General features: G+C 34.8%; 118 protein-coding genes and 3 pseudogenes (2 of these 121 only partly in view). 32 read left to right on the top strand and 89 right to left on the bottom strand.

The window, feature by feature from the left end:
* Window positions 1-976, top strand: partial view of a MocR-like pyridoxine biosynthesis transcription factor PdxR gene (gene pdxR / locus VF726_RS04735; RefSeq protein WP_440166259.1) — the 3' portion only. Its footprint begins 425 nt before the window's first position; only the last 976 of its 1,401 coding nucleotides appear in the window; the start codon falls outside the window, past its left edge; its stop codon occupies window positions 974-976.
* 46 nt (window positions 977-1,022) lie between these two features.
* Here the strand turns inward: pdxR and VF726_RS04730 are convergent, their stop codons facing one another.
* Complete coding sequence (locus VF726_RS04730) at window positions 1,023-1,868, bottom strand: YitT family protein (protein ID WP_440166257.1); 846 nt, start codon at window positions 1,866-1,868, stop codon at window positions 1,023-1,025.
* 215 nt (window positions 1,869-2,083) lie between these two features.
* Here VF726_RS04730 and VF726_RS04725 point away from each other — a divergent pair, with 215 nt between their 5' ends.
* From VF726_RS04725 to VF726_RS04705, 5 genes and pseudogenes are all read left to right on the top strand, one after another.
* Window positions 2,084-2,962, top strand: coding sequence for a phosphotransferase (locus tag VF726_RS04725; RefSeq protein ID WP_440166255.1), 879 nt, complete (start codon window positions 2,084-2,086; stop codon window positions 2,960-2,962).
* A gap of 23 nt (window positions 2,963-2,985) precedes the next feature.
* A complete protein-coding gene (locus VF726_RS04720) occupies window positions 2,986-3,873 on the top strand; it encodes a GNAT family N-acetyltransferase (protein WP_440166253.1) in 888 nt (295 codons plus the stop codon).
* A gap of 216 nt (window positions 3,874-4,089) precedes the next feature.
* A complete protein-coding gene (locus VF726_RS04715; protein ID WP_440024604.1) occupies window positions 4,090-4,239 on the top strand; it encodes a hypothetical protein in 150 nt (49 codons plus the stop codon).
* Complete coding sequence (locus VF726_RS04710; protein WP_440166251.1) at window positions 4,232-5,587, top strand: RNA-guided endonuclease TnpB family protein; 1,356 nt, start codon at window positions 4,232-4,234, stop codon at window positions 5,585-5,587. Before VF726_RS04715 ends, VF726_RS04710 begins: the two co-directional genes overlap by 8 nt.
* A 308-nt stretch (window positions 5,588-5,895) precedes the next feature.
* Window positions 5,896-6,111: pseudogene (locus tag VF726_RS04705) on the top strand (class I SAM-dependent methyltransferase); the annotation flags it as partial.
* A gap of 21 nt (window positions 6,112-6,132) precedes the next feature.
* Here VF726_RS04705 and alr read toward each other — a convergent pair.
* Window positions 6,133-7,308 (bottom strand): alanine racemase, encoded by a 1,176-nt coding sequence (gene alr, locus VF726_RS04700; RefSeq protein WP_440166249.1) that lies wholly within the window; start codon window positions 7,306-7,308, stop codon window positions 6,133-6,135.
* A 171-nt stretch (window positions 7,309-7,479) separates the two neighbouring features.
* Here alr and VF726_RS04695 point away from each other — a divergent pair, with 171 nt between their 5' ends.
* Window positions 7,480-7,941: a DinB family protein gene (locus tag VF726_RS04695; protein ID WP_440166247.1), complete on the top strand. Its 462-nt coding sequence runs from the start codon at window positions 7,480-7,482 to the stop codon at window positions 7,939-7,941.
* A gap of 8 nt (window positions 7,942-7,949) precedes the next feature.
* On the opposite strand, the gene VF726_RS04690 is transcribed toward VF726_RS04695, so the two are convergent.
* The 6 genes from VF726_RS04690 to VF726_RS04665 all read right to left on the bottom strand — a co-directional run bounded on the left by VF726_RS04690 (window position 7,950) and on the right by VF726_RS04665 (window position 12,916).
* Window positions 7,950-9,149: an MFS transporter gene (locus VF726_RS04690; protein ID WP_440166710.1), complete on the bottom strand. Its 1,200-nt coding sequence runs from the start codon at window positions 9,147-9,149 to the stop codon at window positions 7,950-7,952.
* A gap of 196 nt (window positions 9,150-9,345) precedes the next feature.
* The gene (locus VF726_RS04685) at window positions 9,346-9,891 is read right to left on the bottom strand and encodes a MarR family winged helix-turn-helix transcriptional regulator (RefSeq protein WP_440166245.1); all 546 of its coding nucleotides are present in this window, start codon (window positions 9,889-9,891) and stop codon (window positions 9,346-9,348) included.
* A gap of 144 nt (window positions 9,892-10,035) precedes the next feature.
* A complete protein-coding gene (locus tag VF726_RS04680) occupies window positions 10,036-10,812 on the bottom strand; it encodes a Cof-type HAD-IIB family hydrolase (protein WP_440166243.1) in 777 nt (258 codons plus the stop codon).
* 6 nt (window positions 10,813-10,818) lie between these two features.
* A complete protein-coding gene (locus VF726_RS04675) occupies window positions 10,819-11,409 on the bottom strand; it encodes a histidine phosphatase family protein (RefSeq protein WP_440166241.1) in 591 nt (196 codons plus the stop codon).
* 104 nt (window positions 11,410-11,513) lie between these two features.
* A complete protein-coding gene (locus tag VF726_RS04670; protein WP_440166239.1) occupies window positions 11,514-12,485 on the bottom strand; it encodes an SPFH domain-containing protein in 972 nt (323 codons plus the stop codon).
* Window positions 12,486-12,487: 2 nt separating this feature from the next.
* The gene (locus VF726_RS04665; RefSeq protein ID WP_440166237.1) at window positions 12,488-12,916 is read right to left on the bottom strand and encodes an NfeD family protein; all 429 of its coding nucleotides are present in this window, start codon (window positions 12,914-12,916) and stop codon (window positions 12,488-12,490) included.
* A gap of 268 nt (window positions 12,917-13,184) precedes the next feature.
* On the opposite strand from VF726_RS04665, the gene VF726_RS04660 reads away from it, so the two are divergent.
* Window positions 13,185-14,411, top strand: a complete 1,227-nt coding sequence (locus VF726_RS04660) for an MFS transporter (RefSeq protein WP_440166235.1) — start codon at window positions 13,185-13,187, stop codon at window positions 14,409-14,411.
* Window positions 14,412-14,457: 46 nt separating this feature from the next.
* On the opposite strand, the gene VF726_RS04655 is transcribed toward VF726_RS04660, so the two are convergent.
* From VF726_RS04655 to spoIIP, 5 genes are all read right to left on the bottom strand, one after another.
* The gene (locus tag VF726_RS04655) at window positions 14,458-15,933 is read right to left on the bottom strand and encodes an amidase family protein (RefSeq protein ID WP_440166233.1); all 1,476 of its coding nucleotides are present in this window, start codon (window positions 15,931-15,933) and stop codon (window positions 14,458-14,460) included.
* A 187-nt stretch (window positions 15,934-16,120) separates the two neighbouring features.
* Entirely contained in the window at window positions 16,121-16,567 is a 447-nt protein-coding gene (locus VF726_RS04650) for an NUDIX hydrolase (RefSeq protein WP_440166231.1), read from the bottom strand.
* Window positions 16,568-16,590: 23 nt separating this feature from the next.
* Window positions 16,591-17,331, bottom strand: a complete 741-nt coding sequence (locus VF726_RS04645) for a M15 family metallopeptidase (RefSeq protein WP_440166229.1) — start codon at window positions 17,329-17,331, stop codon at window positions 16,591-16,593.
* Between the two features lie 11 nt (window positions 17,332-17,342).
* Window positions 17,343-17,840 (bottom strand): N-acetyltransferase family protein, encoded by a 498-nt coding sequence (locus VF726_RS04640; RefSeq protein WP_440166227.1) that lies wholly within the window; start codon window positions 17,838-17,840, stop codon window positions 17,343-17,345.
* Between the two features lie 223 nt (window positions 17,841-18,063).
* Window positions 18,064-19,218 (bottom strand): stage II sporulation protein SpoIIP, encoded by a 1,155-nt coding sequence (spoIIP, locus tag VF726_RS04635; protein ID WP_440166225.1) that lies wholly within the window; start codon window positions 19,216-19,218, stop codon window positions 18,064-18,066.
* Between the two features lie 89 nt (window positions 19,219-19,307).
* Between spoIIP and VF726_RS04630 the strand changes: the two genes are divergently transcribed.
* Window positions 19,308-19,604 (top strand): hypothetical protein, encoded by a 297-nt coding sequence (locus VF726_RS04630; protein WP_440166223.1) that lies wholly within the window; start codon window positions 19,308-19,310, stop codon window positions 19,602-19,604.
* A 4-nt stretch (window positions 19,605-19,608) separates the two neighbouring features.
* A complete protein-coding gene (locus VF726_RS04625) occupies window positions 19,609-19,914 on the top strand; it encodes a permease (RefSeq protein ID WP_440166221.1) in 306 nt (101 codons plus the stop codon).
* On the opposite strand, the gene VF726_RS04620 is transcribed toward VF726_RS04625, so the two are convergent.
* The 4 genes from VF726_RS04620 to cbpA all read right to left on the bottom strand — a co-directional run bounded on the left by VF726_RS04620 (window position 19,887) and on the right by cbpA (window position 23,250).
* The gene (locus VF726_RS04620) at window positions 19,887-20,414 is read right to left on the bottom strand and encodes a DUF1572 domain-containing protein (RefSeq protein WP_440166219.1); all 528 of its coding nucleotides are present in this window, start codon (window positions 20,412-20,414) and stop codon (window positions 19,887-19,889) included. The two genes, VF726_RS04625 and VF726_RS04620, sit on opposite strands and share 28 nt — an antisense overlap.
* A gap of 18 nt (window positions 20,415-20,432) precedes the next feature.
* A complete protein-coding gene (gene csaA / locus VF726_RS04615) occupies window positions 20,433-20,762 on the bottom strand; it encodes a chaperone CsaA (RefSeq protein WP_001263041.1) in 330 nt (109 codons plus the stop codon).
* A gap of 67 nt (window positions 20,763-20,829) precedes the next feature.
* Window positions 20,830-22,167, bottom strand: coding sequence for a branched-chain amino acid transport system II carrier protein BrnQ4 (brnQ4, locus tag VF726_RS04610; protein ID WP_440166708.1), 1,338 nt, complete (start codon window positions 22,165-22,167; stop codon window positions 20,830-20,832).
* Window positions 22,168-22,602: 435 nt separating this feature from the next.
* Window positions 22,603-23,250 (bottom strand): cyclic di-AMP binding protein CbpA, encoded by a 648-nt coding sequence (gene cbpA / locus VF726_RS04605; RefSeq protein WP_440166217.1) that lies wholly within the window; start codon window positions 23,248-23,250, stop codon window positions 22,603-22,605.
* 244 nt (window positions 23,251-23,494) lie between these two features.
* On the opposite strand from cbpA, the gene VF726_RS04600 reads away from it, so the two are divergent.
* The 3 genes from VF726_RS04600 to VF726_RS04590 all read left to right on the top strand — a co-directional run bounded on the left by VF726_RS04600 (window position 23,495) and on the right by VF726_RS04590 (window position 26,364).
* Entirely contained in the window at window positions 23,495-24,364 is an 870-nt protein-coding gene (locus tag VF726_RS04600) for a hypothetical protein (protein WP_440166215.1), read from the top strand.
* Window positions 24,365-24,572: 208 nt separating this feature from the next.
* Window positions 24,573-25,880: a hemolysin family protein gene (locus VF726_RS04595; RefSeq protein ID WP_440166213.1), complete on the top strand. Its 1,308-nt coding sequence runs from the start codon at window positions 24,573-24,575 to the stop codon at window positions 25,878-25,880.
* Window position 25,881: 1 nt separating this feature from the next.
* Complete coding sequence (locus VF726_RS04590; RefSeq protein WP_429601581.1) at window positions 25,882-26,364, top strand: DUF456 domain-containing protein; 483 nt, start codon at window positions 25,882-25,884, stop codon at window positions 26,362-26,364.
* Between the two features lie 24 nt (window positions 26,365-26,388).
* Here the strand turns inward: VF726_RS04590 and VF726_RS04585 are convergent, their stop codons facing one another.
* From VF726_RS04585 to cls, 4 genes are all read right to left on the bottom strand, one after another.
* A complete protein-coding gene (locus tag VF726_RS04585) occupies window positions 26,389-27,009 on the bottom strand; it encodes an NAD(P)-dependent oxidoreductase (RefSeq protein ID WP_440166210.1) in 621 nt (206 codons plus the stop codon).
* Between the two features lie 246 nt (window positions 27,010-27,255).
* A complete protein-coding gene (locus VF726_RS04580; protein ID WP_151628057.1) occupies window positions 27,256-27,435 on the bottom strand; it encodes a hypothetical protein in 180 nt (59 codons plus the stop codon).
* A 186-nt stretch (window positions 27,436-27,621) separates the two neighbouring features.
* Entirely contained in the window at window positions 27,622-28,074 is a 453-nt protein-coding gene (locus tag VF726_RS04575) for a spore coat protein (protein ID WP_440166208.1), read from the bottom strand.
* Window positions 28,075-28,105: 31 nt separating this feature from the next.
* Complete coding sequence (gene cls, locus VF726_RS04570) at window positions 28,106-29,290, bottom strand: cardiolipin synthase (protein ID WP_440166204.1); 1,185 nt, start codon at window positions 29,288-29,290, stop codon at window positions 28,106-28,108.
* Between the two features lie 160 nt (window positions 29,291-29,450).
* Here cls and VF726_RS04565 point away from each other — a divergent pair, with 160 nt between their 5' ends.
* Window positions 29,451-29,537 carry a YjcZ family sporulation protein gene (locus tag VF726_RS04565; RefSeq protein WP_000505094.1) on the top strand — a complete coding sequence of 29 codons (87 nt, stop codon included), beginning with the start codon at window positions 29,451-29,453 and terminating at the stop codon, window positions 29,535-29,537.
* A gap of 126 nt (window positions 29,538-29,663) precedes the next feature.
* Here the strand turns inward: VF726_RS04565 and VF726_RS04560 are convergent, their stop codons facing one another.
* The 8 genes from VF726_RS04560 to cotH all read right to left on the bottom strand — a co-directional run bounded on the left by VF726_RS04560 (window position 29,664) and on the right by cotH (window position 37,443).
* Window positions 29,664-30,170 carry an acyl-CoA thioesterase gene (locus VF726_RS04560; RefSeq protein WP_000141167.1) on the bottom strand — a complete coding sequence of 169 codons (507 nt, stop codon included), beginning with the start codon at window positions 30,168-30,170 and terminating at the stop codon, window positions 29,664-29,666.
* Window positions 30,171-30,365: 195 nt separating this feature from the next.
* Window positions 30,366-31,235, bottom strand: a complete 870-nt coding sequence (locus tag VF726_RS04555; RefSeq protein WP_440166202.1) for a TIGR03943 family putative permease subunit — start codon at window positions 31,233-31,235, stop codon at window positions 30,366-30,368.
* A gap of 3 nt (window positions 31,236-31,238) precedes the next feature.
* Window positions 31,239-32,135 carry a permease gene (locus VF726_RS04550; RefSeq protein ID WP_000418724.1) on the bottom strand — a complete coding sequence of 299 codons (897 nt, stop codon included), beginning with the start codon at window positions 32,133-32,135 and terminating at the stop codon, window positions 31,239-31,241.
* A 198-nt stretch (window positions 32,136-32,333) separates the two neighbouring features.
* A complete protein-coding gene (locus tag VF726_RS04545; protein WP_000932392.1) occupies window positions 32,334-33,275 on the bottom strand; it encodes a magnesium transporter CorA family protein in 942 nt (313 codons plus the stop codon).
* A 184-nt stretch (window positions 33,276-33,459) separates the two neighbouring features.
* Window positions 33,460-34,839: a putative polysaccharide biosynthesis protein gene (locus VF726_RS04540; RefSeq protein ID WP_440166198.1), complete on the bottom strand. Its 1,380-nt coding sequence runs from the start codon at window positions 34,837-34,839 to the stop codon at window positions 33,460-33,462.
* Between the two features lie 97 nt (window positions 34,840-34,936).
* On the bottom strand, window positions 34,937-35,539 hold the full coding sequence (locus VF726_RS04535; RefSeq protein WP_440166196.1) for a DedA family protein: 603 nt from the start codon (window positions 35,537-35,539) through the stop codon (window positions 34,937-34,939).
* Window positions 35,540-35,643: 104 nt separating this feature from the next.
* On the bottom strand, window positions 35,644-36,261 hold the full coding sequence (locus VF726_RS04530; protein ID WP_440166194.1) for an NUDIX hydrolase N-terminal domain-containing protein: 618 nt from the start codon (window positions 36,259-36,261) through the stop codon (window positions 35,644-35,646).
* Between the two features lie 105 nt (window positions 36,262-36,366).
* Window positions 36,367-37,443, bottom strand: a complete 1,077-nt coding sequence (cotH, locus tag VF726_RS04525; protein ID WP_440166192.1) for a spore coat protein CotH — start codon at window positions 37,441-37,443, stop codon at window positions 36,367-36,369.
* Between the two features lie 181 nt (window positions 37,444-37,624).
* On the opposite strand from cotH, the gene exsB reads away from it, so the two are divergent.
* Entirely contained in the window at window positions 37,625-38,185 is a 561-nt protein-coding gene (exsB, locus tag VF726_RS04520; RefSeq protein ID WP_076537042.1) for an exosporium protein ExsB, read from the top strand.
* A gap of 45 nt (window positions 38,186-38,230) precedes the next feature.
* Here exsB and VF726_RS04515 read toward each other — a convergent pair whose 3' ends face one another.
* The 6 genes from VF726_RS04515 to VF726_RS04490 all read right to left on the bottom strand — a co-directional run bounded on the left by VF726_RS04515 (window position 38,231) and on the right by VF726_RS04490 (window position 43,103).
* A complete protein-coding gene (locus VF726_RS04515) occupies window positions 38,231-38,842 on the bottom strand; it encodes a phosphoserine phosphatase 1 (protein WP_440166190.1) in 612 nt (203 codons plus the stop codon).
* A 13-nt stretch (window positions 38,843-38,855) separates the two neighbouring features.
* Window positions 38,856-39,401: a short-chain dehydrogenase gene (locus VF726_RS04510; protein ID WP_440166188.1), complete on the bottom strand. Its 546-nt coding sequence runs from the start codon at window positions 39,399-39,401 to the stop codon at window positions 38,856-38,858.
* A 13-nt stretch (window positions 39,402-39,414) separates the two neighbouring features.
* Window positions 39,415-39,831 carry a FosBx1 family fosfomycin resistance bacillithiol transferase gene (gene fosB, locus VF726_RS04505; protein WP_440166186.1) on the bottom strand — a complete coding sequence of 139 codons (417 nt, stop codon included), beginning with the start codon at window positions 39,829-39,831 and terminating at the stop codon, window positions 39,415-39,417.
* 60 nt (window positions 39,832-39,891) lie between these two features.
* A complete protein-coding gene (locus VF726_RS04500; RefSeq protein WP_440166184.1) occupies window positions 39,892-41,553 on the bottom strand; it encodes an ABC transporter substrate-binding protein in 1,662 nt (553 codons plus the stop codon).
* Window positions 41,554-41,629: 76 nt separating this feature from the next.
* A complete protein-coding gene (locus tag VF726_RS04495) occupies window positions 41,630-42,625 on the bottom strand; it encodes a DUF2628 domain-containing protein (RefSeq protein WP_440166179.1) in 996 nt (331 codons plus the stop codon).
* A gap of 25 nt (window positions 42,626-42,650) precedes the next feature.
* The gene (locus VF726_RS04490; protein ID WP_440166178.1) at window positions 42,651-43,103 is read right to left on the bottom strand and encodes a methylated-DNA--[protein]-cysteine S-methyltransferase; all 453 of its coding nucleotides are present in this window, start codon (window positions 43,101-43,103) and stop codon (window positions 42,651-42,653) included.
* Between the two features lie 133 nt (window positions 43,104-43,236).
* Between VF726_RS04490 and namA the strand changes: the two genes are divergently transcribed.
* On the top strand, window positions 43,237-44,274 hold the full coding sequence (namA, locus tag VF726_RS04485; RefSeq protein WP_440166176.1) for an NADPH dehydrogenase NamA: 1,038 nt from the start codon (window positions 43,237-43,239) through the stop codon (window positions 44,272-44,274).
* A 387-nt stretch (window positions 44,275-44,661) separates the two neighbouring features.
* Here the strand turns inward: namA and VF726_RS04480 are convergent, their stop codons facing one another.
* The 3 genes from VF726_RS04480 to VF726_RS04470 form a co-directional block, all read right to left on the bottom strand.
* Window positions 44,662-45,153 (bottom strand): DinB family protein, encoded by a 492-nt coding sequence (locus VF726_RS04480; RefSeq protein ID WP_073518600.1) that lies wholly within the window; start codon window positions 45,151-45,153, stop codon window positions 44,662-44,664.
* A 65-nt stretch (window positions 45,154-45,218) separates the two neighbouring features.
* Complete coding sequence (locus tag VF726_RS04475; protein ID WP_440166173.1) at window positions 45,219-45,878, bottom strand: oxidoreductase; 660 nt, start codon at window positions 45,876-45,878, stop codon at window positions 45,219-45,221.
* Window positions 45,879-45,993: 115 nt separating this feature from the next.
* Window positions 45,994-46,143 (bottom strand): hypothetical protein, encoded by a 150-nt coding sequence (locus VF726_RS04470; protein ID WP_000540925.1) that lies wholly within the window; start codon window positions 46,141-46,143, stop codon window positions 45,994-45,996.
* A 266-nt stretch (window positions 46,144-46,409) separates the two neighbouring features.
* On the opposite strand from VF726_RS04470, the gene VF726_RS04465 reads away from it, so the two are divergent.
* Together VF726_RS04465 and VF726_RS04460 are read left to right on the top strand one after the other, a co-directional pair.
* Window positions 46,410-47,360: a metal ABC transporter substrate-binding protein gene (locus VF726_RS04465; RefSeq protein ID WP_440166171.1), complete on the top strand. Its 951-nt coding sequence runs from the start codon at window positions 46,410-46,412 to the stop codon at window positions 47,358-47,360.
* A 133-nt stretch (window positions 47,361-47,493) separates the two neighbouring features.
* The gene (locus VF726_RS04460; protein ID WP_440166169.1) at window positions 47,494-47,964 is read left to right on the top strand and encodes a GNAT family N-acetyltransferase; all 471 of its coding nucleotides are present in this window, start codon (window positions 47,494-47,496) and stop codon (window positions 47,962-47,964) included.
* Window positions 47,965-48,061: 97 nt separating this feature from the next.
* Here VF726_RS04460 and VF726_RS04455 read toward each other — a convergent pair whose 3' ends face one another.
* Entirely contained in the window at window positions 48,062-49,012 is a 951-nt protein-coding gene (locus tag VF726_RS04455; protein WP_440166167.1) for a CobW family GTP-binding protein, read from the bottom strand.
* 165 nt (window positions 49,013-49,177) lie between these two features.
* Between VF726_RS04455 and VF726_RS04450 the strand changes: the two genes are divergently transcribed.
* Window positions 49,178-50,080 (top strand): aldo/keto reductase, encoded by a 903-nt coding sequence (locus VF726_RS04450; RefSeq protein ID WP_440166165.1) that lies wholly within the window; start codon window positions 49,178-49,180, stop codon window positions 50,078-50,080.
* Window positions 50,081-50,104: 24 nt separating this feature from the next.
* On the opposite strand, the gene VF726_RS04445 is transcribed toward VF726_RS04450, so the two are convergent.
* On the bottom strand, window positions 50,105-50,689 hold the full coding sequence (locus tag VF726_RS04445; protein WP_440166163.1) for a GNAT family N-acetyltransferase: 585 nt from the start codon (window positions 50,687-50,689) through the stop codon (window positions 50,105-50,107).
* Between the two features lie 75 nt (window positions 50,690-50,764).
* Window positions 50,765-52,237: a flavin monoamine oxidase family protein gene (locus tag VF726_RS04440; RefSeq protein WP_440166160.1), complete on the bottom strand. Its 1,473-nt coding sequence runs from the start codon at window positions 52,235-52,237 to the stop codon at window positions 50,765-50,767.
* A gap of 240 nt (window positions 52,238-52,477) precedes the next feature.
* Here VF726_RS04440 and VF726_RS04435 point away from each other — a divergent pair, with 240 nt between their 5' ends.
* Both VF726_RS04435 and VF726_RS04430 read left to right on the top strand, forming a co-directional pair.
* Window positions 52,478-52,669: a DUF3896 family protein gene (locus VF726_RS04435; RefSeq protein WP_440166158.1), complete on the top strand. Its 192-nt coding sequence runs from the start codon at window positions 52,478-52,480 to the stop codon at window positions 52,667-52,669.
* A gap of 105 nt (window positions 52,670-52,774) precedes the next feature.
* Complete coding sequence (locus VF726_RS04430; RefSeq protein WP_440166156.1) at window positions 52,775-53,776, top strand: LLM class flavin-dependent oxidoreductase; 1,002 nt, start codon at window positions 52,775-52,777, stop codon at window positions 53,774-53,776.
* Window positions 53,777-53,821: 45 nt separating this feature from the next.
* Here VF726_RS04430 and VF726_RS04425 read toward each other — a convergent pair whose 3' ends face one another.
* The 3 genes from VF726_RS04425 to VF726_RS04415 all read right to left on the bottom strand — a co-directional run bounded on the left by VF726_RS04425 (window position 53,822) and on the right by VF726_RS04415 (window position 55,980).
* Window positions 53,822-54,766, bottom strand: a complete 945-nt coding sequence (locus tag VF726_RS04425) for an alpha/beta hydrolase (protein ID WP_440166153.1) — start codon at window positions 54,764-54,766, stop codon at window positions 53,822-53,824.
* A 207-nt stretch (window positions 54,767-54,973) separates the two neighbouring features.
* Window positions 54,974-55,429: a DUF3939 domain-containing protein gene (locus VF726_RS04420; RefSeq protein ID WP_098102941.1), complete on the bottom strand. Its 456-nt coding sequence runs from the start codon at window positions 55,427-55,429 to the stop codon at window positions 54,974-54,976.
* 107 nt (window positions 55,430-55,536) lie between these two features.
* The gene (locus VF726_RS04415; RefSeq protein ID WP_000105195.1) at window positions 55,537-55,980 is read right to left on the bottom strand and encodes a Dps family protein; all 444 of its coding nucleotides are present in this window, start codon (window positions 55,978-55,980) and stop codon (window positions 55,537-55,539) included.
* Window positions 55,981-56,221: 241 nt separating this feature from the next.
* Between VF726_RS04415 and VF726_RS04410 the strand changes: the two genes are divergently transcribed.
* Window positions 56,222-57,262 (top strand): YkvI family membrane protein, encoded by a 1,041-nt coding sequence (locus tag VF726_RS04410; protein WP_000370194.1) that lies wholly within the window; start codon window positions 56,222-56,224, stop codon window positions 57,260-57,262.
* Between the two features lie 36 nt (window positions 57,263-57,298).
* Here the strand turns inward: VF726_RS04410 and VF726_RS04405 are convergent, their stop codons facing one another.
* The 5 genes from VF726_RS04405 to VF726_RS04385 all read right to left on the bottom strand — a co-directional run bounded on the left by VF726_RS04405 (window position 57,299) and on the right by VF726_RS04385 (window position 62,376).
* Entirely contained in the window at window positions 57,299-57,667 is a 369-nt protein-coding gene (locus VF726_RS04405) for a DUF3979 family protein (RefSeq protein WP_440166150.1), read from the bottom strand.
* Between the two features lie 296 nt (window positions 57,668-57,963).
* Window positions 57,964-58,269: a hypothetical protein gene (locus VF726_RS04400; RefSeq protein ID WP_151630723.1), complete on the bottom strand. Its 306-nt coding sequence runs from the start codon at window positions 58,267-58,269 to the stop codon at window positions 57,964-57,966.
* 160 nt (window positions 58,270-58,429) lie between these two features.
* On the bottom strand, window positions 58,430-60,412 hold the full coding sequence (locus tag VF726_RS04395; protein WP_440166148.1) for a HAMP domain-containing methyl-accepting chemotaxis protein: 1,983 nt from the start codon (window positions 60,410-60,412) through the stop codon (window positions 58,430-58,432).
* A gap of 204 nt (window positions 60,413-60,616) precedes the next feature.
* The gene (gene rsgA, locus VF726_RS04390) at window positions 60,617-61,666 is read right to left on the bottom strand and encodes a ribosome small subunit-dependent GTPase A (RefSeq protein ID WP_440166146.1); all 1,050 of its coding nucleotides are present in this window, start codon (window positions 61,664-61,666) and stop codon (window positions 60,617-60,619) included.
* 182 nt (window positions 61,667-61,848) lie between these two features.
* Window positions 61,849-62,376, bottom strand: a complete 528-nt coding sequence (locus VF726_RS04385) for a DinB family protein (protein ID WP_440166144.1) — start codon at window positions 62,374-62,376, stop codon at window positions 61,849-61,851.
* A gap of 196 nt (window positions 62,377-62,572) precedes the next feature.
* On the opposite strand from VF726_RS04385, the gene VF726_RS04380 reads away from it, so the two are divergent.
* On the top strand, window positions 62,573-62,920 hold the full coding sequence (locus tag VF726_RS04380) for a DUF4257 domain-containing protein (RefSeq protein ID WP_000426320.1): 348 nt from the start codon (window positions 62,573-62,575) through the stop codon (window positions 62,918-62,920).
* Window positions 62,921-63,004: 84 nt separating this feature from the next.
* Window positions 63,005-63,229: a hypothetical protein gene (locus VF726_RS04375; protein WP_000162604.1), complete on the top strand. Its 225-nt coding sequence runs from the start codon at window positions 63,005-63,007 to the stop codon at window positions 63,227-63,229.
* 46 nt (window positions 63,230-63,275) lie between these two features.
* On the opposite strand, the pseudogene VF726_RS04370 reads toward VF726_RS04375, so the two are convergent.
* The 3 genes and pseudogenes from VF726_RS04370 to VF726_RS04360 all read right to left on the bottom strand — a co-directional run bounded on the left by VF726_RS04370 (window position 63,276) and on the right by VF726_RS04360 (window position 65,778).
* A pseudogene (locus VF726_RS04370) lies at window positions 63,276-63,475 on the bottom strand (hypothetical protein).
* Window positions 63,476-63,617: 142 nt separating this feature from the next.
* Entirely contained in the window at window positions 63,618-64,793 is a 1,176-nt protein-coding gene (locus tag VF726_RS04365; protein ID WP_440166141.1) for an MFS transporter, read from the bottom strand.
* Window positions 64,794-64,842: 49 nt separating this feature from the next.
* A complete protein-coding gene (locus VF726_RS04360) occupies window positions 64,843-65,778 on the bottom strand; it encodes an aldo/keto reductase (RefSeq protein ID WP_440166139.1) in 936 nt (311 codons plus the stop codon).
* Window positions 65,779-65,886: 108 nt separating this feature from the next.
* On the opposite strand from VF726_RS04360, the gene VF726_RS04355 reads away from it, so the two are divergent.
* Window positions 65,887-66,195: an ArsR/SmtB family transcription factor gene (locus tag VF726_RS04355; RefSeq protein WP_098760569.1), complete on the top strand. Its 309-nt coding sequence runs from the start codon at window positions 65,887-65,889 to the stop codon at window positions 66,193-66,195.
* Window positions 66,196-66,313: 118 nt separating this feature from the next.
* Here the strand turns inward: VF726_RS04355 and VF726_RS04350 are convergent, their stop codons facing one another.
* The 13 genes from VF726_RS04350 to VF726_RS04290 form a co-directional block, all read right to left on the bottom strand.
* Window positions 66,314-66,436, bottom strand: coding sequence for a hypothetical protein (locus VF726_RS04350; RefSeq protein ID WP_440166137.1), 123 nt, complete (start codon window positions 66,434-66,436; stop codon window positions 66,314-66,316).
* Between the two features lie 64 nt (window positions 66,437-66,500).
* Window positions 66,501-67,991, bottom strand: a complete 1,491-nt coding sequence (gene galT / locus VF726_RS04345; protein ID WP_440166703.1) for a UDP-glucose--hexose-1-phosphate uridylyltransferase — start codon at window positions 67,989-67,991, stop codon at window positions 66,501-66,503.
* Between the two features lie 402 nt (window positions 67,992-68,393).
* Window positions 68,394-72,770, bottom strand: a complete 4,377-nt coding sequence (locus VF726_RS04340) for an endo-alpha-N-acetylgalactosaminidase family protein (protein WP_440166135.1) — start codon at window positions 72,768-72,770, stop codon at window positions 68,394-68,396.
* 426 nt (window positions 72,771-73,196) lie between these two features.
* Window positions 73,197-74,204 carry a tagatose-bisphosphate aldolase gene (lacD, locus tag VF726_RS04335; RefSeq protein ID WP_440166133.1) on the bottom strand — a complete coding sequence of 336 codons (1,008 nt, stop codon included), beginning with the start codon at window positions 74,202-74,204 and terminating at the stop codon, window positions 73,197-73,199.
* 15 nt (window positions 74,205-74,219) lie between these two features.
* Window positions 74,220-75,155, bottom strand: coding sequence for a tagatose-6-phosphate kinase (gene lacC / locus VF726_RS04330; RefSeq protein WP_440166131.1), 936 nt, complete (start codon window positions 75,153-75,155; stop codon window positions 74,220-74,222).
* Window positions 75,156-75,181: 26 nt separating this feature from the next.
* Window positions 75,182-76,330, bottom strand: a complete 1,149-nt coding sequence (gene nagA, locus VF726_RS04325; RefSeq protein WP_440166129.1) for an N-acetylglucosamine-6-phosphate deacetylase — start codon at window positions 76,328-76,330, stop codon at window positions 75,182-75,184.
* A 20-nt stretch (window positions 76,331-76,350) separates the two neighbouring features.
* A complete protein-coding gene (locus tag VF726_RS04320; protein WP_440166127.1) occupies window positions 76,351-77,517 on the bottom strand; it encodes an SIS domain-containing protein in 1,167 nt (388 codons plus the stop codon).
* A 61-nt stretch (window positions 77,518-77,578) separates the two neighbouring features.
* Window positions 77,579-78,478 (bottom strand): ROK family protein, encoded by a 900-nt coding sequence (locus VF726_RS04315; protein ID WP_440166125.1) that lies wholly within the window; start codon window positions 78,476-78,478, stop codon window positions 77,579-77,581.
* A 108-nt stretch (window positions 78,479-78,586) separates the two neighbouring features.
* The gene (locus tag VF726_RS04310; protein WP_440166123.1) at window positions 78,587-78,754 is read right to left on the bottom strand and encodes a DUF6903 family protein; all 168 of its coding nucleotides are present in this window, start codon (window positions 78,752-78,754) and stop codon (window positions 78,587-78,589) included.
* The gene (gnpA, locus tag VF726_RS04305; RefSeq protein WP_440166121.1) at window positions 78,744-80,915 is read right to left on the bottom strand and encodes a 1,3-beta-galactosyl-N-acetylhexosamine phosphorylase; all 2,172 of its coding nucleotides are present in this window, start codon (window positions 80,913-80,915) and stop codon (window positions 78,744-78,746) included. Before gnpA ends, VF726_RS04310 begins: the two co-directional genes overlap by 11 nt.
* 12 nt (window positions 80,916-80,927) lie before the next feature.
* Window positions 80,928-81,917, bottom strand: coding sequence for a carbohydrate ABC transporter permease (locus tag VF726_RS04300; RefSeq protein ID WP_440166119.1), 990 nt, complete (start codon window positions 81,915-81,917; stop codon window positions 80,928-80,930).
* A gap of 14 nt (window positions 81,918-81,931) precedes the next feature.
* A complete protein-coding gene (locus VF726_RS04295; protein ID WP_440166117.1) occupies window positions 81,932-82,822 on the bottom strand; it encodes a carbohydrate ABC transporter permease in 891 nt (296 codons plus the stop codon).
* Between the two features lie 70 nt (window positions 82,823-82,892).
* On the bottom strand, window positions 82,893-84,236 hold the full coding sequence (locus tag VF726_RS04290; protein WP_440166115.1) for a carbohydrate ABC transporter substrate-binding protein: 1,344 nt from the start codon (window positions 84,234-84,236) through the stop codon (window positions 82,893-82,895).
* Between the two features lie 169 nt (window positions 84,237-84,405).
* Here VF726_RS04290 and VF726_RS04285 point away from each other — a divergent pair, with 169 nt between their 5' ends.
* From VF726_RS04285 to VF726_RS04275, 3 genes are all read left to right on the top strand, one after another.
* Window positions 84,406-85,266 carry an AraC family transcriptional regulator gene (locus tag VF726_RS04285; protein WP_440166113.1) on the top strand — a complete coding sequence of 287 codons (861 nt, stop codon included), beginning with the start codon at window positions 84,406-84,408 and terminating at the stop codon, window positions 85,264-85,266.
* A gap of 69 nt (window positions 85,267-85,335) precedes the next feature.
* Window positions 85,336-86,199, top strand: a complete 864-nt coding sequence (locus VF726_RS04280; protein WP_440166111.1) for a PucR family transcriptional regulator — start codon at window positions 85,336-85,338, stop codon at window positions 86,197-86,199.
* Between the two features lie 183 nt (window positions 86,200-86,382).
* Window positions 86,383-87,486: an ABC transporter ATP-binding protein gene (locus VF726_RS04275; protein WP_440166109.1), complete on the top strand. Its 1,104-nt coding sequence runs from the start codon at window positions 86,383-86,385 to the stop codon at window positions 87,484-87,486.
* Between the two features lie 209 nt (window positions 87,487-87,695).
* Here VF726_RS04275 and VF726_RS04270 read toward each other — a convergent pair whose 3' ends face one another.
* The 3 genes from VF726_RS04270 to VF726_RS04260 form a co-directional block, all read right to left on the bottom strand.
* Window positions 87,696-88,646: a serine protease gene (locus VF726_RS04270; protein WP_440166107.1), complete on the bottom strand. Its 951-nt coding sequence runs from the start codon at window positions 88,644-88,646 to the stop codon at window positions 87,696-87,698.
* Between the two features lie 308 nt (window positions 88,647-88,954).
* Window positions 88,955-89,242, bottom strand: a complete 288-nt coding sequence (locus VF726_RS04265) for an AbrB/MazE/SpoVT family DNA-binding domain-containing protein (protein WP_000648329.1) — start codon at window positions 89,240-89,242, stop codon at window positions 88,955-88,957.
* Between the two features lie 115 nt (window positions 89,243-89,357).
* Window positions 89,358-91,238 (bottom strand): ABC transporter permease, encoded by a 1,881-nt coding sequence (locus VF726_RS04260; RefSeq protein WP_440166105.1) that lies wholly within the window; start codon window positions 91,236-91,238, stop codon window positions 89,358-89,360.
* A 270-nt stretch (window positions 91,239-91,508) separates the two neighbouring features.
* Between VF726_RS04260 and nadE the strand changes: the two genes are divergently transcribed.
* The gene (nadE, locus tag VF726_RS04255; protein ID WP_098346449.1) at window positions 91,509-92,327 is read left to right on the top strand and encodes an ammonia-dependent NAD(+) synthetase; all 819 of its coding nucleotides are present in this window, start codon (window positions 91,509-91,511) and stop codon (window positions 92,325-92,327) included.
* Window positions 92,328-92,520: 193 nt separating this feature from the next.
* Here nadE and VF726_RS04250 read toward each other — a convergent pair whose 3' ends face one another.
* The 4 genes from VF726_RS04250 to VF726_RS04235 all read right to left on the bottom strand — a co-directional run bounded on the left by VF726_RS04250 (window position 92,521) and on the right by VF726_RS04235 (window position 95,371).
* Window positions 92,521-92,982 (bottom strand): NUDIX hydrolase, encoded by a 462-nt coding sequence (locus VF726_RS04250; protein WP_087959559.1) that lies wholly within the window; start codon window positions 92,980-92,982, stop codon window positions 92,521-92,523.
* Window positions 92,983-93,012: 30 nt separating this feature from the next.
* Window positions 93,013-93,210: a DUF4083 domain-containing protein gene (locus VF726_RS04245; protein ID WP_440166102.1), complete on the bottom strand. Its 198-nt coding sequence runs from the start codon at window positions 93,208-93,210 to the stop codon at window positions 93,013-93,015.
* 101 nt (window positions 93,211-93,311) lie between these two features.
* Window positions 93,312-94,472, bottom strand: coding sequence for a transglutaminase domain-containing protein (locus tag VF726_RS04240; protein ID WP_440166100.1), 1,161 nt, complete (start codon window positions 94,470-94,472; stop codon window positions 93,312-93,314).
* A 146-nt stretch (window positions 94,473-94,618) separates the two neighbouring features.
* Entirely contained in the window at window positions 94,619-95,371 is a 753-nt protein-coding gene (locus VF726_RS04235) for a YwqG family protein (RefSeq protein WP_440166098.1), read from the bottom strand.
* Window positions 95,372-95,595: 224 nt separating this feature from the next.
* Here VF726_RS04235 and VF726_RS04230 point away from each other — a divergent pair, with 224 nt between their 5' ends.
* The gene (locus VF726_RS04230) at window positions 95,596-95,739 is read left to right on the top strand and encodes a YjcZ family sporulation protein (protein ID WP_000540420.1); all 144 of its coding nucleotides are present in this window, start codon (window positions 95,596-95,598) and stop codon (window positions 95,737-95,739) included.
* A gap of 86 nt (window positions 95,740-95,825) precedes the next feature.
* A complete protein-coding gene (locus VF726_RS04225) occupies window positions 95,826-96,791 on the top strand; it encodes a patatin-like phospholipase family protein (protein WP_440166095.1) in 966 nt (321 codons plus the stop codon).
* Window positions 96,792-97,045: 254 nt separating this feature from the next.
* On the opposite strand, the gene VF726_RS04220 is transcribed toward VF726_RS04225, so the two are convergent.
* Both VF726_RS04220 and VF726_RS04215 read right to left on the bottom strand, forming a co-directional pair.
* Window positions 97,046-97,213: a DUF3933 family protein gene (locus VF726_RS04220; protein ID WP_087959554.1), complete on the bottom strand. Its 168-nt coding sequence runs from the start codon at window positions 97,211-97,213 to the stop codon at window positions 97,046-97,048.
* 12 nt (window positions 97,214-97,225) lie between these two features.
* The gene (locus tag VF726_RS04215; RefSeq protein ID WP_440166093.1) at window positions 97,226-98,668 is read right to left on the bottom strand and encodes a PLP-dependent aminotransferase family protein; all 1,443 of its coding nucleotides are present in this window, start codon (window positions 98,666-98,668) and stop codon (window positions 97,226-97,228) included.
* 119 nt (window positions 98,669-98,787) lie between these two features.
* Here VF726_RS04215 and VF726_RS04210 point away from each other — a divergent pair, with 119 nt between their 5' ends.
* Entirely contained in the window at window positions 98,788-99,402 is a 615-nt protein-coding gene (locus VF726_RS04210; RefSeq protein ID WP_440166091.1) for a LysE/ArgO family amino acid transporter, read from the top strand.
* A 53-nt stretch (window positions 99,403-99,455) separates the two neighbouring features.
* Here the strand turns inward: VF726_RS04210 and VF726_RS04205 are convergent, their stop codons facing one another.
* The 15 genes and pseudogenes from VF726_RS04205 to VF726_RS04135 form a co-directional block, all read right to left on the bottom strand.
* Window positions 99,456-100,685 carry an MFS transporter gene (locus tag VF726_RS04205; RefSeq protein WP_440166089.1) on the bottom strand — a complete coding sequence of 410 codons (1,230 nt, stop codon included), beginning with the start codon at window positions 100,683-100,685 and terminating at the stop codon, window positions 99,456-99,458.
* 237 nt (window positions 100,686-100,922) lie between these two features.
* A complete protein-coding gene (locus VF726_RS04200) occupies window positions 100,923-101,129 on the bottom strand; it encodes an alpha/beta-type small acid-soluble spore protein (RefSeq protein ID WP_000113545.1) in 207 nt (68 codons plus the stop codon).
* 126 nt (window positions 101,130-101,255) lie between these two features.
* Window positions 101,256-102,098 carry a sugar phosphate isomerase/epimerase family protein gene (locus tag VF726_RS04195; protein WP_440166086.1) on the bottom strand — a complete coding sequence of 281 codons (843 nt, stop codon included), beginning with the start codon at window positions 102,096-102,098 and terminating at the stop codon, window positions 101,256-101,258.
* A gap of 25 nt (window positions 102,099-102,123) precedes the next feature.
* Window positions 102,124-103,119, bottom strand: a complete 996-nt coding sequence (gene asbE / locus VF726_RS04190; protein ID WP_440166084.1) for a petrobactin biosynthesis protein AsbE — start codon at window positions 103,117-103,119, stop codon at window positions 102,124-102,126.
* A 23-nt stretch (window positions 103,120-103,142) separates the two neighbouring features.
* Window positions 103,143-103,418 (bottom strand): petrobactin biosynthesis protein AsbD, encoded by a 276-nt coding sequence (gene asbD, locus VF726_RS04185; RefSeq protein WP_270705290.1) that lies wholly within the window; start codon window positions 103,416-103,418, stop codon window positions 103,143-103,145.
* Entirely contained in the window at window positions 103,415-104,653 is a 1,239-nt protein-coding gene (gene asbC / locus VF726_RS04180; RefSeq protein ID WP_440166081.1) for a 3,4-dihydroxybenzoic acid-AMP ligase AsbC, read from the bottom strand. Before asbC ends, asbD begins: the two co-directional genes overlap by 4 nt.
* Entirely contained in the window at window positions 104,640-106,478 is a 1,839-nt protein-coding gene (locus VF726_RS04175; protein ID WP_440166078.1) for an IucA/IucC family protein, read from the bottom strand. Before VF726_RS04175 ends, asbC begins: the two co-directional genes overlap by 14 nt.
* Before the next feature lie 58 nt (window positions 106,479-106,536).
* Window positions 106,537-108,345: an IucA/IucC family protein gene (locus VF726_RS04170; protein ID WP_440166076.1), complete on the bottom strand. Its 1,809-nt coding sequence runs from the start codon at window positions 108,343-108,345 to the stop codon at window positions 106,537-106,539.
* Between the two features lie 298 nt (window positions 108,346-108,643).
* A complete protein-coding gene (locus VF726_RS04165; protein ID WP_440166074.1) occupies window positions 108,644-109,165 on the bottom strand; it encodes an N-acetyltransferase family protein in 522 nt (173 codons plus the stop codon).
* Between the two features lie 96 nt (window positions 109,166-109,261).
* Window positions 109,262-109,942 (bottom strand): MgtC/SapB family protein, encoded by a 681-nt coding sequence (locus VF726_RS04160; protein ID WP_000119508.1) that lies wholly within the window; start codon window positions 109,940-109,942, stop codon window positions 109,262-109,264.
* 159 nt (window positions 109,943-110,101) lie between these two features.
* Window positions 110,102-110,758 carry a YkyA family protein gene (locus VF726_RS04155; RefSeq protein WP_440166072.1) on the bottom strand — a complete coding sequence of 219 codons (657 nt, stop codon included), beginning with the start codon at window positions 110,756-110,758 and terminating at the stop codon, window positions 110,102-110,104.
* A 14-nt stretch (window positions 110,759-110,772) separates the two neighbouring features.
* Window positions 110,773-111,594: a peptidoglycan-N-acetylglucosamine deacetylase gene (locus VF726_RS04150; protein ID WP_440166070.1), complete on the bottom strand. Its 822-nt coding sequence runs from the start codon at window positions 111,592-111,594 to the stop codon at window positions 110,773-110,775.
* A gap of 112 nt (window positions 111,595-111,706) precedes the next feature.
* A pseudogene (locus tag VF726_RS04145) lies at window positions 111,707-112,107 on the bottom strand (ATP-binding protein); the annotation flags it as partial.
* Window positions 112,108-112,198: 91 nt separating this feature from the next.
* The gene (locus VF726_RS04140) at window positions 112,199-113,200 is read right to left on the bottom strand and encodes an LCP family protein (RefSeq protein WP_440166068.1); all 1,002 of its coding nucleotides are present in this window, start codon (window positions 113,198-113,200) and stop codon (window positions 112,199-112,201) included.
* 284 nt (window positions 113,201-113,484) lie between these two features.
* On the bottom strand, window positions 113,485-115,343 hold the 3' portion of the coding sequence (locus VF726_RS04135; protein WP_440166066.1) for a glycoside hydrolase. The gene runs 445 nt beyond the window's last position; only the last 1,859 of its 2,304 coding nucleotides appear in the window; its start codon lies off the right edge, out of view; it ends in the stop codon at window positions 113,485-113,487.

Here is a 115,343-nt window from a genome sequence, read left to right as displayed (position 1 = left end):
AGAAGATCCACAAGGCGAGCTCGTTCTACGGGAGCATATTTCAAAGTATTTATATCATGCTCGCGGGGTACATTCTTCACCTGATCAAATTATTATTGGAGCAGGTACGCAGCCTCTTCTTTGGCTACTACTTCAACTACTTGGTTCAAAAAAAGAATACGGAATCGAAAACCCTGGATTTCACCGTATACCTGCTATGATTCAAAGTTCTGGCTTTTCTGTTCACCCGATTCCTTTAGATGATAAAGGGATTCATATTTCTGCTTTACGTGAATCAGGTTCCAATGTGGCATATGTCACTCCATCTCACCAATTTCCACTCGGAATCATTATGCCGTTATCTAGAAGACTCGAGTTATTAAAATGGGCGAATGATTGTAATGGTTATATTATTGAAGATGATTACGATGGGGAATTCCGCTATATAGGAAAACCTATTCCTTCTTTACAGGGGCTAGATTCAAATGAACGTGTTATTTATATGGGAACTTTCTCGAAATCTTTTTTACCTTCTTTACGAATGGGATATATCGTTTTACCACCGCATCTTTTAAGAACTTACCAAGAACTTGGTGGTATGTTTAAACAAACAGTTTCTACGCTGCAACAACTTACCTTTGCCACCTTTATTCAAAATGGGGATTGGGAACGTCATATTAACCGAAGTCGTACGTTATATAAAAGAAAACATATTTCTTTAATTAAATGTATGACAAACGAGATGGGAAATAATGTTCATATACTCGGTGAACAATCCGGACTCCATATTGTACTTCACGTTCATAACGGGATGAACGAACAAGAACTTATTCATGCAGCTGCAAAACAACGTATTAAGTTATACCCTCTCTCCACATACGATTCTGTTCAGAATGTAAGGAAAGAGTCATATGTATTGCTCGGTTTTGGCAGTATTCCAGAGGATTGTATCGAAACCGTTGTCCAATTACTGAAAAAGGCCTGGTTCCCTAAATAAGAATAGCTCCACGCAAGTTATACTTACGTGGAGCTATTTTCATTCACTATTTTTCTGATCTTGCAGTCCTTCCCGGACGTTTAACACCAGTTGTTTCTGTTGAATAGGAAGCTTCAATGATCGCAGTTGGATCTACAGAGAGAACGAGATCTTTCATTTTCGGATAAATGAAACGGTTTGTAATACAATAAATGATTCTCTTTTCTTCTCCTAAAAAACCACCTTCTCCATGTAGATACGTAACAGATAATTGCAATTCTTTCATAAGTAGATCGCCTATTTCTTTATTTTTACCAGAAATAATCATAACGCTCTTTCCTTGATTAATACCATCTAATATGAAATCAATCATCTTCGTAACAATATAGAAAATTGCTAATGAGAACATCGCCTGTTCGATTGAAAATAAAATTGCTACAAATATGAAAATAACTGCATTTACAGCAAGTAAAAATGTACTAATCGGTACTTTAAAATGTTTGTTCATCCAAACTGCTAACATTTCTGATCCATCTATTGCTCCGCCCATTTTCACTACAATCCCCACACCAACACCAAATAGGACTCCTCCATAAAGAACAATTAACAATTCAGAAGTTGTAATTGCTGGAAATGGTTTTAAATAGATTAACCCGAGTGTTGTAACAACGTTTGCATAGGATGTACGGATAAAGAACTTCTTCCCCATTACTTTTGCAGTAAATAATAAAATCGGGATATTAATTCCTAAGAACACCCCGTAAAGCGGTAATCCAGCAACTTTATTCGCCATAATAGCAATGGCCGTTACCCCGCCATCTACTAATCCGTTAGGCGCTAAAATAAGCTCTAATGAACCTGCTACAATAATTGAGCCAATTGTTAATAATACGTATTCAAATACTTTCTTCATTCATTACCCCCAAAACTTATATATTTTCTTAGTATTATTTTAACGTAATTTCTATACTAATTCAAAGATATCAGTTTATATACACAAAAGTTTCAACTTTACGACTATTTTCCATAAATGTATTTAAGTTCTATGTTGTCCCTATCATTATCCACTTCATACACATTCTGTTATATAATGAATTTATCGAATTTACAGAAAAGAGGAGCATCTTCATGCTACAACAATTATTTACTTCACCTATTTTATCTGTTCAAACTTTACACCCAGGTTATGAAGATCATGCAAGCGATGTATTTCTTGTCCAAACAGAAGATGAAGAAGTCATCGTTCGTTCTTCTAAAATGACTGAAGAACCAAACAATGATTTTTGGTGGGGATGTAAAAACCTATTTGGAATTGATCCGAGGAACGTACATCATTTAGAACATATACACGAATTATTGAAAAACCATACTAACTTGCCCATCCCGACTATTTTGCAAAAACATGTTTTAAATGGCCGAAAGTATGTTAGTGTCGAAAAACTAACAGGAAGTACGCTGCAATCCTTTGTCGGACAATCTAATTCAATTTTATTCGATCTTGGAAAAGGACTAGCAGAAATTCATTCGTTTCAAGCAGAGTTTATAGGAAACCCATCAGGTACTTTCCAAGTTCCACTAGTAGAATGTAAGTCTCACATATTAAAAGTCAGTAAAGAACTTGTAAGTAGGTTTTATTCCGATAATACGAGCATCCGTAACGCATTTCCTACTTTTGAATTACAGCTTTCTTCCTTGCCAACTCCAAGGGAATCTACGCTCGTTTTAATTGATATGGATCCTACTCAGTTTTTATCAGATGGTACAACTATTACTGGTTTAATAGATACAGAAGCTTACGCAGTTGCTCCACGAGAGTTTGATTTTATTGGCTTAGAATATGTATTTACAGAAAAGGAAGCTCATGCTTTTAAACAAGGTTACGAAACCATTATGTCTATTCCTAATCTTGTAGAATGTAGACGTCCCTATCGATATTTGTACCGGTTATTATCTGTTCAGGGCAGTGTGGAGTTAGAAAAGTGGCTAAGTCATCCATCCTATTTTTAAATACGAATGTGAGGGATTGTGAAATGAATTTTGAACGAAAGAAATCTTTAACAGTAAACGAAATTCAGCAAATAAAAGATTTAGCTCATATTTGCGGGCAACACGATCAAATTGATTACTCGTCAGATTTACATGTAAACCTTTTAACTGCTCGTAATAAAGAAGAGATAAATGATTTTTTACTCTATGACGATATTCAATTAGTCGGTGCATTAAGTATGTATGACTTTGAAAGACCTACCAAACTGGAGCTAATAGGCTTTGTTCATCCGAACTATAGGAAACAACATATAGGCACCACTCTTTTACAAACCGCAATGAAAGAAATACGAAGAAGAGAGGCAGACGAAGCTCTTCTTATTATGAATGGGGAGTCCACTTCTGGGCACGAATTTGCAATACATATGAAGCTGCCTTATTTATATAGTGAGTATAATATGGAGTTCAAAGCAAATGAAGTGCAAAAAACAACGGAGAATGCTATACAACTTACTCTTGCATCTTCAAAATCACTCCTTGATCTTATTGAAATTTCTAGTAAAGCGTTTAGAGATTCAGTAGAAAACACCGCTACATGGTTACAAAAGATGATGAATTCATCTTCCCATCAAGTTTACAGTGCTCTTATCAATGAAAAAGTGATAGGAACAATTACAGTTTCTAAACAAGAGCAATCTACTACACTATCAGGATTCGCCGTTCATCCTTCCTATCAAGGTAAAGGATACGGAAAAGATATTCTTATGTCCATGGTACATATCCTTATTACAAAAGGAGCTTCAACAATTGAATTAGACGTCGAAACGAAAAATAACCATGCTTTAAAACTATATACACAATGTGGTTTTGAAATTAAAACGAAGCGTGACTATTATAATATAATGAATTTTGAGGAGAATACATATGTCTAAAAAACTAATTTATCCTTTCCGGCAAGAAGACTCCATCTGATTTGTGTTACAGGTGAAACCCAACAATTCAGGTGGTGATGAATTGCTGTCAGCAGGTAGGCTGCACTCTTTTGTTTCGCTCTTAATAATCTTCCCAGGGCGAATGTTTGTTTCTTTTTGTCTTACGATATAATGTAGATAAGGAGGGAATAGACTGTAAGACAACGAAATAGGATAATGATTATCATTCAGCTACTTGAGCCAAAAAGAAATCACGATGAAGAGCATGTTCACATTTTGTTTCGTTTTGTTCCAAATAGTGATTTGCCAAAAGTAATGAATACGTTTAATGAACTTTCTAAGAAAGGTGGTGAAAACAATGGCTAGAAAGAAGGCAGTGAAAGTATTACGGAAACAAAAGAAAAGAGAAACTATGCAACGACTCACGCAGAAACAGCATATCGGACGAGCTTGCCTCACAGCTAAAGAATTTCGTTTACTGCAGCGCATATCGCATAGTTCAAAAGCACTGCGAAATGTTGGGTTGTACACGATAAAACAAAGTTACTTGAACAATAACAGGATGGCTACTGTAAAAGAAGTGGACAATGCTATGCAAGCCGATATGAACTACTGGGGCGTTCAATCAAACTCTGTTCAAGCGATTCGTAGGGCCTTATTTACAGAAGTAAAGAGCTTTTTTAAAGCGTTGGAACAGTGGAAGAAACATCCTGAGAAGTTCACAGGTCGTCCGAAGTTTCCGAATTATTCTCGTTCCACTGACAAACGAATTATTGAAATCTATCAAGTCCCAAAAGTAGATGATAACGGGTATTGGATGATTCCGATGAATGTGGCATTCAGAAAAAAATTTGGTTCTATTAAAATACGTATGCCAAAAAACTTAAGAAATAAAAAAATCTCCTACATTGAGATTGTACCGAAGCAAAAAGGTCGGTTCTTTGAGGTGCATTATACATATGAGATGCACGTTTCTCAAATGAAGCAACAATCCACGACTACGAGTAACGCTTTGAGTTGCGATTTAGGTGTAGATAGATTAGTAAGTTGTGTAACAAATACAGGTGATACCTTCTTAATTGATGGAAAAAGATTGAAATCCATAAACCAATATTTCAACAAAATGATATGTAATCTCCAGCAGAAAAATATGGGAAACGGAATTTCAAAACGAGTTGTAACGAATAGAATGGCCGCACTTTGGCATAAACGAGAAAGACAAATAAATGGTTACATTTCACAAACTGTAGGCTTGTTGTTCAAAAAAGTGAAAGCATTTGGCATAGATACGATTGTCGTAGGGTATAACGTTGGTTGGAAACAAAAATCTGATATGGGGAAAAAGAATAATCAAAAGTTTGTTCAAATCCCATTTCATAAACTGGTTGTAGCGATTGAGAATAAATGTATAAAAGAAGGTATACGATTTTTCAAACAAGAAGAAAGCTATACTTCAAAAGCTAGTTTTCTAGACAAAGATCCGGTTCCAGTTTGGTCTAAAGATGAGAGGACACGTTATCGTTTTAGTGGCAAACGAATGACTCGTGGTCTGTACCAAAGTAAAGCAGGAACATGTATCCATGCAGATATTAATGGTGCATTGAATACATTGCAAAAATCAAAAGTTGTACAATTGGATGGCAATCTCAAAGTGAAAACACCGATTCTATTAGAAGTGCAAAAACGTAAGGCTGTTGCCTCGTGCATAGCTTAGTGGGTGCGTCAACCATCCATGTGTACTCGACTTGTCGGGGCTTGTAGCACACGCCGGATTCATCTGAGTGGTGGCTTCTTCCAGAAGGGAGAACCGCTCTTTTTCGAAAGGGTGGTGCAAGTGGGAAAACGATAGTTCGTTGCCAGTACCAACCAAAAACTTGCTTGGGGTGTTACCATATGGTGGCATGAATGCTAGAGCGTCAACTGTCTAGCGATAGACGAAAAGACCTAGCGTTCTAACTCAAGCCCCCACTGATAGGCTTTATCTCAGTGGGGATAGTTGACTCTGATTATGATATTTTCGCATCCATTGATTCTACATATGATAACGCAAATAAAAAAGCAGAAATGAACTTTATACTATTTCAGCATGACAATGATAATAATTGGACAAGAAGTGACTTTTCATTTGAAGAAGCTTGTTACTCCAATGAAGAAATAATATCCACGTTGGAATCTGAAGGTTTTAAAAACATTCAAATACACGGTACAAATAGAGCATTTTTCATTTGTCAAAAATAAAAAAAACTGAATCATAACGATTCAGTTTTTTCTTAATATATTTACGACAGCAGCCGTTTCATTATTTTCTTTATAAACACGCGGTATTCTTCTATCTAACATACATGTAACTTCATAGTTAATTGTACCTAACATATCCGCTACTTCTTCTACCGCTATTTCTTCTTCACCTTGTTTACCGTAGAATACTACTTCATCTCCTACTTGTACTGGCATTGCTTTTGAAGCGTCTAACATAAGCTGATCCATACAAACACGGCCAATAACAGGTACTCGGACTCCATTTATTAATGCATGCCCTTTATTAGATAACTGACGATTATAACCATCTGCATAACCAATTGGTACAGTCGCAATCCATTCCTCACCAGTCGTTACATACGTATTCCCATAACTTACACCGCGATTTTTCTTCGCATGTTTAATATGAGCAACTTTTGATTTTAACGACAACGCAGGCTGTAAAGAAACGACTGCATGATCTACCTCTTTTGAAGGATACATTCCATAAATTCCAATACCAACGCGAACCATATTTTGAAATGTATTGCTAAGTTCCATCGATCCTGCACTATTTGAACTATGAATATATGGAATATGCATTCCCAATTCTTTTGCTGCATTGACAGCTTTCTCAAATAAACTTGTTTGCATACTCGTATAGGATTTATCAATTTCATCTGCCGTAGAGTAATGTGTAAACATTCCTACTACCTCTACATACTCCATACGGTTTAATTCTTCTAAAAATGGTTTAACCTCTTCTTCTTGTAAACCGATACGACTCATTCCTGTATCAATTTTCACCTGAATTTGCGCTTTCTTTTGAAGACGGTTTGCGATTTCATTTATACCTTGTAAATCTTCACTTCTATAAACAGTCATCATAACGTCATATTGAATTGCCTCTTCCGCAGCTGCTACTGACGTATACCCTAAAATTAAAATCGGCACGTTAATTCCTGCTTCTCTTAACTCTATCGCTTCATCTACAAATGCAACTGCAAGCTGATTTATTCCTGCTTCAATAGCAGCTTTCGCAACTTCAACTGCCCCGTGGCCATACCCATTTGCTTTTACAGCAGCCATCATTGCAATATTTTCATCATTCACTCGTTTTTTAAATTCTTTTACATTATGTTTTACTGCATTTAAGTCAACTTCAACAATTGTATCTCTTCCATATTTCAAACTCATTGGTCTAACTCCTAACTCAATAATTGCATTCCATTCTATTTCACGTTTCTTATGACCTTTTACAATATAATACTTTTCAATATGCTAGTCAAACTACTAGAATTTTCGGAATTTTGAGTATGATATAATACCCTTAAGAAACTATTATAAACGGAGATGAGGAGAATTACAATGTTTGTTCAATCTGCATTACATCAACTACAAGTTGCTGTTGATACTTCTATTCAAATGCTTAACCAATATACTGAAACCGAATTAAAAATACACCCCATTCACGCAAAGCGATCTCTATTTGAAATGTGTGCCCATCTTTCTCTTATTTGCCATGCAGATTTACTCATTTTAAACGGTTTTACGGAAAAACAAATGTACGCTTTCTATAAAGAACAAACACCCGAAACAATTACGCAAATGCACCAAACGATGATACAGGGCTACGATTTACTTTCTAAAACTTTTTTATCCTATTCCACTGAACAATTAGTGGAAATGAAGACTGCCTATTGGGGTATTTCTTATTCCCGCTTTGAATGGTTGCTTGAAATTGTTGCACACTTTTACCATCATCGTGGGCAAATACATATTTTATTATGCGAGCATATGAAAGATCCTCACATTGCTTTATTTGAGTAATTTTCCACTCATTCATTATCCAGTACACGTTCATCGTTTATAAATAGAGAAGCGATAAAACCAATAAAAAGTATCATTCCTAATAAAATAAACGTTTGAGCATAACTTCCTATCTTCATAAGATAAATAGAAATGATGGGTCCAATACTAGTGCCTAAAAATAAAATAAAAGTATAAATAGAAACTGCTATTCCCCTTGCTTTCCCTCCCAATTGGCCAACAAGAGCAACTAAAGACGGAACGGATATAGCAATACCTATTACAAAACAGACACTCATTATGACTAGAAGAGGCAGATACGAAACAAAGCCCATTGCACTTAGACTAAAAATAGCGACCAGCAATCCACCTTGAAGAACTTTCCTTACTTCGAACCTCTTTGTTAAACGACCCGCAATTGGTGATAGAATCATACCAAATAGTCCTGCTAAACGAAAATATAGGATTTGTTCCGCATTTAAATTATAAGTAGGAGAGCTCAAATAATTACCTAAAACAGTATACATATTAACAAAAGCCATTAATAAAACAAACGCAATCATATAGCTCAATACTAAGCTTTTATGTGTAAAAACTTTCCCCATCTGTTTAATCGGTCCCAAAATATCAGTATAAGATTGAGACGTCTCCCCTTTTGGAAGAGAATAATGAATCCATACAGCCGTAATCATATAGACACTACTAAGAAGAAAGAACACCATGTGCCATCCAAAATGCTGACTAACAACCGTACTTATTACCTGACCTACAATACCAGCTACTAAAAAACCGGTACTAACAAATCCTATCGTTGTAACCTTTCTTTCTACTGGGAACATTTCTACAACGTAGGCTAACGCTACTGGAGAAAATGTAGCTGCTGCAATACCCTGTAAGCCTCTAAAAATAACAAGCCACAATATACTCTCTACAAATCCTAAGGAAAACGAAATAATCGACAGAGCAAGTAATCCAATGAAGATCACTTTTTTTCGCCCATATTTATCAGAGATTGCCCCAAATAACAAGCAACCTATAGCAAAGCCAACAGAAAATATACTACCTGTAGCTGCAGATTGCGCTAGTGAAACATTAAAAAGGTCTGCAAATAGTGCAATTAAAGGGATTGTTACATATAAGCTAGACATAACGACCATACCCGACCAACATAATACAACTGTCATTATTGTGTAATTCTTTTCACGATTTATTTCTTTTCCTATTTCCATCATAATATCTCTCCCTTATTACGATTTTTTTATCAATTTAAAACCTTTAAAGTACGCAAAATGCTATTTCTTTAACTGCTACTCATTTTAATTACATCGTAAAAAGTATGGCTGCCCCCAAAAGTTAGTCAAACATATAATAAGGTAAGCTAATTATATTCCCAAATAAATAAGTTGATCCTCATAATCAACTTATTTACCTACCTTCTCCTAATTTCACCTGCATATTTACTTGCATTTTACTTAATAACTTCTCTAAAACTTGACGCTCTTCTTGATTAAAGTCGTCAACTAACGAAGCGCAAGATAACCAAAAAGTTGGTAAAGAGTGCGTAACTAGCTCTTTTCCTTTTGGAGTAATTTTCACTTTTAATCTTCTTCGATCTTCAGAATGATGGAATCTTACGATTAACTCTCGTTTCTCCATCCAATCTAATAAGCCAGTGACAGAAGCACGTGTTATCCCTAATCGACTCGCAATATCCGAAGGACTCATGTTCACTTCTTCCTCATTTGATTCCATTTCACGCAAAATAAACAGCAGTAAAAAATCTAATTTACTTTCCGAAATACCAAGCGGAGCTAAATCTACGTCAACAGCATCAAGAACATTATCCGACGTCCATAACATTAACAAACCAAGTTTTGCTGCGATTGGATCCGTATCCGCTGATGCCGTCTTTTTTATTAACTCTGCATACGGCCCAATCCCTAAAGGATGAGAATCATTTTTTGAATTCATTCATCTTTACTCTCCTTTCTTTTTAATTAGCTTACCTAACTACTTTTCATTATACTCACATTTTTCCTTTTATTGCAAGAATATTGTTAGACAAAAAATCCTGTCATTAGAACAGGATTTTTTTACACTGACTAGCTATTATTTTTAAATAATACGAAACTTCTTTAAGGCAACAGAAATACCACCTTCACTTGATTTCGTTGTAACGAAATCAGCTCTTGCTTTTAACTCTTCTCCGCCATTCTCCATCGCAATACCTAATCCTACATACTGCAACATTTCAATATCATTTCCACCGTCACCAAAAGCAATCGCTTCTGATTTACAAATATTTAAATGCTCCAATACCTTTTGAATTGCAGTTAGCTTCGATACTTTACTATCTTCCAATACATTTATAACGTAATTATGAAAACGCTCAAACGTAAGCATAGGATATCTTTCAAGAAATTTTTGAGCTTCTATTTCATCTGCATACAGACATAAGCAATAGATTTCCTCTGACAAATCCATGCTTTTTTCAGGATACTTCTCTAAATTCAACGTCTCGCTAAGCGCTTGCATGACACGCTCATTATCCGAGGCTATTCCATTCATTGCAAAATCCTCGGTAAAATAAGAAATACCGTGACCATTTAATTCAGCAAACTTTGAAATATCATGAACGATTTCACTAGAAAGTACCGATTTATGTATAACTGTTTCCTCAAACTTGATATGTGCACCATTTGCAGAAATAATTGTATGTATGCCCAGTTCTTTAAATTGCGCGCATAAACTATATGGCCTCCCTGTAGTAACAACTACGTGAATCCCTTTATCTATTAATCTTTGTATCGCTTCTTTTGTACTTTCGTGCATACTTCTGTCGATCTCACTTAAAAGAGTACCGTCAACATCAAAGAATACTACTTTATACATTGATCTTTACATCCCGTCTAAATGACTTGTATCATTAATGAAATGAACCGTTTTTTGTTCACCATCAATTTCAATTAAGCTTATTCCCGTATCTCCCATTTTAAAATAATAGTCCATCGAAATTGGCATTTTGAAAAACGCACGTAATAGACTATTTATTACACCACCGTGTGCAACAATTGCAATTCGGTCATATGTATTCTCTGTCACGATTTTAGAAAAGATTCCTTCTATTCTCATTCTAAATTCAATAAATGATTCCCCGTTTTCAAAACGATCATGAAGAAACTTTGGCTCTGGATATTTTTTTGCCTCTTCAAATGATAACCCGGCTTGTATCCCATTATTAAACTCCATTAATTCCTCTTCTAATTGAATTGGGCATCCAATTCCTTCTGCTAACGTTTCACCAGTTTCGCGAGCACGTTTTAATGTACTTGCCCAAATGAAATCTGGCGGAAAATCTGCTTTCATTTTCTGTACAAGTCTTTGCACTTGCCGCCTTCCTTTTTCTGTTAATTCAAAATCAGCTCGTCCTTCATGTACGTTTAAAATATCAGCTTCTGATTCTCCGTGGCGTATTAGTAGTATTTGCATGTTTCTTCACTCCCCTTTTTAATATCCGAAAAATTCCATTATATCATACTCTGAATTTTCTATAACAAAAAAGAGAAATGGCATCCCATTTCTCTTTTTCACTCTTATTGTTCTTTTGGTGTATCTGAAGGAGGTAATCTCTTCGCTTGTTTTTCTTTAAAGATTTCTCCAATTGCCCCGAGAGTACCAAGTGTTTCAATTGCATTAGATGGAATAAAGACTTTATTTGCTGGCCCTTTCGCAACTTCAGCCAATGATTCAAATGATTTGTAAGCAAGTATACGCTCATCTAAATTTGCTTCACGAAGCAATTCAATTCGATTTTGTTCTGCTTTTGCAATTTCCTCAATCGCTCTCGCTTCCCCTTTTGCTTCTAACTCTTTCGCTTCTTTAATACCTTCAGCTTCTCGAATACGTGCCTCTTTATCCCCTTCAGCCATTAATATTTTACTTTGCTTTTCCCCTTCAGCACGAAGGACTTTATCTTGTTTTGCAGCTTCAGCTTCTAATATGATCGCACGTTTATTACGTTCTGCTTTCATTTGTTTTTCCATTGATGCTTGCACATCTTTCGGCGGATTAATATCAACAACTTCAACACGTTCAATACGAACGCCCCATTTTTCTGTTGCTTCATCAAGTGCTAAGCGAATTTCTGTTGAGATTTTTTCACGACCTGATAACGTTTCATCCAGTTCCATTTTACCAATGATTTGACGCATCGTTGCAGAAGTAATGTTACGAACACCATATTCATAGTTCGAAATACCATATGTCGCAAGTTCCGGTTCCACAATTTGATAGAAAATAATTGTATCAATCTCTACTTGTACATTATCTTTCGTAATTACCTTCTGCGGTGGTACATTTGTTTGTTGAATACGTAAGTCATGATATACACGAACGCGATCCACAATTGGTATTAATAAATTTAATCCCGGCTGCATTATACGTTGAAACTTACCAAATCTTTCAACGACTCCAACTTTTTGCTGTGGAATAATTTTAATTGTTAATGCGATAAATGTAACAACAATTAGTGCGAAAATAATGGTTAATGTCAATGCTACTGCCATATTTATTCACTCTCCTTTTTCACTTGTAATATAGTACTATTCCTCTTTATAACAATAACTTTTTCTCCAACATCAATTGGATTATCTGCAATAGCTGTCCAAGTATCTCCATCTACCTTCACAATACCATTCGCTTCATTTGTAATCGCTTGCATAACAATCCCTTTTTTACCGACTAGCATATCTACTGTATCAGTAAAACCTTTCGCTTCTCGAAAGTTTTTTGAAATTCTTTTCGTAAAGAAAGTCAATGTTAAACTTACAATCGCACCAACAATGACTTGTAACAGTAGTGCTTCGGGAGCAAACAAAGCTATTAGACCTCCGACAACAGCCCCAATTCCAAGCCAAAGCATGTAAAACGTAATCGACAACATCTCTGCAATAAATAAAATACCTGCTATTATAAACCAAATTACCCATGCAGCCATATGCAACCCTCACTTTCTTTCTCATTTTCTATATGTATATGAAGAAAAGAATGGTTTATCCGCCCTTTCTTATACGTGGGCGCTTACTACAAGCTATTGTACATATTCACTGTTATAATGAGTATTATTAAAATACTATATTAATATATTCTTCATTATACATGAAAATCCCTTTCAAAAAGTGACAAAAAATTAAATTCTTTCGAAAATTTAATTTTCAAATTATAATTATTCCTAACTACTTAAATATTATTTTTTTAAGAAGGTGATGTGCTTATTGCAAAAGAGTTCATTAGCTTACTATTTAAGCTCTAAAATATTCATTACTCTCGCAGACATCGTATTCATCATGATTATTACAACTCATATGTATATGACAACGAAATCAGCTACATTAACTGCCCTTTTTCCATTAGTACAAGTCATAACTAATCTTATAGCAAATACATCTGCACCACTTATCATGAATCGTTTTTCATCTTATTCATTACTTTTCACACTACAATGGACAAAAACTGTTCTATTATTTTTATTAATGATATTATTCCCAGCCCTTTCCACAAACATTGTAGCACTATTCATTTTCATTTTTTTTATTTCATTATGTAGCGGCTGGAGCGCACCATTATTTTACAGTATCCTGCCTCGCCTTACACGAAAAGAAAAATTAGTAAAAGTAAATAGTATTTTTTCCTTTTCCACACAAATCGCGCAAGCCGCTGCTTATTCATTTACAAGTGTTATTGTTCTTCAAATCGGCGCCACTTCTACACTTATGATGAATAACATATTGATGATCTTTGGATGTGTTGCACTACACGCTTCATTACGTTCCATACATATTGAACGAGTAATAGAGTCTTCTTCTTCAAAAGGCGCTGCTTTATTGGAAGGTTGGAAACTCTTATTTCGGAACCCTTCTCTCCGTACAGTTACATGCATGGACTTAATTGAAACTTTCGCAGGGACGATATGGATTGGTGCTATTACGATGGCGTATGTAACAACTGTCCTTCATAAAGGCGAAGAATGGTGGGGGTACATTAATACAAGTTATTATGTAGGGACGTTAATTGGCGGGATATTAGCGTGGAAAATTAGTACATACATTCAAAACAATTTAATACGTTCCATGGCGATAGGCTCTCTTTTGTTCAGTATTCTTACATTTTTATATGGTATAACAAGTAGCGGGTTTATTGCGCTTTTTCTATGCGTTCTAATGGGTCCATGTTATCAAATTAGAGATATTTCTCAAACGACAGTTCTACAATTAAGTGTCGCCCCTACTTTACTATCAAAAATGTATACAGCTCATGGCGCACTCCTCTCGACAGCTTCTGGTCTTTCTATGCTTAGCGTTGGAATTATTACCGATTTGTTTGGTGTTCGTACGATTTATATTCTCGCTTCTATCCTTATATTGTGCTCTGCTTGTTTATCATTTAACTTATTAAAATATGATAGGACAAAGCAAAAAGATATTTCACTTTAATGAATAAAAATAAATAGGACAGGAATTCCTGTCCTATTTATTTTATTCATGCTAAGTTAGGGATTTTCCGATGCTTTGTCGCTTGTTCAAAAGCGTATGCTAGTTTAATCAAGGTCCCCTCAGAAAAAGCAGTACTTGCAAGCGTAATTCCAAACGGTCTCCCGTTATCCATATATCCCGCAGGTATCGCTATAGATGGATAACCTGCTTTCGCACATATAGTGGATCCGATATAAGAAGGGAATAGAATTGCATCAAGATTATATTTTGCCAATGCAAAATCAATACCTTGTTCTTGTGAAAAATATATGTCTTCTAATCTTGCATTTAAATATTCTGGATTTCTTAACGTATTAGGAACACCTTTTCTTCTTTCTAACTTAGTTTGTCCATATTTTAAAGCTCTTTCTGCTATGTTTTCATTAAACTCCATTAACTCTGAAATAGAATGTACTGGTATAGTAGAAGGTAATTTAGAAAGATATTTATCTAAACTATGCTTTAGTTCATATAGCGATACTCCCCAGCTCCATTCTCTATGAAAAGACGGAATATCAATATCTTCTACTACTGTCGCTCCCTTACTACGTAAGACTTGAATCGTATTCTTAAACAAATTTTCATCATACTCACCGGTTTCATAATAATCTTTTGGTGCATCACTAAATACACCAATCTTTGCTCCATGTAAGCCATTAACATCAAGATATTTTGTATAATCCTGCTCTGCCATACCTTCACTTTTATGAGTAGCTACATCTTTCTCGTCCACCCCAGTTAAGCTCCCTAACAAAATTGTCGCGTCTGTTACCGTTCTAGCAAATGGTCCCGCTGTATCTTGTGAATAAGTAAGCGGAATAATTCCCCTACGACTAATTAAACCCACAGTCGGTTTAATTCCTACTACAGAGTTTTGAACCGCCGGACTCAATATAGAACCATCTGTTTCTGTTCCAACAGATACTACTGTAAAGTTAGCAGCAACTGCTATAGCAGATCCTGTACTAGAGCCGCCAACAAACATGTCATCCTCACCTGTACCGTAAGGGTTTATTGTTTGTCCACCTCTTGCACTATATCCAGCCCACATTTCAAACGACATTCCATTTGCTAATTCTGTCATATTGGTCTTTCCTATTATGACTACTCCCGCTTCTCTCAATTTCGTAACGAGAAATGCATCCTCACTACTAATATTTTGTTCTAAGGCAATTGTACCTGCACTTGTATGCATGGAATCATTCGTCTCAATATTGTCTTTAAGTAAAACAGGTATACCATGTAACGGACTTCTTACACCTTTTGTCTTTCTTTCATGATCTAACGCTTCCGCAATAAAGATTGCGTCTGGATTGATTTCTAAAATAGAATTGATTTTTGGTCCATCTTGGTCATATTTTGCGATTCTATGAAGGTAATACATAACTAATTCTTTTGAAGTTAATTGCCCAGCTTCCATCGCTGCTTGTATTTCATGAATTGTTAATTCTTTTTGTAATTGTGCATTGAACTGAATCTCCATCGTCATTCCCCTTCTATAAAGCCTTTTATTGATATCATGTATCTATTACTTTTTCATTTTCTCCGCTCCTCACATATACAACTACAGTCCCTTTAAAAGAATTCAACTTACAAATATTAAAACCTTTTTATTTCCTGAAAAATAAAAAAAGTCTGAAACGGGTTTACCTTCGCTTCAGACCCTATTATTACTGCACGTATACTTCTTCTAACAGATGTAAAAACTCACCTTGTTTCCCAGCTAATTCAGGGCATTTTGAAATATCAATCCATTCGTAGCAAAATACTAACCCTTCATCTTCCTCACCAGCACTTACAATATGTTCCCAACCATCTTTTACATCTGTTAGTAATGTTATGTGGAAGAAATGGCGTTTTTGATATTCCTTTTTTTCTTTCACATGTATGATGTAATCGGCTAGGAATCGTTCTATGCATAAATGACGTAATCCAGACTCTTCTTGTACTTCACGTAAAATTGCTGCTTCTAACGTTTCTCCTTCATCAACCGTTCCCCCTGGCACTTGTATACCAGCTTGAGGTATATCACGATGTTTAAAAACAAGCAATTGCATAACTCCCTCTTTTTCTCTTGTCACATATGCGTGTACTTTTTTCTTATATAACATCGTCATAACCCTTCTCTCCCCTCAATTGTTCACTGCGTTACTTCTTCAAGTGTCAGTTGATTTTCATATAAATATGTAGCTTGTGGATTTCCCACATACCTCACGTGCCATGGTTCAAATCGATAACCCGTAAGCGATTCTTTCTCTTTTGTATATCGAATGACAAAACCAAATTTATGGGCATTTTCAGAAAGCCATTGCCCTTCTTTCGTTTCACCAAAAACTGTCTCTAACTGAAACTTGGCAGATTGAGATGTAATATCCATTGCGAGCCCTGTTTGATGTTCACTCGTTCCAGGAACCGCGCTAGACATCGCTGTTTTTGCTTCTCCATCTTGTTTTTTATACATCGTATTTAATGCTTTTTGTCGATCAAAAGATCTAAACCCAGAGACTGCAAATAAGAAGATATGCTCCTTATCCGCTTGCTGAAACATTTCCTCAAGCGCCCCTGCTGCTTCTTTCCTCATTTTTTTCTTTTCTTGATCACCTTCACTTGAGTAGCGCACTTTCGGAATAACTAAATCTGATGGTCTATACCCATCTGGCAAACGCCTACTTTTATTTACAAGCACAAGCATCGAATTCGGATTACTAATGACCGCAATATCACCATCCATATTCGCAATCGTTTCTTTCGCTTTCGGAAATATGTTATTTACATTTACCTCGCGCGCCTGCTTATCCTTATACATTTTATAATTGACTCCTGCTACTCCAACAATAAGTACCATCGCTACGATACCAAGTAGTGTCCATCTTTTTTTCATATAACGACCTCTTATTTTAATAATTTGGCCATTTCATACTCATCGATGTTCTCTCCATCGATAATAAGAGCAGCTCTTTTGACACCTTCTTTCTCAAATCCAACTTTTTTATATAGTGCCTGGGCTCTTGTATTGTGGGCCATTACCGTTAATTCTAAACGCCATACATCATGTAATCTTGCCCACTTCTCAGCCTCTTTAAACAATCTCGTCCCAATACCTCGACCGCTATACTCTTGCAAAATACCAATTACAATACTTGCTACATGTCGCTTTCTTTGAATATGATTTCCATTCAATAAAATAAATCCTACTATTCTCTCTTCTTCAACTGCTACGAATATTGTTGCATACTCATTTTCTATAAAGCGATGAATCATTTGTTCTTGTTGCTTTACTGTAAATTTTCTTTCTCCTGGTTCGTATAACATAAATTTCGTTTCTTCGTCTAGTTGCTTACTTAATTGCAAAAACGATGCTGCATCTTCTATTTTGATCTCCCTAATCACTTCAATCACCCTACCAGTTTTAGAATAAAAAGTTTTCCCTGTAAAAAGATTTTCTCTACTTTCCCGAAAATCCCTTTGTAAATCCCCCAGTATAATTTGACAAATTTCGATATTACTATAACATCGACAAATTATGTCTTTTCTGTGACGTCTCATCAATTACAAAAAACGTAAGCATTACACTCACGTTTTTTCAGACTCTCCTACTCATTTTTGTTTCACTTTAGCCATTCACCTTCTCAGCCTGCCAGAAATATTCACCAAACGCTTTAGCAAGTACATCAATGGATCGATTTAGTTCTTCTTCTGAATTATCTACGCCACCAACTTCAATTAATATTGCTTGTCCTGATAAGTCTTGATTATAGACACCATTTCCTGTTTGGAATCCTTTTTGAATGACACCACGACTCACTCCTGGATATTTCTTATTAATTTCCTCATGAAGAGCTGTTGCTAACTGTAAGTTCTTTTCATAATTTTTATTGCCTTTTCCTATTACGAAAGCAAGCTTTGCATATGATTTATCTCCAATTGCCTTTGTCGTGACATTTTTCCGAGCACTATCACGATGTAAGTCAAAGAAGTATTGCAGCTCTTTATTGCCAGTCATTGCTTCTTGTACAATTTCTCGCGACACTTTGTAAGAACTATTACTATTTAGCCCTTTACTAATCAACTTTTGACCGACATCTGTCTTGTCGTTAGTAGCCCCGATCCCTTCACTTTCTAATTGTTCACGAAATCGGTCGCCGACTATTGAAATATTCGTGACGGAACTTGTCGCTTTATTCGGATTTGGATCATTTGCTAAATTCAGTAACGGCAAATAAGATTCCCAGCTATGCGAATGATAAATAAACGCAACTTGCCTTTTTCCTGTCGTTTGAGCCGGTTGCTTTTTCTCTTTGTTCGTATCCGGCTTTTGAGCCTGTCCACCTTCACCAGTCCGTTCTTTTACTACTTCTTCAAGTGGAACACTCGACTCTATTGGTAAGTTAGAATAATTTGTCCCTTCACCCGCAATAACAATTTCTGTATCGTACTTACCAAAACCAGGTAGCTCTTTGCCGACAAAACTGCGTACATCGTTAAAACGAATATTCGTTGCCATAGAAAAGAGAAACGAAGAAATGGAAAAATCTTGATTTAAATTCCGATATTCCTGTGTAAAATAATGGTTCTCTTTTCCAAGAACGTACATGTAACCATTCATCGATAACTCATTTAACCAATTATATAAATACGTTGACTTTGTCTCTTTCATAGAAGTTACCATCATACTAATAAGAAAAAAAGTCGCTAGTACTGTAGCAATAATAAATAATATTAACTTTCGTACACTCGTAAACTTCACATAAAAAAAGCCTCGATTCATACTATCACCCTCTCTATTTCAAGTTATGTACAAGCTCTAGAGAATAGACCGTCTAAATTCCGGCTATATTGTTAATGAGGTGAAATGAATTGAAGCTACTACTAGGAACATTACCCGTTGTACTATCATTTATTTTTTATTGGCTTGCTAAGCATCCTACAATCCGCGTTGCGTTACATATTTCAGCGTACTTAACACTTTATGTACTCGGTACAATTATTTCTATCAACATATATGATGTTTTAATGCAAGATTTAGTTTTTATGACAAGCATTCATGGAATTTTACTAAATCCATTTTTTCTCATATCAGGAGCGTATATAGGGATATACACTTTGTACCTACTTTTGTCCTACATTATTACAAATATGAAAAATGGAGCGTAATGAAATGCGACCACCGTTCATCTGTCATACATGCAAAAAAAGAATTGCTCGAAAGAAAGATCTTATTACTGCCACACGGTACTTCCGCACGTATTTATTTCACAGTGATTGCTTTAAGCGGCAACAAGTGTTCATCCCAAGATTTATCCCAATGAATACACTATTTAATTTCTTTCTTATTATATATGGACTTATTTTTGGCAGCATTCTTATGATTACAGAACCATCTATTATTTGGGTTATTTTCTTATTTCCCATTCTCTATCGGTTTCTTTCCTATTATTATGTTGAACGTTTTTTCTCTACATAACGTGCAGACTGATTTCTAGGAATACTTAAACATTCCCACTCATTTTCTTTTAACAATTTCCCAATGTAAATAATCTGTCCAATATGCAAAGAATAATGAGAAATTTGTCTTTCAATTGCTTGCATAACAGTTTGTGCTTCACCGCGAATATATACCGTCTGCAATAAATCTTCTGGCGTTAGCACATTCATCGTTTTAAAAACATATTCCCATCCTTCATTCCATGCTATGAGAACCTCTTCCTTAGCATGATAACCACCTTCAAATTCAGCATCTCGGTTACGATCTACTTTTTCACCGTCAGATGTTAAAAAATCCGTCCATCTAGAACGCATATTACCGTGCAAATGCTTAATTATGATTGCTATGCTATTTGTTTCTTCGTGAGAAGACCATTCAATCTGTTCATATGATAATTGTGACAGCACCAGTTCCCCTTGTTTCTTTGTTGCTTCAAAATTCGAAATGGCACATTGTAAATATTCTCGTCCGATATCCATGTTACCCCTGCCTTTACATTAACTAATTTTTGTTCCGTTCGGTAATTCCATATTCGGCTGCAGTAATACAACATCACCCGCTTCAGGTACCCCTCCTAAAACAAGCACTTCTGATTTAAATCCAGCTACACGTTTTGGCGGAAAATTTACAACAGCAACGATTTGCTGACCGATTAAGTCTTCTGGGTTATATCTCTTCGTAATTTGAGCACTTGACTGCTTCATTCCAAGCTCCCCAAAATCAATTTCTAGTTTAATCGCTGGCACCCTAGCTTCTTTAAATTCCTCTGCGTGTGTTACAGTTCCAATTCTTACATCCAAAGTTAAAAAATCTTCAAAATTAGCCATTTTATAATTCCTCCCAATTTATTACTTAGACAAAATCTATAAATCCCCTTTAAAAAAAGAAAGGCGCCTAAGCACCTTTCTTTTGCAATTCACTTGATTCATTTGATTTATAGAAGAAGAAACCGAGAATCCCGCCAATACATGATGGGATTAACCATCCTATTCCTTCTTTATATAATGGTAACATTTGTAGTACGTTAGAAATTGCTTCAATTTTAATATTCGCACTTTCTAAACCGTTAAAGAAACTAATTAACAATGCACCTAAAATAGCTCCAATATAAATGGTATTACGTTTTCCAATCCATTTATGGAAATAAGAAAGTACGATTAATACGATTGCAACTGGATAAATGATCATTAACACTGGTAAAGTAACTGCGATTAATTGTGTTAAACCAAGGTTAGATACAATTAAACTAAATACACAAACCATTGTTACAATCGCTTTATGCGAAAGTTTAGGGAATAAGTTTGTAAAGAAGCCAGCACAAGCCGATGTTAATCCAACAGAAGTTGTTAAACAAGCCAGGATAATAACGAGCCCTAATAAAATTTTACCACTTGTTCCATATAGCTCATTTACAACATTCGTTAAAATAAGTCCACCATTCTCTGATACCCCAAGTGATGTACTTGTTGAACCAAGATAAGCAAGTGATAAATAAATTAACGTTAAACCAAGTACTGCAATAATACCTGATACTACTGTTATTTTTGCAACTTGACTACTTTCTTTTATTCCTTTAGAGCGGATAACTTGTACAACGACAATTCCAAATACAAGTGCACTAATTGCATCCATCGTTAAATATCCTTGAACAAATCCACCAAAGAAAGCATTTTCTTTGTATGCTGCTAGCGGCGCAGCCGGTTCTCCAATCGGATCAATAATTGCCTTTCCGACAATTACAGCAACAATCAATACTAACAATGGTGTAAGAAATTTCCCGAACCAATCCACTAATTTAGATGGATTTAATGATAAATACCAAGTTATTCCGAAGAAAATTATAGTGAAAAGAAATAGCATGTACCACTCGGAAACTAATGCCTCTGATAAAAATGGCTTCATACCCATTTCAAATGAAACGGCTCCAGTACGCGGAATCGCGAAAAATGGTCCAATTGCTAAATAACTAATCAATGGGAAAATAAACGCAAATATAGGGTGAACTCTAGAAGATAGCGCTTTCAAGTCCCCCTCTACAAACGCGACAGCTGTTACAGCTAATAGGGGTAATCCGACTCCCGTTACTAGGAATCCAATTGTAGCAATCCAAACATTCTCTCCAGCTTGTTGCCCTAAAACCGGTGGGAAAATTAAATTTCCTGCTCCTAAAAATAGTGCAAATAACATTAAACCAATTGCTACCGTATCACCTGGCCTTAAACGTCCCTTCATACTTTTCATTTGCATAGCACTTTTTCATTGTTTATCTTTATTTTCACAATATGCTATGCATCCTCCTCTCTGCTCAAGCTGATAAAATATGCCCCTTACAAAGCAGTGTCTTTCTCCATAATTTCTCCATTCCCCTTATTCTTACTCTAATTATTAATTTTTGATTTTTTTGAATATTTAACTCATTAGAGTGGTATTGCGTGGAGTATAGTTGTCAGACCTCTTTGTTTTTATCACACATATAGTAACATATTTAGTTGAAAAATAAAAACATATTTTCAAATTGATTTTTTTGAAAATCAAAATTATCTACTTTTTTATTCTTTTACACAAATTTTGTTACAATCTCAATTTTTACCCTATCATTATTTTCAAATAATTTTATGTTCGTAACATAACAAAAGCCATCCAACATAATTAGATGGCTTTTGCATGTTACTCTATCGTTTCAACTTCACGTGGATTTTTCATCTCTTCCACATATACAACTCTAAATCCGTGATCTTCTAAATCTTTCAATAACGTCTTTAATTCATCGTCGTTAAACTCTTCTCCTAATGTAAACATAATTCTTCGAACTAATAAGGCATCATTATCAAAAGTCATTAAACTTTGAATACCTGTATATTTTTTTAATACAGTCGATAATTTTTGAATGGCCCCGTTATAATCCTGTGTCCCAATCATGACAGAATATTTACTAGAATGAACGCCCCAAGCATCTTCTAATAACTCGAAAACTTTTTTATGCGTTAAAATTCCTAGAAAGATTCCTTTTTCATCAACTACTGATAAATAAGGTAATTTTTTTATTGTAAAAAATACTTTAAAGAACGAAGAATCTTCTCTGACATAACCTTCTTTATCGTTTAATAATTGTAAGACACTCTCTTCCAGCGAACCTTTATATTCTAAAATATCTACTTTGTATACATTCCCTAAATATTTCTCTTTTTTTTCATCTAAAACTGGTACACAACGATAGCCAGTTTTATTTAAATGCTCCAGTGCTTCCCCTATTGTAATTGAACTTGAGCAAAATAAGACTTCCCTTTTCGGTACATAATTCCCTTTAATCCTCATAAACAGCCTCCTTATGTTAAAATACTTTCTGTGCCATAACTATATTATATTTTCAGAAAAAAATAAATAATTTATTTTACTTTTCTGAAAATTATTCGTTTTCTTGTCATAATTTATTCACGTTTCATTCACCTATATCCCGTACAATACTAAACTTCTTTAAGAAAAATATATTGTAACTTACGCCGAAAGAAGCTAAAATAAGAATAAGAATTTTCTGAATATTCTAAGAGTAGGTGATTACATGTCTTTATTGCGCTCACATATATGTAAATTTATCGTTGGTGTTCTCATTATATTTATCATCAGTCCTATTCCGGCATTATTCATTACACATAAATACTCTTACATAACTGGCTTTATAAGTATTTTTCATAACTTCGCACAACTTTCTTCCATGACAGTTCCAAAGATTGATTGGATGCACGAATCTATCTTTTTCTCAGCAAATCAGATGGTACATACTTCGAATCATTCAACACCGTTATTCCCTTACATATGGGAAATATATTTTTTATCGATTGTTCGTTTTACCTTTACTCTTGCAATCGGATTCTTCATCAGTTTAGGGATCGGTCATTTATTTTTTAAAGCATCTCATTCGGTTAAAAAGTTCACTTCCTTATTAAGATGGGTACCTTACTCTTTTTGTACTGTATTATTACAATGCTCAGTCTTATTACTACTCCTATACATCGCAAACTTTATAAAACTTCCTTACTACTCATCTTTTATCATCGTTTGTAGTACTTCCATGATTATCGTTATGCAAGCAATTAAAAAATGGATTCCGTTCTTAAGTAACACAAATGAATATGAAATAAAACAATCTTCTTTCCTTGTAGATACATTGTTTTTGGCACTTACTTCGAATCATAAATCTATTTTAGGTTCCATTATACTTTCATTCGTGTTTATGGAATGCGTTTTTCATGCAAGCGGACTATTGCAATTTATCGTTCAATTCGGCGGGAATGCACCTATTATTGTTACAATTAGCTTATTACTTTTGTATATCCCGTATTGCATACTCTCGTTCCTTCAAACACTATGGACGACAAACCACGTTAAACAACAATCATACGCTTTAACGAGAAGTATTCCAAAACCTTAATTTGAAATAACCCTCTATAATCTGAAAGTAGGGGGTTATTCCTTTTGTATAGCGGACAAAATAACAGCACATTCAAAAACTATTGCAGAAACATACCAATATTTACCCTTTTTCTTTGACTATTCTTTTCGTTTGGATTTATTATAAAAGTATAACATAATCGCAGGAGGTGACATCTTTATTCCAAACGACGGAATAGAGAATACACTTGGACATATTAAATATTTTTCTCATCTTTGTACTTATTCTTATTTCCGGCTTTTTCGTTGCATCAGAATTCGCTGTTGTAAAAGTACGAAAAAGTCGAATTGACCAGCTTGCAAATGAAGGCAATAAACAAGCCTTAGCTGCAAGAAGTGTCATATCTAATTTAGATGTATATTTATCAGCTTGTCAGCTCGGGATTACAATCACTTCTTTAGGGCTTGGTTGGCTTGGTGAACCGACTGTGGAACATTTACTACGCCCGCTCTTTGAAAAGATTAATATTACTGGAACAATGGCGAATACTTTATCCTTTATTATTGCTTTTAGTGTGATTACATTTTTCCATGTTGTATTAGGTGAATTAGTTCCAAAGTCTTTCGCAATACAAAAAGCAGAAGCAATCACACTTAAATTTGCACGACCACTTATTTTATTCGATAAAATTATGTACCCGTTCATTTGGTTACTTAATAGTACTGCTATCTTTTTCACAAAACTACTCGGTTTAGAGCCAGCGAAAGAAAATGAACTTGCTCATTCTGAAGAGGAACTACGACTCATTTTAGGAGAAAGTTTCAAAAGTGGCGAAATAAATCAAACCGAATATAAATATGTAAATAATATTTTTGAATTTGACGACCGGGTCGCAAAAGAAATTATGGTCCCTCGTACAGAAATGATTTGCTTATCTACTGAAAATACGTTAGAAGAAAATATGGATATCGTCGCAACTGAAAAGTATACACGCTACCCTATCATTGAAAAAGATAAAGATGATATAATTGGCATAATCAATACGAAAGAAGTATTTCACGATCAAACGAAAGGCATTCATAAGCCACTTGAATCTTACATACATCCAGTACTAACTGTATTTGAAACTGTTCCCATTCGCAAAACGTTAGTTCATTTACAAAAGAATCGCGTTCAAATGGCAATTGTTATGGATGAATATGGTGGAACTGCTGGACTTTTAACAATGGAAGATATTCTTGAAGAGATTATTGGAGAAATTCAAGATGAGTTTGATGCGGATGAATCACCTATGATTGAAAAACGTACGCCAAAGCTTACTGTTTTAGACGGGAAGGTTCTCATTTCTGAAGTAAATGATATGTTTGGCCTACATATTGATGATAGCGATTTAGATACAATTGGAGGCTGGCTCCTCTCTCAAGCAGTGGACTTAAATATTGAGGCTGGTTATTCCATTGAATTTGCTGGTTTTCAATTTAAAGCACTAGAACTTGATGGACATCAAGTGAAAAAAATTGCGGTACATAAATTAGACACGAAGAAGGAGTTATAAAGTGACAGTATTATTAACAATCTGTATCATTGCCTGTTTCATTGTTTCATTTCTCGCCTTTATTTACCCTATCATTCCAGGTATCCTTGCTGTATGGGCTGGATATTTCATTTACCATTTTGGTATAAATGGCGGAGAATTAACAACTTCCTTTTGGATTATTCAAGTCATTTTCACACTTTTCATTTTCGTTGCTGATTTTATTGCGAATGGATATTTCCTAAAGAAATACGGGAGTTCTAAATCGGGCGAACGTGTAGGTATGATTTCTATCATTGTTGGGTCTTTCTTCTTCCCACCATTCGGTTTAATTATCATACCGTTCTTATCGGTATTTATTACAGAGCTCATGCATAAAAAAGCGCCAAAAGACGCCTTTCTAGTAGGAGTCGCTACTGTAGTTGGTTTTTTAAGCAGTACAGTAGCGAAAGCCATTCTCCAAATCATTATGATTATCATATTTGTATGTTATATCGTCTTTTAACCATCCCAGTTTCGGGATGGTTTTTTAATAGGAAATACCTACTCGGCTATTCTCATATTCATTTTCACTACATAGATTCCACGTAAATTGTGCTGTATCACCAACTGATATTTTCGCTCCCCCTTCTGGTAATACATCTTTTTCAGTTCGATATACCCCTGTCACATCGCCGTCTATTAAATGTGTCGGACAAACGACCGTCCAGCATAAATTACTACGACTAAGTATCTTATATGCAGCTAAATGATCTTCTGCTGCGGTTGTTGTCTTCCTTTTTGATTCCATTGATTGAAAACGATATAAATTTAGATTTGTTCTCGCTTGTAAAATACCGGCTGTTCCTACTGTAATAATTTTACGAATTCCTTCTTCTTCCATTTGTTTTATAATGTGCGGCATACTCTTCGCTAACGTCCCGTTTTGATCCGTTCCAAGTGCACTTATTACTATATCGCTCCCTTCTATCGCTTTCTTTATATCATTTTCATTTAGTACATTACCTTCTATCAATCGTAACCTTTCATCTTGTATTTCTATTCTCTTTACATCACGTGCTAATGCAGTAACTTCAGCTGAATCCTTTAATGCTAATTTAATTATGGTTGAACCTACTCGACCAGTTGCTCCTAATATACATACTTTCATTTGTTTCCCCCCTCTTTCATCCTTCCTCTATTTTTCAATAATCTCAATCAATTTACAACAAAAAAAGCTTCCTCATATATAAGAGGAAGCTCTATTATTATTTTACCCCGCTTTAACGGGCAGTAAGACCCCACCTCAAAATTCAGTAAAAACAAAGAAGTTAGATGGAGATCAACTGCCCATAAAAGCCCGATTGGTGGGGGCTAATAATCAGTGGGGGATGACCCCACTGATTAAAGTTTCACTTTATTTCTTTTCTTTAGAATCCGTAGATTTCTCAGTGCCACTTGTTTCTTTATCCTTTTTGTCCTCTTGTTGTGTTGTTGTATCGTCTTCTTTCTTCTTGTCCTCTTCTTTACTACAACCTACCATTAATAAAGAACTTGCAAGTGCCATAGCAGTTAATGATTTAACCCATTTGTTCATTTGCGTTTCCTCCTTTTGATAGAATATGTACAACCCCATATTACTCTCTATTTTTAAAGGAGAGATTGACAAATAGTAAATATACGGTAAATATTTGTAAATTTTCTGACAATAAACACAGACACCTATTCTTTTTTCTCCATGAAAAGTAAAAAACTAAGGCGCCCATCTTTCCGCCTTAGTTTCTTATGCAAACTTCTCATTTTCATATACATGTTGAATCTTATACTCTTTCTTCACAACATATTGCCATACACTATAGGCATAACGATTCATTTTTAAGAAACAATTTTCTAAAAACGAGCGGAACTCTGGATTTGCAACTTCAACTGCCACTTGAGCAAACTTTAACGCTAACCGTTTTAAATGCGAAATATAACAAGTTGCAATATAAATATCCCCTGTATATTTACTATCCTTTTCCATTTCATGAAAATGAAATGCAATCGGTTCACAAGTTATATGCTGTACATTCTCTCCTTCTTGAAAATTCACTTGTTCATTATATGCTTGCAACATATATGGTAAATGCTGCTGTAATAATTCCTTTAATTCTTCGTCTCTTACCTCCCCTGTATACTCCCCAACCTTATATATAAGCATATAACTATACCTCATTAATTCTTTCATACAATCCATGACAGTGCCTCCCTTCTCTTTTGTCTATATGCTATAAATATGATGCTATTACATTTGCTATTCTCGCTAAAAACCAATCCCATTTACTAATTTTTTCAAAGTCTTCTTCCGAAAATCTTTTTGATTTATGGAAGTCTTCTTTTAATCGGTTCCATACGTCAGCAACAACTGTTTTATCATATATGACACAATTAGATTCACAATTTAAATAAAAGCTTCTATTATCAAAGTTCGCCGTCCCAATATCCACAATTTCTCCATCAATGATTGTTACTTTCCCGTGAAAAAAGCCATTCCGATATTGATAAATCTCTGCTCCAGCATGTAACATGTCTTTCAAATACGGATAGGCAGCTTGTTTTAACAATACGGCATCACTTTTAAATGGGACGAGAATTTTCACGTCGACACCACGGTTTAATGCATCTTTTAACTCTTTCATCATTTCCTTACTTGGTACAAAATATGGCGTAGCAATAATTAAAGACTTTTTAGCCTGCTTTAAAAGCGCTCCATATTTTTCCCATAACCCTTTTCCATCTGAAAATAAATATTGATATTTTACATTCCCTATCACAGGTAAACTTTCCTGTAGAGGCATTATTTCTCCCGTATCTTCTTTCCAATCAGCAGCGAATCTTCTTTCCATATCGGTGGCACCATTCCCCTTAACTCGTACATGATAATCACGCCACGGGCCAAATTTTGGATCTTGTCCAAGGTACTCCTTTCCAATATTAAAGCCTCCGATATATGATACTTTTCCGTCAATCGTAACAATGCGTCTATGGTTTCGTTGGTGCAACGAATACAATACATGTTTCAATTTAAGTTTCTTACTAAACGTAAACTGGACACCGTTGCTTTTTAATTGACGAATTATCTTTTTCTTCAGCTTATATCCACCTATTCGATCAACTGACAATTTCACTTCTACTCCACTTGATGCCTTTTTCTCAAGCAACCGCAAAAACTCTTGGCTTATTTCATCTTTACCTACAATATAAAAATGGATATATATGTACTTTTCTGCATTACGTATATCCTCAAATAATTTCGTATATAACTCTTCACCGTTCGTATATAGTTGAAATTCACCTAATCGAACTTGTCCTAATTCATATTCACTAACCATTTTTTTCCCCATTTCCACGTCGATGTTCATCCAAATGAATACACCTATTAAACAAAGGATTACAACGAAAAAGTGTTTCATGGATATTTTCCTTTCTCCACTTACTGTTATTTCTATATCTTCCCTTTTTTAATACATTATCATTCAAGAAAATATGCCATTACATGATATATGTCCATATCAAACGATAGCTCATTTGCATATTGTATGTTGTATCTTAAAATAAAAGGAGGAAATAACAATGGGCTTCGCACATGGTAATGGATTCGCGCTATTAGTCGTATTATTTATCCTCTTAATCATCGTCGGTGCTGCTTGCTTCTGCTAAGTAGTTATCGTCATATGATATGTGGATGAAAAAACTATAAAAGCGGACACCTATTTTTAGGTGTCCGCTTTTCATATGAAAAACATTTCAGTCCGTTATTGTAACTTTAACGACTAAATATTTAGCTCAAAAAGTTAGTAATGTGGCTACTTTCTTACTCTCCGCCTTACGTATATGACGTTGTTCTGCACGCAGCACTGCAATGCGATGTAATTCTTTCTCTTCCTCTGTTTCAGGAATTACTCGCGGCACAGGAACAGGATTATTTTCTTTACTAAGTGCAACGAAAGTAACAAATGATGTTGCTGCGATACGTTTCTCACCTGAAATTAAATCTTCTGCTACTACCTTCACAAATACTTCCATAGAGGTTCTACCCGTCCAAATTACAAAGGATTCATAACTAACACAATCTGAAGAGCGAACAGGATGTAAGAAATCTACCCAATCCATAGATGCTGTGACACATTCTTTTCTTGCATGCCTCGTTGCTGAAATAGAAGCAACCATATCCATCTCCGCTAATATCTTTCCACCAAATAGCGTATTGTGATCATTTAAATCTGTTGGAAATACTCGGCTCGTTTTAAACACTCTAGACTCATTAGCTGTTTTTCCCTTTACTTCAGTCATTGTTATCACCTCTTTGATTATTTAATCCGCTATTTGCAGACAGTAAGACTCCCACCATCAAATTCGGCTGGAGCAAAGAAGTCCGGTAAGAGTTCCATTTCCCATTAACACTTGAACGGTATGAGCTTAGTATCACTTCAAGTTTAATATTAACAACATTCAGAACTCTTAGTCCACAAAAAAGAACCGATGTTATCAATCGGCTCCTCTAAATACATATTGTTCTTTTGGCGGTTCAACTTTATTCCATTTCGTTACTTCTAATACAGGGATATTCGCATGGAACGGTTGATAAAATTCAGTAGAAATTTCTCCCTCTATTTGAATCCAATCATCGTTTTTCCATTCTACACCGTCTGGCTTTTTCACTAACATACCATATACGCCAGAATCCGCTACACAATGTATAATACCGAAACGGAATAAGAAATATTGTTCTTTTTTAGAAGAATCATCTTTGAAAACAAACCCTTTATAAGATAGTTTTTTCCCAGTAAACTCGCCAGGATAATTGTAAATCGTTTCCATTCCCTTCAGGAAATTTTCATCGTTTAAAGTAACACTATCTTTCGTTACAAACTCTTTCTTCCCTTTTTCCATTACCCCACGGTATCCTTCTTTTCCGTAATAAATACTCGTATCCGGTTTTAAGAATTGCCTTCTCATAAATGGATCTGTGCTTTCTGCTTGTGCAACAGGGAAGTGAAATCCTTTTGCCTTAACGATATCTGAATCTAACGTTGCAATTGGGAAAAACAACCCTGATACAATAGGAAAACAGAACAACGTGTACGAAAATACTTTTTTCCACCATGTATTCTCATCTTTTGAATGATCATGCCCGCAATGGCTATGATCACAACTACAATCTTGTTTTCCTTGTTCTTTCTCATGTTCTTTTTGGAATACGATAATAATTTGAACGACCGTTAAAAACCCTAAAATAATAGCCGCTGTTGTTGATAAATAGGCATACCTCATATTGATATACTTCGTAATATTACCGGAAATATGAAGTTGCGTGATTAAGATTGTAAAACCTAATAGTATATACGCTCGAAACATAACCTACCACCCCATCGCATAAATGAGTAGTGAGCTTGCATAAACAACAAGTGTAACTGTAACTGTAACGACAATTACAAATTTCGTTTTAAATGTCGCAAGCATCATAAACATATTTTTAATATCCACCATCGGTCCATATACGAGGAACGCGACAAGTGATGCTGTTGAAAATGTACTTTGGAATGACGATGCAATAAACGCATCCGCTTCTGAACAAAGTGATAATATGTAAGCAAGCCCCATCATAACAGCTGGTGAAGAGAACGGCCCTTGTCCTATAGCAAGAAGTGTTGAAGTTTGTACGAACGTTTGAACTGCAGCTGCAATTAACGCACCTAATACTAAATATTTTCCCATCGAGAAAAATTCCTCAACAGCATGCGTACATACATCCCACATTTTTTTACGTAATGGACGCTTATGATTCACTTCTGGGAAGTGATCATCTCGTAATTGATGTTCTTTAAACATAAATGATAATATAATTCCAACGATAATTGCTACGATAATCGCTACAATAGAACGATACCATACCATGTGCATACTACTTCCAAAGGCAACGTATGTTGCAAATAATACGACCGGATTAATAATTGGCCCAGTTAACATAAATGCAATCCCGGCATATGGCGGAACCCCTTTTCCGATTAATCGCCTAACAATCGGAACGATTCCACATTCACAACCTGGAAACATCATCCCTAAAAAAGTAGCCATTAAAACAGACAGAAATCGGTTTTTCGGCATCCATTTTGCTACCATATCTTCTGTCACAAACATTTGAATGAATCCTGAAATAAATACACCAATGAGCACAAAAGGAAGTGCTTCGATCAATATGGAGATAAAGATTGTATTCATTTGCAGGAATGCTTTCGGTAATTGAAACAATTCCATGATGTATTTCCTCCAACTTTTCATTAACAATATGTAATTTTAACCCCATTTCACTAATTGGACAAGACTTATACGGAATTCACCTCTTTCATATACATTACATTTTATAAGTTATATTCTATTCAAAATTTGGGATTTCATAGCAAAAAAGCTGCTCTAGCGCAGTTACACAACTATGCTAGAGCAGCTTTCTTCTCGTTAAAAGTAACGTTTCTTCCAAAAAACAAACGCTAATGTGAAAGATAGTGTTACACATATTATAAGTACAATTACAAAACCATGTGCTTCCCCTTCAAACGGAACCTTTACGTTCATTCCAAAGAAACTAGAAACCATCGTTGGTAACGATAAAATGATTGTGATAGACGTTAACAGTTTCATAACACTATTTAAATTATTTGATATAACGGAGCTAAATGTATTCATCATTCCACTTAAAATGTGACTATATATTTCCGCCATTTCAATCGCCTGTTTATTTTCAATTAATACATCTTCTAATAAATCTTGATCGTCTTCATACATTTTTAAAAATGTACTGTTACGCATTAATTTTTGAATTACAATTTTATTCGCCTTTAATGATGTTGTAAAGTAAACTAAACTTTTTTCAAGGCCTAGCAATGTGAAAATCTCTTTATTTTTCATCGACTTATTTAATTGATGCTCTAAATCGATTGTTTTTCTGTTAATTTGCTTTAAGTATCTTAAATAATAAGTAGAAATCGTATATAAGAGCTGAAGTGCAAAGCGTGTCTTTTTAAACGTATAAAATTCTTTAATACGTTGATTAATAAAACGTTCAAAAATTGGATTTTCTTCTAAACAAATTGTCACAAAACAATCTGGCATTACAATCATACCTATTGGAATCGTATCATAAATCGAATTTCCTTCTTCATCATGTCTAACTGTTGGAATATCCACGATTATTAAAGTATTATTGTCTTCCTTTTCAATACGAGAGCGTTCTTCATCATCTAAAGGGTCTTTAATGAAATCTAAGTCTACATTTAAAGTTTGTACTAGATATTGAATTTCTTCTTCCGTTGGATGAAGTACATTAATCCAGCAACCCTTTTGCATTTCCTCAACCTCTTGTAGTTTTCCGTTTCGGTCTGTTAAATAAATATTTAACATACTATCACCCCGATTCTTTTTACATGTAGGAATCTACCTCTCTTACAGAACAGTTTTTGAACCGCCATTCTCAGCATATGAAACATACGTTTAAATTTCAATAGAAAAATTATTTTGAAAACGTTTTTATAAGAAAAATATTCTAAACAAAGAAAAAGACAGAGTGCTCTCTGCCTTAAAAAGCTTATGTTGCCTTTATAACATATTTAGAAAGCATCCACAAGTTAAAGCCAACTGAAATCGTATAACCAGCGTATGTTGAAATAATAAAACTTACATAATCGAAATACGGAAGCAATACAATATTTAAAACTATCTTCACAATAATGCCAATTACTAATCCTAGCACTGTTTTCTGTTGTTGATTAATTCCTTGTAACATCGCTGCTGTTACTGTAAAAAGCGAAAATAGTATACAGGCAGGAGCATAATACTGTAAAATAACTCTCCCCATCTCCGGATCATTTCCGGCACCAAATAAAAGAGTATATACTGGTTTTGCTAACAACATCATTCCAATTGCCGCAGGTACCGTAATACCTACTACCAATAGATTCGTCCTCGTAAAATGTTTGTACAGTAACTTCAAATTCCCTGCTGTATAGGCTTTTGTCATCTCAGGTACGAGAGACATACTAAATGCAGTCGCAACGGAAACCGGGATAAGTACAACCATCTGAACAAGTCCAATTATTGCATTGATTTTCTCCGCTTCTCCTTGCATATATCCTATTTGTATTAGTAGTTTATTAATTGTAAATGTATCAATCGTCTGATACAACGGAATTGCTAAACCTACCACAACAAACGGTATTGAATATGTAAAGAGTTCCTTATACAGCGATAAGAAAGATTTCGTTGTTTGCGGTATACTTGCCATTTCTTTTTTCTTTAAGTGCTTTCTCCTTTTTATATAATACGCACTTAAAACTGTTAATCCACCTATCGCTCCCATAAAGGCACCGAACGTTGAAATACCAACTGCTAGCGAGACAGAAGCTTTTAAAATATATAAAACGACAAAGCTTCCTATTAAAATGGTTAAGACTCGAAAAAATTGTTCTACAACTACACTTAAAGCAGAAGGCCCCATCGATTGGAACCCTTGAAAAAATCCCCTTAATAAACTCATTACTGGTACAAGTATTAACGCAAAACTTACAATTTGAATATTAGTAGTGACCGCTGTTATACTATTCCCCGTTTGATCATTTCCATCGATTACAAGTTTAGCTAAATGCGGAGCTAATATATATAGCGTAAAACATGAGATGACTCCCATTATTAACATAAAAAAGATACCACTCTTTAGTACTCTTTTAACCGTATGATAATCATTCAGTTGATCATATTTTGATACCATTTTTGAAACGGCAAGTGGTAGTCCCATCGTCGCAATACTGAGCATAATCGTATACGGACGATATGCATATGTGTATAAAACATACCCACTCGTACCTACCATTGCTGTGAATGGTATAACATATATAAACCCTAACATTTTAGATATCATCGTTGCCATCGTTAAAAATATCGTTCCACGTATAAACGGTGACCCTTTCATCACATTCCTCCGCTACGCTTTATTATTACACATTATGGACAACTCCTTTTTTTTAGAACCGAAACAAATAAAAAAAGCCAATGAAAAATCATTGACTTTAACGTGCTGCTTTCTTCTTTTTGAAATACTTTAAACCGAAGTATAGAGCAACAAAGAGAACTGCTCCTATAATTATGTAATGTGTGTAATCAGATGCATACTCTTTAATTTGTCTCCAATTTCCACCAAGCTTTTCACCTAAGTATATAAATAGTATTGACCATGGAATAATCGCAACTACAGTATACAGTGTAAATAATTTTAATGGCATCTTGGCTAATCCTGCTGGAATAGAGATTGCATGACGTACGACTGGGATAAAGCGTGCAGAAAAGATTACTCCTGCTCCGTAACGCTTAAACCAATTTTCCGCTATGTCTAAGTGATGTTTATTAATAAGTAGATATTTCCCATATTTCTCTACAACTGGACGCCCACCATAGTATCCAAGCCAATATAAAAAGATTTGAGCTAACGTACCACCGATTGTTCCAGCAATAACTGCACCGACAAAGCTAATTTTACCATCTGCAACTAAAAATCCTGCATACGAAAGTACAATTTCACTCGGAATAATTTCAATCATTAAAGCTAGCGCTACTCCAAAGTAACCTAAGCTTGCAAAAAATTGCAATAACTGATCTATTATGCTTGCTAACATTTTATTTTCTATCTCCTTTTTTCTTCACATACCATCCCATTATTACATAAAGGTTGCATTCTGCCAATATCTTCATTTCAACAATATGATCGACATAAGCACTATTAATCTATTAATATTTCTTTTTGAGGTTCTTTCATATAAGCAAACATTTCTTTAATTTGTCCTTCTGTATTTCTAGCAACTGATAAATTAGGCAATTCATCCTCACCAAAAAATTCCACATCTTCTGTTTCAATACTCGTCTTCTTTTCACCACCGACAATCTTACAACCTATAAAAATTTTATATACATGTGTTGCTGAAGGCGATGGTTGGTGTTTTTCTTTATCAAATATAGCGAATAACTTAAAATTATCTACTTCATAACCCGTCTCCTCTAAAACTTCTTTTGCAGCTACTTCTGTCGGCGTATAACCGATATCAGCCCACCCACCTGGCAATGCCCATTTCCCATCACTCTTTTCTTTCACAAATAATAACTTTTTATTTTGAAAAACAACCGCTCTTATATCAACTTTTGGTGTTTGATAGCCTGTCTCGCTTGCAAATAGCTTCTCTACAACTTCCCAATCTGTCTTCGTGTAATGTGACATCATCGAAATGGAAATATCCCGTAATTGTTGGAAACGTTCTATATCATACACATCCTTAGAATACGTTAAACCTGCTTGAGCTATAGATTGTATTTGTTTTGCCCAATCAATCCATTTTATCGTCATGTTTCCACATCCCTATTTTTTATTAAGTGAACATTACATCAATACTATTTATACATCTTTATTATACAAAAAAAGAGATTGATAATGTTCCAATCTCTTTCAAAATTAATCCAATTCATGTAAATGATCTTGTATATATTTTCTTCTTTTATTTATATATTCCTCAATCATATCAGCTTCTTGATTAAATATTTCTAATTTTTCTTTCATATATGGATCTTGTAGTAAATATGGACGAATCGATTCACACAAACCTTCTACTTTCGGCATCATAAATGAAACGGTAAATTGTTCTTCTAATATTTCTTCCAAAATACTTCGGTATTGTTTTCTAAATACAGGTATATCTAACAATCTTGCACTTAATGTGTTATAACCTTGAATACGAATATATTCATGATTAAGTGGTCTCCCTTGTACATCTCGCCCCCAAGTCGCATCATAATCCCACGGTATCACTTCAAATAAATTTGTTTCATCGTTATGATATAGTGCATAGTTATGAACGAAACCATCAAAGTTTTGTGTAAAAATAACTCCAGCTAACCACCTTAAATATTTATCGACATGTAGAAACTTTCCAATTTCTTTTTCATAAGCTTCCCTCGACAAAGCATTCGCTTGAAATACAAATTCACTCAGTTGTTCTTTACTATTTTCATTCGAATATTTAAATTCATACCCCGCAAAGAGCTCGGTCTTAACATCTTTATCTCTCTCACTCATTAAAGAAAAATTCGCATCATCATCTATTGCATAATAAATAGAACCACTTGGTAATCCTCTATTTTTCAAAAAGTTTTCATCAACTGATTCTAACTGTAAATATACACCTTGAATTTGACCATTAATTTTTATAAATACATGTTGTGATTTTGGCGAAAGCACACCAATATCGTGAAAAAAGTCTAAAGATAATTTATTTCGTATGAGAGACGGATCCATAAACTCCGAATTTAAATGAAACTCTTTCGCACCTTGAAATTTTTTCGGTTTATAAAACATAACATGATAAGACTTTTTCTCAAATTCACGAATATGAGCACCCCGATATACGATATCAATGTCATACTTCTTTTTTCCATAAGTTAATTTTGCTGGCACTGGACTATCTGACCAAATGTCTTTTTTCAATTCCACTAAGTACATTGGATGAATAAAAAAATCATATGAAGGCAGCATATTTTCTCATCCCTTCTCAGTTCTCTTCATTCAATGTATGCACCTTGCCTTGTCCATACATCCGCTATCATCTATTTATATAAAATTACACTCTTGTCCTGTTCAGAAAGACGTCATATCTCATATCATGTTAAGGAAAAAGAATACCTTTTCAACTTAATACATGATAAGGAGGATTTCTATGAAACGTGATATTAGAAAAGCGGTTGAAGAAATCAAAAGTGCGGGGATGGAGGATTTCTTACACCAAGACCCAAGTACATTTGAATGTGATGAAGATTGCTCTTCAAAAATTGAGTGTAGCGATGATTGTAAATGTCCAAGAACGAGATGTACTCGTGTAAAACATTGTACGTTCGTTACAAAATGTACTCACGTTAAAAAGTGGACATTTGTTACGAAATGTACTCGTGTTCGCGTTCAAAAATGGACATTCGTTACGAAAGTAACACGTAGAAAAGAATGCGTTTTAGTAACAAAACGTACTCGCAGAAAGCATTGTACGTTCGTTACAAAATGTGTGCGCTTTGAAAAGAAATTTTACTGGACAAAACGATGTTACTGTAAAAAATGCGAATTCTTCCCTCACGGACACGGCGGCTCTTGTGATGATTCATGGGATCATGGTAAAGACTGTCACGATGATGGACACAAATGGAATGATTGCAAAGGCGGACATAAATTCCCATCTTGCAAAAACAAGAAATTCGATCACTTCTGGTATAAAAAACGTAATTGCTAGTTTTTATGCCTATAAAAAAAGGCCGTTTTGCGGCCTTTTTTTCGTTTATTGAAAATGACTTATATCTGCAAATTGCTTCACTTCACATTTTCCTTCTTCAAATTCTATTATACTAAGACTAGCACTATGCATAAATGGATCATTCCACACATTTTCTATTTCAATACCCGCAAAATACCCTACAAGTAGCTTTGCCGCTGCCGCATGAGAAACAATTAATATACTTTCTCCTTTATGCTTTTCTAAAAGAATCTGTATCCCCTCAATTACCCTTTTATAAACAGACTCAAAATTTTCTCCTGATGTTGACTGAAAAAGATGTGGCTCATACCAAAATAATTGTATTTCGTTTGGATATTGCCTTTCTATATCAGCTACTGTCTGTCCTTCCCATATGCCCATGTTAATTTCATAGAAATGCTCGTCCGCGATTATCGGTATATCACGTTCGCCCTTTATTAACTCTGCAGTATGAACAGTTCTTTCACTCGGACTACAATAGATGGCATCGATAGATAAATCTTTCATTCGATCCCCTAATCGCTTAGCTTGTAACATACCGTTTTCAGTTAAAGATGAATTTTTCCGCCCTTGCATTCGTTTCTCTACATTCCATTCCGTCTCACCATGCCTTGTTACATATACAGTTGTTTTCATTTCTCATTCCCCCTTACCATGTTGGCCGCAATTCCCACGGCTCTACTCGCCCTACAATCCATTCATCACATTTACTCTCAATTCCTTTTATTACCCCACCCGATATTTCTTCATGAGTAAGCCATCTGCCGTATGTACCGTCTAATATAAAACCTAATATTATTCTATGGTAGTTACACCGCGTACCTCCTATTTTTTGTGCGGGCATACGCGAAGCTTTACTACCTAAAATATGAAAAACATTGTATGTTTCAGACGATAAGTCTAATTCTCTACAAATGAATGATAACGTACCCTTCGCACTGGAATGTATCCATGCGATAACTAATGTTATTGGGCCATTCCGCTCAATTGTGCTCTTAATTGCTAACTTTACATCGTCTTCATTATGATAATCTAACGCTAGACATGTAATACTTTCTGGTATAGCGCTTTCTCGCTTAACATTTTCTAATTTCACTTCATCTCTTCCAATAATAGAAACATGTAACTCTTGCTCACAAAGCCACATTGAAACTCTCTTGAGCATTCCTGTCCCGCCAATTACTAGCGCATGCAACGTCTTCCCTCCCTTAGTAAAATGTCATATGAGATTTATCTTCCCTATAGTAATTAAGTCGGTCTTGCAATGTCCCTGAATGAAATTCAAACTTATGGCCATCAGGGTCAACAAAATAGATAGACTCACAATCCCTTACATCCCGTTCTCTTCCTTGTAAAATATGAACATCGTTTTCTTCTAATCGCTGCAGTAGACGTTCAAAGTCTTTCTGTTCAACTGAAAACGCAATATGCGTATAAGATTGATGAATCTCATTTCTCGGAATATGTGTTTCTTCATTAAGTGCTACCCATACCCCACATATATTGAAATATGCGAGTTTTCTCCCTTTAACTAATAATTCTCCTTCTAACACTTTTTCGTAAAATGTAATAGAGTTTTCTAAATTAGACACTGAAAAACAAAGATGATTAATTCCTTTTAACAAAATTAGCTCCTCCTTAAACAAACGAAAAGATGAGCGAAAATTCACTCATCTTTTATTATACTATTTCTTTGTAATATATGCCCATTTATAGCTGAAGTCCCCACCAAACGTATGATTTGCAATACCTTTTACATATGGTTTCTCTAAATATGCCGTACTTTGTTGGTACGCAGGAGAAATGGCAGCATCTTCACCAATTAAGATTTTTTCAGCTTCTGCAAGTGCATTCCAACGTGCTTTATCATCTTTTAATAGCTCTCCTTTTGATTTCGCTACTAAATCATCATACTTCGGATTAGAATAATCCATTTCATTAAATGAACTTCCAGTAACGAACATATCAATATAAGTCATTGGATCTGGATAATCCGGACTCCATGCAGATAATGAGAATTCATATTCAAATTTCTTTTCCAACTCTAGCTTCTGCTTATATGGTTGTTGTTTCAAATTCACTTTAATACCAGGTAAGTTTTTCTCTAACTCCTCTTTAATAAAGTCGCCCACTTTTTTACGGCTACCATTATCATCATTTAAAAATTCTACTGTAATTGTATCTTGGCCAAGTTCTTTCTTTGCTTCTTCCCATAATTTTTTTGCTTTTGCTGCATTGTCTTTACTGTCACGGAAATTTTTATTTACAGAACGGAAATCTTTCCCATCTGGACCTGTCGTAAATTTCTCAGGCACTAAGAAATATGCTGGTAATGATCCGTCATTTAAAATAACATTGGCGATTCCTTTTTTATCGTATGCCAGATCAATCGCTTCACGAACTTTTTGGTTTTTAAACGTTGCATTTTTCTGGTTAAAACGTAAGAAATACATACGTGGATCTAACTTCGTTTTAAATTCATCTGGCTTATTCTTTTTATATTTATCAACAAATTCAGAACTTAAAATAACACGGTCTGCTTGATCACTATCATATAAATTCACTCCCGTGCTCGTTTCCTTCACAATATTTACATTAATTTCTTCTAACTTCACAGTATCTTTATCCCAATAATTAGGGTTTTTCTTTAACTGATAACTTCGTTCATGTTTCCATTCACTCATTGTAAATGGTCCATTGTATAATAGTTTATCTGCTTCTAATGCATATTTATCTCCTTGTTCTTTCACATACTTTTCATTTAAAGGGAAAAACGTTGGGAATGAAGTAAGCTCAAGGAAATATGGTGCTGGTTGTTCTAATTCTACTACTAACGTTTTATCATCCTTTGCTTTTACTCCTAATTGATCTAACGGTAATTCTCCCTTATTTACTTTCTGTGCATTTTTCACATCAAATAAAATAAATGCATACTCAGCTGCTGTTGCTTTATCTAATGCACGTTGCCATGCAAATACAAAATCTTGCGCTCGAACCGAATCGCCATTAGACCACTTTGCGTCTCGTAATTCAAATGTATATGTCGTTTTATCTTCACTAATCTTCACATCTTTTGCCATACCTGGAGTTGGTTTATTATCCTTATCTAAACGATATAACCCTTCCATTGCATTGACAAAGGCACGGAATGATACAGAGTCTGTCGATTTTGATGTATCCATTGAAGGAATTTCTGCTGCTTCTAGTAAGTTTAATACTTGCTTATCTGCTGTCCCCTTACCTGCTTCTTTCTTCGTTGTAGATGCCTTCTCCCCATTTCCGCACCCTGCAACTAATACACTAGTTGATAATGCTACTGCAGCAATCGTTGTTACCTTTCTCTTCATTCTTCCTTCCCCCAATCTATATGTATAAATGAAAGCCAGTATAATATATATTATTATACAAAAGATTCAGATTATTTCAAATATTATTTTCGTACATTAAAAAAAGAAGCGGATAGAGAGTCTTTCCATCCGCTTCTTTTTCTATTTCTTTTACTTGTAATCCATCGTCTATATCAAATGGATTTTGAACTTTAAATATTTCGTCCATTATCTTCAAAAATTCTTCCTCATTTTTAGATTCGCCGTTAATCGTAATTGAGTACGGCTCAATCTCACCCAATTTATAATCAACAATAAATTGAATCTTCACCTTTTTCCTTGGCATATCAGGACTAATTCCTTGGAATTCTACTAATTCTAATCCTTCCGTTCCACGATAATATACCCAACCTGGATTTCTAAAATAACTTTCAAACGATTCACCAATAGAAAAGAATGGATATTCATAAAGCGAGCCTGTACGAACTTTTTGAATAATATCTCGATCAGTTGGGAAAAAGAAATGGCTGAAAAAAATACTAGCAACCGCTAAAATCGTAACGATGGTTGCTCCCATTTTACTCGTTCCACCACTATCACGAATGAGGTACTTCTCAACCGATTCATCTTGAATTTCTCGTGCTTTTATTCGATATATACGCCTTTCTGCAAATTGATAATATAATCCATTCGCAAAAATCGCCATTCCAAATAAAATAAAAACGAGTAGTAGAAACGTCAGAGGCACCATATTAATGATTGGTAATGCTACGTTGAAACCCATATAATAAGAAAACGCATCGCACGCTACTAATAAAAATACAAATAATGCTGCTGGTAAATAGTACTTACGATACCCAAGCCAGCCTACATTGAAAATGGCTGCCCAACCATTCCAGCTCCACCTAGCAATCCGCTTTTCCTCAAGCTCCCATTTCCTTTTGTAATACGGATATTGTCTCCCTACATACACTTCTAATTCCTTGTCTATTAGTGAGCTCCCCTCACCTTGTTCAGTATGCAAAGTCCGCTGGCAACTTTCACAATTCAACTGATTTCTCTCGCAAAGTTGCCCACAATTTATACATCTCAAAACAATCCCTCTTCCCGTCCATATGTTATTTCAATATACCTTCATGTTTTAATAACCACTCTTTCCTCCATAAACCACCTGCATATCCAACAAGCTTCCCGCTCTTTCCTATTACTCGATGACACGGAACGATAATTGAAATCGGATTACGACTATTCGCTCCTCCTATCGCTCGTACAGCTTTCGTATTTCCAACTTTCTCTGCAATATCTAAATATGAAGCACTTACGCCATACGGAATAGTATAGAGCGCATCCCATACATTTTTTTGAAATGTTGTTCCCTCGGCAGACAGCGGGACTGTGAACTCTTTTCTATTCCCCTTAAAATATTCATCTAGCTCATTTATACATTGATCTATCATTTCATTTGTAATTTCTTCTTGTCTCTCATCAACAAATATAACTGACGTAATTCCTTTATCGTTCGCTTTAATTTCCAGCAAACCTAATTCACTTTCATAATAAGCCTGGTACATATGTCAGCCTCCAATTTAATTCATATTAATTATTGTAACACGAATAGACAAAATTTTTCGTATAAGCGTTTTATTAGAGAAACAAAAACGAGAATGATACAATGTAAGAAAATTCAATCTAGGAGGCTATTGGATGCATTCCGAACTTTTCTCACCTTATACAATTAAAGACGTTACATTAAAAAACCGTATCGTCATGTCACCGATGTGCATGTATTCATCAGAAAACGAGGATGGGCAAGTAACAAATTTTCATCTCGTTCATTACGGAACAAGAGCTGCCGGGCAAGTTGGTTTAGTTATGATTGAAGCGACAGCCGTGTTACCTGAAGGAAGAATTTCTAACAAAGACTTAGGTATATGGGATGATAGCCTAATTGAAGGCTTACATAAAACGACAACTTTTATACATGATAACGGTGCGAAAGCTGCCATTCAACTCGCTCACGCCGGAAGAAAAGCAGAATTAGAAACGGATGCTCTCGCTCCATCCGCAATTCCATTTAATGAAACAATGAAAATACCAGTAGAAATGAGTATACAGCAAATAAAAAATACTATATTAGCTTTTCAGCAGGCTGCAATACGATCAAAACAAGCGGGCTTTGACGTTATTGAAATACATGGAGCTCACGGTTATCTTATAAATGAATTTCTTTCTCCACTTTCTAATAAGCGGGCTGATGAATATGGAGGTTCACCTGAAAATCGTTATCGTTTCTTACGTGAAATTATTAACTCAATAAATGAAGTTTGGAATGGACCGTTATTCGTTCGTATTTCAGCAAATGACTATCATCCTGATGGATTAACGGTTCAAGATTACGTTCAGTATACAAAATGGATGAAAGAACAAGGGGTAGATGTAATCGATTGTAGTTCTGGGGCTGTTGTACCGACACACATCGATGTATATCCCGGGTATCAAGTACAATACGCTAAACATATTAAAGAGTATGCTAACATTGCAACTGGTGCTGTTGGATTAATTACGACCGGGGCACAAGCAGAACAAATTTTAAATAATAACGAAGCAGATTTAATTTTTATCGGACGTGAGTTACTTCGCAATCCTTACTTCCCAAGAGTAGCCGCCAATGAACTTGGCTTTGAGTTAGAAGAACCGTACCAATACAAGCGAGCACCGGGGAAACTCCATACGAATAAATAAAACCGGGAATATTATGTACGACTAAATATAGAGAAATTAAAAGTATACTACAAGACAACGTATATTATTTCATAATATCGTTTTAAGGTGTATCAACATTTTTCTTGATACGCCTATTTTTTGTTTTTCACCTCCCTCTCATTACTACATTTAGCATTACATTGAAATGACGTTATATAAAAAATTAAATTTAATGAACAAAACAACCATAATCACACTCTAAATATGCGACAAGGTTACAATCCACATTCCGTAATATGGGTCACAACTGAAGTAACAAAAAAAAAACAATTTCTCAAATTAAATAGGAAATTGTTTTTTATTATAATAGTATACTGTTTTTAATTCGTTTGTTTCGTTTATAACTCCAACAAATTTAAGTATCCTTTATAAATAGGAACGATGGGCTGGCCATGAACCTTGGAGCTTACGAATTTGTACAATTTGTCCTGTATGATAAGCATCGTGCAAAAGAATGTTCTGATATTGTTGCCAGATTGGAAGAGAAGGGGTAAGTCGATCTAGTTCTGCTTCTTGAAGGGATATTAATACAGATTGTAAAGCATCATGCACTTGAATTGTTCGTAACACTGTTTGTTGCCAAGCATCCTCATCATTACATCCACCTTGGACAAACGTTTCATCATTATTTTGCGGTGCAACAAATGTTTCATCTTCGTGTAAGCGGGCAAGTAGGCGTTCTTTAAAAGTAAGTAAATGGTTTACATTTTCCCAAATTGTATTACTAGCCCTTCCTTCTGGTTGCCAACATGCTTGTGCAGCGGTAAGATCCTTTAACGCGTCTGATATAGGTGGATACCATGCTTCTTCGTAAAAAACTTGCTTAATTCCATTTTGCAACATTTCTTTTTTACTCATTCGTATATCCTCCTTTTGCAAACCCTCAAAAAGTATGGACTAGTACATATCATTCTTCTCGCTTGTTATTCTATCGTTGTAATTTTATTTGAGTTATAAAAATAGATACCCGTTTCTTCTCGCAATGCAGTGATATACATCCCTTTCGCCACATCTTTCGCTGAAATTGGTTTATACTTTTTGAAAGCCCCTTTAAATATAAAAGGAATCATACGAGATAACTTTTCAGCCATTCGTTCACCAAAACGAAATTCTTGTCGATTTCCTACTAATAAAGATGGCCTAAAAATGTGAATACCACCAATCACTAATTTTTGTAATTCCTCTTCCATTTTCCCTTTAACTTGCGAATAAAAGAAAAACGATTTCGGATTTGCTCCCATCGAGGACACAACAAGGAAATTTTGCACCCCTTGTTTTTCAGCTAAACAAGCAGCTCGTAACGTATATTCATAATCTACTTTTTTGAAATTTGCCTTTGTTTTTGCTTTTTTGATTGTTGTTCCTAGACAACTAAATACGTCATCTACAGCGAAAAACTCTTTATATTCCTCTAATACCGAATAATCTACTTGCTTTTGCTGTAACTTCTCATGTTGCCATTGCATTGGTTCTCTTACAAAAATAGTAACCGAATCGTAGTAATCTGATTCAAGTAATAGACGCGTTATCTCTTGTCCAACTAAACCACTTGCACCAAGTACTAACGCTGTTCGCTTATTCATATATGCATATACCTCTTATTTTACTTTTCTCTCCTTCAGTAAAATACAACTTTTAGGAGTTTCCTTTTCTCATTTTACCACAAGTAAAGCACTATGCGTACGCATAGTGCTTTACTCACTCTTTTTTCTCATCTTTCTCTCGTAATTTTGTAACTGTTGATGCATCTCCTAAATTACTTATTAATCTTCTTAAAAAAATTAAGACTAAGGCTAATGGTAATACTACCGCTAATATCAATAAAATAGCTTCCATTAAGTAACCCAAACACTCATCCCCCTCTACACCCTCCTTTCATATATATGAACACAGCGTTGTCACATATGCATGTATTCGCAAAAATAACACATCTATATTTGACAACTTTATAACAAAATCAAATCGGAATGATTATTATTTATTGCAACTTTATAAAAGATGTATTATACTAAGTTCGCAAACTAAAACGTAATTATTCCGTTTTGTATTAAAATGATATTTTTCTTCTAAAATTGGGGAAAATATATCCGTAAAAAAGAAAAGAGGAGAACTTCATGCCTAAAAGATTGACTATATTTTCATTCTTACTTATTTTCACTTTAATTTTTACTGGCTGCTCAAATACAAAAGAAGGTAATGCCAAGAAAGACGGAAAGCTAACTGTTTATACAACTATTTTTCCTCTTGCTGATTTCGCAAAAAAAATTGGTGGCGACTATGTAACGGTTGAAGCAATTTATCCACCTGGTGCAGATTCCCATACATTTGAACCAAGTCAAAAACAAACAGTAAAAGTTGCAAAAGCCGATTTATTCGTTTATAACGGGGCTGAATTAGAGCCATTTGCTGAAAAAATGGAAAAAGCATTACAAAAAGAAAATGTTAAAATTGTAAATGCATCAAAAGGTATTGAACTACGTACTTCTACTGAAGAAGAGCATCATGATCACGGAGACGACCATAAAGAAGATGAACATCATCACGATAAAGACCCACACATTTGGTTAGACCCTACTCTAGCAATGAAACAGGCAGAAAAAATTAAAAATGCACTTGTAGAATTACAACCTGACCATAAACAAGAGTTTGAAAAAAACTTCGCAGCACTTCAAACGAAATTTACTGATTTAGATGATCAATTTAAAGCAGCTGTTGCGAATGCAAAAACGAAAGATATTTTAGTTTCACATGCGGCTTATGGATACTGGGAACAACGCTATGGCCTGAAACAAATTGCTATCGCTGGTATTTCAGCTTCTGATGAACCATCTCAAAAACAGCTTGCTGACATTACAAAAACAGTAAAAGAACATAATCTACAATATATTTTATTTGAAACATTCTCTACTCCAAAAGTAGCATCCGTCATTCAAAAAGAAACGGGTACAAAAATTTTACGCTTAAATCACCTTGCTACTATTTCTGAAGATGATGCGAAGAGCAATAAAGATTACTTCACTTTAATGGAAGAAAACGTAAACACATTGAAAGAAGCTACTAATTAATCATTTTTTAAAGAAGCTGCATATGTCATGCAGCTTCTTTTTTATTTGTTCTTACTTGACTTGACCAAAATAACAAGTAAAATTATCCATATTAGCTTTTTAGCTATATTAATTTAGAAGGTGAGTTGGAATTATGACTCTTCACATTTGTGAAGTAACAGAAAAAAATTGGCGTTCAGTAGCTGCTTTAAACGTTTCAAAAGATCAGCAGCCATTTATTGAAAGTAATGCGTTTTCTTTAGCAGAATCATTATATGAGGGAAACGGAACGTCAGTAGGTTTATATGATGGAGAAACACTTGTAGGATATGCAATGTATGGATGGTATTGGGAAAAACATAAAAGCGTATGGTTAGACCGCTTTATGATTGACGAGCAATATCAAGGAAAAGGATATGCAAAACGTTTCCTTCGCTTGCTTATTCAATTCTTACAAGATAAATTTGAATGTAACATAATTTATTTAAGTTTACATCCAGACAACAAACTCGCAATGGGATTATATGAATCATTTGGCTTCCGTTTAAATGGCGATATTGATGATGAAGGCCCAGTTGTAGGTGTTGTAATGGAGTTACTATTAGATGAACATACAAGCCTGTGAAAACAGGCTTTTTATAATCCTTCGTTTTTTGCAATCTAGCATGTTTCTATAAAACACTTAATTAAGTCCAAAAAATAAGCCTGCAATATAAGCAGACTTATTTCACACACTCCTTGAAATGTTCTTGGAACCATTCTTTATTAATATCTTTTCCGATAAACACGACTTCACTTACTCGTTCTTCACCCTCTTGCCACTCTCTATCGTATGATGCAGCGAACAGTGTATGCACACCTTGGAAAACGATACGTTTATCTATCCCATCAATCGATAAAATTCCTTTGTAGCGATATAAATATTCACCTAGTTCTTGAACGACAGCTGACATCCACTCATTTAGTTTTTGTAAATCTAACGGACGCTCTTCACGTAACACAAACGACTTTACACCTTCTAAATGATTATGCTCTGTATGAGGATAAATTTGTAACGTATCTTTCGTTTTAAACGTTTGAATTTGTAGTAACGATGGAATATCCACATCACAGTTAGTAGCCTCGATTAACTTTGCAGTCGGATTAATTCCTTGCAGTTCATGTAAGAGATTTTTTTTCTCACTTTCTTCAATTAAATCTAGTTTATTTACTAAAACAACATCAGCAAACGCAATTTGCTCTTTTGCTTCTAGTCCTTTTTCAAAATGTTTATGTATATGATAACTATCTACTACTGTTACAACACCGTTAATTTGGTATGCGGATTGAATAACAGGATCTAAAAAGAATGTTTGAATAATCGGACCTGGATTTGCAAGACCCGTCGTTTCAATTACTAATCCATCAAAGCCCATTTTCCCTTCTGCTTTTACGTCCAGTAATTGTTTTAAAGCGACGAGTAAATCTTCACGTACAGTACAACATAAACATCCATTCGTCATCTCCATAATCTCTTCTTCGACATTCATAATCAGTTGATTATCAATACCAATTTGCCCTATTTCATTTACAATCACTGCTAATTTCTGACCGTGATTCTCTGATAAAATACGATTTAATAATGTCGTTTTCCCTGATCCAAGAAAACCAGTTAATATTGTTACTGGAATCATTCCCTACATCTCCTTATAGCTATATGTTTTTACATTATAGCATATAGAGAAAATCGTTTTTGTAGCAAAACATATTTATTGTATGTCTGAACCTGTAACTATATAATAATATGTAGTAAGAAAGCCTTTTCAAAATATTATTCATTCAACAAGGGGGTACATATAATGGAACGAGTTCAAATGACCGAAACACTAGAATTTTCTCGTATTATTCAAGGTTTCTGGCGTTTAGCAGAATGGAATATGTCAAAGCAAGAGTTACTTTCTTTTATTGAATCTTGTATGGATATGGGGATTACTACTTTTGATCACGCTGATATTTATGGCGGTTATACGTGTGAAGGACTGTTCGGAGAAGCATTACGACTCAAGCCTTCCTTACGCGAAAATATGCAAATTGTCACAAAATGTGGAATCGCTCCCCCATCACCGAAATTTCCAGAGCGATATGTTGCGCACTACAATACGAGTGCTGAACATATTATAAGAAGCGCGGAGGATTCATTACAAAACTTACATACAGATTATATTGATGTATTGCTCATTCATCGCCCTGATCCATTTATGGATCCAAATGAAGTGGCAGAAGCGTTCTCACGCTTAAAGCAAGAAGGAAAAGTCCGTCACTTCGGTGTATCTAACTTTTTACCTTCACAATTTAATATGTTAAGTTCTTATTTAGATTTCCCGCTCATTACAAATCAAATTGAAGTTTCTGCGATGCAACTTGAGCATTTCGAAAAAGGGACAATTGATTTATGCCAAGAAAAACGAATCAATCCTATGATTTGGTCACCTCTTGCTGGCGGAGAAATCTTTACTGGGCAATCAGAACGTGCTGTACGTGTACGTGAAACGTTACAAAAAATCGCAACTGAACTAGGTGTTACTAGCATTGATACTGTTATGTATGCATGGTTGCTTTCTCATCCAGCTAACATGATGCCGATTGTTGGCTCTGGTAAATTAGATCGTGTTAAAACGGCGGCTCTTGCTACAAAAGTTAACTTAAACCGTCAACAATGGTTTACAATTTTTGAAAGTTCTAATGGACATCCTATACCATAATGTACAAAAAGAAGAGCCGTTTCTTTACAGCTCTTCTTTTTCATATGTATTTCTAGTCATGGCAAATACACACATATCCCTTAACCCATTTCCATCTACCGCTACACTCGCACTTTCTAACGTACCTTCTAACTTAAAGCCTAATTTCTCAGGTATCGCTCTACTTTTCTTATTTAAAGAATCACATCGAATTTCTACGCGGTTTGCTTTCAGTTCAGAAAAAGCATAATCCGTTATACCCTTTGCAGCCTCTACCATATAACCTTTTCCACTAAACCTTGAATCAATCCAATACCCAATTTCAAATTGAGGTATATCCCAATTAATACGATGTAATCCAGCTGATGCAATAAATTCACCTGTTTCTTTCGAAAAAACTAGTAATCTTAAATCCTCACGCTGCAAAAATTGAATATGCGATTTTCTAATGCTCACTTCTACTTCTTCCTCTGTTTGCTCTTTTTGTGCAAAAACCATCCATGGTTTTAATTCTTTCATAGAAGCTTGAATTGCATCGTATACAACTTTACCGTCACCTGGTTTCGGCATTCGAATAAATAGCCTTTCAGTATAAAATTCAGAAGGAAAATCGAATAATAACGGATTCACTTTCAACACTCCCTATAATTCTTTTATATATAATAATATCCATCTCAAACTACACAGTAAAGAAATTTCTGAATTTTATACTTTTAATTCATTTATCTCTACCGCTACACGAACTCCAGATTCAATTGCCCCTTGTATCCATCCGTGATATAACGTGGTATGATCACCAGCAAAATATAATCTCCCTTCTGGTTTTATAATTGCTGGTTGTAGTTCAGATTCTTGACCTGCCTGAAATAGCGCAAAACCTCCGAGCGCATATGGATCCAATGTCCAACTTTTTGATATGCCAGACAAGAACTCATCATATACTTGACCACCTAATATTGTCGCTAAGTTTTGTAATGTATAATAAATACGGTCACCTTTTGATAAGCCATCCCATAATAACGCATCATAAGACCATGTATAACTTCCTAACATCATAGCAGGTCCTTTCTCTCCAATTCCGTGACTTGGATAATAAGCGTAACGAATTGGCAAATCCGTTATAATCCTGCCCCCTAACTGTCCTTGCTCTTCCCAAAATCGACTTTTAAATTGAATTCCTATTTTTGTCGCTGGCATATAATGCAATTCACGAATCGCTTTCCATTTTTCATGAGATATAGAATCAAATGGATCTACTTCTACAAAGCGCATTGTCGAAAATGGAATTGTAATAATAACTAAATCCCCTGTAATACTACTATATTCAAAAGTTTCCTCGTTTCGATAAAAAGCTGTCACACCGTTATCATGCTGATGTAGCTTCATTAATTTTTGATTATATATAATATTTTCTTCTAATTGTGGTAAAAAGGACTTTGGTAATCTATCATTCCCCCCTACTATTTCACAAAAGCCACTCTCCTCTTGCATAATATATAAAAAGCGTAACGTCTCAACAAATGACCTTTCCAAAAAACCTTCTAAATCTAATAAAACACCGATCATCTCGATTGTTACCGGTGAAAAGTAAGTATTATATTGATATGGATGATACTTTAAAAATTGTCCTGTAGAGTATCTTCCAAAATCCTTTACTACAACATCCCAATTTTTCTCTGGGTTCTTTTTTATAAAATTTATAATAGGCTGCACCGCTAGCAATAATAGCTCCTCTGACGTTTTCCCGACTTCATTCATTTCCACAGGGTACTTTAATATACTTGGATCTTTTTCATATTGCTTTAATGTCGTTTTTCGGCCATTTACATAAACGATATCTGTCTCATTTCTATTAATAAAAGGGCTTACCTGTAGCCCAAATTTTTTTATATATGCCATCGTTAATGTGTGCGAATACGGAATTCTCATTGCACCAACATCCAAATATAATCCGGTATCTTCCATTCTAACCGTCTCTATGCGGCCACCTATCCGATTGTTTGCTTCAAAAATCTTCACTTCATGTCCTGCAGCTTTTAATAAAGACGCCGTAACTAACCCAGCCATACCAGCCCCTACTACTATGATTCGCTTCGGACGAGTCGTCTTCTTTAACCCTTTATTTATAACTTTTAACATTTCGTCTATCTCAGTGTTATACATTATATCTTTCTGCACAATTCCACCCCTTACTTCATAAAGTGAAACTATAATCAGTGGGGGGTCTTCCCCCACTGATTATTAGTTGAACCAATCGGGCTTTTATGGGCATTAGTGGTTTAGTGCATTTTATTCATAAATCCCCATAAACATAACAACATAACGAGTGGAATATTCACTAAAAGTACATAAGAGTTAGCTTTCACAACTCTTCACGCTTCGTATAATATAGCAACAGTAAAGAAGGAGTGGTTGAAAATGAAACAAATTTACGACTACCACGCTACAAAGAAGTATTTAGAAGAAAAGAAACAACAACTATGCAATAAACTTAGTAGTATGCATCTTTCTAAAAAAGAGCTTGAACAACTAAAACTTGAGATTGATAACTACGATTATATTTTAAATTTAGTCGAAATGAATCATTATGAGCGAGGCTTTTCTCATTAAATATAGATAGGTGGTTTATCCACTTTTAATTTTGAGCATTTTATTACGCATTTTTCGTAAGTAAATATATAATAGGATGTACATTAAGATTGAGAGGTATATTCTATGATCAAATTAAGTGTGTTAGACCAATCCCCTATTTCAGATGGTAGTACAGCAGCACAGGCTTTTTCACATACAGTTACACTTGCACAAGAAGTTGAAAAACTCGGATATACACGCTTTTGGGTATCAGAGCATCACAATTCTGTCAGCCTTGCTGGTTCAAGTCCAGAAATACTTATTTCTCATATTGCAGCGAAAACGGAGCGTATGAGGGTTGGTTCGGGTGGTGTTATGTTACCGCACTATAGCTCATATAAAGTTGCTGAAAATTTCCGCGTTTTAGAAGCGCTTTATCCAAATCGTATTGACCTTGGTGTCGGAAGAGCACCTGGTGGTATGCCAATTGCAACTCGCGCACTACAAGAAGGAAAAATGGTCTCACTTGATCAATACCCAGAGCAAATTGCAGATGTTGCAATGTACTTACATGATCAAGTACCAGAAAACCATCATTACGCAAATTTAAAGGCTACCCCTGTCATTCCAACATCTCCTGAGATGTGGATGCTCGGTTCTAGCGGAGAGAGTGCAATGATTGCCGCAAAACAAGGTGCTTCTTTTGCATTCGCACAGTTCATTAACGGATACGGTGGCCCTGAAGTAATGAAAGCTTATCAGGAACAATTCCAACCTTCCTATTTAGGAGATAAACCAAAATCAATCGTCTCTATTTTTGTTATTTGCGGGGAAACGAATGAAGAGGCGGAAAAAATTGCTTCTAGTTTAGATTTATCAATTTTATTACTAGAACAAGGAAAGCGTACAACTGGTACTCCTTCTATCGAAACTGCACAAAATTATTCATACAGCGCTTATGATTTATTCCGTATAAAAGAAAATCGTCAACGTATGATCGTCGGTGATCCATCTTCTGTGAAAGAACAAATCGTAAACTTAAGCAAAGCGTATAATACTGATGAATTTATGATTGTCACAATTACTCATCGATTTGAAGATAAATTAAATTCTTATCGCTTACTAGCAAATGCTTTTCACTTATAATGATAAAAGGGAGATACATCCATTACGATGCATCTCCCTTTCTTACTACTTATTACCTTTGGCTTCTATGTAATCAATAGCTTCTTTTAATAGCTCTTCAAATCCCTCAGGATAATCATGATTTAAATTAGGCACAATTTTATACTCATGTTCTATATTTTTATCTCTCAATAATTGTACAAATTGCTGCGTACATTCAAAACAATCTTCATCTTGATCCCCGCACACTATATATCCCTTTATATGTTTATCTTGTAGCACTTCGAATAACTCATTCCATTCTTCAACCTTTGGAAGCCACGGCGCCATAAAAATAAAACCATCTACATCTATATCTTTTTGTAAAATTGTATACAAAGCTACTCTTGCACCAGCAGAAAAACCACCAATTATTACACTTTCTATTGTATGATTTTCTATAAACGTAACGTAATGCTCTTTTAATTCCTCTTTCCCTCTATGTATATCATCCCAAACAAATCCATCTGAAAACTGAATTTGTGAAGACTGTGGTAATGCTAACGTATAATCTTGATCCAAAACAGATTTCCAATATGGTTCTACTATTCCTATATTTTCTTGATCTCCGTGCATTGCAATAAAAAGTTTTTCTTTTTTCTTACCATCTATAAATTTCAAGTCTGCTCGTTCTGTTTTCTTTGCTAATTCTTCTCTCTCTTTACATAATTGAACCATTTTATGAAACTCTTCAAATTTATGTAGTGGTTTTAAATCGTCGTCGGAAATCAAATACTCATTTCCATACCAAAAACCCTTTTCTATAATGGCTTCTTTCATTAATTGCAACGCTTCTTCTTCAAGTCCTGCTGCACCCGCTAGTGCATATTTGAAATTATATATTTGCGCCTCATTTCCCACTATTCCTTTCGCATACTCCATTATATAGGTGTACGCTTCCAAACTTCCTTCATTTGCATAACGATGTAACGTTTCATTTACTAATTGAATGTAAGTCATACTATTTTTCATACACCCATTCCCCCGTAATCTTTTATAATATTTATTTCTCAAACCTTTATACCATTCTGTAATCACTGTATATAACTTACGCTAACAATACTTAATCATTATCCCTATTCGTCCAATAAGTTTAGTATAAAGTTTAATAAACTGAAAAATCAATATTTTTACAAACAAAAAAAGACAACAATATATTTATTGTTGTTTTCCATACATCTATCCACTTTTCTGTTTTTTTCTGTCTGGTTTACTTGAAACTAAATAATGTTTTTCTGAAATATATAAGTCTCTTTTTAATATACGATTTAAATACGGTCCTAATTTCATCCCGCATATAAGACGCTCTTCACTACCTTCAACAATCGGAAACATTTCTTTTTCTGTTACGTACTGATCTACTGCTTTTTGTACGATATCAATTTCTTTAACTAGGTTTAGATTTTCTTCTGTATGTTCAAATACCTCAAGCGTTTCCTTCGTAATAAGAAAACTATTTGTTGGAAATGCAAGTAAATATGGCTTTAACAAATCATAATTTACTGTATAATCATCATTTACTAATACTGTATAAACGATATTAGCATTCTTTTCTAGAAACTTAGCCATCGCTTGTTCTAATTCATCTTTCGTAATTTCACGCTCTTCTTTTCCAGTTCTGAAAAAGCGAAACATCGCATCGCCTCCTTTTTTACTATATTATAGCATAAAAGAAAACTGAAAAATTACAAAAAAAGTCATTGAACAAATTTTTCAATGACTATTTCTTAATAAACTTCTATTTATTTTAAGAACGCACTTAACATCCATACGTGTTGTTCTAATGTAGTATGAATGGCTAATAACATGTCCGCTGATGTTTCATCGCCAGCTTCGCCAGCAACTTCCATGCCTTCTTTTAATTCTTGAATAAGTGCAGAGTAATCATTCACTAATGTTTGCACCATTTCTTCTGCTGATTCCTTGCTTGTCCCTTCACTCACACTAGATGTTGCAAGATATTCTTTCATTGTCGCTAGCGGTTTACCTTCCAACGCTAAAATACGTTCTGCTAATTCATCAATATTTGTTCCAGCTTCATTGTAAAACTCTTCAAATTTCTCATGTAATGTAAAGAAGTGTGGTCCTGTCACATACCAGTGATAATTATGTAGTTTCACATATAACACATTCCAGTTTGCTACCTGCTTGTTTAATACTTCAACAACATTTGTTTTCGTACTCATACAATCCACTCCTCTTATCATTTCATAATGTTTATCTTTTAATAACCTAGTTACATGTTACCATACATTTCCTATCCTTTCGAACGATTGGCTCATATGTAACAAAGTTTTAACACCTTTAATACTTCCCTAATATCTTTTAATTCATGTATGTTTTCAAACACTTCATACGTCTAATTGTCCAAGCTCATACATATGCATAATAGTAAATCAAGCTCATCGTAGTAGAAAGAGGGATAACATGGACAATCAACAATGGCAAGTAGCAAAGAAAGTCGCTGCTACTTATATTGGAACAGTCGTTGGAGCTGGATTTGCTACTGGACGAGAAATTGTTGAATTTTTTACAGTGAACGGATTTTATGGAACAATTGGCATATGTGTAAGTGGATTTTTTTTTATTTGGCTTGGCACAAAAATGATGTTACTTTCATCACAAATCGGTGCATTTTCAGCGCAAGAATTTAACAAATATTTATTTGGAGATGTATTTGGAAATGTTGTAAATACACTATTATTACTCGTATTATTTGGTGTAACGAGCGTTATGTTATCAGGAGCTGGAGCGGTATTTGAAGAGCAACTTCGTTTACCAAGACAACTTGGCATTTTCATTACAGTGATTGCTTGTCTCATTATAGGTAGTCGCGGATTACAAGGTGTTTTTGAAGTAAATACACTTGTCGTACCTATTATGATGATTTTTATTATCGGACTTGCTATTACAACTTTTTTTCACGGTACAACTCCTATTAGTAACACTATTCCAGCAGAAAGCTGGAATATGAAATGGATCACTAGTCCTATTACATATGTCGCCTTAAATCTTTCTCTCGCCCAAAGCGTTCTTGTCCCGTTAGCCAGTGAAGTAAAAGATCGAAAGGCCATTTTATGGGGCGGTATTTTAGGTGGGGCAGGACTTTCTTTAATTTTATTATGTAGCCATTTAGCTATCTTATCAGTCGATCAATTTTATCAATATAATATCCCAATGGCTGAAGTCATAAGAAAGTTCAATGCAACTTTTCACTTTTTCTTTGTTCTTATCATTTTCGGTGAAGTGTTCACAACATTAGTTGGCAATGTGTTCGGAATGACGAAACAAATGCAATCCATCACCGGATGGAAAAATAACAATATTATTTTCTTTATTTTACTAATTAGTTATTGCTTTAGTTACGTTGGCTACAGTGAATTACTCCACATTCTATATCCTATAATCGGATGGGTCAGCATTATTTTACTTCCGATTATTGCGTTTAAACAACTTCAAAAAACATAAAAGAAGCATCCATGTTATTGGATGCTTCTTTTATGTTTATTCACAATCATTACATACTTCCCAGTACGGCCCCATTTCCAGTGCTAAATATGGCTTTAATTGCAAGCGAATCATCCGACTAGGCATACGTTCTAAAACGAATTGAATTCCTTCTTCCTCTTCGTCTAATTCAACTTTTGAAATCGCAATTCTTTGCATAGTAGAAATAGGCATTCCATCTTTATATAAAGTGATTTTCACCTCATCATATTCATTAAAATACAATTCAACACTCATTTGATTTTTCAACATTTCATCAACAATTTCAAATTTATCATTTCGTTCCTGGATTATATATTTCCAGCCACCTCTACCTTCTTCTTTCGGAGCTGCTTGAAATAATGTCATCAAATCCTCATATAGCATAAGATAACCCCTCTCTTACTAAAAAACGATGAGTATTTTATATACCCTTTATCTCTATCACTATCCATATGTATTGTACCATATATCGCCGTTTTTACCGTATTCATTTGCTTCACATATACATATAAAACACCTAATTCTGTCTCCATTACTATATGAACTGTCTCTTATTTCAATACTTAATTACACTTCAAAAGCTTTTATATATTATCAACCATAAATAAATGATTTTTTTCTCCATCCTCCCCTTTTTATTTGCTCACAACAAAAAAGGAGAGTGACTTATATCACTCTCCTTAAAAGAATTTCCCAGTAGCCGCTAACGCTAATACTAGTATTAAAATTGTAAATAATAATGATACAATGAAACTAAAAATAGGTAATGCTTTCTTTTCATCCTTCTTAAAGAGTAACTTTAAACTAAGAAAGATGTTTACTGGTACAAGTATAAAATAAAAATATTTAACAATTTGCACCGAACTATTAGAAAGTGTTTTTAAAATAAACACTTCAATTAGAAAAACAATAAAAAATGAAATACTTAACCAAAATGAGACATAACTAAGCCAAGAATGTCTTTTGGTCCCCCAATAAACTCCCATAGTAATCTCCTTTATTTATATTCTACATGATTATAATTATACACAAAGTTAACAAATACCTCTATTTTTCGACAAACATTATACAAAATATGCATTTACATAATAAAAACAGACTACTCCCAAATAGCATACTGCTACTTTGGTGATAGTCTGTCCTCTGTTACACTTTAAATCTTTCAATTAACCCTTGTAACTCTTCAGCCATTTGAGATAACGTACCCGCCGCGGAACTAATCTCTTCAATGGAGGCTAGTTGTTCTTCTGCTGATGCTGCAACGTTTTGAGTACTCGTCGCATTATTCTGTGCTGTCATTGCAATTTGACCTACTGAAATAGACACTTCATTTGCACCTTTTGACATCCCATTAGCCGTTTCAACCATCGTTTTAATTTGATCTGCAATTTCATTTGTAGATTGTAAAATCTCAGTAAAGTTTTGCTTCGTTTCATTCGCAATAACAAGTCCAGATTGAACCTCTTCATTTACATGTCCCATAGATTTTACCGTCTTACTCATATCATCTTGTATTTCACATATTAATTTACTAATTTCACTAGAAGATACGCTAGACTTCTCTGCCAATTTACGTACTTCATCTGCAACGATTGCAAATCCTCTTCCGTGCTCTCCCGCTCTTGCAGCTTCAATCGCTGCGTTCAAAGCTAAAAGATTTGTTTGATCTGCAATATTTTGAATTACTTCTAGTATGTCACCAATTTGTTTTGATTTATTATTTAATAACTGTATAACTTCATCTGATTGTGAAACAGATTCTGCAATAGACTGCATTTGAGTTACTGTTTTTCCTACCAGTTTCCCGCCATCTTCTGCCTTTTCACGAGTATGAGCAGAAGCTGAATTAATAGATGATGAACTATTTGCTACATGCTGAATTCCTTCTGTTACATCAAATAGTAACATGGCACCATTTTCTACACTTGTCGTTTGCGTTGTTGCCCCGCTCGATATTTCATCCATTGCCATTGTAATTTGCTCTGTCGCTTCACTCGCTTGTCTTACACTTGCCGTTAGCTCTTCTGATGCTGCTGCAACATGTCCAGCCGAAGTATTAATTCTTCCAATTAACGTCCGCAATGCATCAGTCATCTCATTAAATCCTTTTGCAAGTTGGCCAATTTCATCATTAGAATGAATATCAATTGTTTGCGTTAAATCTCCCTCACTTATTTCTTTAGAAGTGGCAACTAATCTTTTTAATGGCTTCGTAATAGAAAGTGTCACAAAATAAATAAGAGCCCCGCCTATAACTAATGAAATGAACATAACAATTAACATATTGTAAAATACAGGCTGCGCAGCTTCAATTACTTCATTTGAGTACATCGTCCCGCCAATTTTCCAACCCGTTTTTACATTTGTAGCAAATACCATTTGCTTTTCGCTACCATCATACGTATATGAAAAAGCACCATGATTATCTTCATAAATTTTCTTCGCCCAAGAATCAGCTGCTTTTTCTCCTGATTTTTCTTGAGGATGTGCAATTATTTTTTGTTTCCCATCTAAAATGAAAGCATATCCTTTTTTACCAATATTGATTAACTTTGTTGTTTTTAATAAATTATCTAAACTTAAATCTATTGCTACAACACCGTTTTTATCTTCTGCTTGTTTTGCAATCGTTACGACAATATGTCCATTTCCTTTCGCCTTATACGGCTCAGTAATGACAATACCACCTTGTTTTGCCACAGCATCTTTATACCAAGAACGTTCTGTTGGATCATAGTCTGCTGCCATTTGTATATTTGGTTCTTGTACAAATTTTTTATCATTGCCAGCAACATACACTTGTTCAACATCTTTATTTAAGTTGATATATTGAGATAACATTTTTCTTAATTCATCTTGATTATCCCCTTGATACATATTACCTTGAATCACCCGTGCAAAATTATTTACATCATTAAATTTTGCCTCAATCATTTGATTGATTAAATTATCTAATATTTTTATATTGTCGTGAGCACTGCTCGTAATTTGTGATTCAAAATTCTTTTTAGCCGTTTGATAAGACATGCCTCCGATAATAGAGACAGCCGCAATTAAAATGACAAAAAATGAAATTAGTAGTTTTTTTGCTACTTTCATATCACGAAACCAATTTAATATTCTACCCATTACAAACCTCCTGCTTTTCAATTTCAAAAGTTAAATCTAGTTAATTACAAATATTTCCCATTCCCGAATTATTATTTTCATAACCTATTATGATGAATACTTTGTAAAGTTTAAACAATTAACTTCTCTTTGTCCATATATATGAATAATATTATTATAAAATTTACAAAAGCAAAAAACCAAAGGGAACCACCCTTTGGTTTTTTACATTTTTTTATGCTGTTTAGAAATCTTTTTCCACTTATCGCGCTCTGCTCTTGCAAGAATAGCATCTTGTTTTCTCATAAAATATGCCAGTTCTCTTTGTAATTTTTTATAACTTTGCAAACGATTTATCGTAATAATTCCGTTATTTATTGCATGATGCACTGCGCACCCTGGCTCATTTTCATGCTTACAGTCCCTAAAACGGCACGCTTTTGCTAATTCTTCAATATCAGAAAATGTTGTTTGAATTGCATCGCTTCCTTCCCAAAGCTGCAACTCCCTCATACCTGGAGTATCAATAACTAAACTACCACTCGGTAATCGGAACAATTCACGATGAGTTGTCGTATGCCTCCCTTTACTATCTTCCTCACGAATATCTCCCGTTTTTGCTACTTCAAGTCCTATGAGTGCATTTAACAAAGTGGATTTTCCAACCCCCGATGATCCGACTAAAGCAATTGTTTTTCCTGAAGAAACAAATTGCTGCAACGATTCAATACCAGCATGCTCTAGACTATCAACAACGAAGATTGGAACACCAATTGCCACAGATTCCGTTTCAACAATTTTCTGTTCCACGTCTTCACATAAGCTACTCTTTGTTAAAACAATAACAGGCATTGCACCGCTTTCATACGCTAATAGTAAATAACGTTCTATTCTTCTTACGTTAAAATCATGGTTAAGTGCATTTACTAAAAATAGATAATCTACATTTGCTGCTATTACTTGTTCTTCCGTTCGATTACCAGCCTCTTGTCTAGAAAAAGAGCTTCTTCGCGGAAAAATACGATGAATAATTGCTTTCTTTTCATACTCTATTTTCTTTATATACACCCAATCACCAACCGCTGGATAATCTCCCTTCGTTACTGCTTCATGCCGAAACTTTCCAGACAGCTCTGCCATATATTCACCATCATTACAAATAATTCGATATATATGTTTATGCTCAAGTAAAATACGCCCTACTTCAAAGTTCTCTACAGCTTGTTCCTCAAAAAAAGAATCCCATCCGAACGATTCTAAAATATTTTGATTCAAATTGATATCCTCCCTAGTTTAAGCTAAGCGGAAGGATCGTGCGCTCCCTTATATAGTCTCGCCCTTTCCATCCACCTTTGTATTTGTTTTATTATTCATATAAGTTATTTTCACCATAATACATCACCCCGTTCTCATTTTAATTACTCTCATTATATGGAATATTTATTTAAAAAGCTACCTTATTTAACGTAATTTTCAAATAATTCATTTTTCATCATTCTAATTTGTCCACGGTGATTAATCTCATCTTCTATCACATGAAACCACAGATAGTGCCGGTTATAAACTACACCGTTAGGCCACTTTCTTTCTGACATAAGCCATTCATCATCTTGTTCACTCAAATACTTCAGAGATTCTTCTCGAACTTTTTGCAAAAGTTGTACATAATACTGTATTTCATGTCCGCGAATCGTTCTCCCCGATTCCCCTAAATACAGTGCGTCTTCCCATATTTTTAATTCTTCTTTTGTAAAGTCACGCTCTTGAAATGAAATAAGTTGATGGGCTTTTTCTATAGCTGCTATATGCTTTAGTAACGCTCCAATGGAATTCCCTCCACTCGGTATAATTAAATCTAATTGCTCAACTGATAGATCTTGTATTTCCTGTAATGTTACAGCCCTCGTATGCTCCAGCATACTTACTAATCCCCCTATATTTTTTGTATAACCATCTACACTTCTTATTCGATAATCTATATTCATCTCACGCACCCCTTTCTACATTCATATTAAGGAATAACCTCTTAATATAATAGACTGAGATATATCAGATTTTTCTGTTATAATTAAATTGAATATAGAAAAAAACCAAACAAACTTTCTCAATATGCTTCTATGAAATATTAAAAGGAATCAATATAAAATAATCGAATCTTATTCACTAAAAGGAGTGGATTCGATGGAAATGTATCAATGGCTAACTGCTGTTCTCGTTGGTGGCATTACCGGTTTCGTTTCCCATCTAATCAATAACCAAGGTAAGTTATTGCTTCCACGCCGTTTGAAAACTTTTTTTCACTTTGGGTTTTTGACTGATATTTTCACTGGCAGTCTAGCTGCACTTCTTGGACTCGTTTTATTCGATGTTACCTTAATAAAGGAAATTATTAAAGTATCCATTGTGACTGCTATTTCCGGTCAAACTTTCTTACTGCACCAAGCGCTTGGTGGTGAGCAGGCTAAAAATACACAAATTGGGAAAGCTGATGAGAAGATTCAAGAAATTGACAAATTATTACGACGTTAGTCTATACTTTCTTTAAAAATTATTGCTATAATAAACAATAAATATTTTCTATTGCGTCGTTTGTCAGAAGAAAGGGTGTTTCGTATGACAAAAAAGAAAATAGAAGATTTCTTAACAAACACTGAAAAAGAGGAACTGCTAGAAAACTATAAATGTTTACGAGAAGCCCGCACAAAAAGCGAAGCTAATTATTTTGGTGAAGCAGTAGACCATCTATTAAATAAAGCAAAACAACGAATTATTAAAGATGCAGGCATACATGATGAAAATGCGGCAACAGTTCAATCAAAGAGAAAAGCACTGTTTTAGTTACATTAGCTAAAACAGTGCTTTTTATTACGGTATTTTTTCACATCTATTTCACATCTATTTCACAAATATAAGTAGTCCTATATGCTAAACTAAGTATATCCTTTTCCAAGGAACTATATGCCGATATATGAATCCCTATTTTTATAGGGATTTTTTATTTTTTGGATTCCTCATAACTTTGTTACAATACCTTTATACTATTTGTCTATTTTCTTTAAGCTTTGCACTCAAAGATCCCTTCATGTATTATTACTCTACTAATATTGATTTCATATGTGGTTTCTAAGTGCTATTTTCATTGATAGACTAACCGCACTTCTTGCACTCGTTTTATTCGATGTCACCTCAAACAATAGATAAATCCCTTTTTTTATTTATACAATCTTCATGATGCAATTCCTGTCTCACAATCTTCATTAAGCTTTTCACTTCTTCTAAACAGAAACAAAGCTACTACATATAGTAACGCAGTAAAACTACCTATAAGTATAAAATTGTGAGATGCTGCAAATAACGTTCCTGCTATTGCCGCTCCAATCATTTGACCAATATACATAGAAGCATTTGCAAGCGCGGCTCCTGTTCCTCTTGCTACACTAGACATGTTTTGTAAGTGCCTCATCATTAATACAAACAAAATTCCTGTCACAAAAAACAAAACAAAGAACAATAACTCCACCAATACAATGTTCTTTACATGAGGAAGTAATACATATAGCACTGCTGTAAATACAATTCCACCATAAAAGGAAAGGTTATAACCAATTTTATTTACGATTCTAGGGCCAAAAATATTCCCTGTTAAATTTCCTAATCCTAATACGAGCATAGCTGTTCCTATTTCATGAACTTGTAAGCCAAATTGAATGGAAAGCCATACGCCAAAGAATGAAAATGCTGCAAAATTACCTGTTTGAAAAACAAAATATGCAAAATAAGAAAGTGAAACCTTTGAATCAGTAAGTAATTGTTTATAACGCTTTAAGATGTTTGTTTTACTTCCACCTATATGAACCGGTTGTATTTCTGGTAATACTACATATATAAGAATGACAAGTAGTACTGATAATAGACCAATAATGAAGAATGGTGTTGTATAGTGTATCATTGCCAAATACGCCCCAACTGGCAGCCCTAAAATTTGAGAGATTGCTAACCCTGCTGTTGCAATTCCAATTGCCTTTACAATTTGCTCCTTCTCTATAAGGAGCGGAATAGATGCCCACACTTGTGGAGATACAAAGGCTGCACTTACACCTGCTAAAAATCTAAATGCTAGCATCCATCGAAAACTCGGTGCCACTCCACATAAAAACGTACTTAACGCAAAACAACTCATTCCTATTACCATTACTTTTTTTCTGTTTAAACCATCTGATATAGGACCAGCAATAAGCGCAAATCCAGCGTATCCTAAAGCATATGAACTCACCATCCACCCTGATAGCTCAGTTGAAACATGATACACCTGTTGTAATGTCGGTAAAAGTGGTGAAATTAAGAATGTATCTGTACCTATCATAAACATTATCGTAAAGAATACAGCTAGTACTCTTTTCATTTAAACCTTCTCCTTTTATATAAAAAGAGGGAAGTACCCCTCTTCTCAACTAATCTTCTAAAATAAATTCAATTTCTTTCATAGCCTTTTCATTCAATGAAACTTCCACCGCTCTTACACTTTCTCTTATTTGCTCCGCTCGTTTCCCACCAGGAATAACAGTATCAATTCCTCTTTGGTTTAATAGCCACGCTAAAGCTAAATGTGATACTTCAAGATTCATTTCTTTAGCTAAGCCTTTTAACTTCTCAACTTTTTTAAAGTTGCTCTTATATGTATTTTCTTCAAATAGATTTACACTTTGACGCCAATCTCCTTCGTTCAATTTAAAATCTTCTGTATATTTTCCGCCTAATATCCCAAATGCAAGAGGCCCGTATGGAATAAATGAAATACCTGCTTCTATACAATACGGCAAAAGTTCTTTCCCAGCAGCACGATCCAACATATTATACGGTGATTGTACAACATCTATATGTCCGTGCTGATTCGCTTCTTTTAATTGCTCTACGTTTATGTTAGATATTCCAATTGAACGAATTTTTCCTTCTTCTTTTAGACGAGTAAGCTCTCCAATTGAATCTATGTAACTTGTTTCTGGATTTGTAAAATGTAAATAATATAAATCAATATAATCAATTTGTAATCTTCTTAAGCTATTTTCCACAGCATTTCTTAAATAGCTTCGTTCATTATTTATATAAACCTCCCCATTTAATAACGGCTGTATTCCACCTTTTGTAGCAAGTACTACTTCGTCGCGTTTTCCTTTCAATACATCTCCTACTAATTCCTCTGATCTACCGAAACCGTATGAATCTGCTGTATCAAAAAATGTAATCCCTTGCTGGATAGCTTCTTCTATTAATCGTTTTCCTTCTTCCTCATTCACATCAGCATATAAATTATGTCCCCCTACAGCGTTTGTTCCTAACCCCAACTTTGAAATATTTAGTCCTGCCTTCTGTAATTTTGTATATTTCATTTTTTCTCCCCCTATATTTCTATTGTTCGAATATATTCGAACAATAGAAATATACCACTTTATATGTTATAGTGCAAACTATATTAACTTATGCAAGCAGGTGAAAAAATGCGTACTCTCTATCATCCAAACCGAGAAGAAATTCAATTCTCTTCTGTTTTATACGCACTTAGCGATCAAATTCGTTTACAAATTGTAACGATGCTACTAGAGAAACATGAACAATCTTGTGGTGCTTTAAACATTCCCATTGCGAAATCAACGTTATCTCACCATTTCAAGGTTTTACGTGAATCCGGTGTTATGTATACACGCCTTGAAGGAACACAACGTTTCATTTCAATTCGTGAAGATGACTTAAATGCTAGATTCCCCGGTTTATTAGACGTCGTATTACATGCAACAGAACCATACTAAAAAACATCTCATATTCTTATGAGATGTTTTTTATTTTTGCTATTCTTTTAGCAACTTGAATCAATCGGGAACTTGTTCATCACACACTTAGAAGATATGCGTTTCATTCTTTCTTACTTTATTTTTGTTCTGGATCTCCTTTGGACACTTTAATTATTTGATTACATTTAATACACATCATTAATATAGGCCCACCTATCTGTTTCAATTCCTGTAGTTGCTTATGCGCACACTTCCCCATATTATTACCTCCTTTATCATATAATTAGGTCATTTTGTAATCGTTATAACTACTAAGTCCATTCCTAATGTAAGGTCTGAATAAATCGTTTAAACGCCGATATTCCTTCGTCATCTCGTTTAAAAACACCAGCATCTTCAAGCGCCTGTATAAATTTCTGTCCTAATTCTGCTCTTACTATCTCCTGTACATTTTGTTCATGTATCCGATTGTTATATTTGATTTTTAATTGTTCTGCCCATCGTATATGAAGCGTTGGAATATCACTTGGACTGTTAAGTAAGAATTTTTCCACTTCCTGAAGCTCTGTTTTTAAACGCGCAGGTAGTACAGCTAATCCCATTACTTCTATTAGACCAATATTTTCTTTTTTAATATGTTGTATTTCCGCATGAGGGTGAAAAATACCTAATGGATGTTCGTCACTTGTACGATTGTTCCGTAAAACAAGATCCAATTCGTACATACTATTCCGGTAACGGGCAATCGGAGTTATCGTATTATGTGGAACATCATTCGTAAATGCAAATATATTAACGAACGGATCACTATATCTCTTCCACCTATCTAATATGTACTCCCCTGCATTTACTATTTGTTCTATGTCTTTACTTCTTAAGCGAATAACTGACATAGGCCATTTAATAATAGAACATTGCATTTCTGGAAAGTTAGTTAGTTTAAACATTAGGTCGTTTGATGCATTTGCCATAGCAAATTCATCGTTTCCACCTTGATAATGGTCATGTGTTAGAATAGACCCTCCTACAATTGGCAAATCTGCATTGGAGCCAAGGAAATAATGCGGGAATTTTTCTACAAATTGTAACAAACGTAAAAATGTTTGACGGTCAATTTTCATATCACGGTGTTCTGAGGACAATACAATGCAGTGTTCATTGAAATATATATACGGAGAATACTGTAGAAACCAGCTTTCACCTGTAAGATTCATCCGGATCATACGATGATTCGAGCGTGCTGGATGTCCAATTCTGCCTCTATATCCTTCATTCTCAATACAGAGTAAACATTTTGGATAATTTGTACTTTCCAATACCCTCTCTCTAGCAATTTGTTTCGGGTCTTTTTCCGGTTTTGATAAATTAATTGTAATATCAATGGGTCCATATTCCGTCTGTACTTTATAATTTATATTTTTGGCAATTTGCTTCATTTGAATATAGTTGCTGTTTTTACTTAATTCATAGAAGTAATTTGTCGCAGCCCTCGGATTCTGTTCAAATTTTTCATAAAATAGAGCATTGATAGCAGTTGGTTTGGACATAAAAACATCCATAATTGCACTTGCTAAAATCTCCTTCTCGTCCATTACTGCCTCAATGACTTTATGCATACAAGCGTATTCAATTAACTCCTCCAATAACTCCGAAATTGCTTTCTTTGCGGGCGTGTGCGCTGACGCTTCCACTACAAAGTCATCTAAACGAAGTAAAGAAAGAATTTTATTCCTTGTATATATTTCATCTTCTTGTTCAATTAATTGAATTTCAATAGCTCGATTAATTAACTGCTGGATAGCTTGATATATCATCAATATATACCTCCTCTAACCTTATAGCTGTTTATGTTGTTGCGATACCAGTTCTATTTGCCTTTTATCATTTTATGAACAGACGTATGGGATAACCACCATACTAATATACGTTTTTCTTTCTCCAAAGAAGCTATTAGCATACTTGAATCTCTCGTTTAGCAAGCTATTTTGTTACATTATACGTACGTAAAAACACTTCTACAATCAACATCTTGTCGTATTTTTTAGACATCTTGCTTTTCACTTTTAACATCTCACTGAAAACATACAAAAGAACATTTTCCAAAAGCAGTTTCCGACGATTTAATGAATACAATGAGGCCTATCTCCTTCGAGATAGGCCTCTAATTTACGATATTACACTAGCTATAAACTACCTTTTTCTTAAATTCAGAGTCTTTATCTCTGTGACGCTCCCCCTGAAGCTAGCCTTTCAATACGCAGATTATCTAAAATAAACGTACCCGCTCCGGTATCTCCGTTTAAATTCGTTCCATCACTGAAAATTCCAACATAAGTTTGACCGTTCTCAGAACCTATCACCGTAAACTCTGCTGTTTTTGTTTCAGTAGATGCAGTAAGAGTGTTATTCACACTCAATCCCTTTGCACTCGCAATGTCTCTAACATCAATTTCTTGATCCCCTGAAATAAAGCGGAATGCATTTGCTGTCGTTTGATAGTCAAATGATACTTTATAAGTTACGCCAGGTTCGAAACGATAATTTTGAGGAATAGTACGGTACAGCAAACCTTTATTTCCAGTGTTCACTTTAACGGACCAATTCCCACCTAATACATCATCGACTAATTTTTTACCTGCCCACCCTTTTTGCGTATATGGAGCATGCAGTTCAGACAGATGAATTCTGTTGTCTTCTACACCTTCTGTATTACCAATAACAAATGGGTAAATACCTTGTACTACCGATTCGAAATCTTGTTTAAACTCTGTCGGTGAGACATTATTTTTTAAGGACTTTTGAACGATCCGAATATCATCAAATTTTGTGTTTCCTTTTCCAGCATCACGGCTTAGAGTTAATTTAGCCCTATTAGTTACAGCTGTAAAGCTTACTTGCATGATTTGCATTTTGCTATTGTATCCATCATTTGAAGCATGTGAATCTGCCTTTACATAGTTCTTTTGCAGGCTACGAAGTGTGTAGTTGCTAACATCTTCTTTCCCACCTGTTACTGTAATTCCAGCCTTTACATCACTATTGTTTTCAACATATACCTCTGCTACATAATCTTTACCTGCTTCCAAACCAGTAAGAACACGTGAAACAGTTGTATCTTTAGACGGACTATCAATATTCAAATAGTAATCTCCACTACTTACATTACGGTTGCTTCCATTTTGATTCGTTCTAATGGCGCTTACAGCTTTATTATCACCTTGAATAGTTGTATATGCACTTACTTTTCCTGTATTGAATCCCGCGTCATATATATGAGCACCCTTGCTCCAATCATAGTCAAGGATTTCCAAGCCTTTATCTATTTTTGGTACAACAACATAAGGAGTTGCCGCACTAGCTGTCAAAGTTACCTTATTATTTACAACCTTGACTTCTTTCATATCTGCTCTACCTTGATCTGTCAATTTGTATACATAAACAGTAGAAGCATCTTTATATTCATCTGGAAGTGCCCAAGTAGTTGTACCACCTTCCAAATTCCAGTGATATAGTTTGTCAGAATTAGAAGTTGAATTTTTAAAGTCTTGTTTCACCCAAGGAATTAAATAAGCGTGGTCATCAAGTATAACATTTCCATTCAGTTTAATAATACGTTCTCTAGAATTATCTTTTCTAGTTACATCGACAACATCCCCATTACTTGGGTCTTTCAATTTTATTTCCTTTTCTAAGTTTGTCTTGCTTTTATCACCTTCTACATCTGTCCAATTCGTTACATAATATTTTTGCAAGAACTTAGTAGGTAAATTCGTATCAAATGTCATGCGAATAAAATTATCAAAATTCTTATCAGATTGCCATCCTTCGAAACCAGCTAATTCAAATCCACCAAGTAACGGATGATCCGCAGTTCCTCCTACTTCAGGCCAATTCAACACCCAAGAATCTCTTTGGTGATTGCTAATAAAGCGTAGTACTTCTGAGTTGATACCTTTACTTTCCGGTCCACCGTAGTTTTTATCGGTAGCCCAGTGTTGCCACGTTGAATTATTGGCCATAGAACCACCAAATTCCGTTGTTAATCTCCAGCCCCTATCTTTAAATTGATCTGCTATTCTATTTGATTCCCATTGATTTTGATACCATACATCCAAATAAATAAAGTCAAGATCAGGAACTGCAGTTTTCAATTCATCCAGTCTTTTTGCACGCGATCCAGAATACAAATCTTTTAATTTATTAATTGTATAAGATTGATCTAACCATCCCCATCCTAAAGAACTCGGACGATCAATAAAATCATTGTTGAAAGCTTTCGCTTCAGGATAAGTTTCTTGCGCATTTATATGGACACCAAATTGGGTATTATACTTACGCCCCTCTTTAATAAGCGTATTTATATCTTTCACGCCGCCCATACGTTCACCCACATCACCATAATCTGGATGACCACTATCATGCCCTTCGTTTGCATATCCTTTTAATATGACAGCTTGCCCCAATTCATCTGTAGCAAGAGCGACTTTTTTCACATTATCTGCAGTTTTTAAGAATGGTTGTTGTGCTTGTGATCCGAAATTCATTGCAATACGCATTCCGACATTATTGTTTACATCTTGGTATCCTTTAATGTCTTGCATAATATCACGGTATGCAATTGCCGCATCTTGCCAATCTGTCTTATTATCAGTATTCAAATCTTTAGCGATAGCTATTTTAATAGTTGGTTTATTTTTTTGTGGTTCTGACATAAAATCTCTTTGGTAATAGAGTGCACTAGAACCTATCCCCATTGCCTTAGCACCATTTTTATTTACATATCGATTTGCAACTAAGTTTTTATAGCCATCCACTTCTGAACTAGACCATACACCCGCACTCAATTCGTCAGTTGACAAGAATGCTGTATAATTTTTAGTAGATGTACCTATTTCTCCCATAGAAGAATCTACACTTACATCCACATCTCCTGATTTCCTAACATCAGTACTAATATTCGTTAATTTAGCCTTTGCACCTTTTTGTTCCGAATTTACTGAGATAACGTTCATATCAACAAACTCAACTGTTTCAATTTTTGCACTACCATTATTTTTAATCTCATCAAAACTATAAATAACTTTATTATCATTCACTTTCAAAGATACCTTAAATGTAGCATCAAGGTTTTTCATTTCATCCACAACTTTTAATGTATATAGCGCTTCACTATCGCTTAACTTTTCAAAGCTTACTTTAGGATAGTATAAGGAACCATTTACTTTCAATCCGTACACAGGTGATTCTTGTCCATTCATTACTTTATCGCCAACTTTGTATTTCACAATTCGCGGGAATACTTGGTCAATAGTAACATCCATATATTTTGACTTTAATACATCTTCTACTGGTGGAGTATCTGGAGGCTTTGGCGCACTATATTCCTTGATTTTGATATTAGAAATCGTAATATCGGCAGCTCCTCGGCTTTTTTCAAACCCAAGTCCACCCGCTTGATCTACACCACCAGTTAAAGTCCAAGAGTCGACCTTTTTATCATCAATGTATAACGTCGCAACATCGTCCATGAATACTAAACGTAAATGGTATGTTTGTTTTGCTTTTAACGGCACGTTTGAAGTCATCGCCGTCCAATTATTTATAGGTCCAAATGTTTCACCAAAATATTGATCGTTCGTATCACCTGTTCCTACATATGTGTATGCAGATGCATTTTGAACACGATAAATGAATCCAAAGCGATTCATCTTATCAGTATTAGTAGTAACATCCGCTTCAAAAACACCATTTTTAATCCCTTTCATTTGGCTATAGACAATTCGATTTTTTTGGGTAGATGTAACACCGAAAGTTGCTGAACCATCTGCATTATAAGTAACTTTTCCGTCGCCTGAGATAATTTTAAAGTCGCCTTCTTCTAATTTATTATCCGTAATGTCGACAAGTTTTTCATCTCCCGGATCCGTGCCTCCATCACCAGGTGCAGCTCCTAATTCGATGAGAACTTGACTTTTTTCATCTCCAAAAGCACCGAGTTTAACTGCTTCCTTACCTGTAAGGAGGTTATTTACATCATTAGGTAAAGTAACCAGTCCAAATAAATCTTTTCCATCTAATGTAATGTTCATAGTGGTTGCGTTATAATCGATTTTTATAGAATACGCGGTCCCAGCCTCTGGAAGTGGAACATTCGGTCTTGTTCTTAACCAATCACCTTTTCCTTGATATTTGTATTCATAGAACCATCCAAGTGAGTCATAGCCTACAAAAACGAAGTTATTATTGTCAATATAATGAGGATAGAAACCAAATCTAGTATCCTCGCCCTTGGTTTCTGGAGTAAAGGTATACGCCATCGTTCCCGCTTCTTTAGCGACTTTATTTTGTTCTTGAAAAATTGCAGCTTTAGCCCCGTTATCATTTCCAGCACCTGCTCCAAGCCTTGCATAGGCCTTCCCATTTTGTTCTATTAATGCATTAATTTCGTTTCCTCCAGATGAAATTATGACCCATGGATTAGACACATTTGCTCCTACATGTAATGGCACAATCATACTCACTAAAAATGTCGGCACAATTAGCACAAGTGCAAGAAGGGTATTAAAAGCTCTCTTGAAATGCTTACTCTCCAATTCTTCTCCCCCTTTGAAATTTAAATTTTAGTTAAAAACAATACCTGCACATTCATTTTTAAAAATATACCAAAACCTGAAAGGTACCGCTTTCACTTATGTTTAGAATAGTTTTTTTCAAGTGTCCTCTCAATAAAGATATTGTTTCTTTTTTTAGTTATATTGTCTTTTTAAAACGCTTACAAAATAAGGGTGTTATCACCTTTTCGAGGGTGTTTTTATTAATTTTTATAAAATAATTAATAATATTCAATTTATTTATATGTAATGGTTGCTCCCCTTTTTAGTCATGATCATAACTCCCTTAACTGTTCTGTGCTTTCATCCTAGCATTTGTAGCCATACTGGACGCAACTAAAAAATGAGCAGACGAATGTCTACTCATTTTTCTTCATTCCATTTAAACATGGAAGAAAAGATATTTTACTAACTTTGAAGCTCAGCTGTTACTTTCACTTTAGCAAACCATGAATTAGCCGTCTCTTTCAACACGAGATTCAATTCTTCAATATTCTTTTTACCAATATCTTTTAACCAATGACGACCTGCTTGTTCACCGCCTATAGCAAACGGCATGACACCGTCTTTCCAAGTTGCCCGACCACATAACACTCCGTTAAAGGTAGATTCGGAGTCCTTAGCAAATTTTAATGTTTCTTGAAATAATTTTGCGCTTACTCCTGCACTCAGAAAAATAAATGGTAGCTTCGTTGCTTCACTTTGTTCTTTAAAATAGGAAGCTGCTTTTTCTTTACTGTAAACAAATTCACCTTCTGTATATCCTTCCACATAGTTCATATCTACTGGAACTTCTACTTTTAATACATCTACTTTATATTGTGGTTTCGAGAACTCCTTCATTGCCTCAATCACTTTATACGGTTTTATTTTTGCGTATGCTTTACTTTTTACATCATTGCTGTCAGCATCATAAGTAACAATCTCCAAGAAAAATGGAATATCTTCAGCAGCACACTCAGATCCGATACGTTCCATATAGACATGTTTATAGTTATTAATTTTTTCATCTTCATCGAAATCATAGTAGAGTAAGAATTTAATAGCATCGGCACCTGCTGCCTTTAATCGTTTCACCGACCACTCCGATAATAAATCTGGTAACCGTCCTACTTCTGACGCATCGTATCCAGTTTTTTCATACGCTACGATTAAGCCTGATTCCTTATCGCGGACCTTAGCCGCGGGCAGACCGTATTCGGGGTCCAAAAGAATCGCTGTTGTAAATGGTGTTAATTCCTCAGAAACTACTTCTTTAAAACGGGTAATGCCCTCATCTCCAACTTGACTCGCACCGTCAGACGCAATCATTTTTTTCAATGATCCACGTTGGTCAATAGCCAATGCACCAATTATTCCATTTTCAGCAGATAAACGTTTTAGAGCTTCCAATTTATTTTTGGTTAGTTCTAACATCTACATTCTCCTCTATCAATCTAATTTTTCAACTTTAACGAGATCAAAGTAATGTTTAAACTTATTCACATTAATATAGCCCGTTCCAGCTTCCATCGTATTTAACATTCCAGTAGTCATCGCCATTTTAAGAACAATCTCGACCGTTTGGTTCTGATGTAGTGCCACAGCTAATCCTGCAACTGTTGCATCACCAGCCCCTACAGGATTAACCACTTCAATTTTCGGGATCGTAACTCGGTAATAGTCCCTGTTATGCTTAACAAATGCACCTTCACTACCCATCGACACGATAATCCACTCAATTCCAGTAAATAATTCATTGTTTAATACTTGCTTTAGTTCTATGATTCCCGCTTCCATGTTAATGCCCAACAGCTGTGATAATTCCGCTGTATTCGGTTTGATGGCGAATGGTTTTTCTTTATGAAGCATCGCTTGTTTCAAAGATTCCCCTGACGAATCCATAATTACTGGAATTCCATTTTCATGACAGATTTCTAACATTTGATAATAATAGTTAGTCGGTAATCCTTTCGGTAAACTGCCCGAAATTGTCACAAGTGAAGCTGTTGTAAGTAGCAACTCAAACTTTTCTAAAAAACTAACCCCTTCTTCTTTGGATAATGTTGGCCCTGATTCTAAAATCTCTGTTTGCATCCCTTCATGAAGAATGGCGATACAATTTCTTGATTCTTTTTTGATTTCCAAAAAATCATTTGGAATATTGACTTTATTTAATTCTTGAATAATATATTGCCCAATCGTACCACCAAGCACACCTGTCGCTAGAACACCTTCTTCCATTTGAGCGATCACTCGCGCAACATTCAAGCCTTTTCCACCAGCAGTTTTATGAACGGCTTCCACACGGTTAACAACATCTAACCTTAATTCATGAATCGGATAGGAAATATCGACCGATGGATTCATGGTGACAGATAGTATCATTGGTAATCCCTCTTTCAGAAATTTGTTTAAGCTTGAAAACGGCATACACCGTCAAGATAGGTAGCAGTTACATCCATCTCTGGTGTCATCACAATAAAGTCAGCATCATATCCCTCAGCTATCTTCCCGCATTCGCCATCAAGCTGCATACTTTTAGCTGGTGCCGTGCTTGCCATGTAAATCGCTTCCTCGGGCGCGGCAATTCCCCATTCGACGACATTTTTGACAGCATCTTTTAATTGCAACATGCTCCCTGCTAAACTTCCGTTTTCCAAACGAGCCATCCCATCTTTTACTTTCACAGGAAATTCTCCCAACTGATACATTCCTTCAGGCATACCTCCAGCCATCATACAATCAGAAACCATAACAACCTTTTCTCTACCGCGAATATTCATTAAAATATTTGATGCAACGGGATGTACATGATGTCCATCACATATGATTTCGGCAAAAACATCTTTTAAGTTCATGGCCGCTCCGACCATCCCTGGCTCACGATGATGCAATGGACTCATTCCATTGAAAGTATGAATAAAAATGGAAGCTCCTTTTTCAATCGCTTGCTTTGCTTCTTCATACGTTGCGTCACTGTGTGCCAACGCCACTGCAATCCCTTCTCCTACAGCATATTCAATACATTCCGCTGCCCCTTTCCTTTCAGGTGCAATCGCAATTTTTTTGATAAAATTATTTGATAATTCCTGCCAAACTTTCAACATTTCAACTGATGGGTCACAAAAATATTTCGTGTTCTGTGCTCCTTTATGCTTTTCAGTAAAAAATGGTCCTTCTAAAAAGATCCCTTTAATTTTTGCACCTTGTACTTTCTTATAATTGGCACCAATCATTTCAACGACGTTATTTAATGATTCTATTGAGGATGTTAAAGTTGTCGGTAAAAAGGATGTAACGCCGCAAGAAAGGAGTCCTACCGAAATTTGGTTCAGTCCCCCAAAACTATTGTCCATGATGTCGTGATTTCTAAATCCATGAATATGTGTGTCTACTAGGCCTGGAGCGATCCAATGTCCTCTATACTCAATAATTTCTGCCGTGTCCTCTGGCCTAGTTTCTGAAAAAACACCGAATTTTCTGTCTTTTATTTCTAAAAATCCAGGCCCCGTAACCATCTCCTCAAGAAAAAACTTATCTGCAAAGATAAAAATAGACATATATGTTTCTCCTATCCTAGTTACTCATATTCGTAGATGGTAACACCTTTAACGACACGGTTCACTGTTCCTGTCGGTGAAGGTGTATCCGGTGTATTGCCTACTTTCACGGAAGCTAACAGTGAGACTGTTTGCCCAATCATGACAAAAGGTAACGCTAAGTAGGCATCTGGTACAGACTGGGCCTCGCTGCCGAATACAAATCTGTTCCCAGCATAATTAGTTTCTCCATCAACCTCGATGGCACAAATATAACTGGCAATGTCGTCCTGCTGCATTTCTTTTAACATATCTAAATCATATTGACGTGTATACGGATGGTTAGAAACAAACACGAAAACTAATGATTTTTCGTTTACAAATGATTTTGGACCGTGCCGGAAGCCAAGCGGTGAATCAAATGCGGTAACAATTTTCCCAGCTGTCAGTTCTAATATTTTTAATTGTGATTCTTTCGCTAAGCCTTCTAAACTACCAGAACCTAAGTAAATAATTCGGTCAAAATCAAAATCTACTATCTTTTGAATAACGTCTTCTCTTTGAATAACACTTTCACCCATTTGATGGATTTTTTTCACTATCTTCGATTTTTCTTCTATCAATATAGAATCAAAAACAAGTAATGCCATTAACGCCATGCAAGTATAACTTCCTGTCATTGCAAAACCTTGATCATTTGATTTTTCAGGCATCAATAGTAATAAATTTTTTTCATTATTCACGGCCCTTTTAGCTAATTTCCCATCTTTTGCACAAGTAATCGTTATTTGATACAATTCGGTTGCTATATGCTCAGCTAATTGTACAGCAGCAACACTTTCCGGACTATTTCCGCTTCTAGCAAATGAAACAAGTAAGGTCGGAAAATCCTTTTTGAAAAATTGATAAGGATTTGAAACTAACGTAGTGGTCGGAATACTTAGTACTTCCCACTGTTGTTCATCTACTTTTTCTATTAGATAAGGGGTGACTGTATCACCAACATAAGCAGACGTTCCAGCGCCTGTAAAAATAACCCGAACCCGGTTGTGTTTCGTTACTACTTTTTGCAAAAACTCATCAATTACCTCGCTTTTCTCCTTATATAAATCAAAGGTTTCAGCCCATAAATCAGGCTGCCGTCTTATTTCCGCCGTTGTTATCGACGCGCCTAACGAAACTAATTTGTCTTGACTTAATGTAAACATATTCGTCCACTCCTCTACCTATTTGCCATCATTTTCTCCATAAATGAAGACCGGCGCCGCCTCATTCCTTACCTTCAAATACTCGTAATCCTGCACCAACAACTCCATTATTTTGTGCCAATGTACTGATGCTCATCTGCTCCAAAAGATGTTGTTGCTCAGGAAGCTGATAACTTTTTAACTTCGCTCTAATCAACTCCAGTAGAAATGGATTTTTCACAATGACACTGCCACCCAAAACCATTTTATGCGGATCTAATAAACAGGAAATCTTATAAAGCCCTTGAGCTAAATAATCAGTTACCTCATTGATGATGGACTGATATTCTGGTACCTCATTTATATAACTAGCAAAAACATCCTTTGTTGAAATAGCATCTACCTGTAAGTCTCTTTCGGCTATTCTCTGAATCCCTGGCCCAGCAGCAATTTTTTCTAATCGTTCATTGCCCCCCTTCGTGAGGACAGGAATCAAACCCAGTTCTCCAGCAAATCCTGCCCCCCTAAAAAATGAGCCTTTATGAATGATAGAACAAGATATGCCCGTACTTATAGTCACATAGACAAAGGTTTCATTCCTTTTTACATACGCTGCTCTCCATTCGGCATAAGCCGCCATATAAACATCATTGTCAATCGTAATCCGCTGAATACCAAATTGCTCTTGCAAACGAACTGAAATAGGAAACTGTCCCCAAGGTAAATTGTTTTGAAAAACGGCAATTCCCTTCTCGCGATCTACTTTTCCCGGTACCCCAACGCCAATTCCCTCGATATTAGCGATGGAAATCGATGATTTTTTGAGAACTTGTTCCACAGCTTCTACAACTCTATCAAACATTTTTTCTCGGTCTGAAGGATCACTTTTTATTTCCGCGTGTTCAAGCAGTTTGCCGGTATCCGAAATGACTCCCGCTGCAATCTTCGTTCCCCCAATATCAATGCCGACTGCCTTTTTCATTTGTCCGCACCCCTAGGTTTGTATTTGAAGTATTGAGTAATTTTCTATACTTGTTATCGTTGAACATACATGTGCGATTCCTTGATCAATTCACTTGCCCTAGTTAATTTATACGTATTTTCGATTGTAGTCATAAAGTAGCCCTAAGAGACCAGCTAACCCAATCAACATCATGCCTAGTTCGAATTTACCAGCTGTCTTTTGGTAAAAAATAATTAAAGACAGGCATACGATAAACACAACAATCTTAATAATAAATAAAATATTAGCCTTCATTTGAAAAATCCTCCCATCTGATTTCACTAGGTGCCAACGTCACTTCTTTCCTGTTTCCTTGTCCGTCGTAGACAGCCGTTGTTTGTTCGATCATTGAATTGTTAACGATTGCCATTTTTTGAATAGATGGATATGCATGGACTTCACAATAAATGTTGCTCGCATGATACTTTTGGAATTCTCCTTCTTTATTAGCAGCATAGTATAACGCTCGCATCAGCAGACGTGTATTTTCTTCGCTGTATGGCAGCCCTGCTATATAGACAGCTCTGCCTTCGCCAAACGGATGGCTAGAAAGGTGCACTTCTCCATTCGAATATTCGATTATTTCGGTTTTATCTGATAACGCATAAATGTTTTTCATTCCTTCACCAAAATCAAATTGGGTGCTGTCAGCAGAAATAAAGTGATTTTCGACAGGGGTAATAAAATATTTATCTGTTGATAAGCTAAAACCTAATTCTTTGTCAACACCTAAGACGTTCGCCAATTGAAAATAATGTCCTTCATGCTGATAGGCTGTCGGTTCGCCAATACCTATGAAACCTCCACCGTTATACAACCAGGCCCTAATTGTAGTGACTAACTTTTCATTAATCCAATTAGCCCCTCCTGAAAAAGCTGTGCCTACATCGCCGGCATTAATGATAACGTCAATATCCTCATGGATCCCCTCGTTAATGACATCATCAAAACTAATGAACGAAACTTCCACGGCAGCCCCGCTTAAGGATTCCAAAACACCTAAATAAGAATAAATTTGTTTATACCATAGAGCGTGCGCAACCATATGTGTTTGCCAAGTTCTCAACTTGCCCCATGAATTCAAAATTGCAACTTTAAGACCGCTGTATGGTTGAACGCCTTTAATCGTGTCATGAATTTCACGGAATTCCTCAGTAACTTTTTCAATGTAGGAGATAAATTCCGGGAATTGATAAGCTAAACTTAAATAACCGCCATAGCCGATACGATCAACAGGATTCCGCAGTAAAGCTCTTCGCGCCGTTAACCAGTTTTCATTCGCTTCAATCGTCGGGTTATTACCTTCGTAAAACGTGTCTGGGAAGAAATACGGTAAGAAACGTCCTTCTGTGTAACGAACATGTGGTATATCTGCAATCATACGTAATGTAGCTCCGCCGCCCACACTGCCTACAACTGCGTCCAATCCGATATTTTCGAAGTATTTTCCATATGGTTCTGTACCAATCCAGTTATCACCAAGAAACATCATTGCTTCTTTTCCACTTTCATGGACGATATCCACAAGTTTCTTTGCTTCTTCAGCAACAAACTTATGAACAAAATCTATATAATCTAAAAACGCAGGAGTTGGAATTCGAAACGCTGTATTATAATAACCTTGATCAACTATGTCCTCTGGCCTTAAGCGATAGCCCTTTTCTTTTTCAAAGGCATCCAAAGCAGCAACTGAAACACTAGCACCATATCCGAACCAATCAACAAATTTCTCTTTGCCAAGATTATTAAACACAAGAGTAAAATGATAGAAAAATGTTGTAAATCTGACCACATCTGTATCTGGATTTTCTGTCAGCCATTGTTTTAAATAGGTTTTCATAAATTCATTAGAGTGCGGCTGCCTAACATCAAAAGGAATATCATGTGGCTTATCACCCCAATTATTAGTTATATGATTGTACATTTGAGTTGGATCCCAAATCGCATAGACTAGGAATGAAACTGTATATTCATGCCAAGGAATCGCCTTCGTAATCAAAACACAATTTTTCTCTTCGTTTACTTCCCAATCAGTAACGTCAACAATTTCTCCTGTTGTCCGATCGATAACCTCCCAGTATTTTTTAGGACTGTGAATGTAATCTGGCTTTAATTGTTCCTCAAAGTAGCCTTTCATAAAATCTATTTCAAGGGTGTCAGTAAGCGCCGTATTGAACAAGCTCATTAAATACAGTTGCTGGCATTCATCCATGTGCTTCTCTGCGAACTCATTGTGAGCTCGTGCAACAAAATAGGTCGTATAAATTCTCGCATCCAACTGTTTAATTTCATCGTCTAGTTTCGTTCCATCACTATCACGAATCGCATCCGCGCCCCATCGCTCCATCAATTCTTTTGTTTCCTTAAGAAAATTTTCTTCACTCGGTAAAGTAACACGGCCTTTTTTCTTTTTCATGTAAATCCTCCTCTAATCCTTTAAACCACCAAGGGTCATTCCTTGTGTTAATTTTTTTTGCACAATGATGTATAAAATTAAAGTTGGTAGCATCACAAGAACCATACCTGCATACATTTGACCATAGTTCGCAGCAGATTTTTGAGCTGCCATCAAGTTCATTAATCCAACAGGTAACGTTTTATTTGGTCCTGGAATTAATGTTAAGGCAATAATATATTCGTTCCAAAAGGCAAGAAAATTAAATAAAATGACGGCAATAATACTTGGACGAGCTATCGGAATCATGACTGAAATCATTGTTTTAAAATATCCGGCACCATCGACCAATGCCGCTTCCTCATACGTGGATGGAAGCGATTGAAAAAAACTAGACAGCAAGTAAATGGTAAATGGTAACGCCGTCGCCGCATATACCACAGCTAAAATAAATAAATTGTCTAGTAGAAATCCTTCACCAAGCTGACCTTGTAAAAAGGCATCTCCGTCCAATAACATCAAGAAAATTGGAACAACAATGTAGTTCACATTGATGAATAACCCAGCTTTAAAAAAAGTATTTATTAATTTGCTTCCTCTAAAAGTATATCTTGCTAACACATAAGCTGCTGGTAAGGCCACAATCAATAAAATGACCAGAGCCAACGCAGTTACCATGACTGAATTCAACATGTAGGTACCCATGTTAGCCTTTTGGAAAGCATCGATAAAATTTTGAAAATAGAAGCTTTTCGGCATGGCCCAAGGACTTCCATAAAACTCCGAGTTTTTCTTCACTGAGGCTAAGAAAACCCATGCAACAGGAATAATGATAGAAATTGCTAACGTAATTAGTGCTACATATATAAAACAGCGATATATTACTTCTGTAGTCATACCTTTTTGGGGCTTAACTGTTTTTGGAGCTTTATAAGCTGCTTCTACAATCATTTCTTTTTCGGCTTCCATCATTTTTGGATCTTGATAAGCTGTTTCTGTAGTCATTCTTTTTTGTGTTTCCATCGTTTTGGACCTCCTTAATACTCCAACACTTCCCTTTTAGTGACACCGCTTATAATTGCAGATAATGCGAATGAGAATAGGAAAATGACCACTCCAATAGCCATACCGTAACCGTAAGAAGAATTAGTGTAAGCTTGCTTATACATGTAGCTTAAAAACACTTCCGTCGATCCGTCAGGTCCCCCGCCAGTCATTGCTTGAACGAGTAGAAAACTTAAATTAATCGTACTAATAACGAAGAAAGTTAACGTCGTCCGAATGTTATTCCAAATTAATGGTAAAGTAATACTGAAAAATTGTCTGATCCGTCCAGCCCCTTCCAAAGCGGATGCTTCATAAAAACTTTCCGGAATGCTTGCCATTGCCGCCATATACATGACCATATAGTAACCAATCGCTTGCCAAATGAGTGCCCCGCCAATGCTGTAAATAGCAATTTTTTGATTGCCGAGCCACATCTTTTGAAGATTTTCAAGGTTAAATAAAGCAAGTATATTATTTAACAATCCTGTAGTCGGATCATAAACTGCAGAAAATATTCCCGCGATAACTACAACTGATAAAATATTAGGGAGATAAAAAATAATTCGAAAGAAGCCTTTACCTTTTATTTTTTCTCTCGTTAACAAAGTGGCAAATAAAATCGCCATCACCATCGTGATAATTGTCACAATAACAATTAATACGATACTGTTTTGGAGAGATCGAAAGAAATTCATATCATTCCATAAAATCTTAAAGTTATCGAGCCCAACGAATACTTTATTATTAGAAAATCCTCCCCACTTATATAACGACATCCTGAATACCTCAATCGTAGGAACAATCATAAAAACGGCTAACAGGATTAGTGCAGGTGCAGTACAAACAAAAATAAAAATTCTTTTTTCTGTTGTCTTATTCATGCCATCACCTCAGTTAATAAGTACAACGGTGAGACTAGGCGACTCACCATTGTACATAGTGAAAACGAATTTATTTTAATGCAGACCGTAATTGATCACTCACTTTTTCAACAGAGCTTTGCCAATCTTTCACCTTTTTATCACCAGAAACAACACTGTCAATCGTTCTAAATAATGTATCTGGCATACTTACACCTTCAACAGCTTTCGTTGCAGCAAACCCACCTATTCCCACTTTCACTCCATTATCATAGATACTATAGAATGATTTATTTTCACCTGTCAGTTTATTAGAAAGGCCTTTGATAGGCTGGATTGCACTCGACTCAGCAAAAATTTCAGCTGCCTTATCCGAATAAACAAACGTCATGAAATCTTTAGCAAGTTGTTTATTTTTAGCTGCAGAAGGAATCCACATTTGTTCAAAGAAAGTAAATGCATACCGGTCGCTATTAGCATCAATTGTCGGTAAAGCCATCATGCCCCATTCAAACCCTTTAGTTCGAGGAGCTTCTTTCATTTCACCAACTACCCACGTACCATTTGGCATAAACAAAGCTTTGTTATCGAGAATCAACTGCTGATTTTTCTTGTAGTCTTTATCATTTGCATTCGCAACAGTAGTTGGCTCTGTATATTCTCCTAATTTTCCGATAATTTCAAAAGATTTTGTTGCTTCAGAAGTTTCCCAAACACCATCTGTATATTTCATAGCTTTATTAAATAACTCAGGTCCGCCCACCCCTAGTAGTAAAGAGTAGAAGAATGTATCAAAGTAACCTGTAGTAGGATAAGTAAATAATGAAATCCCTTCTGCTTTCGCTTTATCTCCTAAAGCCCACATTTCGTCCCAAGTCTTCGGCACTTCCCAACCTTTTTCTTTTAATAAACTAGCATTATAAAATAATCCAGTTGGACTATAGAACATCGGTGCCATATAAATTTTACCGTCATTATAAGGGTTAGTTGCAGGTGTACCAGTAAGCCCTGGTACTAACTTATCTTTGATTTTAACATCTTCACCATAAACATTTTTATCAAAAACATCGGTAATGTCTTCTAATGCTTTATCTTTAATCAAAGTTTCTGTTAGCGCCTGTTTTCTCCCCGTTGCCAACAACACAACATCCGGATACTTTCCTGCTTTCATATTTGAGCCTATGACATCCTCAAGATTTTTGTCCACTGTCAATTTAACATCAACTTTTGGATTAGCAGCTTCATATGCGTCAATCACTTTGCTCCACATCTCTTTACCATAAGCCGATTCAAGTGTTGCCACATGAAGGGTTTGTTTTTCACTAGAGCCTTTACCATCCTTAGAGTTATCAACTTTTGTAGTATTACCTTGGCAAGCTATTAAACTAAAAGATAACAAAGCTGTCATCCCAGACAACAATAACTTTTTTTTCATCTCTATTTACCCCCATCTCCTAATCTTCCTTTCATAATTAAAGAATACAAAATAGAGAACGCTTTCACAATAAACATCTTGTTCTGTTTTTTAGATATCTTGCTTTTTACTGAATATCCCACTAAAATCTTTATAAAATAGAGAAAAAGTCTAAGAAGGAGGAATTCATTTGTCCAATGAAGTATATGAGATTCCACAATTTCAACGAAACCATCTTCCAGTAAAGCTTCTTTATATGACAAAATCAAAATACGATAAAGATTGGCATAGCACCATTCACGCTCATCACTTTACAGAGCTATTGTATATTACTAAGGGAAAAGGAACTTTTATCTTTTACAAAGAAGAAATCCCTGTCCAAGAACATAATTTGATTATCATTAATCCAAATATCGAGCACACGGAAAAGTCTGATACAGATCACCCACTCGAATACATCGCACTTGGTATTCAAGGTCTGTCCTTTTCATCCATAGAAAATCCTAGTCCAGTCACTATTCATAATTATAGCCAGGATCAAAAAAACTTTCTCTTCTATCTTCAGCAATTAGTCGAGGAAGTGGAAAACCATCAAGAAGATTACGACTTAATTATACGAAATATTCTGGAAATACTACTACTTAAAATGATGAGAAAAAAATCTTTTAATGTAGAAAAAACATCTACCCAAAAAATTAATAAAGATATTGAATTTATTAAAAATTATATTAAGCAGCATTTTCACGAAAATATCAGCCTGGATACATTAGCAAGCATCAGTCATATTAATAAATATTATTTATCCCATTCTTTCAGGAAATTCGTCGGTGTTTCGCCTATTGAATATTTAATTCAAACTCGTATTAGAGAAAGTAAAATATTGTTAGAAACTACTAATTATTCGATTTCTAACATTTCAACCATTACCGGTTTTTCTTCCCAATCATTCTTTGCACAATCATTTAAACGTGAAACGACTCTATCACCTTCACAATACAGAAACGCTATAAATTCTAGCAAAAACAAACTAGATTCTAATGCGAAAATTTAAAGATAATTACAATGAATCTATACTTCTTTACTATATTGTTACTATAATTTTTGAAAGAAGAGTGTTCCTATGATTCAACAATTAAAAACATATTATGGTGAGGATATCAAAATCAATGAAGCTGTGTTATCTGAAGATTATAGCTGGTTTTTAGTTGACGGAAACAAAGTCGGGATTCGAAAAATCCGATTACACCAAAGAGAACACCAATTGCTTTCATCTATCTTAACACCTATTCATACTGACACATTTTATAAAACAGAAAAAGAAAAATTGTGGCATGAAGCATTATTCAAAAATAACAATATTTCTATACTATCAGTTCGTTTTTTACACTTCTTCACAACACAACCTATAGTAGAAAAAGATGAATTTCAAGATGCTTTACAGTCTATGTTTTCTTTTCCTACTACAATGATATGGGAAACTTCGCAAGCAGGTGTCCTCATCTTAGAAGAAAACATGATAGAATCTGTATTGCAAACAGCCCTAGATACACTAGAAACGGACTTTTTTATATCCCTATCCTTCTTTGTTGGAAAACGCTATTCACAAACAACTGAATTTGCTTATCTGTACCAATGGGAGCGAAAACTATTTTCTATTCTTTCTCCCTATTTATATAAAAAAATTACATACATTGAACAACTGCTCCCTTATCAATTAATAATTTCATTACCGAAAGAAGAAAGCAATAAATACACGAATCAATTATTAGCTCACATTTCTAATGACAAAGAACTAATAGATAGTGTTAAAGTATTCTTCGAATGTAACTTAAATGTATCTCTTGCAGCGAAACAATTATATTTACATCGTAATACTTTACAGTATCGAATTGATAAATTCATTGAAAAAACAGGAATTAATATTAAAACTTTTGAAGGTGCAGTAGCAGTTTATATGGCATTTCTTTCTTTAGATGTCTCATGAAAGACAATGTTCATTTTTCTTATACGATCATCGTTTTATAAACTTACGTCTAAAGAAGCTTTCTCGTAGCTTAAATCTGTAAACTTGCATAAAAGCCTCCTATTTTTTTGTGCACAATGCCAATTTACTTGCACTTTTAATAATCTTATAATTTGATTAATTATAAAAAAGGAGTGAATATTTATGGCCGAACTTGTATTAGATCATATTTTTAAAGTTTATGATAATAAAACCACTGCTGTTTCCGACTTTAATTTACATATTGAAGATAAAGAGTTTATCGTATTTGTCGGTCCTTCTGGATGCGGGAAATCAACAACGCTTCGTATGATTGCAGGTTTAGAAGATATTTCTGATGGTTCGTTTTACATTGATGGAGAGCGTATGAATAACGTCGCTCCAAAAGATCGCAACATTGCGATGGTATTTCAAAATTACGCACTTTACCCGCATATGACTGTTTATGATAATATCGCGTTTGGTTTAAAACTACGTAAACTTCCGAAAGATGAAATTAATCGCCGCGTAACGGACGCAGCGAAAATCTTAGGGCTTGAAGATTACTTACAACGAAAACCGAAGGCATTATCAGGTGGACAACGCCAACGGGTTGCACTAGGAAGAGCTATCGTCCGTGACGCCAAAGTATTTTTAATGGACGAGCCTCTATCGAATTTAGACGCAAAATTACGCGTAAGTATGCGTTCAGAAATCTCAAAACTGCATCGTCGTTTAAATACGACTACTATATATGTGACACATGATCAAACAGAAGCAATGACAATGGCATCACGGCTTGTCGTTATGAAAGATGGGCTCATTCAACAAGTCGGAACTCCAAAAGAAGTATATGATACTCCTGAAAACATATTTGTTGGCGGATTCATAGGTTCTCCAGCTATGAATTTCTTTACCGGAACATTACAAGATAGCTATTTTCATATGGAAAATATCCGCTTCAAAGTACCAGATGGCCAACTAAAAACATTAAAACAAAAAGGGTATAATGGACAAAAAATTATACTCGGCATTCGTCCTGAAGACATTCATGATGAACCTATCGTTCTTCAATCTTCTCCTGAATCCACGGTCGAAATTACAGTAGAAGTTGCTGAATTATTAGGTGCTGAAACGATGATTCATGGAAAACTTTCAAATCAAAACTTTATTGCGCGAATTAACGCTCGTTCCGAGATTAAGGCTAACGATACACTTCCATTAGCTTTTAGCTTAGCGAAAGCACACTTTTTCGATATCACTACCGAACAACGGATACGTAATAATTGACGGATAGCCCCCAAAAAATCGGGTGGAATGGTCCTGTACGTAAATCAAAATTTTCATTTTAAATGTATGCATAGCTTCTAATTCCAAAAAACAGATATAGTTGTGTCAAACATTTCGTGAAAAGAATTAAACGCTAGATTCCACGATATATGCGACAGAACCATACTAAAAAACATCTCCTATGAATAGGAGATGCTTTTTAATATTTTCTATTCTTTTAATAAATCTATTAATCCATTCCCTTCAGATGTACGTTCATAACCTAAAGGTACAGTTCTTTTAATAAGTTGTGCATATATTTCTGGCTCTGATAATTTTCTACCATATTCCCACTCACACTGCTTAATAAGCAATGCGAGTGCTCCAGCGACATGGGGTGTCGCCATAGAAGTTCCACTTAATACCGCATATTTCCCTTCAAGATACGTAGATAAAATTTCATCACCTGGCGCCACTAAGTCAATTTCTTGATTCGAATTACTAAAACATGCGATTTTTCGTTCTAAATTGACAGCACCGACCTCAATTACTTCCGAGTAAGCACCTGGGTAATCTAGTTCCTCCGTGTTATCATCACAATCTCCATTATTCCCAGCAGCACATACGACAAGAACATCTTGCTTTACCGCGTTTTGAATTGCTTCATGTAATTCCGGAACGTCTTGCGGGCCACCAAGTGACATTGATATAACTCTAACTCTTTCTTTATTAGGCCCTCTCCAATTTACAGCATAATGAATCGCCTCAATAATTTGCTCATAACTTCCAGAACCATCTCCCGCTAAAACCTTTAACACTAACATTTTAGCAAGCGGTGCGACTCCTAAAACCCCAACACCATTTTCAGTCGCTGCAATTGTCCCCGCTACATGAGTACCGTGGCCATTATTATCAAGATAAATATTCGGATCCCCTTCGTAATCTTTCGTAAAATTTCTTCCGCCGATAATGCGATCCTTTAAATCTATATGATTCATATCACACCCTGTATCTAATACGGCAACGACAATATCTTTTCCTTTCGCACTCTTCTCCCATACTTGCGGAGCATGAATGAGTTGTACACCTGGTGGAATTTCATTTACTTGTTCAACCACCTTTTCGACTGTAAAAGGAATCAATTGTATACCTTTTTGTTTATTCGCTGTACTACTATTCATCGTAATCCCTCCTGAAAATATATTATTTTCATTTCAGACCACTTTTGAAAATGCTTAAATGTAACATTCGTTTTATTCGTTTCGTATTCCTCCCTTAAAAATATTTCTCAATATAGCTTACTAATTTTATCCCGCATTAACGGGCAGTAAGACCCCCACTGATTAAAGTTTCACTTTATACTACTCTTTTATTTATCTCGTAATTTTTAGACACGAAAAATTACGAGATAAATAAAAGGACCAATTTAATGGTCCTTTTGTAGTTTTTAAAGAATGATATGAAATTTTAAAAATAATTTAAAATAAGACTAAGCCTCACTCTTATTTAAAAACTTCTCTATTTCTTTTATGAGGTGTTTCGCTCCATCTATACTAACAGTAATGTTTCCATTTGCTAATGATATGTTTTGATTTGAAACATCACCTGTTATTTGACAAGCATTGTAAGGTTGATATTTTTGTAAAATGACTTTGTCTTCTTCTACGAAAATTTCAAGCGGTGATTTGATTTGTATTCCCAATACATCACGTAATTCTTTAGGAATAACAATTCGTCCTAATTCGTCTACTTTTCGAATAACTCCTGTTGCTTTCATATTACTCCCCCCTTACTTTCTATTATTTTTTCCACCTCGCTCTTTCCATTTTATCACTTTTTGGTAATACTTGTCTCTTTTTAGAAAATTTTGTACTCAAGTTAAAAAAACACAGTTAACGAATACGTAATCGCTCTTTCAATTGTTTTAAATAACGAGATCGTATCAGTAAGAAATATACAACTTGAATTGCTACGAAAATACTTAACACAATCGCATTTTCTTTAAATAGTGAGTACTCAAACATCTGTCCCAGTGCAGTTAACGCTACTGCTCCATGTAATGTTGCAACACCTATTGGAACGAAGAATAAAAGTGCCAATCGAATTGTAACTACTTTCGATAATTCCCCGCTCGTTAAACCTACTTTTCGAATCATTTCAAACAAACGAGTATCATCCTCCAAATCAGAAAACAAACGGAAGTAAAGGAAGCTTCCTGCACATACGAAAAATACAATACCGATAAAGAAACCTACAAATAGAATTGGCCCTGCAATTTGTAAACTTTGATTTTGTGCGTACTCTTCTGCACTAAACGTTGCATGTTCTTCATAAGGCTTCATCTGGTGCGTTAGTTCTTTACCAACCTCAATTTCATCTTTCGTTCCTTCTGTTTTGTACACATAATCTTTTTCCTCTTTAAATCCATCTTGTAATGCATCATACTGATTGTTAGAGATTACATAAATGTTACCTCTTAGTATTTTACTTAATGAAGAAGTATTAACTTTTTTCACTTTTAAAGATTCATTCAAATGTGGTAAAGTAATTTCTTTTCTTTCCTTCACTGGTGGTCCTGGTATATCGACTGCTAAAAATAAAACTTCTTTATTTGCTACAGTTTGAAATGGTTCTCCTGTTAACTTCGCATATTTCTTATAATCTGATTCTTTTATGAAAACGGCATTTCTTAAAGACTGCTCCTCCGTCTTTTTCGTTGAAACATTCGTTTTAGAAGCTGCTATATTATGTTTCTTTAATCCTTCCTCAATCATCTTCAAATGTTGTGATTCATGACTATTTCCTTGCTTAGAATGATACTGAAACGCAATAGGTCTCTCCATAATACCTTTCGTCATTGACGTGAAACCAACTAATGTACCTATTGCTGAAAATGCTACAGTTGAAATAATAGTTACAATAAAGAACATTCTTGCGTTATCTCTCATACGGTAAGCTAAATCTGACAAGGTAACAATATTTGTCTGTGTCCAATAGAAACGTTTACTTTTTTTACATAGTCTAATAATAAAGACACTCAACTGCTTGTACAGCAAATACGTACCAATAATGACTACCGTTGTAACAGGAATCATCATGACAAATACCATTGCACCGTGTGACAGGAGTGCTCCTGCATATCCCACACTAAGCAATATAACCGCTAATATAGAAGAAATAATGGATGCTTTCGGTTCCGGCTTCGCTTCTGCTGATCCTCTAAACAAGTTCATAATTTTATTTTTTCGAATCATTCCTGCACTAAACAATGAAATAATCATAAATAATACGAAAAACATAATACTCGTTACAACAATGGCTTTCATTGGAATGTAATAAGTTAAAGAAATATCTAACTTTAATATCATCGGAGCTACAAATATTAATATTCCGGAAAATAGCATTCCAGCAAGTATTCCAAAAATAATGGCCCCTATCCCAATCATAATATTTTCAAAGAAGATAAGACGCTTTAATTGATATTTCGTCATACCTAACATCATTAAAATTCCTAATTCACGCTTTCTCGTTTTTAAAAACATTCCCATCGAATATAAAATAAAGAAAAACGTAAATAAGTAAATAATGGACTGTGCAAAAGACATACTTACGAATACATACCGTCCCAATTCTCCAGCGCTTAACGCCGGATGAAACGCAAAAAATGAGTACACAAAAAAGGCCATAATTGCAAATGCACTACTTAAAAAATATGCTGAGTATGTTCGTCTATTTCGCGTTACATTCCTGTATGCGAGTTCTCTAATGTTCATATTACTTCTCCGCCCTTCTGCTAACTATGTTCTCATATTAGTAAAATGCGGAAATAGCTTCCATCGATTCAAATGACAAAAACCTTACATTATTGAAAGGTTTCAAAAAAATTGCTTAAATGAAACAGTTTCATTATAATGACTACATTCATATTCATACACGCATCCTATTGTATATTCGTTAGTTTTGCGAAATAATAAAGGATAGAAGTATGTACCAATATACATATAAACTTATTTACCGCTTTAATATGAATAGGAGGAAACATAATGACATTACAAGAACAGATTATGAAAGCATTACATGTTCAGCCTGTAATTGATCCGAAAGCAGAAATCCGTAAACGTGTTGATTTCTTAAAAGATTATGTAAAAAAAACAGGTGCGAAAGGGTTTGTACTTGGAATTAGTGGCGGACAAGACTCTACATTAGCTGGACGTTTAGCTCAGCTTGCAGTGGAGGAAATTCGTAATGAAGGTGGTAATGCAACGTTTATCGCCGTGCGCCTTCCTTATAAAGTGCAAAAAGACGAAGATGATGCGCAATTAGCATTACAATTTATTCAAGCTGATCAATCTGTTGCATTTGATATCGCTTCAACAGTTGATGCTTTCTCAAATCAATACGAAAACTTATTAGGTGAATCATTAACAGATTTCAATAAAGGTAACGTGAAAGCACGTATCCGCATGGTTACGCAGTACGCAATCGGTGGTCAACAAGGGTTACTTGTGATTGGAACTGATCACGCTGCAGAAGCTGTTACAGGATTCTTTACAAAATTCGGAGATGGTGGTGCAGACCTTTTACCATTAACAGGATTAACGAAACGTCAAGGACGTGCTCTATTACAAGAATTAGGTGCGGATGAGCGACTTTACTTAAAAATGCCAACAGCTGATTTATTAGATGAAAAACCAGGTCAAGCTGATGAAACTGAGTTAGGTATTACGTACGATCAACTAGATGATTATTTAGAAGGTAAAACAGTTCCAGCTGACGTAGCAGAAAAAATTGAAAAACGTTACACAGTGAGCGAACATAAAAGACAAGTTCCAGCATCAATGTTTGATGATTGGTGGAAATAAAGTGAAACTTTAATCAGTGGGGTTTTCTTCATCCCCACTGATTATTAGCCCTCATCAATCGGACTTTAATGGGCAGCCCGACCCCCACCTAACTTCTTTGCTTTCGCTGAATTTTGAGGTGGGGGTCTTACTGCCCATTAAAGCGGGATAATTAAAACACAAAAAGAAGCTAATCTCATTAGCTTCTTTTTTGTTAACGATATACCCCTACTCTTTTCTCTAGTAAGTCCTGCAAACAATCCTCATGTTGTTGATTAAACAATGGTGGCATTTTATTTAGCGGGAAAAACTTCAAATCTAACGTTTCATCACCGTCTATTTTTTTCTCTCCCCCGGTAATTGAAAATGAAAAGAATATTAAAATTGACTGGGCTCTGTCTCCATTTGGATATGCTTGAAAATATTTTGTATACACCCCGATAAGCTCATTTATTTCTACATCATAACCTGTTTCTTCTTTTATTTCTCGAATCGCGGTTTCTGCGGCAGATTCTCCAATTTCCATTGCACCGCCAGGAAATCCCCAAGCGTTAAAATCACCCCTTTTTTGCAGCAATACTTCTCCATGTTCATTCAACACACAACCACCCGCAAAGTTTATGAGAACACAGTCGTGTCCTACTTTTTCACGTAATTCTTTTATATAATTAGCCATCCTCTTCCCCTTTTCATACGTCTTCTATCATTATTTCTTATCTTTTTCAAGCAATTCAATAATTCGATTTAGCTTCTTATTCATATTCATTTCATGCTGTTTTTTTGCAGCGCTATTTTGCAATAATCTTCTAAGGAACAAAGTAAGTGATAGGAAAAACAAAACGATAAGTCCAATTACTAAACAAGTATATATCAATGTAAATATATCACTCTCGAACAAATTCATTTAGATTCCACATCCTTCCACTTTTATTTTATCACATAATTCAGTTTTTTGAAGTGATGCATAGTAAAAGAGCATCTTTTACAGATGCTCTTTTTCATTCCTTAATACATAAATGTAATTGTCGCTAATGAATAACCTGCCATCGCACTATAAGGTGCTACTTCATAAGATACACGCTTTGCACCTTTTGGCCAATTTATCTCATTTAACACTTTCTTTATATCTTTCATTGTTCCATCCATAGACTGCTTATAGCGTACTTCCACCTTCTCTGGCTTAGAAGCGAATTGTTGCTGTAATTTTTTCTTAAATTCACTGTAATTCTCTGCCCCGTATTGTGCAGACAAATATTTTAAATTTGTTTCTTTTAACATTTGTTCATACGCAGCAGTCTTTGAACTAGCCGCTTTTATTTTGTTTGTTAATTCATTAAAGTAACTTGTAGTTGCCGCTGGATATTTACTGCGATCCCAGTCGTGATCTTTACTTAATTGCTCATCAGACATATTAAAATATGAATATGTTACGCGCCCAGCTTTGTCGGGTACTGGATCATCGAATGTAGTATCAAGATGATACCATTTGTTTTCAATGTTCACTAAATTCCATGCGTGAGCTTGTCCATTTCCTGTACCTGTTACAATATGGTTTTGGATACCCGCTTCTTTTAGCAATTCATATGTTAATAACGTATACCCTTGGCAAACGGCAGAACGATTCGCTAGCGCTTCATATGCTGTATACGCTTGATACGACGTATCATAAGATACATGTTTTACAACGTAATCATGAATAGCTTTTACTTTCTCATGCTCATCCATTCCAGGTTTTACAATTGAACCGATAATTTCTTTTACCTGAGATTTTACATATTGTGTTTGCTCTTTTGATTCACGGTATTTCACTTGCAGTGTAAACGTATAGTTTCCTGATAGCCCTTTAATAGAATATTTAGTAGAGGCTACATTATATTTTACATACTCATCTGCATCTACAATTTTATTAAACTCGCCATACAATTGATCCATAACATTTCTAGCATTTCTATCTTTCGTTTTATATGTAATTGTAATATTTTCTTCTCGATTATCAACCTGTTTTTTTAGCTCTTTTCTGAAATCATTTAAAAGCTTTGTATCTGATTGTGTTGTCGCTACAGTCGAATTCGTAGCTGCATAAGATACTGATGACGCGTGTAAGCCTCCCATTACTATAGTTGAACAAAGCAGGGTAGCTGTCACATACTTACTTGTCTTTCCCATCTCGTCACTCCTTACATTCTATAACTATACGAAAAAAGTATCGTATAGTTTCAGAGTATACAATATTTTTTCGTATAGGTCATATGAGATTATGCATATTTAACATTGTAAAAAGGTTGCTCTTTTTACAAGAACAACCTTCTTCATTAACAAGTTTGTAATACACAACATGCATTTTCAAAGCGTCGATTTTTCAAGTCTTCATTTCCAATACAGAAATAAAGCATCCCTAAATCTCCCCACATCATATTACAATTTTTAGTATCTGAATCAATTTGGAATAAAAGCGTCATTTGCTGCGGGTCTATTTCCATATATTGTCCAGTCTCATGCAATACCTCATCTTGTACAGAGAATGGCTCACCAAACATTTGATGGTTATCGTAGTTGTCTGGAATTAGCTCTTCAAGCAATTGTAAGAATCGATCTGAATCCGCCTCATCTTCAATGAAAAGCTCTGGCAATTTATATGTCAGTTCAAAAGTAGTGACACATTGGTTATAATTCGTTTGCAATTCATCTACTCTTCGTAATTGCTCTACAGGAACATCATAATAAAGCACACGCCCCGCTTCAGTTGGGTTCACATCTTCTTCAAAGTAATTTTTAATACTAAAGAAATATAACATCCCCGTCTTAGGCAGATTATGATCCATACTAACATTTTGTAAATCATTTAAATTAAATTGAGCGATAAACTGTAAAGGATTTCCTTTATGCATTGGGTATTCAAATGAATCTGGTAAATCAGGAACTCCTCCCATTTTCGAACTACCTATCGCAACGGTTTCCTCCTGCTTTGGCACAACTTTCACACAAGGAAATACAGTATTCATAAGTTCCTCTTTTAAATGTGTCAGCCCATATTTATCAATTAATACTTCAATTTTATTTTTCATAAATTCTCCTTACATTTACATACTTATTTGTATCATCGCACAAAGATTATACTCCATTCTTTGTAAAAACAACAAGCCTTCAAAAAAACGGGCTCTTCCATCATACGCGAACAAGTTTAAAAAAGCATAGTATACATTGTTCCTACAAACACGATAGTTCATTATTTCTTCCAGTACATTTTCCCCTCGTTCATTTTTATTTTTAATTTAAGGAGGAATTCCACATGGGTTACGGATATAGTTGCTGTGGTTACGGATACGGTGGTGGCGGCGGTTGTGGTTATGGAGGATTCGCTTTATTAATCGTTTTATTTATCCTTCTAATCATCATCGGAGCTAGCTGTTGGGGCGGCTTTGTAGGCTGCTAGTAAATTTAAAAACTATTGAAAAAAGCACGTACAATACGTGCTTTTTTTCCATTTTCAAATCTTTTATGCGAAAGGAAGTATGATTGATGAAGATTGATGGTGTTTTTGAAGGAGGCGGTGTACGTGGAATTGCGCATGTAGGGGCAATTTGCGCGTTAGCTGAAAAAGGCTATGAATGGGAACGTGTAGCTGGAACATCAGCTGGTTCCATTATCGCTGCGCTCCTAGCAGCAGGATATTCTTGCTCAGAGTTAAAAACGATTATAACTGACATTGATTATAATAGATTTACGAAGAAAACCTTTATTGACAAAATCCCATTTATCGGCAAAGGATTAAGCGCATGGACTACTCTTGGTATTTACTCTAATATTTTTATAGAGGAATGGATTGAAGAATTACTCCGAAAAAAAGGAGTTCACTTATTTACAGATTTACCTGATTTAAATAAGCTTAAAATAATTGCCTCTGATATAAGTAATGGTAAAATGGTTATCTTTCCTGATGACTTACCAAACTACGGATTTTTAAATTATCGTTTCTCTATTGCTAAAGCTGTAAGAATGAGTAGTACAATTCCCTTCTTCTTTGAACCTGTAAAATGGAGAACACCTAAATGGAAACAACCTTGTTATATGGTTGATGGAGGAATTTTAAGCAATTATCCAATTTGGATTTTCGACTCACCTACCTCTCCTCGCTGGCCAACTTTTGGATTTCATTTCGTAAAAGATGAGATTCAAGCTGATCCAGCCCACTATAACGAGCCTATCTCCATGTTCAAAGGACTTTTTAAAACAATGATGCAAGCCCATGATTTACGTCATTTAGACAAAGAATCAAAAGCAAGAACAATTACAATTCCAACAGGAGCCATTACTAGTACAAACTTCGACTTAACAAAGGAAGAAAAAGAGTGGCTATACAATTCTGGTTATAATGCCGCAAATAAGTTTTTACAATCGTGGAACTTCAGGCAATATGTTGATGACTATAGAAACGGAAATCAGGACCGAAAAACAAATAGGTATTTCCGTCAACTTGACTCATAATACTATTATTTTCATACGAAAACACGTAACCTTTCAAAAAAATAAGCCTAGTAATAATATATTACTAGGCTTATTTGACTTCCTGCATAAAGTGAAACTTTAATCAGTGGGCGTGTTTATCCCCCACTGATTATTAGTTGAACAAATCGGACGTTTACGGACAGTTGATCTCCCATCTAACATCTTCGCTCCAACTGAATTTTGAGGTGGGAGTTTTACTGTCCGTTAACGCGGGATAAATTATTATGCGTCTCTTACGGATACGTTAACCCTTGCGCTTCTTCCGCAGTAATAACGGTATATCGATTTCCCGTTCGTAATCCTAACAACTCTGCTTTTTCAATTGCTTCCTGCTTCGTCTCCGCATATGCAGCTAAATATTTTTCTCCATTGATAATTTGGCAAATTACAAATTGTTTCATTATTTTCTCCTCTTACTTTTTCATTAATTGTGCAATTTTTTTTATACCTATTTCAATTTCTTCTAACTTTGCGTATGAATAGGATAGACGCAAAAATTGATTTGCACTTCTATCATACAAAGTACCTGGATTTAATAAAATCTTTTCTTTCAAAGCTTTGTCAAATAAGCTACGGTTTGAAACGGGTACATGCATATGTAACCAAATATAAAAACCACCTACTGGTTCATACCAAGTTGCTATATCACAACAATATTTCTCTAGCATTTGTAACATAAAATCTCTACGTTCTTTCAACTGAGTTCTTACAAACTGTAAATGTTCATCATACAATCCATTTGTAAACCATTCCGCTGCAATTTGCTGGGATATTGAACTCGAGCCATAATCCGTTTGCATTTTTATATCTGCCAATCTTTGAATGACTGGCTCTGATCCAACAATCCATCCGATTCTTAATCCTGGACTAATGACTTTAGACATACTCCCAATATGTAGTACAATTCCGTTTTTATCATATGCTTTTAAAGGCTTTGAAATAGGCTCATCAAACCATAAGTCTTGATATACCGCGTCCTCTATAATAGGCAATCCAATTTCATTACATATTTCCATCACTTCTATCCGTTTCTTCGCATTCATACTAAAGTTTGTCGGATTATGAAAAGACGGGATTGTATATAAAATAGATGCATTAAATTGCTTCTTATATTTTGGAATGTATGATGCATGTAAACCGTTCTCATCCATCGGTATACCAATTAATCGCATTCCAGCTGATTGAAAAACATTAAGAGAATATAAATAAGATGGTTTTTCTAATAAAATAGATGCCCCTTTTGGTAGAAGCCCCATAGAAATAAGTTGCAACGCTTGAATTGCTCCTGAAACAATTAATATAGAATCAGGCGTTACATATACACCATGTCCTTTTAAATAGTCCGCAATTTTCTTCCTTAAATAAAAATTCCCTTTCGGCTCTTCATATCCAAGTATCATGTTCGACTTTAAAAGCTTATTTATAATATCTTTCATCTTTTTTTCAGGTAAAAGACTTGGCGCGAGTTCACCTGTTCCTAAACGAATTACATGCGGATAAAATTCAGCTTGATTTATTTCTTGAATAGCAGGCAGATTTGGATAATGAAGTCCTTTTTCTACATAAGACTGCCAATTAGGCGGGGGTGCGTATGTGGAAGCATTCTCATTATTATTTACAACAATTGTTCCTTTCCTACCATTCCCTTCAATATATCCCTTTGCCATTAGTTCATCGAAAGCCATTACAATTGTACTTCGGTTTACATCAAATATATGTGCCAAATCTCTTTGCGAAGGTAATTTCGTTCCAACAGTCCATTCACCATTAACGATTCTTTCCTTAATATACGTTTCTATTTGTTTATACAGAGGAGTCGATAAAGACATATTCGGTTTCCAAACGAATCTTTCCATCATATCACCTTATATTCTTTTTGGTTGGTAACCTCCCCCAACCATATGGATGGATACAAATTTTCATTTCTTCTATACAATATACACTATCATAATAAATTTAAATAGGAGGTAATATGATGAGTGAGGCAATTATTCATGGTATCATTCTTGCATTTGGTCTTATCATTCCATTAGGCGTCCAAAATGTTTTCGTCTTTAACCAAGGTGCGAGCCAACCAAACATTTTGAGAGCAGCCCCTGTAGTATTAACTGCCTCAATATGTGATACGTTACTCATATTGATTGCGGTGCAAGGTGTTTCCCTTGTACTCCTTACTTTTTCTTGGCTAACAAACTCGTTATATATAATTGGATTTTTCTTTCTCCTATACATGGGCTTTATTATTTGGAGAAGTAACCCTTCCAACGATGTAAAGCAAGAAAAAAGTATGCCATTAAAAAAGCAAATTCTTTTCGCCGCATCGGTTTCGTTATTAAATCCACATGCAATTTTAGATACAATCGGTGTAATTGGAACAAATTCTATTCAATACATAGGAATTGAAAAATGGGCGTTCACACTTGCAACTATTATCGTTTCTTGGATTTGGTTTATAAGCTTAGCTTTAGCGGGGAAATTTCTAAAAAGAATGGACTCAACCGGAAAAACAATCGTGCTATTAAATAAATTTTCTGGTCTCATCATATGGGGTGTCGCGCTTTATATGTTAAAACAAGTTATTTATTCTTAAGAAACGAAAGAGAATTGCATGTTACTGAAAACATCATGCAATTCTCTTTCAAATTATGAAGTAGGTCCTGGTTTCTGCTTTACCGTCTTTGCATCTTTTGCTGGTTTAATCCAAATGATTGCTATAACAGCACCGACACAAGCGCATATACTTGTTACATAAAACACTTCATGGTCAGCACCTTTCATGAAAAAAGAATATAAAGGTGGTCCAGCTGCTACACCTATAAATCGCATGGAACTATAAAAGGACGTAACCGTTCCCCTTTGCTCCTTTTCAATTCCTTGTGTGATGAGGGCGTCTAAACATGGGAGCGCCATACCAATTCCTATCCCCATAATAACGAGACAAAGAAGTAGTAAATAAATCCCTTTTATAAATAAAGGAATAATGACTGATGCAGCTGCCATTAAAAAACCAATATAAATACACTTCTTCATCACATTTTGATTATCTCCAATTTTTTTACCAGCCATATATGAACTAATTGACAGTACAAGTAATGGGATCGCAAGCACACAACCTTTCCATATACCATGAATGTCATACTTTGATTCCAGTATAGTTGACAAATAAAAGAGAATTCCGAATAAAATAAGCATAATAATTGCACCTAATGCAAAAATGGCAATTAACCATCTTCCTTTTTCACGAAACGTAGTAAGAATTGATTTTATAAATTCTTTAAGTGGTGGTACTTCTCCTTCTTGTTTCTTTGCCTTTACTAGAACAAGTAATAAAACAATTGATACTACGCATAAAACTGGAATCGCCCAAAAGGGTAAGAACCATACAATGGCAGCGAGAGCAGACCCTAAAATAGGGCTCAGAACTTTCCCAAATGTATTGGATGTTTCTATGATTCCTAAACCTGTACTAACTTGTTTTTCATCTTTGTATAAATCACCAACACACGGTATAACAACTGGCATTGCACCAGCAGCACCAATACCTTGAATCGCTCTACCAATCAATATCCAAGTGTAAGGATTATCCACTTTCCAAGATACCCAACCAGTTATCGCTCCTCCTATAGCCGCAATGAGCAAACTCGGAACCATTACCATCTTTCGTCCCCATCTATCTGATAAATAACCAGCAATCGGTATAAGTAAAATGGCTACAATAGAGTAAATTGTAATAATCATGGATACTTGAAACGATGAAATATGTAATTTCTTTTCGATAGTCGGTAGGATTGGAATGAGCATTGAATTTCCTAATGTCATAACAAGTGGAACTGATGCAAGCGCAATTAAACAACAGTTTTCTTTTTTTAACATGTTGGCTTCAGAACCCTTTCATCATATATTTCTTACCATATAATAGCCCTGCTGGAACGTAATTTTTCATTCCACCAGGGCTATTACATCTTTACTACTTCCCATTTACAACAAAAGAAATTGGAGAAAATATAGTATTATTCCTATTCTTTGAATCCAGTTCGAAATATATCCATACCAATTAATTGAAAAAAAAAGAAAGGAAGAACCCTTCCTTTCTCCTATAACCTTCTACAATTAGCGAGTATATCCGCCACCAAGTTGTTGTTCTGCCATCGCTACTAGACGTTTTGTAATTTCACCGCCTACAGAACCGTTTGCACGTGAAGAAGTGTCAGCTCCAAGTTGTACACCAAATTCTTGTGCAATTTCATATTTCATTTGATCTAAAGCTGCTTGTGCTCCATGTGATGCTAATTGATTAGAATTACGATTTCTAGCCATTACCAATCACCTCCTTATTTATATATAAATTGTGTTAAATTTTAATTTAAATACATGGTAATTTTTGGTTATTATTGTTTTTTAAAAAAGAGTCTCTACAATGAGAGACTCTTACATCATTTTATATTAAGAAGTTACTACTTCTAATTTTCTATTTGTTAATACTTTCATTTCTTCTTTTAATATATCTTTCGCATGATGCCCAAACCATTCGAGTGAAGCGAAATGGTCAGTATCTCTCACTTCCTGAATAATCTCTTCATAATTTACGATACCTTCAAATAGTGGGACCATACCAATACGACTTCCCGCTGCTGCATATACATTATTAGGCTCAAACACATGTAAATAATCTGCTGACGATATATTCTTAAAATGGTAATGTTGTACCCAAGGCTTTAGTTGATGGAAACTGTCTATTGGATTTTCCCCTGACTCCCATATATGAAGAAAATCCAGGTTTATTTTCAAATTCGGATGATCTACTTCTCCTAATAATTCCAAAGTAGAAGGCAACGTATCCGTTAACGTATTTGGATGTGTTTCTAAAAGTACATACATATTATGCTGAGCAAATACTTCACAAATGATGCGAATACGGTTCACATACTCTTTTCTCTCCTGTTCCGAGAAATCTTCGCTACCTTTTTGTCCAGCAAACGTACGAATTTTGTTCGTTTTAAACCAATTAGCTAGTATTGCAAGTTGTTCACATTTCTCTATCGTTTTTTGAAAATCTGACGATAATGATATGTCTAAGTAATCACTTATCATCGTAACTTCCAAGTTTTTATTCTTTAAACAATTCAATTCTCGTTCTGTCGTTTCATACTCTTGCATATACAAATTTTGTGCATGCGTCCCCCACAATTCAATTCCTTCAAAACCGTTCTCATATGCAAATTGAACAATATCAGTAAATGAAATTAATTGATGACGAAAAGAAATAGTACATAATGAATATTTCATAGGTTCGAACTCCCTTATCTTAAATTCAGTTAGGTTTTTTTAGTGCTAGGACAGACTCGTTTGTTTTCATTTCTTTCCATAATAAAAACTGTTTCTCTAATTCAGCCTTTATTTGCAGTTCAATTGCATTCATTTCATCCAGCTTTTCAACAATTGATAATAGCATACCTTTATTCTTCATCATTGACATTTTAATTGCACGATACTGTACATTTGTAAATCCTTGTACAATATCTTCTACCCGATCACACCAATAATCAAATTCTTGCTCCGAATATTGCAACGTTTCACGGAAGTATGCAAAGGCATGTTCATAACTATATTTACGAATTGCAAGTACTGGTATTTGTTTTACTGCCGCTACAAGACCAGAAAGCAAATACCCATCTTCTTCATTTGCCATTTTTATAATTAAATTTTTCAGCTCCATAGTCAGTTCATTGTCATTTCTTTTGAAAGTTTCTATGAAATAACTCTCTACCATTTCTTCTGTTGGCTCTTGAATTTCCTCTATATCAATGAAATACCCTCCGCCAAATGGGTTATCTTGAACAGAGTGAAGCACTTTTTCTCTTTCCATATTCCCTTCCCAGCGAAAATCAGGATCTAGCATGAACCATTCTTCTTCTTTCTCTGTCTCTGATATCATTAAATAATGCGGAAACGGTTTTTGATGGAATTTATTTTCCCTCTCAGGTAATAGAGACATATCAACCATTACAATGACATAACGATTTTCTGGCTTGTTTTCTACTAATTGTAAAAACGTTTCTACATTGCTATTTTTATCTTTTGCATGATCATACCATTCGTTCACTTTTATGCCATACAATTTTTCATACCATAATAAATAATTATCATGGTTAATATTTTCGGAGTGATACGAAATAATGCCACCTTCAGTTATATCAAAATCTCCGTCCCATAGTCCAAAATAAAAAGGACGAAAATCTATATCGCTACGCCTTTTTATAATTTCACAAAAACAACTCACTAAACAGTGAACTTTAATTGAAGTCATGTTCTCATCCACTTTCCTAAAGGTTAGTTATTTACATTCACTTCCTGTAACGGTTGTAATTCCTCCATAAAATCAAGCAAAGATCCTACAGTTAGAAATGCTTTTGGATCTACTTCATCCTCTGGAACACATAGCTTTACATCCATTTCTATGTAAACTATGAGTTGTAACATCATTACTGAATCTATATATAAATCTTGGTTTAAACGCATCGTTTCTTCTAAATGTGTTACGTTTTTTAATTCCATTTTTTCTTTCATAATTTTCAAAACTTCATTCTTTAATATTTCACGTCTCATGTTGTAACCTCTCCCATCTCTAGTAACTTTCTACTTACTTTTCCAGTTTTATTTTTCGGAATTTCAGTTACACTTTCAATCTCATGTGGAACTTTGTAGGCTGGTAAATGCTGTATACACCATTCTCTTATTCGAACTGGATCAATATGAGAGATTACTTTCGCTTTAACTATTTCACCCATCACAGGATGTTTCCCTCGATATACAATTGCCTCTTGAACGCCTTCTAGTCGAAGCATCGTTTCTTCTACTTCTATAGGAAAGACTTTTAATCCTGAAACGTTAATCACATCATCCATGCGCCCCATAAAATGAAGGCCTCGCTCAGACTTATACCCTAAATCTTTCGTGAAAATTTCTTTCCCGCTCATTTTCACTACAATTTCTTCAGGCATATTTTCATCGGAACCTATATTTATACTCGCATGAGGTAGTGGATTTCCTAAATCTAAATGGCTCTTCATATCATGACATATACTAATACAACCTGCTTCAGAACAACCATATTGTTGCATCATATATGTTGTCGTTTCTTTTAGTTTATAAAACAATGCTTCTGGCAAAGGAGCACCGGATGTCATAATTTTATGAAACTGAAACGTTCCTTGCGGGAAACTCCCCATAATATGTAACATAATTGGTACTGCATATATAATATGTTTTTCTGTATTGCGAACTATATTTAAGGCGAATTTTGGGTTTTTATTCGTAATGATAATCGGTTTACTTCCCCTCGTAATTGCAGATAATGTTCCACATATTAATCCGTATGAATGTGAAACAGGAGCCATAACAATCGGGACTTCATCTACTTCACAGTTTAAAGCTACATTATATGCAGTAATTTCTGTATCAACTTCCGTCCATGCTCTACGAATCAATTTCGGTTCTCCAGTAGTTCCAGAACTATATTGCAATAAAGATGGCTCGTCTAGTAAAGAGTTCACTACTTCTAATTTCGTAAAATCGCTATTTTCTCCATATAAAATTCCAGTACAATTTGCACGCTTTGCCATTTCAATAGCCGTTTCTTTTGGCGTATCTTCATGTATAAGTAATACGGATGATTTCTTTTCTTTTAAGAAAAACACAAGCGTAATAATATCAAATGGATCTTTCAGACAAAGCGCAAATCGATTTCCTGCTGCTTCTTGAAATTGTTCCATTTCCTCATAAGCTTGAAACCTCAAATTAAAATCACTTTTGCTATACTCTTCTTTATTAACGATTAGCATAATTTCCCCCTGTAACAACTGATTTTTGTTTGTTAAGTTGTCTTGCTCTATACAGTGGATTTGGAACTTCATGAACTAGCGATTCCACATCCATATATAATCGACGCTTCGTTAATTGCTCAGCATAAAATGTAGGAGTGTAAAGCTGAATACTTTCAAATCTCTCTTTCAAATGTGGATATTTTCTAAAATGGTTTTCAATTTCTTCAAACACTATCATCCAAAAACTTTCTTCTTTCCATTCATATTCATCCGCAAGTACGAAAGCTAATTCTCCTACATTAAATAAGAACAGTGCATCTAATACCATCTCTTGTAAACATTCGATACGATCCATTTCAAAGAAATCATTCATTTTTCCATTCATATACGCTTTATGCATTTTAGTAAATTCAGGACAATTATTCATTTCTTTTAAGAATGGACGATAAAACTCAAGTCCTTCATGGAAATCCTTTAATGCAATACGGACAGGTAGCCCTTCTTTATGAACTAAAATCATATTTTGTCCGTGTGATTCTAACGCGATCCCATGTTCTACAACAAGATGTATAACTGGAATAATTGCTTTTTGAATAAGTAATCGCAGCCAACTTTCTATCCCATATTTGTTTAGCCATGTATCAATAACCGGTGTCCCATTCTTCTCTTTTGCATATAATCCGTTAAAAGGTACCGCATCTTCTTGTTCATCTAAATAATTATGAATACTTTCACGCCAAATGCACCCTAATGAACCATATGTGGCTTTCTTATTCGCATCATACGTTACACTCGAAAATTCCTTTAACAGAATTACACGCGATTCATCCCTTAAATAAGAATCACGATTTACGATATCACTTAGCCAATTCGATATAGCTGGCGCACTCGCAACTGAATATGGTTTCAGCGTACGGAGTGTTGAAGTATTAAGTATGTTCAGTGATAACTTTACATATGGTCTCTTTGGATTCGTAATATTTCTTAACGTCCTCATAGATTGTTGCGCACAATAATCGTCCGCTGATTTTCCTACATAAATAATATTTTTATCTTGTATATGATCGGCGTAATTGGGAATGATAAAATTTTCCCACTGCCAAGGGTGAACAGGTATAAACACGTACTGCTTTGGATCACATCCCGCACTGTAAATTCGTTCCATATACACTTCTAATGTACGCTCGTCTACCTCACCTTTTAAAATATTGTCATAAATCACTTCATTTTCATAACCTACAGTCGCATATTTCTTATGGGCTGCAACCCATATAAGTTTTATTGGCCGCATAAACTCATATCCATATTGAAAATTGTCACGATATTGAAATCCAATGCGTGCTTTATAGCTAGGATGATATGGGTGACCATCTACTAAATGACTTTCAAAGTCATCGTATGATTTTTGAGTATATTTCAACTCATTACATCTATCATATTGCGCAATCGTATCTTTAAATATCGTTTGTTCTAATTCATGAATAAAAGAATGTAGTTTCGTTTGTTCTACGTTAACAACTCGAAAAACTTCTTCCAAAAATTGCGAAACTGATTGTATCTCTTGTTTTTCCTCTTGCACTCTTACTATTAATGAATCTATAGAAATACGTCCAAATGTCATTCGTTCTCTTCCGTAACATTCGTACGTTACACTTTTGTTGTCTTCATTAAATCCTTGTATAAGAAAAAGAATTTGTTCTTTGCTTTCTATACGAACTGGCGTAATGATTCCCTCATAAATTAACGATTCTACTAATTGACGTAATACTCTTCTTCGCACTAAAATGTAATCTTCTGATTCGAGCGCTTTCAATGTTTTCATATGACACATGTCCACTCTCATAACCCCCTCCACCTTGTGAAAATACCATTATTTGTATTACGTGAAATTTTAACGTGCTTTATGAACGGACAGCCACTTCTCTAACGAGCGGATTCTGTACCTGTACGTAAATTGCTTGTTCTAAAGGATTACTTAACTCATCGACATCGAAAAATCTCGTTAATAAATTTGCTTTACATGCCAACTTATCCTCTTCTAACAATTCTCTTAAAAAGGTCGAAGGTTCACGGTTATAAGGAAGGAATGATTCAAGTACAGATCTTAATTCCGAGAGAAGAATTTCCTCCTTAATTAATCCAGCTGTACCAAATCCGTTAATCAGTCCAAACATATGATTGAAAATTAAGTAGTAACGAAATCTTTCATCTACAATATAATCGTCATATAAATTTCCAGTACGTTCTCCAATACCAGCTAACTCATTATTAAGCATCTCTTTCATTGAATTACAGAAATAAAACCCTTGATTATCACGGAAATAATATTTTACTGGGTAACCGTCTTTTAGCTGAACAACACTATTTTGCTGATGAGCTTCTAACGCAACACCATGACGTAAGTACATCCATACCATCGGCTTTAAAGAAATATTCATATATCGTCTAAACCAATCTAAACTTACTTCTTCACAGCTTCTATTTTCTAAATCCGCTAGTCGATGAATAATATTCGATAAACGAGTACGTTCTCCAGGTATAGCATCTTGAACTAGCCCAGCAATTAATGTAGCGTCTTTGGCATGTTCGCTATAAAAAGGATTCTCTCGTATAATGACTTCAAATCCAGATTCTTTTGCTCCGTAATTTAATGTAATAAAGGCTGGATCACAAATAAAATCAAAACCGGGAAATTTTTCTAACACTTCACCAATAGCCGTATTTAACATTTCCTTCCCTTCAAGACCACTCTCAAGTTCCTTCAATTTATTAATGCGCATTGAATTTGTTACTTTTACTGGAAATGAAAACTTAAGCATATATTTTGATTGAGGATGATATAACGTCCTAAGTGATGATGTTGCCATATAATACTTACCGACAGGACCGATATATTCAAGTACTCCTTGATCTATCCAATCCTGTACGCAAGATTGGTGTAGTAGCCATTCTGCCTGAAGCGGATGAATTGGAAGTAACGAATATTCATCTTCATTACAATACTTTGATATAAATTCTTTACTAACCATCTCATCATTACGTAACTCTTCTTTTAGAATTACTGTTGTAGAATCAATTAATAATGATTTTTCATTTACTATACTTTTATGTGCCCTAAAATAATGAAGCTGACATTCTCCTTTTAATTCTGGAGAATACATTGCGCTTTTCCAATCCAGAATACCTTGTCTACTCTTTGGCGTTGGATGCGTTAAATGTCCAAATAATAAAGATTGCTCCGCTTCTATAAAGGACGTATGGAAACCATATAATGCAGATGTATCTTCTATTCTCGCTTTTGTAAATTCCTCAATATTTTGACAACTATGTATAACTCGAAGCATAAGTTCGGCAGGGTTCGTCCCTTCTCCGTAGTTGATAGACATCTCTTTTATTAAAAATGTAATAACTGTAACGTAATCAGCTTTAATAACAGAATTACTATCTCCAACTTGATAATAAAACTCTTCTCCAAACAAATGGCGATCTGTTGCTGATTTATATATAACTTCTCCATACAAAGTAACGTTCTGTGCCGATAGCCGACAACATAAATATGTGGGGACTGTATCTCTATTCAACGTATTACTGAAGATATTTTCCATTTTTTCATCCTCTGTAATCCAATCTCCACTCCCTGTTTCTCTTAAATAACAGTTTAAAAAACTTTGTAACGTTGCATGTTCTGCGATTTGTTTCGCATGCTGCATACTGGTCCTCCTCTTTATATTAAAGCTATCGAATTTTCATATAATAAACAACAATTGAATATCGTTATCAATTATGATTCTAATTGATAATGATATTCAATTCAATAGTATATTTCAGAATTTTTTTATCTAATTTAATTTTTCTTGTTTTCTCTCTTTTCTTTAATCTAGTTAAAAATACACGAAAAAAATACTCAGTTTCAAACTACATACTTACTATTTTTCATTAGTAATCTATCCAAAATAGTTAAACAAAAGAGGTATACCTTAATTGGTATACCTCTTTCAAACATAAAGTTTACATAATAATATTATTTATATCTCTCCAACAATACGCTGTCTCTTCTACTTGTACTCGCTCTAAAAATTTTGTATCAATTTTTTCTGGATTAAATTTTTCATAAAACTTTTTAGAAGGATTATTCGTAACAACCCATACTAAAAGTGATTGCATATTATCATTTATACATTCCGTTAGTAAAGCTTGAAATAACTTTTGCCCTATTTTCATTCCTTGATATTCTTGTAAAAGGTAGATTGCATATAATTCTCCATCACAATTATATGCACCACTTCTTTCAACTCCCCCATCAATAAATCCGATTATTGTTCCATTTATGGTCTCTGCTACAAATCTATATTGGTATTTATCTTCTTGTTGAAAGATGGTTTCCCATTGTTTTTCTCGTTTCTCATATGTTATATTTTCTAAAATTTCGTCGGCAAATATCCCTTTATACGTTGTTTTCCAGCTATCAGCATGTACCTTTGCTATACCTGGTATATCATCTTTTATCGCTCTTCTAATATGTATTTCCATCATTTCTCCCCCTTATTATTCATCATTATATCAATTTATTTCCTTAAAAATCCAAATAAAAAAAGAGTGAATTCACTTCACTCTTTTTTATTACAATTATCTACTTTCCACTTCAACTGAAACAACACGATCAATCTCTTTTAGAGAACTATATAACTCCGTCGTATACAAATCTTCTGGAGCTAAAATAACCATCTCAAGTTGCTGAAATGCTCCACTATCTATATCTTTAATTTTTACGCGTTTCACATGCATTCCTAAATTTTTAATTTGCTTAAATATACCGTCTAACTCATGATGCTCTTTTACAGTAATTTTTATAGATAAATCCTTTTGTCTTAATGAATAAGGGCCTGCAATTTTCACAAGTTGTGGAAGTACGTTAATCGCTAAAATGATTAAAATCATAGCAACAGTCGCTTGTAAATAAAAGCCTGCCCCAATTGCTATACCTAAAGCTGAAGCAGCCCACACCATAGAAGCTGTCGTTAATCCAGAAATAACATCATTACTTCTTCGTAAAATAACACCTGCTCCAAGAAATCCAATCCCGCTCACAATTTGAGCAGCTAAACGCATTGGATCCATATTTGTATGCCCTGGAACAGAATATACATGTACGGATTCAATTGAAACCATCGTAATTAAACAACTTGCTACAGAAATAACCATACTTGTTTTCACGCCAAGTGGTTTATTCTTTAGCTGCCTATCTATCCCGATGAATAATCCTAAAAAGAGTGCTAAACCTAATTTGAGTAAAAATTCATATGACATATTTCCATTCTCCTTACTTTACAATGTTTCCCTTAGAATAATTCACTATAACTCTTTTATGATATCAATTCCAGTCTTTTCTATTCATTTAACGTAAAAAACCGAAAAAACATTTGTGACGATGTTTCCCCGGTTTTTTATTACGCTTAAGATTCTTCTTTATTTCTGATCTTTAATCTTAATCTCTGCATCTTTGTAGAATGCTAATTTACTGTCATTATACTCTTTTGTAAAATTGTTAAATTGCTCTTTTGATTTTTGTGCTTCCACAGTTAATTCGTTAACAGCTTTAACTTTTTCACCAATCTCTTTTAATTTCGTTTCTTTTACTTTTAATTTTTCATACAGCTCTTTTTCAGTCGCTAACGCCTTCGTATAATTTTCATTCATCTTTTGGAATGCATCATAACGGTTTTTATACGACTCTTCTACTGCTTTCGCTTGTTTTTGTAACTTCTTATCTTCAAGCTTCTCTATATTTCCTTGAACAGATTTCGTTTCTTTCTGAGCTTTTTCTAGCATTTCTTTCTCATTTTTCAATACTTTTTCACGTTCATCTACATTTACAGTAGCTTGCTCTAACTTCTTCATGACAGCGTCATTATGATCTTTACCTTCTTGTAAAATTTGAGAATATAGTTCTTGACCTTCCTTCTCTAACTTCTCTAATTTCTTTGCTTCATCAACTAATGATTTTTCTTGTGTCGCCGCTGTTTCAAAAGCTGTATATAGGTTTTCTTCTGGTTTTTCACCGAAACAACCTGTTAATAGTCCTACTGATAGTGCTCCAACTACTGCTACTTTTCCATACTTCAACGTTCATTCCTCCATTACATACGGTTATCATGCCAGAAATTCACTGGGAAGTGACTCTCTTCATGATAAGCTTCAAACTCATAACCCTTTTCTTTTAACCCTTTTAAAATTGCTGGTACAGCAGCAACTGATTGTGGGTGAATGTCATGCATTAAAATGACTTCTTGTGGTTTTGTTGCATTTGTTATTACATTTTGAGCAATTTGTGCCGCGGCTGCATCAACTTGCATTTTGTTATATTTCCAGTCTAATGAATCAATTGTCCAATCCCATACTTTAAAACCGCCCTCTACCACTTTATTTCGAAGACCTTCATTTAAACCAGGCATCGAACCGTATGGCGGACGTGTTAATTTAGGTGATTTTCCAATAATATTTGCGATTAAACTTTGATCTTCTTTCATCTCATTTACATACTCGCCATTTTTATATAACTTTGCAAAATTATGTGTCATACTATGCATACCTACATAATGACCCTCTACATTTTCACGTTTTACTAAATCTGGATATTCTTTTACATTCGCTCCAATTAAAAAGAATGTCGCCTTCGCATCATGCTGTTTTAACATATTTAACAATTCAGCCGTATATTTCCCAGGGCCATCATCAAATGTAAGATAAGCAACTTTTCTTTCTTTTCCATTAAAACGACTTGGTGCCGTTTTATTCATTTCTACTTTCGGTTGTTCACTTGCAAGCTGTACTACGTTTTCTTGTTTTGCAACAGCCTTTGCTGGTGAAGTAATGGATTGAAACATGAAATACCCAATAGCTACTGCTGCAATCGCTATCAAAACGACTACTACTCGTTTAATTTTTAAAGCTTTTTCCATTCTATCGAATTCCTCTCCCTATTAATCTTATATATAAATCACCCAATATAATTATACATCCATTTATTTTATTACTCTATATAAACAGACTTTATATGTATTATAATGGGAGTTATATTGAAATGGTTGTTCCTATTCCTTCTTCACTTATGATGTTTAGTGTACCTTCATGAAGCTCCACCATTTTTTTGACGATAGCTAAATCAAGACCAGCATCTGTAGGACTGTTATGAATCTGGTATATACTCTGTAGTAATTCCAATCTTTTCATCTTTCACCTTTATCACTGCTTGTCCTACATTTTTAGTCGCTTTAATGTGAATATTTAATAGCCTTTTGAACAATATTCAAGAAAATATGCTTTAGCCTATTTCAATCTCCCATCAGTTCAATTCTTTCTATCGTATGAATAAATTGAATTTGTTTCTCTTCAGCATTAGGAGTTAATTGCCAAATCCTCTCCTCTAGTATATCGTATATTTACCCCTTTTGTTTATATAAATTAAAAAGATTTAAGCATAATTCTTCTAAAATATAAAATCATTACAGAAAAGTTACAAATCCATTCGATAAAAAAAGATTGGCAAAGGCCAATCTTTTTTTATTATTCATTTCGAACTGGTTTTGGTGTTACACCTAAATGCTGATTCAATTTATTTGAAATATCTTTCACATTTTTTTCATTTGGAATGTAATAATAAATACCTCCGATACGTTTATCCGTACCTTCTATTTGCATTTTTTCCATTTCCAAATTAGATCCTGCCATATTTTTTGTAATAGCAAGCATATCATCAAAAGTTAAGTTCGTTTTCATATTTTTATCAACCGCATCGAGTAAAGAGCCCATTTTGCTAATAGATTGGACAGACATTGCTTTTTTTGCAATTGCTTCTATGACAAGTTGTTGTCTTTGGCCACGCATTGCGTCACTGTCAATTTTACGCGTTCTTGCAAGTGCAAGTGCTTGTTCTCCATTTAAATGTTGGAAGCCTTTTTCTAAATGAATCATACCTGCTTGGTCTTTACTATCTTGCTCTGTGAAAGTAACTGGTACATCAATATCAATACCACCAAGTGAATCGACAATTTGTACGAATGATTCGAAGTTAAACTTCACATAATAATCAACAGGAACATTTAAAAATCTTTCCACTGTATCTCGTGTACTTTCAACACCACCAAATACGTGTGCGTGGGTAATTTTATCTAATTTTTTTCTAGATGGAATATAAACACGTGAATCACGCGGAATACTTACTAATTTTACTGATTTATCATCTTTATTAATTGTTGCTAATAAAAGTGCATCTGTTCGAACTGCTTCTCCGTATTGACTTTTTCGCATTTCACTACCATCTACACCCATAATTAAAATAGAGATGTTATCCTTTAAAGGCTCAACTTCTTTATCACGTTTTGATGATTTATCAATTTGTGCATACGCATCACTTACAACAGCTTTTGCTTTATTATATATTAATGATCCATATCCTACTCCTCCAAAAATAAGTAAGAACAATGGAATTAAAATGAACCATTTTATTGACTTTCTTTTAGAACGTTTTTTATTGCTTCTCGTATTTTGTTCTAATTCAGAGCTCATCTTCATTCGCCTCTCTTTCTCTTTCCCTAGTATAATGTATGTCTAGCAATCTTCATATTGAATTTCCTTTCAAACACCTTACATTTTTGTAAGGTTACATGATGAATCCAATATGTATTCCATTTCACATTATACTCTCGTGCTTATTTTTGGCAAGTCACTATTTTTTCAACTTCAAAAATTTAACGCTTCTTAACATCCTAAATTATAGATTTATAAATTCATTCGTTTCGAATCCTTCAATTTTCACCTAAAAAATTAGTAATGCAACAATACATTTCATATTATCCCTCAAGTGGTGTATACATTGTTTTCTTCCCATGATTATAAATAACAGCGGATTTTGCTTTTAGTTTCGCCTTATCTATTTCTACCTCTTCATTTGAGAAATTCACAATAACTTTAATATCTTTTCCATATGAAGCAGATTGGACTAATTTATCTTCTGACAAATATGCAAAGTTCGTCATTTCTTCTTTTACTGCCTTTTCATGAACTTCATTCCAAACTTTCAGATGCTGCGTAATTTCTTGTTTATGCTTATTCCACTCTACTTCATCTAAATGGTATAACGGAGGAACATTATACAATAACTCATATAACATACGGTTTCCTACCTCATCTTTTACTTTCAAACTTCCCCATTCCCAGTGATGCGTTGTAATTACAGAATCGTTGTATACTAATTTGTATAACGGTACCGAATATACTGGATTTAAATAAACTTGTTTATATTCTTCTTTCAATGGTACTTGTTTTGCATATTTTTCTGGAACATTTTGATTCGGTGACCAATATCCGCCCACATAATACGGACTTATTTTATTTTTCCTCATATCTTCATCGTCCCATTTAATAACCGGTGTTTCAATACCATGAGCAAATGCAATCGTGCTACTTGCAAAGTCATTTCCACCTTCTGAACCAACTACCATACCTTTTTCTTGTGCAATATAATCCATGCGTTGCAACCTTGCTTTCAAATCTTGTTCTTGTGTCGTTATATGTTTGGCCGAATAGTCATCATAAATTTCACCTGTCGCATCACAATCAATAAACCATGAATTATATTTAGGTCCATTTTGTAATATATCGTTCATTCGCTCTTTTACACTAGGAAGAGATAAAGTTGGATTTAATTTTCGCCCTCTACCTAAAAACCCTTGCACTTTCTCTCCATTTTTCTTCGTCACAGTTGCCTCTTCATATAACGATGGATCATGAAAAGAAGCTGTATTCCAATTTTTATCAGCCTTTTCGTGAATAGAATGATAAGAATCATACGGGCCAACTAAATATCCCATTTTCTTAGCTTCTGTCACGAAATTAGGTTGCATATAGCCTTGTTCCCAGTTTGGTAAACCAATCCACGCATTGTCTATTCCTGCCGCTTTCATTTCCTTTATAATATCCGTTCCATCTGCCTTACCCCATTTACTTACGTCTTCAACCGCATCACCGAGCGCTGATTTTAATACATGCTTATTTAAGTCATATAACTCCATCTTCGTTAAATGATCTACACCTTTGTTTAAGAACTCACTAGCGTTCTGATCAACTTTTTGGAAAATATCCTCTTTATACAATTCCTTCATTGATAATACTTCATTTATATAACGCAAAATAACATTTTTTTGGTACTTATCCATGAAATCTTGTTTACTTACTTGCTCAAATACATTCAATTCTCCAGGCTCTGAACTATTCTTTTGAATAAGTTCTTTTATATGGCTAAATACAGGACTATTTATTTGCTCTCTTATCTTCGGCCAATTTACGTTACTGTCAGACAAACCATTTTGATTCCAAAAATAAAAATGAGCCGCACCATAAAGTTTTTCAATCTCTTTATTTTTTCTAGCTTTTTCTTGTAATGTTTTAAATTCACCTTTTCCAGCAATATTATCCTTATACAGTTTAGCAATACTGACTGCATCATTATTGGTCACATATAATTGAAATCCATATGTTTTATTTTTATTTATACGCGGGAATTCATGTATAAAATCAAATCCTATTTTTGGATCCGAATGAAATTTCAATTCATTATTAAACATATTGTTCGCAATATATACAATGGAATATTTCGAACCATTTAACGCAAAAAACTTCATAGAAAATGATTCAGCAAATGAATATGCAT

Origin of the sequence: Bacillus sp. Brlt_9, assembly GCF_051948935.1 — a bacterium.
In the GTDB taxonomy this organism is placed as follows: Bacteria; Bacillota; Bacilli; order Bacillales; family Bacillaceae_G; genus Bacillus_A.
The sequence above is the reverse complement of the archived record's forward strand: the minus strand, read 5'-3'. Positions and strand labels throughout refer to the sequence as shown.

Excerpts from the sequence above, each read along its gene's own strand:
- VF726_RS04730 (WP_440166257.1), bottom strand. The coding sequence starts at position 1,868 with ATGAAGAAAGTATTTGAATACGTATTATTAACAATTGGCTCAATTATT.
- VF726_RS04725 (WP_440166255.1), top strand. The coding sequence starts at position 2,084 with ATGCTACAACAATTATTTACTTCACCTATTTTATCTGTTCAAACTTTA.
- VF726_RS04720 (WP_440166253.1), top strand. The coding sequence starts at position 2,986 with ATGAATTTTGAACGAAAGAAATCTTTAACAGTAAACGAAATTCAGCAA.
- VF726_RS04715 (WP_440024604.1), top strand. The coding sequence starts at position 4,090 with ATGATTATCATTCAGCTACTTGAGCCAAAAAGAAATCACGATGAAGAG.
- VF726_RS04710 (WP_440166251.1), top strand. The coding sequence starts at position 4,232 with ATGGCTAGAAAGAAGGCAGTGAAAGTATTACGGAAACAAAAGAAAAGA.
- alr (WP_440166249.1), bottom strand. The coding sequence starts at position 7,308 with ATGAGTTTGAAATATGGAAGAGATACAATTGTTGAAGTTGACTTAAAT.
- VF726_RS04695 (WP_440166247.1), top strand. The coding sequence starts at position 7,480 with ATGTTTGTTCAATCTGCATTACATCAACTACAAGTTGCTGTTGATACT.
- VF726_RS04690 (WP_440166710.1), bottom strand. The coding sequence starts at position 9,149 with ATGGAAATAGGAAAAGAAATAAATCGTGAAAAGAATTACACAATAATG.
- VF726_RS04685 (WP_440166245.1), bottom strand. The coding sequence starts at position 9,891 with ATGAATTCAAAAAATGATTCTCATCCTTTAGGGATTGGGCCGTATGCA.
- VF726_RS04680 (WP_440166243.1), bottom strand. The coding sequence starts at position 10,812 with ATGTATAAAGTAGTATTCTTTGATGTTGACGGTACTCTTTTAAGTGAG.
- VF726_RS04675 (WP_440166241.1), bottom strand. The coding sequence starts at position 11,409 with ATGCAAATACTACTAATACGCCACGGAGAATCAGAAGCTGATATTTTA.
- VF726_RS04670 (WP_440166239.1), bottom strand. The coding sequence starts at position 12,485 with ATGGCAGTAGCATTGACATTAACCATTATTTTCGCACTAATTGTTGTT.
- VF726_RS04665 (WP_440166237.1), bottom strand. The coding sequence starts at position 12,916 with ATGGCTGCATGGGTAATTTGGTTTATAATAGCAGGTATTTTATTTATT.
- VF726_RS04660 (WP_440166235.1), top strand. The coding sequence starts at position 13,185 with ATGTGCTTATTGCAAAAGAGTTCATTAGCTTACTATTTAAGCTCTAAA.
- VF726_RS04655 (WP_440166233.1), bottom strand. The coding sequence starts at position 15,933 with ATGGAGATTCAGTTCAATGCACAATTACAAAAAGAATTAACAATTCAT.
- VF726_RS04650 (WP_440166231.1), bottom strand. The coding sequence starts at position 16,567 with ATGACGATGTTATATAAGAAAAAAGTACACGCATATGTGACAAGAGAA.
- VF726_RS04645 (WP_440166229.1), bottom strand. The coding sequence starts at position 17,331 with ATGAAAAAAAGATGGACACTACTTGGTATCGTAGCGATGGTACTTATT.
- spoIIP (WP_440166225.1), bottom strand. The coding sequence starts at position 19,218 with ATGAATCGAGGCTTTTTTTATGTGAAGTTTACGAGTGTACGAAAGTTA.
- VF726_RS04625 (WP_440166221.1), top strand. The coding sequence starts at position 19,609 with ATGCGACCACCGTTCATCTGTCATACATGCAAAAAAAGAATTGCTCGA.
- VF726_RS04620 (WP_440166219.1), bottom strand. The coding sequence starts at position 20,414 with ATGGATATCGGACGAGAATATTTACAATGTGCCATTTCGAATTTTGAA.
- csaA (WP_001263041.1), bottom strand. The coding sequence starts at position 20,762 with ATGGCTAATTTTGAAGATTTTTTAACTTTGGATGTAAGAATTGGAACT.
- brnQ4 (WP_440166708.1), bottom strand. The coding sequence starts at position 22,167 with ATGAAGGGACGTTTAAGGCCAGGTGATACGGTAGCAATTGGTTTAATG.
- cbpA (WP_440166217.1), bottom strand. The coding sequence starts at position 23,250 with ATGAGGATTAAAGGGAATTATGTACCGAAAAGGGAAGTCTTATTTTGC.
- VF726_RS04600 (WP_440166215.1), top strand. The coding sequence starts at position 23,495 with ATGTCTTTATTGCGCTCACATATATGTAAATTTATCGTTGGTGTTCTC.
- VF726_RS04585 (WP_440166210.1), bottom strand. The coding sequence starts at position 27,009 with ATGAAAGTATGTATATTAGGAGCAACTGGTCGAGTAGGTTCAACCATA.
- VF726_RS04580 (WP_151628057.1), bottom strand. The coding sequence starts at position 27,435 with ATGAACAAATGGGTTAAATCATTAACTGCTATGGCACTTGCAAGTTCT.
- VF726_RS04575 (WP_440166208.1), bottom strand. The coding sequence starts at position 28,074 with ATGGATTGTATGAAAGAATTAATGAGGTATAGTTATATGCTTATATAT.
- cls (WP_440166204.1), bottom strand. The coding sequence starts at position 29,290 with ATGAAACACTTTTTCGTTGTAATCCTTTGTTTAATAGGTGTATTCATT.
- VF726_RS04565 (WP_000505094.1), top strand. The coding sequence starts at position 29,451 with ATGGGCTTCGCACATGGTAATGGATTCGCGCTATTAGTCGTATTATTT.
- VF726_RS04560 (WP_000141167.1), bottom strand. The coding sequence starts at position 30,170 with ATGACTGAAGTAAAGGGAAAAACAGCTAATGAGTCTAGAGTGTTTAAA.
- VF726_RS04555 (WP_440166202.1), bottom strand. The coding sequence starts at position 31,235 with ATGTTTCGAGCGTATATACTATTAGGTTTTACAATCTTAATCACGCAA.
- VF726_RS04550 (WP_000418724.1), bottom strand. The coding sequence starts at position 32,135 with ATGGAATTGTTTCAATTACCGAAAGCATTCCTGCAAATGAATACAATC.
- VF726_RS04545 (WP_000932392.1), bottom strand. The coding sequence starts at position 33,275 with ATGTTAAATATTTATTTAACAGACCGAAACGGAAAACTACAAGAGGTT.
- VF726_RS04540 (WP_440166198.1), bottom strand. The coding sequence starts at position 34,839 with ATGAAAGGGTCACCGTTTATACGTGGAACGATATTTTTAACGATGGCA.
- VF726_RS04535 (WP_440166196.1), bottom strand. The coding sequence starts at position 35,539 with ATGTTAGCAAGCATAATAGATCAGTTATTGCAATTTTTTGCAAGCTTA.
- VF726_RS04530 (WP_440166194.1), bottom strand. The coding sequence starts at position 36,261 with ATGACGATAAAATGGATTGATTGGGCAAAACAAATACAATCTATAGCT.
- cotH (WP_440166192.1), bottom strand. The coding sequence starts at position 37,443 with ATGCTGCCTTCATATGATTTTTTTATTCATCCAATGTACTTAGTGGAA.
- exsB (WP_076537042.1), top strand. The coding sequence starts at position 37,625 with ATGAAACGTGATATTAGAAAAGCGGTTGAAGAAATCAAAAGTGCGGGG.
- VF726_RS04515 (WP_440166190.1), bottom strand. The coding sequence starts at position 38,842 with ATGAAAACAACTGTATATGTAACAAGGCATGGTGAGACGGAATGGAAT.
- VF726_RS04500 (WP_440166184.1), bottom strand. The coding sequence starts at position 41,553 with ATGAAGAGAAAGGTAACAACGATTGCTGCAGTAGCATTATCAACTAGT.
- VF726_RS04490 (WP_440166178.1), bottom strand. The coding sequence starts at position 43,103 with ATGTACCAGGCTTATTATGAAAGTGAATTAGGTTTGCTGGAAATTAAA.
- namA (WP_440166176.1), top strand. The coding sequence starts at position 43,237 with ATGCATTCCGAACTTTTCTCACCTTATACAATTAAAGACGTTACATTA.
- VF726_RS04480 (WP_073518600.1), bottom strand. The coding sequence starts at position 45,153 with ATGAGTAAAAAAGAAATGTTGCAAAATGGAATTAAGCAAGTTTTTTAC.
- VF726_RS04475 (WP_440166173.1), bottom strand. The coding sequence starts at position 45,878 with ATGAATAAGCGAACAGCGTTAGTACTTGGTGCAAGTGGTTTAGTTGGA.
- VF726_RS04465 (WP_440166171.1), top strand. The coding sequence starts at position 46,410 with ATGCCTAAAAGATTGACTATATTTTCATTCTTACTTATTTTCACTTTA.
- VF726_RS04460 (WP_440166169.1), top strand. The coding sequence starts at position 47,494 with ATGACTCTTCACATTTGTGAAGTAACAGAAAAAAATTGGCGTTCAGTA.
- VF726_RS04455 (WP_440166167.1), bottom strand. The coding sequence starts at position 49,012 with ATGATTCCAGTAACAATATTAACTGGTTTTCTTGGATCAGGGAAAACG.
- VF726_RS04450 (WP_440166165.1), top strand. The coding sequence starts at position 49,178 with ATGGAACGAGTTCAAATGACCGAAACACTAGAATTTTCTCGTATTATT.
- VF726_RS04435 (WP_440166158.1), top strand. The coding sequence starts at position 52,478 with ATGAAACAAATTTACGACTACCACGCTACAAAGAAGTATTTAGAAGAA.
- VF726_RS04430 (WP_440166156.1), top strand. The coding sequence starts at position 52,775 with ATGATCAAATTAAGTGTGTTAGACCAATCCCCTATTTCAGATGGTAGT.
- VF726_RS04425 (WP_440166153.1), bottom strand. The coding sequence starts at position 54,766 with ATGAAAAATAGTATGACTTACATTCAATTAGTAAATGAAACGTTACAT.
- VF726_RS04420 (WP_098102941.1), bottom strand. The coding sequence starts at position 55,429 with ATGTTTCGCTTTTTCAGAACTGGAAAAGAAGAGCGTGAAATTACGAAA.
- VF726_RS04415 (WP_000105195.1), bottom strand. The coding sequence starts at position 55,980 with ATGAGTACGAAAACAAATGTTGTTGAAGTATTAAACAAGCAGGTAGCA.
- VF726_RS04410 (WP_000370194.1), top strand. The coding sequence starts at position 56,222 with ATGGACAATCAACAATGGCAAGTAGCAAAGAAAGTCGCTGCTACTTAT.
- VF726_RS04405 (WP_440166150.1), bottom strand. The coding sequence starts at position 57,667 with ATGCTATATGAGGATTTGATGACATTATTTCAAGCAGCTCCGAAAGAA.
- VF726_RS04400 (WP_151630723.1), bottom strand. The coding sequence starts at position 58,269 with ATGGGAGTTTATTGGGGGACCAAAAGACATTCTTGGCTTAGTTATGTC.
- VF726_RS04395 (WP_440166148.1), bottom strand. The coding sequence starts at position 60,412 with ATGGGTAGAATATTAAATTGGTTTCGTGATATGAAAGTAGCAAAAAAA.
- VF726_RS04385 (WP_440166144.1), bottom strand. The coding sequence starts at position 62,376 with ATGAATATAGATTATCGAATAAGAAGTGTAGATGGTTATACAAAAAAT.
- VF726_RS04380 (WP_000426320.1), top strand. The coding sequence starts at position 62,573 with ATGGAAATGTATCAATGGCTAACTGCTGTTCTCGTTGGTGGCATTACC.
- VF726_RS04375 (WP_000162604.1), top strand. The coding sequence starts at position 63,005 with ATGACAAAAAAGAAAATAGAAGATTTCTTAACAAACACTGAAAAAGAG.
- VF726_RS04365 (WP_440166141.1), bottom strand. The coding sequence starts at position 64,793 with ATGAAAAGAGTACTAGCTGTATTCTTTACGATAATGTTTATGATAGGT.
- VF726_RS04360 (WP_440166139.1), bottom strand. The coding sequence starts at position 65,778 with ATGAAATATACAAAATTACAGAAGGCAGGACTAAATATTTCAAAGTTG.
- VF726_RS04355 (WP_098760569.1), top strand. The coding sequence starts at position 65,887 with ATGCGTACTCTCTATCATCCAAACCGAGAAGAAATTCAATTCTCTTCT.
- VF726_RS04350 (WP_440166137.1), bottom strand. The coding sequence starts at position 66,436 with ATGGGGAAGTGTGCGCATAAGCAACTACAGGAATTGAAACAGATAGGT.
- galT (WP_440166703.1), bottom strand. The coding sequence starts at position 67,991 with ATGATATATCAAGCTATCCAGCAGTTAATTAATCGAGCTATTGAAATT.
- lacD (WP_440166133.1), bottom strand. The coding sequence starts at position 74,204 with ATGTTAGAACTAACCAAAAATAAATTGGAAGCTCTAAAACGTTTATCT.
- lacC (WP_440166131.1), bottom strand. The coding sequence starts at position 75,155 with ATGATACTATCTGTCACCATGAATCCATCGGTCGATATTTCCTATCCG.
- nagA (WP_440166129.1), bottom strand. The coding sequence starts at position 76,330 with ATGTCTATTTTTATCTTTGCAGATAAGTTTTTTCTTGAGGAGATGGTT.
- VF726_RS04320 (WP_440166127.1), bottom strand. The coding sequence starts at position 77,517 with ATGTTTACATTAAGTCAAGACAAATTAGTTTCGTTAGGCGCGTCGATA.
- VF726_RS04315 (WP_440166125.1), bottom strand. The coding sequence starts at position 78,478 with ATGAAAAAGGCAGTCGGCATTGATATTGGGGGAACGAAGATTGCAGCG.
- VF726_RS04310 (WP_440166123.1), bottom strand. The coding sequence starts at position 78,754 with ATGAAGGCTAATATTTTATTTATTATTAAGATTGTTGTGTTTATCGTA.
- gnpA (WP_440166121.1), bottom strand. The coding sequence starts at position 80,915 with ATGAAAAAGAAAAAAGGCCGTGTTACTTTACCGAGTGAAGAAAATTTT.
- VF726_RS04300 (WP_440166119.1), bottom strand. The coding sequence starts at position 81,917 with ATGGAAACACAAAAAAGAATGACTACAGAAACAGCTTATCAAGATCCA.
- VF726_RS04295 (WP_440166117.1), bottom strand. The coding sequence starts at position 82,822 with ATGAATAAGACAACAGAAAAAAGAATTTTTATTTTTGTTTGTACTGCA.
- VF726_RS04290 (WP_440166115.1), bottom strand. The coding sequence starts at position 84,236 with ATGAAAAAAAAGTTATTGTTGTCTGGGATGACAGCTTTGTTATCTTTT.
- VF726_RS04280 (WP_440166111.1), top strand. The coding sequence starts at position 85,336 with ATGATTCAACAATTAAAAACATATTATGGTGAGGATATCAAAATCAAT.
- VF726_RS04275 (WP_440166109.1), top strand. The coding sequence starts at position 86,383 with ATGGCCGAACTTGTATTAGATCATATTTTTAAAGTTTATGATAATAAA.
- VF726_RS04270 (WP_440166107.1), bottom strand. The coding sequence starts at position 88,646 with ATGAATAGTAGTACAGCGAATAAACAAAAAGGTATACAATTGATTCCT.
- VF726_RS04265 (WP_000648329.1), bottom strand. The coding sequence starts at position 89,242 with ATGAAAGCAACAGGAGTTATTCGAAAAGTAGACGAATTAGGACGAATT.
- VF726_RS04260 (WP_440166105.1), bottom strand. The coding sequence starts at position 91,238 with ATGAACATTAGAGAACTCGCATACAGGAATGTAACGCGAAATAGACGA.
- nadE (WP_098346449.1), top strand. The coding sequence starts at position 91,509 with ATGACATTACAAGAACAGATTATGAAAGCATTACATGTTCAGCCTGTA.
- VF726_RS04250 (WP_087959559.1), bottom strand. The coding sequence starts at position 92,982 with ATGGCTAATTATATAAAAGAATTACGTGAAAAAGTAGGACACGACTGT.
- VF726_RS04245 (WP_440166102.1), bottom strand. The coding sequence starts at position 93,210 with ATGAATTTGTTCGAGAGTGATATATTTACATTGATATATACTTGTTTA.
- VF726_RS04240 (WP_440166100.1), bottom strand. The coding sequence starts at position 94,472 with ATGGGAAAGACAAGTAAGTATGTGACAGCTACCCTGCTTTGTTCAACT.
- VF726_RS04235 (WP_440166098.1), bottom strand. The coding sequence starts at position 95,371 with ATGAAAAATAAAATTGAAGTATTAATTGATAAATATGGGCTGACACAT.
- VF726_RS04230 (WP_000540420.1), top strand. The coding sequence starts at position 95,596 with ATGGGTTACGGATATAGTTGCTGTGGTTACGGATACGGTGGTGGCGGC.
- VF726_RS04225 (WP_440166095.1), top strand. The coding sequence starts at position 95,826 with ATGAAGATTGATGGTGTTTTTGAAGGAGGCGGTGTACGTGGAATTGCG.
- VF726_RS04220 (WP_087959554.1), bottom strand. The coding sequence starts at position 97,213 with ATGAAACAATTTGTAATTTGCCAAATTATCAATGGAGAAAAATATTTA.
- VF726_RS04215 (WP_440166093.1), bottom strand. The coding sequence starts at position 98,668 with ATGGAAAGATTCGTTTGGAAACCGAATATGTCTTTATCGACTCCTCTG.
- VF726_RS04210 (WP_440166091.1), top strand. The coding sequence starts at position 98,788 with ATGAGTGAGGCAATTATTCATGGTATCATTCTTGCATTTGGTCTTATC.
- VF726_RS04205 (WP_440166089.1), bottom strand. The coding sequence starts at position 100,685 with ATGTTAAAAAAAGAAAACTGTTGTTTAATTGCGCTTGCATCAGTTCCA.
- VF726_RS04200 (WP_000113545.1), bottom strand. The coding sequence starts at position 101,129 with ATGGCTAGAAATCGTAATTCTAATCAATTAGCATCACATGGAGCACAA.
- VF726_RS04195 (WP_440166086.1), bottom strand. The coding sequence starts at position 102,098 with ATGAAATATTCATTATGTACTATTTCTTTTCGTCATCAATTAATTTCA.
- asbE (WP_440166084.1), bottom strand. The coding sequence starts at position 103,119 with ATGACTTCAATTAAAGTTCACTGTTTAGTGAGTTGTTTTTGTGAAATT.
- asbD (WP_270705290.1), bottom strand. The coding sequence starts at position 103,418 with ATGAGACGTGAAATATTAAAGAATGAAGTTTTGAAAATTATGAAAGAA.
- asbC (WP_440166081.1), bottom strand. The coding sequence starts at position 104,653 with ATGCTAATCGTTAATAAAGAAGAGTATAGCAAAAGTGATTTTAATTTG.
- VF726_RS04175 (WP_440166078.1), bottom strand. The coding sequence starts at position 106,478 with ATGAGAGTGGACATGTGTCATATGAAAACATTGAAAGCGCTCGAATCA.
- VF726_RS04170 (WP_440166076.1), bottom strand. The coding sequence starts at position 108,345 with ATGCAGCATGCGAAACAAATCGCAGAACATGCAACGTTACAAAGTTTT.
- VF726_RS04165 (WP_440166074.1), bottom strand. The coding sequence starts at position 109,165 with ATGGAAATACATATTAGAAGAGCGATAAAAGATGATATACCAGGTATA.
- VF726_RS04160 (WP_000119508.1), bottom strand. The coding sequence starts at position 109,942 with ATGTCATATGAATTTTTACTCAAATTAGGTTTAGCACTCTTTTTAGGA.
- VF726_RS04150 (WP_440166070.1), bottom strand. The coding sequence starts at position 111,594 with ATGGAAAAAGCTTTAAAAATTAAACGAGTAGTAGTCGTTTTGATAGCG.
- VF726_RS04140 (WP_440166068.1), bottom strand. The coding sequence starts at position 113,200 with ATGAGCTCTGAATTAGAACAAAATACGAGAAGCAATAAAAAACGTTCT.